General features: G+C 38.0%; 122 protein-coding genes, 1 tRNA gene and 2 pseudogenes (2 of these 125 running past the window's edge). 50 read left to right on the forward strand and 75 right to left on the reverse strand.

What is annotated here, in order from left to right; genetic code table 11:
* The 3 genes from recJ to CBG49_RS13940 all read right to left on the reverse strand — a co-directional run.
* A protein-coding gene (recJ, locus tag CBG49_RS13930) for a single-stranded-DNA-specific exonuclease RecJ (RefSeq protein ID WP_088594952.1) crosses the window boundary here: on the reverse strand, positions 1-1605 show its 5' portion. It extends 90 nt beyond the left edge of the window; the window shows 1605 of its 1695 coding nt (coding positions 1-1605); the start codon lies at positions 1603-1605; its stop codon lies beyond the left edge, outside the window.
* Positions 1606-1640: 35 nt separating this feature from the next.
* Positions 1641-2816 (reverse strand): leucine-rich repeat domain-containing protein, encoded by a 1176-nt coding sequence (locus tag CBG49_RS13935; RefSeq protein ID WP_088594953.1) that lies wholly within the window; start codon positions 2814-2816, stop codon positions 1641-1643.
* A gap of 64 nt (positions 2817-2880) precedes the next feature.
* The gene (locus tag CBG49_RS13940; RefSeq protein WP_088594954.1) at positions 2881-3744 is read right to left on the reverse strand and encodes a sigma-70 family RNA polymerase sigma factor; all 864 of its coding nucleotides are present in this window, start codon (positions 3742-3744) and stop codon (positions 2881-2883) included.
* Between the two features lie 102 nt (positions 3745-3846).
* Between CBG49_RS13940 and CBG49_RS13945 the strand changes: the two genes are divergently transcribed.
* Complete coding sequence (locus CBG49_RS13945; RefSeq protein WP_088594955.1) at positions 3847-4842, forward strand: glycosyltransferase family 2 protein; 996 nt, start codon at positions 3847-3849, stop codon at positions 4840-4842.
* A 118-nt stretch (positions 4843-4960) separates the two neighbouring features.
* Here the strand turns inward: CBG49_RS13945 and CBG49_RS13950 are convergent, their stop codons facing one another.
* The 6 genes from CBG49_RS13950 to pncB form a co-directional block, all read right to left on the reverse strand.
* Entirely contained in the window at positions 4961-5356 is a 396-nt protein-coding gene (locus CBG49_RS13950; protein WP_088594956.1) for a PepSY-like domain-containing protein, read from the reverse strand.
* Complete coding sequence (locus CBG49_RS13955; protein ID WP_088594957.1) at positions 5356-5799, reverse strand: PepSY-like domain-containing protein; 444 nt, start codon at positions 5797-5799, stop codon at positions 5356-5358. Before CBG49_RS13955 ends, CBG49_RS13950 begins: the two co-directional genes overlap by 1 nt.
* Positions 5800-5841: 42 nt before the next feature.
* Positions 5842-6522, reverse strand: a complete 681-nt coding sequence (locus CBG49_RS13960; RefSeq protein ID WP_088594958.1) for an ABC transporter ATP-binding protein — start codon at positions 6520-6522, stop codon at positions 5842-5844.
* On the reverse strand, positions 6523-7068 hold the full coding sequence (locus CBG49_RS13965) for a Smr/MutS family protein (protein WP_009750773.1): 546 nt from the start codon (positions 7066-7068) through the stop codon (positions 6523-6525).
* Positions 7069-7104: 36 nt separating this feature from the next.
* Positions 7105-7305, reverse strand: a complete 201-nt coding sequence (locus tag CBG49_RS13970; protein WP_009750772.1) for a hypothetical protein — start codon at positions 7303-7305, stop codon at positions 7105-7107.
* A gap of 69 nt (positions 7306-7374) precedes the next feature.
* Positions 7375-8547 carry a nicotinate phosphoribosyltransferase gene (pncB, locus tag CBG49_RS13975; RefSeq protein ID WP_088594959.1) on the reverse strand — a complete coding sequence of 391 codons (1173 nt, stop codon included), beginning with the start codon at positions 8545-8547 and terminating at the stop codon, positions 7375-7377.
* Between the two features lie 224 nt (positions 8548-8771).
* Between pncB and CBG49_RS13980 the strand changes: the two genes are divergently transcribed.
* From CBG49_RS13980 to CBG49_RS14040, 13 genes are all read left to right on the forward strand, one after another.
* A complete protein-coding gene (locus CBG49_RS13980; RefSeq protein ID WP_088594960.1) occupies positions 8772-11252 on the forward strand; it encodes an SLBB domain-containing protein in 2481 nt (826 codons plus the stop codon).
* 130 nt (positions 11253-11382) lie between these two features.
* A complete protein-coding gene (locus CBG49_RS13985; protein WP_088595343.1) occupies positions 11383-12399 on the forward strand; it encodes a GNVR domain-containing protein in 1017 nt (338 codons plus the stop codon).
* A gap of 20 nt (positions 12400-12419) precedes the next feature.
* Positions 12420-13046: an HAD family hydrolase gene (locus CBG49_RS13990; RefSeq protein WP_088594961.1), complete on the forward strand. Its 627-nt coding sequence runs from the start codon at positions 12420-12422 to the stop codon at positions 13044-13046.
* On the forward strand, positions 13043-13441 hold the full coding sequence (locus CBG49_RS13995) for a pyruvate carboxyltransferase (protein ID WP_088594962.1): 399 nt from the start codon (positions 13043-13045) through the stop codon (positions 13439-13441). Before CBG49_RS13990 ends, CBG49_RS13995 begins: the two co-directional genes overlap by 4 nt.
* Before the next feature lie 504 nt (positions 13442-13945).
* Positions 13946-14221, forward strand: coding sequence for a hypothetical protein (locus CBG49_RS14000; RefSeq protein ID WP_088594963.1), 276 nt, complete (start codon positions 13946-13948; stop codon positions 14219-14221).
* 111 nt (positions 14222-14332) lie between these two features.
* Complete coding sequence (locus CBG49_RS14005) at positions 14333-14857, forward strand: hypothetical protein (RefSeq protein ID WP_088594964.1); 525 nt, start codon at positions 14333-14335, stop codon at positions 14855-14857.
* 7 nt (positions 14858-14864) lie between these two features.
* Positions 14865-15110 (forward strand): hypothetical protein, encoded by a 246-nt coding sequence (locus CBG49_RS14010; RefSeq protein ID WP_088594965.1) that lies wholly within the window; start codon positions 14865-14867, stop codon positions 15108-15110.
* A gap of 16 nt (positions 15111-15126) precedes the next feature.
* Positions 15127-15564, forward strand: a complete 438-nt coding sequence (locus CBG49_RS14015) for a hypothetical protein (protein ID WP_088594966.1) — start codon at positions 15127-15129, stop codon at positions 15562-15564.
* A 4-nt stretch (positions 15565-15568) separates the two neighbouring features.
* Positions 15569-15931 carry a hypothetical protein gene (locus CBG49_RS14020; protein WP_088594967.1) on the forward strand — a complete coding sequence of 121 codons (363 nt, stop codon included), beginning with the start codon at positions 15569-15571 and terminating at the stop codon, positions 15929-15931.
* An 8-nt stretch (positions 15932-15939) separates the two neighbouring features.
* Positions 15940-16308, forward strand: a complete 369-nt coding sequence (locus CBG49_RS14025) for a hypothetical protein (RefSeq protein ID WP_088594968.1) — start codon at positions 15940-15942, stop codon at positions 16306-16308.
* A gap of 7 nt (positions 16309-16315) precedes the next feature.
* Positions 16316-16708, forward strand: coding sequence for a hypothetical protein (locus CBG49_RS14030; RefSeq protein ID WP_088594969.1), 393 nt, complete (start codon positions 16316-16318; stop codon positions 16706-16708).
* 1 nt (position 16709) lies between these two features.
* Positions 16710-17087, forward strand: a complete 378-nt coding sequence (locus CBG49_RS14035) for a hypothetical protein (RefSeq protein ID WP_088594970.1) — start codon at positions 16710-16712, stop codon at positions 17085-17087.
* Between the two features lie 3 nt (positions 17088-17090).
* Positions 17091-18317, forward strand: a complete 1227-nt coding sequence (locus tag CBG49_RS14040; protein ID WP_088594971.1) for an ATP-binding protein — start codon at positions 17091-17093, stop codon at positions 18315-18317.
* Positions 18318-18367: 50 nt separating this feature from the next.
* Here the strand turns inward: CBG49_RS14040 and CBG49_RS14045 are convergent, their stop codons facing one another.
* The 8 genes from CBG49_RS14045 to CBG49_RS15825 form a co-directional block, all read right to left on the reverse strand.
* Entirely contained in the window at positions 18368-19636 is a 1269-nt protein-coding gene (locus CBG49_RS14045; protein ID WP_088594972.1) for a DUF2851 family protein, read from the reverse strand.
* A 27-nt stretch (positions 19637-19663) separates the two neighbouring features.
* Positions 19664-20239, reverse strand: coding sequence for a phosphatase PAP2 family protein (locus CBG49_RS14050; protein WP_088594973.1), 576 nt, complete (start codon positions 20237-20239; stop codon positions 19664-19666).
* A complete protein-coding gene (locus CBG49_RS14055) occupies positions 20239-21993 on the reverse strand; it encodes a DEAD/DEAH box helicase (protein ID WP_088594974.1) in 1755 nt (584 codons plus the stop codon). Before CBG49_RS14055 ends, CBG49_RS14050 begins: the two co-directional genes overlap by 1 nt.
* 192 nt (positions 21994-22185) lie before the next feature.
* A complete protein-coding gene (locus CBG49_RS14060) occupies positions 22186-22728 on the reverse strand; it encodes a DUF3592 domain-containing protein (protein WP_088594975.1) in 543 nt (180 codons plus the stop codon).
* Positions 22729-22739: 11 nt separating this feature from the next.
* The gene (gene secA / locus CBG49_RS14065) at positions 22740-26102 is read right to left on the reverse strand and encodes a preprotein translocase subunit SecA (protein WP_088594976.1); all 3363 of its coding nucleotides are present in this window, start codon (positions 26100-26102) and stop codon (positions 22740-22742) included.
* 504 nt (positions 26103-26606) lie between these two features.
* On the reverse strand, positions 26607-26828 hold the full coding sequence (locus tag CBG49_RS14070) for a DUF2795 domain-containing protein (RefSeq protein WP_002673751.1): 222 nt from the start codon (positions 26826-26828) through the stop codon (positions 26607-26609).
* 107 nt (positions 26829-26935) lie between these two features.
* Complete coding sequence (locus tag CBG49_RS14075; RefSeq protein WP_225883689.1) at positions 26936-27292, reverse strand: hypothetical protein; 357 nt, start codon at positions 27290-27292, stop codon at positions 26936-26938.
* Between the two features lie 31 nt (positions 27293-27323).
* Positions 27324-27506, reverse strand: a complete 183-nt coding sequence (locus tag CBG49_RS15825) for a hypothetical protein (protein WP_088594978.1) — start codon at positions 27504-27506, stop codon at positions 27324-27326.
* 871 nt (positions 27507-28377) lie between these two features.
* Here CBG49_RS15825 and CBG49_RS14090 point away from each other — a divergent pair.
* The 5 genes from CBG49_RS14090 (at position 28378) to CBG49_RS14110 (ending at position 33056) form a co-directional block, all read left to right on the forward strand.
* On the forward strand, positions 28378-28581 hold the full coding sequence (locus tag CBG49_RS14090; RefSeq protein WP_088594980.1) for a hypothetical protein: 204 nt from the start codon (positions 28378-28380) through the stop codon (positions 28579-28581).
* Between the two features lie 256 nt (positions 28582-28837).
* On the forward strand, positions 28838-30088 hold the full coding sequence (locus CBG49_RS14095; protein WP_088594981.1) for a 3-phosphoshikimate 1-carboxyvinyltransferase: 1251 nt from the start codon (positions 28838-28840) through the stop codon (positions 30086-30088).
* 180 nt (positions 30089-30268) lie between these two features.
* Positions 30269-30562, forward strand: a complete 294-nt coding sequence (locus tag CBG49_RS14100; RefSeq protein WP_034555618.1) for an HU family DNA-binding protein — start codon at positions 30269-30271, stop codon at positions 30560-30562.
* A 224-nt stretch (positions 30563-30786) separates the two neighbouring features.
* Complete coding sequence (locus CBG49_RS14105) at positions 30787-32331, forward strand: Rne/Rng family ribonuclease (RefSeq protein WP_088594982.1); 1545 nt, start codon at positions 30787-30789, stop codon at positions 32329-32331.
* 59 nt (positions 32332-32390) lie between these two features.
* Positions 32391-33056 (forward strand): uroporphyrinogen-III synthase, encoded by a 666-nt coding sequence (locus CBG49_RS14110; RefSeq protein WP_088594983.1) that lies wholly within the window; start codon positions 32391-32393, stop codon positions 33054-33056.
* A 30-nt stretch (positions 33057-33086) separates the two neighbouring features.
* Here CBG49_RS14110 and CBG49_RS14115 read toward each other — a convergent pair whose 3' ends face one another.
* The 7 genes from CBG49_RS14115 to CBG49_RS14145 form a co-directional block, all read right to left on the reverse strand.
* Positions 33087-36602 (reverse strand): efflux RND transporter permease subunit, encoded by a 3516-nt coding sequence (locus CBG49_RS14115; protein ID WP_088594984.1) that lies wholly within the window; start codon positions 36600-36602, stop codon positions 33087-33089.
* 3 nt (positions 36603-36605) lie between these two features.
* A complete protein-coding gene (locus CBG49_RS14120) occupies positions 36606-37415 on the reverse strand; it encodes a hypothetical protein (RefSeq protein WP_088594985.1) in 810 nt (269 codons plus the stop codon).
* A gap of 145 nt (positions 37416-37560) precedes the next feature.
* Positions 37561-38181, reverse strand: a complete 621-nt coding sequence (locus CBG49_RS14125; protein ID WP_088594986.1) for a WG repeat-containing protein — start codon at positions 38179-38181, stop codon at positions 37561-37563.
* 30 nt (positions 38182-38211) lie between these two features.
* On the reverse strand, positions 38212-38736 hold the full coding sequence (locus tag CBG49_RS14130) for an O-acetyl-ADP-ribose deacetylase (RefSeq protein WP_088594987.1): 525 nt from the start codon (positions 38734-38736) through the stop codon (positions 38212-38214).
* Positions 38737-38869: 133 nt separating this feature from the next.
* Positions 38870-39553 carry a hypothetical protein gene (locus tag CBG49_RS14135; protein ID WP_088594988.1) on the reverse strand — a complete coding sequence of 228 codons (684 nt, stop codon included), beginning with the start codon at positions 39551-39553 and terminating at the stop codon, positions 38870-38872.
* A 27-nt stretch (positions 39554-39580) separates the two neighbouring features.
* The gene (locus CBG49_RS14140) at positions 39581-40150 is read right to left on the reverse strand and encodes an SMI1/KNR4 family protein (RefSeq protein ID WP_088594989.1); all 570 of its coding nucleotides are present in this window, start codon (positions 40148-40150) and stop codon (positions 39581-39583) included.
* A gap of 19 nt (positions 40151-40169) precedes the next feature.
* Complete coding sequence (locus CBG49_RS14145) at positions 40170-40997, reverse strand: IS5 family transposase (RefSeq protein WP_227002906.1); 828 nt, start codon at positions 40995-40997, stop codon at positions 40170-40172.
* Positions 40998-41080: 83 nt separating this feature from the next.
* Between CBG49_RS14145 and CBG49_RS14150 the strand changes: the two are divergent.
* The 6 genes and pseudogenes from CBG49_RS14150 to CBG49_RS14175 all read left to right on the forward strand — a co-directional run bounded on the left by CBG49_RS14150 (position 41081) and on the right by CBG49_RS14175 (position 46565).
* Positions 41081-41427, forward strand: a pseudogene (locus tag CBG49_RS14150) (hypothetical protein).
* 228 nt (positions 41428-41655) lie between these two features.
* Positions 41656-42258, forward strand: a complete 603-nt coding sequence (locus CBG49_RS14155; RefSeq protein WP_088594990.1) for a CDP-alcohol phosphatidyltransferase family protein — start codon at positions 41656-41658, stop codon at positions 42256-42258.
* Positions 42248-43024 carry a phosphatidate cytidylyltransferase gene (locus CBG49_RS14160; protein ID WP_088594991.1) on the forward strand — a complete coding sequence of 259 codons (777 nt, stop codon included), beginning with the start codon at positions 42248-42250 and terminating at the stop codon, positions 43022-43024. Before CBG49_RS14155 ends, CBG49_RS14160 begins: the two co-directional genes overlap by 11 nt.
* Positions 43012-44052, forward strand: a complete 1041-nt coding sequence (locus CBG49_RS14165) for a patatin-like phospholipase family protein (protein WP_088594992.1) — start codon at positions 43012-43014, stop codon at positions 44050-44052. The genes CBG49_RS14160 and CBG49_RS14165 overlap by 13 nt, the downstream gene beginning before the upstream one ends.
* Positions 44049-44795 carry an SDR family NAD(P)-dependent oxidoreductase gene (locus CBG49_RS14170; protein ID WP_009413708.1) on the forward strand — a complete coding sequence of 249 codons (747 nt, stop codon included), beginning with the start codon at positions 44049-44051 and terminating at the stop codon, positions 44793-44795. Before CBG49_RS14165 ends, CBG49_RS14170 begins: the two co-directional genes overlap by 4 nt.
* Before the next feature lie 66 nt (positions 44796-44861).
* Positions 44862-46565 carry a bifunctional alpha/beta hydrolase/class I SAM-dependent methyltransferase gene (locus CBG49_RS14175; RefSeq protein WP_009413709.1) on the forward strand — a complete coding sequence of 568 codons (1704 nt, stop codon included), beginning with the start codon at positions 44862-44864 and terminating at the stop codon, positions 46563-46565.
* A 41-nt stretch (positions 46566-46606) separates the two neighbouring features.
* On the opposite strand, the gene CBG49_RS15880 is transcribed toward CBG49_RS14175, so the two are convergent.
* The 5 genes and pseudogenes from CBG49_RS15880 to CBG49_RS16310 form a co-directional block, all read right to left on the reverse strand.
* Entirely contained in the window at positions 46607-46783 is a 177-nt protein-coding gene (locus tag CBG49_RS15880) for a hypothetical protein (RefSeq protein WP_002679975.1), read from the reverse strand.
* 5 nt (positions 46784-46788) lie between these two features.
* Positions 46789-46965, reverse strand: a pseudogene (locus CBG49_RS14180) (class I SAM-dependent methyltransferase); the annotation flags it as partial.
* A gap of 257 nt (positions 46966-47222) precedes the next feature.
* On the reverse strand, positions 47223-47645 hold the full coding sequence (locus CBG49_RS14185; protein WP_227002907.1) for a DUF4304 domain-containing protein: 423 nt from the start codon (positions 47643-47645) through the stop codon (positions 47223-47225).
* A gap of 14 nt (positions 47646-47659) precedes the next feature.
* Positions 47660-48256, reverse strand: coding sequence for an SMI1/KNR4 family protein (locus CBG49_RS14190; RefSeq protein WP_088594993.1), 597 nt, complete (start codon positions 48254-48256; stop codon positions 47660-47662).
* 50 nt (positions 48257-48306) lie between these two features.
* Positions 48307-48432, reverse strand: coding sequence for a hypothetical protein (locus CBG49_RS16310; RefSeq protein WP_257789599.1), 126 nt, complete (start codon positions 48430-48432; stop codon positions 48307-48309).
* 368 nt (positions 48433-48800) lie between these two features.
* Here CBG49_RS16310 and CBG49_RS14200 point away from each other — a divergent pair, with 368 nt between their 5' ends.
* Positions 48801-49616, forward strand: a complete 816-nt coding sequence (locus tag CBG49_RS14200) for a hypothetical protein (RefSeq protein ID WP_088594994.1) — start codon at positions 48801-48803, stop codon at positions 49614-49616.
* 87 nt (positions 49617-49703) lie between these two features.
* Here CBG49_RS14200 and CBG49_RS14205 read toward each other — a convergent pair whose 3' ends face one another.
* The 5 genes from CBG49_RS14205 to CBG49_RS14225 all read right to left on the reverse strand — a co-directional run bounded on the left by CBG49_RS14205 (position 49704) and on the right by CBG49_RS14225 (position 52063).
* Positions 49704-50075, reverse strand: a complete 372-nt coding sequence (locus CBG49_RS14205; RefSeq protein ID WP_088594995.1) for a hypothetical protein — start codon at positions 50073-50075, stop codon at positions 49704-49706.
* 6 nt (positions 50076-50081) lie between these two features.
* Positions 50082-50411, reverse strand: a complete 330-nt coding sequence (locus tag CBG49_RS14210) for a hypothetical protein (RefSeq protein ID WP_088594996.1) — start codon at positions 50409-50411, stop codon at positions 50082-50084.
* Positions 50412-50438: 27 nt separating this feature from the next.
* Positions 50439-50951: a GNAT family N-acetyltransferase gene (locus tag CBG49_RS14215; protein ID WP_088594997.1), complete on the reverse strand. Its 513-nt coding sequence runs from the start codon at positions 50949-50951 to the stop codon at positions 50439-50441.
* 39 nt (positions 50952-50990) lie between these two features.
* Positions 50991-51434 carry a DUF2262 domain-containing protein gene (locus tag CBG49_RS14220; protein WP_088594998.1) on the reverse strand — a complete coding sequence of 148 codons (444 nt, stop codon included), beginning with the start codon at positions 51432-51434 and terminating at the stop codon, positions 50991-50993.
* 92 nt (positions 51435-51526) lie between these two features.
* On the reverse strand, positions 51527-52063 hold the full coding sequence (locus tag CBG49_RS14225) for an isochorismatase family protein (RefSeq protein WP_088594999.1): 537 nt from the start codon (positions 52061-52063) through the stop codon (positions 51527-51529).
* Positions 52064-52165: 102 nt separating this feature from the next.
* Here CBG49_RS14225 and CBG49_RS14230 point away from each other — a divergent pair, with 102 nt between their 5' ends.
* Positions 52166-52384 carry a toxin-antitoxin system, antitoxin component gene (locus tag CBG49_RS14230; RefSeq protein WP_088595000.1) on the forward strand — a complete coding sequence of 73 codons (219 nt, stop codon included), beginning with the start codon at positions 52166-52168 and terminating at the stop codon, positions 52382-52384.
* A gap of 342 nt (positions 52385-52726) precedes the next feature.
* The gene (locus CBG49_RS14235) at positions 52727-53713 is read left to right on the forward strand and encodes an IS110 family RNA-guided transposase (protein WP_088593441.1); all 987 of its coding nucleotides are present in this window, start codon (positions 52727-52729) and stop codon (positions 53711-53713) included.
* A gap of 160 nt (positions 53714-53873) precedes the next feature.
* Here the strand turns inward: CBG49_RS14235 and CBG49_RS14240 are convergent, their stop codons facing one another.
* The 8 genes from CBG49_RS14240 to CBG49_RS14275 all read right to left on the reverse strand — a co-directional run bounded on the left by CBG49_RS14240 (position 53874) and on the right by CBG49_RS14275 (position 60641).
* Positions 53874-54941, reverse strand: a complete 1068-nt coding sequence (locus CBG49_RS14240; protein ID WP_088595001.1) for a hypothetical protein — start codon at positions 54939-54941, stop codon at positions 53874-53876.
* A 16-nt stretch (positions 54942-54957) separates the two neighbouring features.
* Complete coding sequence (locus CBG49_RS14245; protein ID WP_088595002.1) at positions 54958-55644, reverse strand: anti-sigma factor; 687 nt, start codon at positions 55642-55644, stop codon at positions 54958-54960.
* Positions 55645-55646: 2 nt separating this feature from the next.
* On the reverse strand, positions 55647-56186 hold the full coding sequence (locus tag CBG49_RS14250) for an RNA polymerase sigma factor (protein WP_088595003.1): 540 nt from the start codon (positions 56184-56186) through the stop codon (positions 55647-55649).
* An 86-nt stretch (positions 56187-56272) separates the two neighbouring features.
* A complete protein-coding gene (locus CBG49_RS14255; protein ID WP_088595004.1) occupies positions 56273-56740 on the reverse strand; it encodes a DUF192 domain-containing protein in 468 nt (155 codons plus the stop codon).
* A 105-nt stretch (positions 56741-56845) separates the two neighbouring features.
* Positions 56846-57667 (reverse strand): carboxypeptidase-like regulatory domain-containing protein, encoded by an 822-nt coding sequence (locus tag CBG49_RS14260; RefSeq protein ID WP_088595005.1) that lies wholly within the window; start codon positions 57665-57667, stop codon positions 56846-56848.
* A 3-nt stretch (positions 57668-57670) separates the two neighbouring features.
* Positions 57671-58660, reverse strand: coding sequence for a porin family protein (locus CBG49_RS14265; RefSeq protein ID WP_088595006.1), 990 nt, complete (start codon positions 58658-58660; stop codon positions 57671-57673).
* A 30-nt stretch (positions 58661-58690) separates the two neighbouring features.
* Positions 58691-59692, reverse strand: coding sequence for an outer membrane beta-barrel protein (locus CBG49_RS14270; RefSeq protein WP_088595007.1), 1002 nt, complete (start codon positions 59690-59692; stop codon positions 58691-58693).
* A 73-nt stretch (positions 59693-59765) separates the two neighbouring features.
* The gene (locus tag CBG49_RS14275; RefSeq protein ID WP_088595008.1) at positions 59766-60641 is read right to left on the reverse strand and encodes a hypothetical protein; all 876 of its coding nucleotides are present in this window, start codon (positions 60639-60641) and stop codon (positions 59766-59768) included.
* Positions 60642-60795: 154 nt separating this feature from the next.
* On the opposite strand from CBG49_RS14275, the gene CBG49_RS14280 reads away from it, so the two are divergent.
* Positions 60796-61401 (forward strand): superoxide dismutase, encoded by a 606-nt coding sequence (locus CBG49_RS14280; protein ID WP_088595009.1) that lies wholly within the window; start codon positions 60796-60798, stop codon positions 61399-61401.
* A 169-nt stretch (positions 61402-61570) separates the two neighbouring features.
* On the opposite strand, the gene CBG49_RS16195 is transcribed toward CBG49_RS14280, so the two are convergent.
* Positions 61571-61975, reverse strand: coding sequence for a hypothetical protein (locus CBG49_RS16195; protein ID WP_227002908.1), 405 nt, complete (start codon positions 61973-61975; stop codon positions 61571-61573).
* A gap of 100 nt (positions 61976-62075) precedes the next feature.
* Entirely contained in the window at positions 62076-62360 is a 285-nt protein-coding gene (locus CBG49_RS14290) for a hypothetical protein (protein ID WP_088595010.1), read from the reverse strand.
* 108 nt (positions 62361-62468) lie between these two features.
* Here CBG49_RS14290 and CBG49_RS14295 point away from each other — a divergent pair, with 108 nt between their 5' ends.
* Together CBG49_RS14295 and CBG49_RS14300 are read left to right on the forward strand one after the other, a co-directional pair.
* The gene (locus CBG49_RS14295; RefSeq protein ID WP_088595011.1) at positions 62469-63437 is read left to right on the forward strand and encodes a DUF438 domain-containing protein; all 969 of its coding nucleotides are present in this window, start codon (positions 62469-62471) and stop codon (positions 63435-63437) included.
* Positions 63437-64141 (forward strand): class I SAM-dependent methyltransferase, encoded by a 705-nt coding sequence (locus CBG49_RS14300; RefSeq protein ID WP_088595012.1) that lies wholly within the window; start codon positions 63437-63439, stop codon positions 64139-64141. The genes CBG49_RS14295 and CBG49_RS14300 overlap by 1 nt, the downstream gene beginning before the upstream one ends.
* A gap of 46 nt (positions 64142-64187) precedes the next feature.
* Here the strand turns inward: CBG49_RS14300 and CBG49_RS14305 are convergent, their stop codons facing one another.
* Genes CBG49_RS14305 through trpS form a run of 4 tightly spaced genes read right to left on the reverse strand, consistent with a single transcriptional unit; the run spans position 64188 to position 68171 of the window.
* Positions 64188-64820, reverse strand: a complete 633-nt coding sequence (locus CBG49_RS14305; RefSeq protein ID WP_088595013.1) for a 7-carboxy-7-deazaguanine synthase QueE — start codon at positions 64818-64820, stop codon at positions 64188-64190.
* 6 nt (positions 64821-64826) lie between these two features.
* Positions 64827-66242, reverse strand: coding sequence for an SPOR domain-containing protein (locus CBG49_RS14310; protein ID WP_088595014.1), 1416 nt, complete (start codon positions 66240-66242; stop codon positions 64827-64829).
* Positions 66239-67201 carry a Gfo/Idh/MocA family protein gene (locus tag CBG49_RS14315; protein WP_088595015.1) on the reverse strand — a complete coding sequence of 321 codons (963 nt, stop codon included), beginning with the start codon at positions 67199-67201 and terminating at the stop codon, positions 66239-66241. The genes CBG49_RS14310 and CBG49_RS14315 overlap by 4 nt, the downstream gene beginning before the upstream one ends.
* Before the next feature lies 1 nt (position 67202).
* Positions 67203-68171: a tryptophan--tRNA ligase gene (gene trpS, locus CBG49_RS14320; RefSeq protein ID WP_088595016.1), complete on the reverse strand. Its 969-nt coding sequence runs from the start codon at positions 68169-68171 to the stop codon at positions 67203-67205.
* A gap of 160 nt (positions 68172-68331) precedes the next feature.
* On the opposite strand from trpS, the gene miaB reads away from it, so the two are divergent.
* Entirely contained in the window at positions 68332-69780 is a 1449-nt protein-coding gene (miaB, locus tag CBG49_RS14325; RefSeq protein ID WP_009413742.1) for a tRNA (N6-isopentenyl adenosine(37)-C2)-methylthiotransferase MiaB, read from the forward strand.
* Between the two features lie 72 nt (positions 69781-69852).
* Here miaB and CBG49_RS14330 read toward each other — a convergent pair whose 3' ends face one another.
* The 3 genes from CBG49_RS14330 to CBG49_RS14340 form a co-directional block, all read right to left on the reverse strand.
* Positions 69853-70755 carry a transposase gene (locus tag CBG49_RS14330; RefSeq protein ID WP_088592837.1) on the reverse strand — a complete coding sequence of 301 codons (903 nt, stop codon included), beginning with the start codon at positions 70753-70755 and terminating at the stop codon, positions 69853-69855.
* A 70-nt stretch (positions 70756-70825) separates the two neighbouring features.
* Positions 70826-71317 carry a lipocalin family protein gene (locus CBG49_RS14335; RefSeq protein WP_088595017.1) on the reverse strand — a complete coding sequence of 164 codons (492 nt, stop codon included), beginning with the start codon at positions 71315-71317 and terminating at the stop codon, positions 70826-70828.
* Positions 71318-71360: 43 nt separating this feature from the next.
* Positions 71361-71555, reverse strand: a complete 195-nt coding sequence (locus tag CBG49_RS14340; protein ID WP_088595018.1) for a hypothetical protein — start codon at positions 71553-71555, stop codon at positions 71361-71363.
* A gap of 213 nt (positions 71556-71768) precedes the next feature.
* On the opposite strand from CBG49_RS14340, the gene CBG49_RS14345 reads away from it, so the two are divergent.
* The 4 genes from CBG49_RS14345 to metF are packed head-to-tail and all read left to right on the forward strand — an operon-like array spanning position 71769 to position 76725.
* Positions 71769-72746, forward strand: coding sequence for an alpha/beta fold hydrolase (locus CBG49_RS14345; protein ID WP_088595019.1), 978 nt, complete (start codon positions 71769-71771; stop codon positions 72744-72746).
* 35 nt (positions 72747-72781) lie between these two features.
* A complete protein-coding gene (gene thrA / locus CBG49_RS14350; protein ID WP_088595020.1) occupies positions 72782-75196 on the forward strand; it encodes a bifunctional aspartate kinase/homoserine dehydrogenase I in 2415 nt (804 codons plus the stop codon).
* Positions 75197-75200: 4 nt separating this feature from the next.
* The gene (locus tag CBG49_RS14355; protein WP_088595021.1) at positions 75201-75794 is read left to right on the forward strand and encodes a GrpB family protein; all 594 of its coding nucleotides are present in this window, start codon (positions 75201-75203) and stop codon (positions 75792-75794) included.
* Entirely contained in the window at positions 75772-76725 is a 954-nt protein-coding gene (gene metF, locus CBG49_RS14360) for a methylenetetrahydrofolate reductase [NAD(P)H] (protein ID WP_009410407.1), read from the forward strand. Before CBG49_RS14355 ends, metF begins: the two co-directional genes overlap by 23 nt.
* A gap of 35 nt (positions 76726-76760) precedes the next feature.
* Here the strand turns inward: metF and yihA are convergent, their stop codons facing one another.
* Both yihA and CBG49_RS14370 read right to left on the reverse strand, forming a co-directional pair.
* Positions 76761-77366 carry a ribosome biogenesis GTP-binding protein YihA/YsxC gene (yihA, locus tag CBG49_RS14365; protein WP_088595022.1) on the reverse strand — a complete coding sequence of 202 codons (606 nt, stop codon included), beginning with the start codon at positions 77364-77366 and terminating at the stop codon, positions 76761-76763.
* Positions 77363-78127 (reverse strand): alpha/beta fold hydrolase, encoded by a 765-nt coding sequence (locus tag CBG49_RS14370; RefSeq protein ID WP_088595023.1) that lies wholly within the window; start codon positions 78125-78127, stop codon positions 77363-77365. The genes yihA and CBG49_RS14370 overlap by 4 nt, the downstream gene beginning before the upstream one ends.
* Positions 78128-78398: 271 nt before the next feature.
* Between CBG49_RS14370 and CBG49_RS14375 the strand changes: the two genes are divergently transcribed.
* Positions 78399-79010 carry an LIC11966 family surface protein gene (locus tag CBG49_RS14375; protein WP_088595024.1) on the forward strand — a complete coding sequence of 204 codons (612 nt, stop codon included), beginning with the start codon at positions 78399-78401 and terminating at the stop codon, positions 79008-79010.
* 44 nt (positions 79011-79054) lie between these two features.
* Here the strand turns inward: CBG49_RS14375 and CBG49_RS14380 are convergent, their stop codons facing one another.
* Complete coding sequence (locus tag CBG49_RS14380) at positions 79055-80680, reverse strand: S8 family peptidase (RefSeq protein ID WP_088595025.1); 1626 nt, start codon at positions 80678-80680, stop codon at positions 79055-79057.
* A 180-nt stretch (positions 80681-80860) separates the two neighbouring features.
* Between CBG49_RS14380 and CBG49_RS14385 the strand changes: the two genes are divergently transcribed.
* From CBG49_RS14385 to CBG49_RS14415, 7 genes are all read left to right on the forward strand, one after another.
* Positions 80861-82126: an MFS transporter gene (locus CBG49_RS14385; RefSeq protein WP_088595026.1), complete on the forward strand. Its 1266-nt coding sequence runs from the start codon at positions 80861-80863 to the stop codon at positions 82124-82126.
* A 3-nt stretch (positions 82127-82129) separates the two neighbouring features.
* Complete coding sequence (locus CBG49_RS14390; protein ID WP_088595027.1) at positions 82130-82621, forward strand: CYTH domain-containing protein; 492 nt, start codon at positions 82130-82132, stop codon at positions 82619-82621.
* Between the two features lie 67 nt (positions 82622-82688).
* The gene (locus CBG49_RS14395) at positions 82689-82871 is read left to right on the forward strand and encodes a hypothetical protein (protein WP_088595028.1); all 183 of its coding nucleotides are present in this window, start codon (positions 82689-82691) and stop codon (positions 82869-82871) included.
* Positions 82855-83412, forward strand: coding sequence for a GNAT family N-acetyltransferase (locus tag CBG49_RS14400; protein ID WP_088595029.1), 558 nt, complete (start codon positions 82855-82857; stop codon positions 83410-83412). The genes CBG49_RS14395 and CBG49_RS14400 overlap by 17 nt, the downstream gene beginning before the upstream one ends.
* Before the next feature lie 15 nt (positions 83413-83427).
* Positions 83428-85161: a DUF262 domain-containing protein gene (locus CBG49_RS14405; protein ID WP_009413755.1), complete on the forward strand. Its 1734-nt coding sequence runs from the start codon at positions 83428-83430 to the stop codon at positions 85159-85161.
* Positions 85162-85190: 29 nt separating this feature from the next.
* Entirely contained in the window at positions 85191-87833 is a 2643-nt protein-coding gene (locus CBG49_RS14410; RefSeq protein WP_088595030.1) for a valine--tRNA ligase, read from the forward strand.
* A gap of 13 nt (positions 87834-87846) precedes the next feature.
* Positions 87847-88662 carry a 2,3,4,5-tetrahydropyridine-2,6-dicarboxylate N-succinyltransferase gene (locus tag CBG49_RS14415; protein ID WP_088595031.1) on the forward strand — a complete coding sequence of 272 codons (816 nt, stop codon included), beginning with the start codon at positions 87847-87849 and terminating at the stop codon, positions 88660-88662.
* A 78-nt stretch (positions 88663-88740) separates the two neighbouring features.
* Here CBG49_RS14415 and CBG49_RS14420 read toward each other — a convergent pair whose 3' ends face one another.
* From CBG49_RS14420 to CBG49_RS14500, 17 genes are all read right to left on the reverse strand, one after another.
* A complete protein-coding gene (locus CBG49_RS14420) occupies positions 88741-90219 on the reverse strand; it encodes a hypothetical protein (RefSeq protein WP_157668408.1) in 1479 nt (492 codons plus the stop codon).
* 12 nt (positions 90220-90231) lie between these two features.
* Positions 90232-91800 (reverse strand): hypothetical protein, encoded by a 1569-nt coding sequence (locus tag CBG49_RS14425; protein ID WP_088595033.1) that lies wholly within the window; start codon positions 91798-91800, stop codon positions 90232-90234.
* A gap of 5 nt (positions 91801-91805) precedes the next feature.
* A complete protein-coding gene (locus CBG49_RS14430) occupies positions 91806-92615 on the reverse strand; it encodes a TrmH family RNA methyltransferase (protein ID WP_088595034.1) in 810 nt (269 codons plus the stop codon).
* A 52-nt stretch (positions 92616-92667) separates the two neighbouring features.
* Entirely contained in the window at positions 92668-92865 is a 198-nt protein-coding gene (locus CBG49_RS14435; RefSeq protein ID WP_009413761.1) for a hypothetical protein, read from the reverse strand.
* A 94-nt stretch (positions 92866-92959) separates the two neighbouring features.
* Complete coding sequence (gene sppA / locus CBG49_RS14440; RefSeq protein ID WP_088595035.1) at positions 92960-94732, reverse strand: signal peptide peptidase SppA; 1773 nt, start codon at positions 94730-94732, stop codon at positions 92960-92962.
* A gap of 25 nt (positions 94733-94757) precedes the next feature.
* The gene (locus CBG49_RS14445; protein WP_088595346.1) at positions 94758-95462 is read right to left on the reverse strand and encodes a phosphoadenylyl-sulfate reductase; all 705 of its coding nucleotides are present in this window, start codon (positions 95460-95462) and stop codon (positions 94758-94760) included.
* Between the two features lie 4 nt (positions 95463-95466).
* A complete protein-coding gene (locus CBG49_RS14450) occupies positions 95467-96246 on the reverse strand; it encodes a DUF3298 and DUF4163 domain-containing protein (protein ID WP_009413764.1) in 780 nt (259 codons plus the stop codon).
* Complete coding sequence (locus CBG49_RS14455; protein ID WP_088595036.1) at positions 96243-96908, reverse strand: metal-dependent transcriptional regulator; 666 nt, start codon at positions 96906-96908, stop codon at positions 96243-96245. Before CBG49_RS14455 ends, CBG49_RS14450 begins: the two co-directional genes overlap by 4 nt.
* A gap of 59 nt (positions 96909-96967) precedes the next feature.
* Positions 96968-97495 (reverse strand): acyl-CoA thioesterase, encoded by a 528-nt coding sequence (locus tag CBG49_RS14460; protein WP_088595037.1) that lies wholly within the window; start codon positions 97493-97495, stop codon positions 96968-96970.
* A 4-nt stretch (positions 97496-97499) separates the two neighbouring features.
* Positions 97500-98804, reverse strand: a complete 1305-nt coding sequence (locus tag CBG49_RS14465; protein WP_088595038.1) for an HU domain-containing protein — start codon at positions 98802-98804, stop codon at positions 97500-97502.
* A gap of 22 nt (positions 98805-98826) precedes the next feature.
* Positions 98827-98898 (reverse strand) — tRNA-Arg (locus CBG49_RS14470).
* 258 nt (positions 98899-99156) lie between these two features.
* On the reverse strand, positions 99157-100020 hold the full coding sequence (gene prmC / locus CBG49_RS14475; RefSeq protein ID WP_088595039.1) for a peptide chain release factor N(5)-glutamine methyltransferase: 864 nt from the start codon (positions 100018-100020) through the stop codon (positions 99157-99159).
* A complete protein-coding gene (locus CBG49_RS14480) occupies positions 100020-101123 on the reverse strand; it encodes a glucosaminidase domain-containing protein (RefSeq protein ID WP_088595040.1) in 1104 nt (367 codons plus the stop codon). The genes prmC and CBG49_RS14480 overlap by 1 nt, the downstream gene beginning before the upstream one ends.
* On the reverse strand, positions 101107-102033 hold the full coding sequence (locus tag CBG49_RS14485) for a 1-aminocyclopropane-1-carboxylate deaminase/D-cysteine desulfhydrase (protein ID WP_088595041.1): 927 nt from the start codon (positions 102031-102033) through the stop codon (positions 101107-101109). The genes CBG49_RS14480 and CBG49_RS14485 overlap by 17 nt, the downstream gene beginning before the upstream one ends.
* A 16-nt stretch (positions 102034-102049) precedes the next feature.
* A complete protein-coding gene (locus CBG49_RS14490) occupies positions 102050-103291 on the reverse strand; it encodes an ABC transporter permease (protein ID WP_088595042.1) in 1242 nt (413 codons plus the stop codon).
* Positions 103292-103551: 260 nt separating this feature from the next.
* Entirely contained in the window at positions 103552-104814 is a 1263-nt protein-coding gene (locus CBG49_RS14495) for a site-specific integrase (RefSeq protein ID WP_088595043.1), read from the reverse strand.
* Positions 104811-105215, reverse strand: a complete 405-nt coding sequence (locus CBG49_RS14500) for a transcriptional regulator (protein ID WP_088595044.1) — start codon at positions 105213-105215, stop codon at positions 104811-104813. The genes CBG49_RS14495 and CBG49_RS14500 overlap by 4 nt, the downstream gene beginning before the upstream one ends.
* 137 nt (positions 105216-105352) lie before the next feature.
* Between CBG49_RS14500 and CBG49_RS14505 the strand changes: the two genes are divergently transcribed.
* Genes CBG49_RS14505 through CBG49_RS14530 form a run of 6 tightly spaced genes read left to right on the forward strand, consistent with a single transcriptional unit; the run spans position 105353 to position 108545 of the window.
* Positions 105353-105595, forward strand: coding sequence for a hypothetical protein (locus tag CBG49_RS14505; protein WP_088595347.1), 243 nt, complete (start codon positions 105353-105355; stop codon positions 105593-105595).
* A 38-nt stretch (positions 105596-105633) separates the two neighbouring features.
* Positions 105634-105879 carry a hypothetical protein gene (locus CBG49_RS14510; protein ID WP_227002909.1) on the forward strand — a complete coding sequence of 82 codons (246 nt, stop codon included), beginning with the start codon at positions 105634-105636 and terminating at the stop codon, positions 105877-105879.
* A 7-nt stretch (positions 105880-105886) separates the two neighbouring features.
* Positions 105887-106213, forward strand: coding sequence for a DUF3853 family protein (locus tag CBG49_RS14515; RefSeq protein ID WP_088595046.1), 327 nt, complete (start codon positions 105887-105889; stop codon positions 106211-106213).
* Positions 106206-106487 carry a DUF3853 family protein gene (locus CBG49_RS14520; RefSeq protein ID WP_088595047.1) on the forward strand — a complete coding sequence of 94 codons (282 nt, stop codon included), beginning with the start codon at positions 106206-106208 and terminating at the stop codon, positions 106485-106487. Before CBG49_RS14515 ends, CBG49_RS14520 begins: the two co-directional genes overlap by 8 nt.
* A 2-nt stretch (positions 106488-106489) precedes the next feature.
* Entirely contained in the window at positions 106490-107218 is a 729-nt protein-coding gene (locus CBG49_RS14525) for a transcriptional regulator (RefSeq protein ID WP_088595048.1), read from the forward strand.
* Positions 107211-108545, forward strand: a complete 1335-nt coding sequence (locus tag CBG49_RS14530) for a replicative DNA helicase (protein ID WP_088595049.1) — start codon at positions 107211-107213, stop codon at positions 108543-108545. Before CBG49_RS14525 ends, CBG49_RS14530 begins: the two co-directional genes overlap by 8 nt.
* A gap of 73 nt (positions 108546-108618) precedes the next feature.
* On the opposite strand, the gene CBG49_RS14535 is transcribed toward CBG49_RS14530, so the two are convergent.
* The 4 genes from CBG49_RS14535 to CBG49_RS14550 form a co-directional block, all read right to left on the reverse strand.
* Entirely contained in the window at positions 108619-109743 is a 1125-nt protein-coding gene (locus CBG49_RS14535) for an ankyrin repeat domain-containing protein (RefSeq protein WP_088595050.1), read from the reverse strand.
* A gap of 3 nt (positions 109744-109746) precedes the next feature.
* Positions 109747-110316, reverse strand: a complete 570-nt coding sequence (locus CBG49_RS14540; protein WP_157668409.1) for a hypothetical protein — start codon at positions 110314-110316, stop codon at positions 109747-109749.
* Between the two features lie 20 nt (positions 110317-110336).
* Entirely contained in the window at positions 110337-110984 is a 648-nt protein-coding gene (locus CBG49_RS14545) for a hypothetical protein (RefSeq protein WP_088595052.1), read from the reverse strand.
* Between the two features lie 317 nt (positions 110985-111301).
* Positions 111302-115343: the 3' portion of a PAAR-like protein gene (locus CBG49_RS14550; RefSeq protein ID WP_088595053.1), read on the reverse strand. 386 nt of this gene lie beyond the right edge of the window; the window shows 4042 of its 4428 coding nt (coding positions 387-4428); its start codon lies beyond the right edge, outside the window; it ends in the stop codon at positions 111302-111304.

Here is a 115343-nt window from a genome sequence, read left to right on the forward strand (position 1 = left end):
TGAGGTGATGAGAGGGAGTTTATGTCCTAAACTAAAACCTACAGCATCGAAATACGGGGCACTGCCCACTTCGCGCAAACAGAGTTTTAAGTGCTCGTTATTCTTGCCAATGTGCTTTGCAAAACCTGTATCGACTACATTTTCGGCATAGAATAGCGGTGGCAGGTTGCAAGGACCGAAAGGTTCGAACTGTTTGAGGACATTATAGAATTTTTGAGTGAGTTTGCTCAAAGGAAGTGCGGTATCTATAGAGAGTTTTGGGGTGCGCAATTCAGGGTCGATGGTTTGTTTAACCACAGTTTCAAACGCCTCTTTGAAGAGTGGATATTGCTCGGGGAGGAGCGTGAGTCCAGCCGCGTATTTATGTCCACCGAACTGTTCTAAATGTTCGCTGCACTGCTCCAAAGCCTCATAGATATCAAAGCCTTGTACTGAGCGCGCTGAGGCGGCATACTTATCGCCACTCTTGGTAAAGACTATCGTGGGGCGGTAGTAATGTTCGATAAGGCGGGAAGCGACAATGCCTATCACCCCTTTGTGCCATTCTTCATTCAGCACTACCGAGGTATAGCGATTTTGCTCGCCATTGCGCTCTATTTGGTCAAGTGCTTCGGCGGCGATACTGCTATCTAATTCCTTGCGGTGGGTGTTGAGTTCGTCAATTTCTTGGGCTTTGAGTAGCGCTTTTTCAGCATTGGGTTCAGTAAGGAGCGCTACTGCATATTTGCCGTGCTCTATACGTCCGGCGGCATTGATACGCGGGGCAGCCTTGAACACTACATCGCTTACCGTAATAGCCCCTTGATGTTCACCAAAGAGCGCTTTTACTCCTGCTGAGGGCTGTTCATTAATCACTTCTAAACCGAAGTACATTAGCGTGCGATTTTCACCGTCCATTGGCACAATATCGGCAGCAGTGGCGACGGCGACTAAATCTAAAAGAGGCATCAGTTCACTGAACGGGCGTTGCAAATACTCGTGATATGCTTGCGCCAATTTAAAGCCTAAACCACAGCCACAGAGTTCTTTATACGGATAAGGGCAATCAGCTTGTTGAGGGTCGAGTACTGCCACGGCATCGGGCACTTGGTTTGACGGGCGGTGGTGGTCGGCAATGATACAATCAATCCCTTTTTCTTTGGCATATTGCACTTTATCAATAGCTTTGATACCACAATCCAAAGCAATGATAAGGGTACAAGCTTGCGCCTCGGCATAGTCAATCCCTTGAAAAGAAATGCCATACCCCTCGGTATAACGGTTGGGTACATAAGTAAACAGTTTATCAGTGAAAGTGCTGAGATAGCGTTCCATTAGAGAGACCGCACTAGTGCCATCGACATCGTAATCGCCATAAATAAGGATAGTTTCATTATTTTTTAAGGCTTGGTCTAAACGAGCAACAGCTTCTTTCATTCCTTTCATCAGGAAAGGATTATGCAATTGAGATAGGGTAGGGCGGAAGAAGTCTTTAGCCTGCTGAAAAGTGGTTATGCCTCGTTGGGCTAAGAGTATTGCCAAAGGCTCGCTGATGTTGAGCTCTTGTTGTAGCTGTATTACAGTGGCTTGCGGTGGCAGGGGTTTAAAGTTCCAAGTATAGTTCATTTTATTTAAGTAAGAGATAAGAGGTAAGAAAAGGGTTACTCTAATTCTTTTTCTTTATAAATAACTTTCCATCCTTTTTGTTTCAATAATTTTTCATCTTCTTTAGAAAAACGGACAAATTGTTCATCTTGTTTCAGATAGGCATCATCTAAAAGTGATACACGAATCCTTGACTCCGGTGGAGTGTATTCATGCAAAAGAATAACATTCTTTACTTTGTCTCTGTTTTCTACTAAATCGTAGTGAGTAGGTTCTTTTTTTTCTTTAGAACGAGTAACTATTGGCAATTGTGCCACCAAATGAGTAAGAGCTTCACTTTTAAAAGAGTTGTGCTCTATACAAAGACGTGTAATTTTATTTTTCTTTGCGAAAATAAGCGTTGTAAGATAATTGCTTTCACAATCTAAATCTATTAAGTCCCCGTTCTGTTGTATATCTATTGATTTCAAGCTATTTTTAGAACATTCCAATCTATTTAAAACTGAATTATGACTTAAATCTAAATAGCTAAGCTGATTATAATTACAATACAATTCCTCTAAATTTTTATTTTTGCTAACATCTAATTTAGAGAGCTGGTTTATATTGCACCTCAAAATTTTTAGTGCAGGTAAATTACTCAAATCTAACTGTTTTAGCTTATTATCTATACAATTAAGTTCTGTGAGTTTAGGAAATTTTTGTAATTTGAGTTCTGTTAATTCATTACTATGGATATTTAAAGTCTCAAGAAGAGGGTTATTTGTAATTAACTTTCTAATACCATTAGAATAAAGATTACAATGAACAAGATTAGGCAATTTAGAAATATCAAGCTCTTTCAAAGCGGTTATGTTTATAGATAACTCTTTTAAAGTGCTACAATGACTCAGATCTATTCTGTTGATATGAGAATTATTTCCTATTTCTAATATAGTAAGTTCTCCATAAATTCTATATTCTTTTTGTAGATTTTCTTTTTCTATATTCACTTCAGGAGAATGAAACTTATAAGCTAATTCTCCCTCATCATATTTTTGATTATTATTGAGATCTATCCATACTCTTGAATCATTATTGAATTCCAAATTGAAAGAAATATAATCATCAACTACTTTATTTGTATCCAAATAAATAGTTACATAAGAATCCGTCCCATAGAGTTGTGCTTGAAGAATTGATGTTTTAAAACCTAAACAAGCTAGGAAAAAACATAAAAGTATTTTGTTCATAGATTCAATTTGTTTATTTGCTAATGAGCCGATTTGCTAATTAACAAATCGGCTCATTGATAAATTATCCTAAGTATGTTTTTAGAATTTTACTGCGTGAAGTGTGTTTGAGGCGACGAATGGCTTTTTCTTTGATTTGACGTACGCGCTCACGGGTGAGATCAAAAGTTTCACCTATTTCCTCAAGGGTCATAGCGTGCTGGTCGCCCAAACCAAAGTACAAACGCACTACATCGGCTTCACGTGGGGTGAGTGTTTCGAGTGCGCGCTCAATTTCGGTACGCAAAGAGTCTAAAATAAGCGACTTATCGGGGTTAGGCGATTCGTTACTGCGAATCACGTCGTAAAGATTAGAATCTTCTCCTTCAACCAAAGGCGCATCCATAGAGATATGACGCCCTGCATTTTTCATTGATTCTTTTACATCGTTTACGGACATATCTAACTCACGTGCAATTTCTTCGGCGGAAGGTACACGCTCGTTCGCCTGCTCGAGGTAAGCGTACATCTTGTTGATTTTATTGATAGAACCAATTTTGTTGAGCGGTAAGCGCACAATACGCGATTGCTCGGCTAAGGCCTGCAAAATAGACTGACGAATCCACCATACGGCATAAGAAATAAACTTAAACCCACGAGTTTCGTCGAATCGCTGTGCGGCTTTAATGAGCCCTAAATTTCCTTCGTTGATAAGGTCGGGAAGAGTAAGACCTTGGTTTTGGTATTGTTTAGCTACCGATACTACGAAGCGCAAATTTGCTTTGGTTAGTTTTTCTAAAGCAGCTACATCGCCTGCTTTGATACGTTGTGCTAATTCTACCTCTTCATCGGCAGTGATCAAATCTACACGCCCAATCTCTTGTAAGTACTTATCAAGAGACGCGGTTTCACGGTTGGTTACCTGTTTGGTAATTTTTAGTTGTCTCATTCAGAAAAAATCCTTAATTTTGTCGATTCTTATACGCCCTATTATACGTATAGCTTTACACAGATGTTACAAAACCTTTGAATTTTAACATTATATTAACAGATGAAGTACAGTTTTATCATCCCTATATACAACCGTCCAGACGAGTTAGATGAACTACTAAATAGCCTTGTATCACAAACTTACGAAGATACTTTTGAGGTAGTAGTGATTGAAGACGGTTCTACTATTCCTTCAAAAGAAGTATGCGAGAAATACAAAAATGATTTATCAATCACCTATCTTCCTAAACCTAACACAGGCCCTGGTGACTCTCGCAATTACGGGATGCAACACGCTCAACACGATTATTTTCTGATTTTAGATTCCGATTGTATTTTGCCTCCTCACTATTTAGAAGCTGTAGACGATTATCTGCAAACTCATTATGTAGATTGCTTTGGGGGCTCGGATACCGCTACTGATGATTTTACTGATATACAGAAGGCTATCAACTACACTATGACGTCCTTGCTCACTACTGGGGGGATTCGCGGTAGCCAAAAGCGCATTCAACGATTTGAACCTCGTAGTTTTAATATGGGATTATCGCGTAAAGCTTTTGAGGCGACAGGTGGTTTTGGGAAAATACACCCTGGTGAAGACCCCGATTTAGTGATACGCCTCTGGGAACAAGGTTTTGACACTGCCTTTATCCCTACTGCTTTTGTGTTCCACAAACGCCGTATTTCGTGGGTAAAATTTCGCACTCAAGTAAGTAAATTTGGACAGACACGGGCTATCCTCAACCATTGGCATCCAGAGTCACGCAAACTTACTTTTTGGCTACCTACCTGCTTTGCCTTAGGGCTTTGTGGGGCGTTATTACTACTTGTTTGGGGGTATATAGCCCCGCTACTCATATATGTATGTTATTTTATCCTTATAGGTTGGGATAGCACCCGTGAAAACCGCAGTGTAAAAATAGGGCTACTCTCGGTTTGGGCGCTTTTGGTGCAGTTTTTTAGCTATGGCTGGGGCTTTCTCAAGGCTACTCTTAAAATTGCTTTTTCTAAAAAACCGATGGAACAGTTGTTTCCACACTTATTTTTCAATTAGGTGCGAGTGCGAGCCGCACAGGCAATTAGAGACTTTGGCAAAGTGTAGCAACATAACAATATGATATTCAATAAAAAAAGACCTCTTTGCGGAGGTCTTTTTATTTGTAGTAAAGTTATTAATAATTCCCGATGGGATCGCCGTTGTGATTGAAAAACAAATCGGTGTGAGAGCCTATAAGGTCTACTTTATAACCTATATTGGTTTTTCTAATTCCTTCGATGATATAACCCTGCTGGGTAACGTAATCGGCTATTTTTTTAGGGAAGAAGGTAGTAGGGATACTATTACCGTTTTCTCCTTCTACTTTTAGCCAGTCGCCATTAGCAGTAAACTCCAGCTCGGTGCGGTCTTTAAGTTCTACTGAATAGCCATTGATATCATCTTCTCTTTCTACTTCTCTGATAGAAGTATGAGGAAAGTGAATGCTGATAAAGTCACGAGCAGGCTGTGGCAATCGTGCGCACGAACTGAGTGCAAAGGCTGCAAAAGCAGCAAAAAGGAGTTGTTTCATTAGTCGTCTATTCTTAAAAATTGTCCTTTAGTATTAAACTCTAAATCAAGCCCGTTAGCGAGTTCTATCTCATAGCCATAGCGTTTCTTTTGGATTTTGTAGATATCTGTTTGAGGGTAAGTTTTCTTTACGTACTGAGCGATACCATTAGGAATAAGTTTTTCAGGTACAGCCAGAGTGCGCGTTTTTACTTCTTCCCAGTCGCCATTGGCATAGAATTCAATTTCGCTACCATCGTTGAAATACACTTTGTAATCTTGGTCGTGGATATCGTCGTCTCTCCATACCGAAGCGATTTCTTCTATTTTAAAGTATTGTTTCACAAAAGCTTGAGCCTTAGCAGGCAATTGTTCAAAGGTGATAGGAATATCCTTAGCCGATACGTTTTGTACTGCCACTACTGTCAATAAAAAAGTGGCGATCATTGATACTAATTTTTTCATTGTTTTAATCTGTTTTTAAGTTTAACGCTGCAAAGATAAGACCTAATTTGGGAAAGAATCTGGAATAATTATACGACCGTCTACCATTACGAGTTTTCTATCTGCCATAGTAGCCAATTCTTCGTTATGGGTAACAATTACAAATGTTTGTCGGAACTCATTGCGCAGTTGGAAGAAGAGTTGGTGCAGTTTTTCAGCACTTTCGGAATCGAGGTTGCCACTGGGTTCATCGGCAAATACTACTGAAGGGTAGTTCACCAAGGCACGTGCTACCGACACTCGCTGTTGTTCCCCTCCTGAAAGGGCATTGGGCTTATGGTCGGCACGCGAGGTGAGATGCAAAAAGTCTAATAACTCCATTGCACGCTTTTCAGCTTCTTTTTTGCCTATTCCTCTAATGAGTGCAGGAATACAAATATTTTCCAAGGCAGTGAACTCGGGCAACAACTGATGAAATTGGAAGATAAACCCGATATGTTCATTGCGGAATTTTGCCAAGGCTTTGGAGGATAACGACAATATATCTGTGCCATTAATTACCAACGATGATGGTTTATTGGCATCGGGGCTGTCTAAAGTACCTAAAATGTGTAACAAGGTGGTTTTCCCAGCTCCTGAAGCTCCTACTATCGATACAATTTCGCCTTTGGCAACATTCACCGATACGCCTTTAAGCACTTCTAAATCTTTATATGTTTTATGAATATTGGTAGCTTGAATCATTTATTTTGCATTTTGATAGATATATACTTCGGTAGCGCCTACACCGTATTTGGCGTATTCGGCATCGTAGAAAGTAACATTGGAGTAACGCCCCAAAAGGAATTCTAACTCGGTACGCAATACCCCCTCTCCCACGCCGTGAATGAACACTACCCGCTGGATGCGCTGTGCAATAGCAAACTCTAACTGCCGGCGAGCGGTTTCGAGTTGTAGGGTAAGCATATCGTAATTGGTCATATTTCTTGTAGAATCAACCAATTGCTCGATGTGCAAATCTACCTCCATTGGAGGGATGTTGCGCTCTTTTTTAGTGAGGGGCGATTTGTTCTTTCGCTTGCTCACTACATCTTTGCGCAAACTCTCTTCATCTATATTTGTGAAAGCTCCTTTTAGAGGTGCATCTTCTTCAATAACTATTATTTCCTCAGGACGAAAAGTGAGCTCAAAGCCTTCAGTAGTAAGCACTGTTACCTGCTGAGGCGTAAGGCGCACTATATGTCCTTTGATGGTATCGTCTAATACTTCTATGTAATCTCCTATGTTCACTGTGTTAATTTGCTAATTTGCTAATTTGGCAATTTGCTAATTATCTTCTGGGTTTCTTATTTTCGTTGCTGGGTCTTGAAAATCTTCCTCGTTTTTAGAGGGTAGGTTACGCGAAATGCGGTAAATACCTATCATCAATAGGCTTATACCGCCAATGAGTAACGCTTGGTCGTATTTGGGGAACAGATAACGCGACAGTGCTACCAATACCCCTAAAATCATTAGTATGTAATTCATTTTTTTATCAGGTTTTAGGTTTCAGGCATCAGGTGTCAGCCTAAAAACCTGACTCCTGACCCCTAAAACCTATTTAATTGCTAATATTCCTTTTGCGAGTTCAATCATTCTTGGGTCGCCGGTGTGCTTATTAGGCTCATCGGAGAGTTTTACAGTAGGCACCCACTCGTTGTCGCTGGTGAGTACTTCGGTGAGCTTCATCACTATGTTCATCGGGCGCAAACCTACATCATTAGTAAGGTCGGTACCTATACCAAATGAAATACCTATTTTTCCTTTACAAGCCTCAGTAATAGCTTGTACTTTTTGAGGGTTAAGTCCGTCGGAGAAAATAATGTATTTAGAGAGTGGGTCTATCCCCATTTTCTTGTAGTGAGCAATCGTTTTTTCAGCAAAAACTATAGGGTCACCACTGTCGTGACGCACACCGTCGAACAACTTGCTAAATTTCTTGTCGAACTGCTTGAAAAACACATCAGTAGTATAGGTATCGGAGAGGGCTACCCCAAGGTCACCGCGGTACACATCTACCCAGTGTTCCAAGGATAGTGCATTAGCCATTTTGTAACTATACTCGGCTGCGTGGAACATAAACCACTCGTGAGCGTGAGTACCTATGGGTTTTACCTTGTATTTCATCGCAAAATGCACATTGCTGGAACCTATAAAGGTTTGGTTATAACCGTCCATTAAGGTATGCATCACGATGTCGTGTACGTGATACGAATGGCGACGACGGGTGCCAAACTCAGCAAATACAACGCCTAATTCTTTGTATAACAATTCTTTTTCACGGGTGTTAGCAATCACCTGCTCATCTGTCCAAGCCGTCGCTTTGGTAAGTTTGTAGAAAAGTTCGCTAATTACCGAAAGCAGAGGTACTTCCCAAAGAATCGTGCGATACCAATACCCCTCAACAGTTACCTGCAAGTCGGTGCCGTGTTGTTCGATATGCACTTCAGAAGGGTCATAGCGATAGCCTTCCAAAAAGTCTAAATACAACGGACTCAAATAAGGGCAGTTGTCTTTCAAAAACTGTTTTTCGGCTTTAGTGAGTTTCAGTTTTGCCATATTGTTCACCTCTTCGCGCATAGCATCGGCAAAGCCTTCGGGGAACTCGTGTTTGCCGCGGTTGATAAAGGTGTAACGCGCTTTGTTTTTAGGGAATAACTGCACTACGCCACATTGCATAGTGAATTTGTAGAAATCGTTGTCTAATAATGAATTTAAGATTGCAGACATATATTTTCAATTAACAATTAATATTTAACAAAAGCAACTGTTTATCAATGAATGAAAACAACCCCATTTTGTTGAAAATGTTTTATTTTGGGCAAAGATATGATTTTTTTTTTAATTAGAATGAATTGTTAGGAATATAATAGGCTAAACAGAAAAAAATACTAATTCACTCATTGGCTAATTAACAAATTATTCGTAATTTTGCCCCCAAAACAGATTTTAGAATGTCGAGACTTAAATTACTTCTTTTATTTTTATTTATAACAACCGCCCCCGTAATAGGTCAAATAGGTAATAATCAGCAATATAACAATGTTGATATCACCACTGTAAACATCGATAATCTCACCGATGGACAAATCAAAACCTATTGGGATCGCGCTCAAGCACAAGGATATACCTTAGACCAATTTCTCGCTTTAGCACGTTCACGCGGTATGCAAGAAACGCAAGTGATGAAATTGCGCCAGCGCATTATGCAACTCGACAACTATTCTGGCACTCAAAAATCTAATGCGAAAAACAAGAACACCAATGACAAAATGCGCCGTCCTGCGGAGGGTGATGACATCTTTGGTTATACCGGTAGAGAGAAAAAAGATTCCCTCAACCGCAAACAGAAAAAAGACTCTATCTTTGGGATGAGTTTCTTCAAAAATCCCAAAATTTCCTTTACTCCTAACCTGAATATGCCTACCCCCGAAAACTACCAAGTAGGGCCTGGCGACGAACTACTTGTGGAAGTGTGGGGAGCTACCGAGGGTTCTTTCAAACAAAAAGTAGATGCTGAGGGTAATATTTTTCTCAATGGTGTGGGACGCATACACGTATCAGGACTTTCGTTCAGTGAGGTAAAAGCAAAGATAAATTCGTATCTAAAACGCATCTATTCAGGCATTTCAGCCCCCGATGGCAGTTATGCTAAAATCTACACGGGCGTAACTATCACCCAAGTGCGCACCGTAAAAGTAAATATCATTGGCGAGGTAGTAGTGCCTGGCACTTATTCACTTAGCTCACTTTCTACCGTACTCAACGCTTTATACGCCTGCGGAGGCCCCTCAGAAAGCGGTTCATTTCGCGATATCAACGTATTTAGAGGAGGCAAGAAAGTTGCTACTTTCGATGTGTATAACTTCCTGATTAACGGTTCGGAAAAAGGTAATATCGGCTTGCAAGACCAAGACGTAATCATCGTATCACCCTACAAAAACCGCGTGTGGGTAGAGGGCAAAGTAAAACGCAAAGGACTGTACGAAATGCTCGACAATGAAACTCTTGCTAACCTTGTTACTTTCTTTGGAGGTTTTACTTCCGATGCTTTTACCAATACTCTTGTGTTAGAACGCATTAAAGATGCTAAACGCGAAGTACAAGAAATTGCCTTTAGCGAAATTGGCAAGATGAAAATGCAAAATGGCGACCGACTAAAAGTGCATTCTATCACCAATGAATACCGCAATCGCTTGAGTATAGGGGGAGCCGTTTATCAACCTGGTACTTATGAGTTTAAAGAAGGAATGACCGCTCACGACTTACTCGAAAGAGCCAATGGTGTGAAAAAAGATGCTTCTCTCAATCGCGGACTCATCTTCCGCACCGAAAACCGCGTAGATTACCAAACGCTTAGCTTTTCAGTTAAAGACCTCATCGAGAAGAAAAACGACATCCCTTTGAAGGATAACGACAGCATTCATATTTTCTACAAAGATTCTCTCCAATACAAACGTTTTGTAAAAGTAGAAGGCGCTGTAAATTCTCCTAAAGAATTACCTTTTATGGAGAATATGAAAGTGGAAGATGTGATTGCCTTGGCGGGTGGTCTCTCTAATGGTGCCGACCCCTCGACTATTGAAGTGTTTAGAGAAATAAACGACGGTAGCTTCCAGAGACTCAGTACAGCTTTCAAAGTATCGTCTAACAATGAGCTTTTACCTGAAGAAGGTACCAATACACTCACCCTGCAACCTAACGACATTGTTTCGGTACGTTATATCAAAGGTTTTACCCCTCTGCAAACAGTCTCAGTAATGGGAGAGGTTGTCTACCCTGGGGTTTATAGCATCCAAAGCAAGAACGATCGCATTTCCGACCTATTAGAGCGTGTGGGAGGCTTTACTCCTTTTGCCTATAAAGAAGGAGCTACTTTGATTCGCAAAAAAACTGATGAGGGCGAAATTCAGCAAGAAGATTTTCTAAAAGAATTAGTTGAGTTAGAAAGCAATAGTAGTGAAACTGCTAAATCACTGAAAAAAGCCAGCAAAAAAACTTCGGAATACCGTATAGGGATAGATATCAATAAAATTTTGAAAAAGAAACACAGCAAGCACGACCTAATCCTCAGTGATGGTGACGTACTGCTCATTCCTTCTGAAAAACAAACTATTGAAGTACGCGGTGAGGTGTTAGCCCCTTCATTGGTGCGTTACCAAAAAGGACTTTCCTTGATAGATTACATCGATAGAGCTGGAGGTTTTGGCAATCAAGCTAAAAAGCGCGCTATCTATGTGCTTTACGCCAATGGCGATGTGCGTGCTACTCGCAATTCTCTTTTCTTTAGAAACTATCCTAAATTGGAACCCGGTGCTATCATTATCGTACCATCTAAACCCGAACGCCAACGCCTTAGCACTGGCGAAAGTATAGGTATTATCTCGGCAATTACCACTATGGGAGTGCTTATTTACAACGTACTAAAAAATTAGAACTATGGCAATTAACGAAAATCAAGAAATAAGAACTTCAGAAGATGTTACCAATCATTTAGAGGAAAATAAATTGATTCCTGTAGTCAACTCTGTAGAAGAAGAAACGGCAGAGGACGAAATAGATTTGATGCAGCTTATCCGCAAGGTATGGGGTGCTCGCAAATCAATTTTGCTATTTACCTTGCTCTTCTTTGTTATAGGGGTTCTCATTGCCTTATTCTCGGCTAAAGAATACACCGCTACCACCATTATGGTGCCGCAAACTACTGATAACAAATCAACTGGTGGATTGGGAGGATTGGCAGCAATGGCAGGTATCAGTTTGGGAGGAGGCTCCGAAACACTCCCGCTCACTACCTACGCTAAAATCATTGAAAGCGTACCTTTTAAACAGAAATTAGCACAGACTAAACTCACTTTTTCTAACATCCCTAAACCAGTAACTTACGAAGAATATTGTAAGAACTACACTAAACCCAGTCTGTTGGGGCGCGTAATGGGTATTTTTAGTTTTTCTAAAGGTACTCCTGCTCCCGCTCCTGCAGCCCAAGACAGTACAGATATTACCCGACTCACCGACCAAGAGAGAGGAATTCTCAACAGTATCGACAGCCGTATCAAATTGGATATGAGTGAAAAAGACGGTTATTTCACCCTCTCGTTTGTGATGGGAGAAGCACTCCCTGCCGCTCAAATGCTCGAAAGTGCCCAAAAAGTACTGCAGGAAACTGTAACCAATTTTAAATTACAAAAAGCCAAAGAAGAATTCGACTTTGTACAAAAACGCTTTGTAGAAGCCGAAAAAGACTTTAAAAACAAACAATACGCTGTGGCAGGTTTCCAAGACCGCAACCGCGACCTCTTTAGCAACCTTCCTCAAACTCGTTTGCAACAACTACAAGCAGAGTACAATTTGGCTTTCAACGTATATACAGAACTTGCTAAACAGCTGGAAGCCAAACGCATCAAGATGAAAGAAGACCAGCCTATCTTTGCTGTTATCGAGCCCGTGAGCATACCAAACTCTCCCTCTAAACCCAAACGAATGATGATTATCGCTATCTGGACGTTCTTAGGAGTACTCGTAGGTATTGGTAATGTATTCCTTAAAGACTTTAGACGACAACTCAAATCTAATTCCTAATTTCTAATTTCTAATTCCTAATGAATTACATTATCTTTGATATGGACGGGGTGCTATTAGACAGTGAACCAATGCACCAAGAGATTATTTATGAGACTTTTCAGTTGAAAGGTATTCCGTTTGACAAGGCGTATATACAAACTCTCACGGGAATGTCGGCTTTTCCGATGTGGGAAAAGGTAAAACGCGATGCCCAGCGAACAGAAAGTGTAGAGGAGCTAATGCAGTTTCACCGCAATTACTTTTTTAAACGATTACCCGAAGTGAAAGTTCCCTTAGTCCCTCACGTAAAAGAAGTGTTAGAGAAATTTAAGAATGAAGGAAAGCACTTATCATTAGCTTCCTCTTCCGGACGCAAACTCATCGATATTTTTACTCAACAAACAAATATAGCACACTATTTTGAAGTAATGATGAGCGGAGATGATGTGCAATACAGTAAGCCCAACCCTGAGATATTCCTAAAGGTAGCCCAATGGTACCACTTGCCAGCAACACAATTTACAGTGATAGAAGACAGTACCAATGGCGTGAAAGCTGCCAAAAGTGCTAATATGCAGTGTGTGGGCTTCCAGAATCTCCTTTCAGGCGGACAAGATTTAAGTCAAGCTGACCTACTTATCCATTCAATGCAAGAATTGTTATGACAAACAGTAACATACAACTCATAGAATGTGTAACGATAGCCAATGAGGATTATTTGCAATCTTTATTATCAGTAGGTTACTATGCTCTTGCTCTCGAAGCCAGCCTCCTCTCCTTAACCAAAGATTTAGATTTTTCAAATACCCAAACTAAAATACTGCTTTTAGACGACGAACTACCTGCTATTGAAAAACAAGGTATTACTATTAGCAGTTTGGCTACTGCCTACCAAGCTGGCACTACGCGTTTTTACAGTGCTATCAAAGGTTATGGCGGCTATCTTCCTACTGAAAAACTCCTCACTTTCTTCCAAGCCCAACACCTCTCTACGGGTATGAACCTGCTCGCTTTTGAGAGTGCTTATAATGAAGCGTTACAAATATTTTCTTCTCTCTGACGCTATTTGGCAGTTTCACTCCCTATCTTTGCCCCGCGAAACAGAATTAACAATCTTTTTTAATAAAAAATTAACAAAACATTTGGTATTTGTAAAAATAGTGTTACCTTTGCGCCTAAAATTACACACTTAATAAAAACATATAGGAACAAAAAACACATAACTACAATGATATTACGACCTTGACTCTCGTCATTCGTAACTTGTCATTCTATTTATAATTACAAAACCGCGTTTCGCTTAACATTTTCTGCATACTCGAGAATACGACCAATTTTTTCAAAATGCTAAAGGAAAATGGAGTGGAAATGCCTGCGTTCTAAGCGTGGGCATTCCTTTTGCTTTTAGCATAGCCTTTGGTCGGGCTTCGAGTATCAGCAAAGAGGAATGTACTGCGCTTTTTTTGTATCCTTAAGAGAAATATTTTATTATACTGTCGCTTTTTGGCGGGGTGAGGGTGTAATTTTGCAACGTGAAATAACAAACATTTTAAACTTACATTATATGTCAATAACAGATGGATACAAACAACAAATAGCCAATTGTAGAGCTAGAATTATCACATTGCGTACACAGATTCAAAAGATTAAAGAGGAGAAAAAAAGAAGAATGGAAGCCTTATCTAAGGCTGTAAAAACAGCTTCAACTCCTATGTCTAAGGAAAGTTATCGCAAGTCAAAAGTTATGGAAGCAGCTAACTACGACAAAAGAATAGAAGCTGTAAAGCGAAATATAGAATCTATAAAAAGCACTATAGAACAGTATAAAAAGAAATTGTAATTCTTTTCTTACACTGTCGCTTTTTGGCAGAATGAAGATTTAATTTTGCCGCGAGAAATAAAAAATAAAATCAATAACCAGCTGTATAAAACAGCATAAATCTATATTTATATGTTAAACAAATATCTTTTGTTAGGGCTTGAAAATATATGGAAAACAGCCAGTTTACTAATTATAATTCTTGCCATACCAACAACTATCATCCTTGCCATTTTAGGACTTCTTAATGGTAATTCTTTTTTCGTGTTAGTTATAGGAATTCTTATTCCAATTGTTCCAAGTTGGATATTACAAAATGGTTTAGTTGAGCAGTTTAGTAATATCAAAGATATAGGAATTTTTATTATCCCTATCATAGGAATGTTTATACTATCTTCATATATTGAAGGAATATACTTAGCTTTAGCATGGATAACTTTTTTTGTGGTATGTACACTTGCTTTTATTGCTGTTCGTTACATATATATGAATTTTGACAAATTAGTTTCTCGTCAAATGCTATATAGAAATAGCGAAGTAGCAATGCTTGATACTAAGTGGAGGTATGTTTTTAATAGATATTCCTACATTGTTCTCGCAACTATTTACACAATAACTGTAATAGTAGTTTATATCCTTCTAAGCACTAAACAATAATTATAATATGGCAAAAAAAATTCAAGGTGTAAGACTTTCAGACATTGTAAACAGGAATCAACAAAGAGCTTCTGTACCAAACAATTCTCAGCATCAAAATTGCTCTCAACCCCAAAACAATCAATCATCAAATGATGATGACTGTGCCGATTGCAATGGTTGTGGACAAGCTATTTCAAATGGATGTGTTGGTTGTGGATTTTTGATTATAATTATTGCAGTTATAATCTACTTCGTATTCTTTAGAAAATAATTAAAACTATAAACAAATGAAAGACTTCATTTTTAAAAAATTGTTAGGAAAATCAGGAGACTTTTTTAGTGGGGATAACTTAAAAAAAGTAACTACTATAATGTCTCAATTTTCTAACATTGAGCAAATAGCTAATCAAGCTATTGGAGAAATTAGTACTTTATCTCAAAAAATTAAGGATAATACTGAAATTCCTTGTGAGATGATTACTACAGAAAAATTGGATAAAGATGTTTTAAAACAAATTATCCGAGAAGAGAAAGAGGCTGTGTACTTAGCCCTTCTAAATCAAGGAAGAAACAAGAAAGATGATTTAGAAATCTTTCTTCAGTACCTAAATGCTGAAAAACAAGCCTTAAACTTTAATAAGGTAATGTGTATTCGCTGCCAAATGATTGCAGAAGATTTGAAAGAAGCATTTGGAGACAAGAGCTTATTAATCGTTAAATTGTAAAACTATGTGGGATTTTATATTAAATGGACTCAAAAGAATTTGGGACTTCCTTAAAAAAGTAGTTGTCGCTATTTTTAATTTCCTAAAAGATTTAGCTAATTGGTTTAAGAATAAGTATAAAATGGTTGTAGAAAAACATCCAAATGCAACCCCAATCGCTTTAAAAATCAAAGAAGAGTTAGAAGCAGGCAACTATAATACTATCGATTTAGGTCTAAAACAAGATAAAGGATACATTGTAAAGACCTTTTACGATGAAAATACTGGTGAAATTCTATCAGAAGACACCGAGATCGTCGAATTTTCTAAATTGGACAATGATACTAAAGCTCAATTTGGCAATAAAGATATGTTAGTTCTAAAATAATTACTAAAATGAAAAAAATGTTAGGAATTTTAGGAGGTATTGGTTTAGCTGTAGCAGTTACTGCTATCCTCCTATCAAGAGAAGAAAAAGAAGAGCCTAAAAAAGAAATTAAATACAAAGAAGTAGACTTCTTGGATATGGCTTACGTGAAAAAGTATTTTTCAGAAAAATACAAAGAGGTTATTGAAAAACGACCTAAATCACTTCCCATCATTCTAAAACTGGATGCCGAAGAAATATCTCTCTATATTTTTACTTTCTATGATGAAGAAAGAGGAGAGATCATCTCTAAAAAAACAAGAATAGTAAGTGCTAAAACCACATCTCAAGACTTTAAAGACGCCTTTGGAGATAAAGATTTGCTAATTTTAAACTAATAAAACTATGAACACATTTGTAACAATCTTTTTAATAGTTCTAATTATAGCTATTATCCTATTTGTATATTTTGCAAAACTTTACTTGCAAAAAAGAAAAAATCTTTTTGTGAAAAAAGAGCGGATGGACAAATTAACATTCAATTACATCCGAGAGTATTTTCAGAAAGAAAAGGTAGAGGATAAAAACTATGTACCTGTTCTAATAAAAATGGCACAAGAAAATCCTTATAACATTGAAAAAGAAACAGATGTAGATTTTTACACCCTTTCATTCTTTCATAAAGAAAAACAAACGGTTCTTACTGAAAAAACACAAATTGTAATTACAAAGAGTATAGACAGTAATCTATCAGACGCTCTAAATGGAAAAGGATTATTAATATTTGAAAATTTGTAAAATGGGACTTTTCAACACACTTTTAAGTATAGCCGAATTTGCTTACAAAAATCCAGAATTGACAAGAGCTGGAGTAAAACTTGTAGGAGACATTATTGAGTATTTCACAGAAGTAGACCACTTAGATGCTGAAACCGCTGAAAATCAGCTAAACTATGATTTTGCTGAAATAATTCGTGAAAACAAAGTACAAGGGAATTATGCTACATTAAACATTGGCTTAACAGACATTGTTTTTAGGGATAACAATGAAACTTATTTAGCAAAAATAGATGAAAATCAAGAAATTATTTTTGGTGAAGAAGTCGCCTATAATACAATTGATGCTGATTTAGACTCAATGCTAGATGAGTATGACTATCTAACTCTTGAAGATTAAGCTATGGACTACACTCAGAAATCACTCGAAGTTATTCAAAAAGTAAAAATAACAGCTACTGAAGTACAGGAAAATCTTTATTTTTTGGAAGACTTTCAGAAAATAAAGGGTACTTTCTACGAGATAAAAATATCTTCTCGTGTAAGTATCTTTGTTGAGAATGAATTAGCACAACAAAATGTTGCCTTGCGTGATGCTTTGTATTTTCGCAAAAACTTAATCTTGCGTGATTACAAGGAATACATCAAGGAATTGCCTAATATCTACATCTTTAAAAACAAAGAAAGTATGGAAGCTCAGAAAGCTGAGAATACAAACCAAGAAGAAATGGTTTTTATTCCTCAAGTGCCTAAATTTAGTTTAGAAAGGGTGATTTTACCGCCTCAGGTAAAAGAAGATATTTTGCTTTCTCTAACTCTTATAGAAAACCAGAAACGTATCTATGAGGATTGGGGATTTGCTGAAGTAGATGCAAAACCTAAGCTTATTCTTAACTTTTATGGACCTCCAGGTACAGGTAAAACAATGGTTTCACACGCAGTAGCCAAAATGCTGAATAAAAATATTTTAGCAGTAAATTATGCCGAAATAGAATCTAAATATGTAGGCGATGCTCCTAAAAACCTATTCAAAGCATTCAATGCTGCTAAAGAAGCTGATGCCGTTCTATTTTTTGATGAAGCTGATTCCTTTTTGGGCAAACGTATTCAAAATGTATCTAATAGTTCCGACCAAGCTATCAATTCTCTTAGAAGCCAAATGCTTATTCTTTTAGAAAATTTTGAAGGGGTTGTTATTTTTGCTACTAATTTAGCTGACAATTATGATAAGGCTTTTGAGTCACGTATTCTTAAACACATTCATTTTGATTTACCTACTTTACAAAATCGAGAAGCTATCATTGCTATTACCATTCCCTCAAAAGTACCTTTTGCTGAAGAGGTTAATAAAGAAGAATTATGTAAGAAATTAGCAGAAATTTCAGATGGTTTTTCTGGACGTGAAATAAAAAATGCTGTTTTAGAAAGTCTCACCAATGCAGTACAAAAAGCAACAGAAACAATCAATGAAACTATTTTTATTGAAGGATTTGAAAAGCACAAAGAGCGTCTTTTAAAATTTGAAGAAGAGCGTAAACAAAAAGGTATTAGTAAGGAACTCAAGGAAAAAATAGAAGGTAAAATAAAGGCTAAATTTGCTGAAGAAAAAGAAGAAAAGAAAGAAGACTAATTTCACTCTTCCTCCTTATAAAAAACTACCCTTACCCAATGGGTAGTTTTTTACTTTCTCCCTAAAATCGAAATCCCTATAGCACAATCTAAACAGCGTTTGGATTGGCAATAATGTTTGTATTGTTGTAGAAGTACTTGGGTATCAAAAGCAGTGGTAACAGAGGCTCCTAATTGTTGGTATTGGGTGATAATGCTGTTGCTCTCGGCTGTCATTGTTTTGAGTTCTTCAATGAGAGATTCACTCACGTCCTTGCCTAAACTTTGGTAATAGGCATATTTGAGTGGAATGAATACATTTATCCAAATAAGTGTGATGAGACTCGTACTGATAGGCTTTTTTACTTTTTTAGAAGTCTTGGTAAAGGTATAGTGGGTTTCCCAAAACTCGGAGACTCCTACGGCAAAGAGTTTTTGGATACTTTTGAAATCATTCACTTCAAGAATTTGTGAAAACAAACTTTCGTTTAGTTCGTATAGCTGTGCGAGTTGCGAGAGTCGGATAGTGGGAAAGCCTTGCGGACGCAAACCGGTGAAATGTATTTTTACTACGGGTGCAGAGAGGTTGTATTTCTGTTGTAGGTAGTGATAATTTTGCAAGAGTTCACGTGAATAGGTGAGTTCAGTTTCTTCGGGGAGTAAGCCTGCTTGCCCCAGTAGTAGTGCTTCTAAATGTAAGGGGTGTGAACGCTCTTTGCGGATAATACTATAGTCGAGATGTTTGCCCAATTGCAGGAAGGCTTCACCATTTACAGTGCCTCCGAAAGACTTGAGAAGCATACAAAAAAGTACTTTCTCCCAATCGAAATTGGCAGCTTTCCACAGCTCATTTACCGCAGTAGCTTTTTCTTCTAAACGTTCTACTAATAGGCGCTCATTCCACGAAAGTAAAGTAATGGCTGGCACAGTGGTATATTCCTTTTCACAAGGAATAAACTGGTAGTGTGAGGCTACAGTTGTATTGTATCGCTCTAAGAGTTCGGGGGAGATAAGACCTCGAAGTTCTAAAGTAGGAATAGGCTGGTTGTTAGCATCGAATACTTCTATATCGTGTTCCCAAACTACGTGCAGAATCACATTGCGATAGGCGGGATCACTTTCGTGACCGTGCACATACCAATGCGATGATTTGAGATGCATTTCTACATTACCCGCCCATTGCTGTTCACCTATAAGCAGTTGGGCACTTTGGAAATCGGGACCTGAAAGAGAATTGTAGTCACCAAATGAGAGAATTTGCAAGCGCTCTCCCGTAGTAAGTACAGCGTTGAGAGGTACTTTTTTGTATTTCCATAGGTAGTGTAAGAAATCTTCTTTCATTTTGATTAGGTAACAGGTTTAGGAGGTTTATTGTTTAGTTGGGATTTTTAATCTTTTTTCTGTGTATAAAAATAGAAAATAATAAAGGGTAGCTAAGAGTATACCGAAAATCCAACCCACCAATACATCACCTGGGAAATGCACGCCTAAATAAATACGGCTATAACTCACAATCACTGACCAGCAGAGCAATAGAGTAACGATATATCGGGCGTTTTTCCTAAGCAAGTAACTAAAAAATACGGCTATTGCCATTGTATTGGCGGCGTGAGCTGAAAAGAACCCATACTTACCACCGCAAATCACCATTCGCATTTGTCCGATAAGACTCTCATCGTGACAAGGGCGCAAGCGCTGGAATCCGTATTTGAAAACGTTCGCCAGCTGGTCGGTAGTGGTGATGAGAAGGGCGATGAATACCAAGATGAGCAACACTCGTTTCCAATGGAAATACTTGAAGCACAAGTATAACAAGAAAGCATAGAGGGGGATAGACGAGAGTTCATTGGTGATTACTAACCAAAGGCTGTCGGCTTCGGGCGTCCCCCAACTATTGAGGGAACAGAGCAGTTGCTTATCCGTTTCTATAAGGTATTCTAACATTATTTACGTTTTTTCTTCTTTTTAAAAGCCTGTTGGAGAGCTTCAGCAGTCTTTTGTTTGCGACTTTCTCTTTGTCCTTTTTTGCGACTTCTACCCTCATCGTTGCCGTGTTTTCTGCCGTCATCATTTCCGCGTTTGCGTCCACCGCGGTCTCTGCCAGCTCCTTTGGTAGAGAGTTCTACATTGATGAAGCGACCGTCCATTTGAAAATCGGTAAAGGTGCTCATCACCAAATCGGAGAGGTCGGCATCGGTATTGAAGAAAGAAAAACTGTTCTTTACATCTACTTTGAAAACATCATCACGACCTAAATTAAGGGTTGCTTTGAGGAAATCTTTGAGAGATTTCCAGTCGTAGCCATCGCGTTCACCTATGTTGATGAAATAGCGCACTTCATCGCTACTACCCCCACTGCGGCTTTCGCGCTCGTTCTCTATCGATAAGTTTTCGGCATTTTTATAATAATTAAAGAAACGCGTAAACTCTACTGAGAATATTTTCTTGATGAGCTCTTCACGGTTTACTTCCTGCAGTTCTTTATAGATAGCTGGCAAATAATCGTCGATGGCAGGGTTTACTTCTGTATTTTTGAGGTTGTTAGCCAAGTGATAGAGCTGTATCTCGCAGATTTCCATACCCGACGGCAATTGTTTCTGCTCAAAAGGTTGCCCTATCATCTTTTCGATAGTTTTGATTTTCTTCACCTCACTTTTTGGTAAAATTACTATTGAAATTCCCGATTTACCAGCACGACCTGTACGTCCACTGCGGTGGTTGTAGGTTTCTATTTCGTCGGGCAATTGGTAGTGAATTACGTGGGTGATATCGTCTACATCAATGCCTCGGGCAGCGACATCGGTAGCGACGAGCATTTGTATTTGGCGTGCGCGGAAAGATTTCATTACCAAATCACGTTGATTCTGACTCAAATCACCGTGAAGGGCAGCAGCGTTGTAGCCATCTTCAATGAGTTTTTCGGCTACTGCCTGTGTATCGCGTTTGGTGCGGCAAAACACTACCGAGAAGATATCGGGGTTAGCATCGGCGAGGCGTTTTAGGGCTTGGTATCTATGGCGACCGCTCACTATATAGTACTCGTGTTGCACGGTGTTAGTAGCCTGATTGCGAGTTCCTACGGTTATTTCGATAGGCTTACGCATAAACTTGCGCGCTATCTTAGCCACCTCGTTAGGCATAGTAGCCGAAAAGAGCCAAGTGCTTTTTTCTTGAGGAGTATGTGATAGAATTGCAGTAATATCTTCATAGAAGCCCATATTGAGCATTTCGTCGGCTTCGTCCAGCACACAATAATTGATATGACTGATATCTACGAAGTTACGGCGTATCATATCTTGCATACGTCCAGGAGTAGCCACGATAATTTGAGCGCCTTTTTTGAGGCTACGCGCTTGTTCCTCGATACTTGCACCGCCATATACCGCCACTACGTTTACCTTAGGGAGGTACTTAGCATAATTGCGGAGCTCAGAAGCGATTTGCAAGCAGAGTTCGCGTGTAGGTGAAAGGATAAGACCTTGAGTTACACGGCTATCAGTATCAATAAGTTGGAGGAGAGGAAAGCCAAAAGCGGCTGTTTTACCAGTACCCGTTTGGGCTAAAGCTACCATATCAGCACCATTTGCCAAAAGAGTAGGAATGGCTTTTTGCTGAATTTCAGAAGGAGTTTCAAAGCCCATATCGTTGATGGCTTTGAGGATAGGTTCATCAAGACCTAATTGTTCAAATAAATTCATTAATACAATTTGTAAATTAGCAAATTTGCCAATTTGCTAATGTATTCTAAAGCGCAAAGGTACAACAATATTTTCAATTGACAATTGATAATTGACAATTAAGAAGAAAAAACTTTGCCAAAGGTGCGAGCCACACGGACAGGAAACTTTGGCAAAGTATGATATAATAAATAATTTATATTGTGTTTCTGCTTATTTTTTTATAAAAAAGGAAACAATCAAGAAAATTATTGCAATGGACATTATTGCGAATCCTGCTATGCGAAACCCCTTATAAAAAAACGTTTTATCTTTATCGTCTACTATTTGGTGTTCACTGGGAGTTTCGGGCAAATAAGCTACTGTAATACTCTCGCCTGCTCGATAATTGGTTTGACGGCTACCACTATGAGCCCCAAAATAGGTTACACAAAAAGTATGAGCCGAATTAGCATATTTCAAATTTATAGGGGCGTTTGAGTTCAGAACAAGAGGTTTTACAATATAAGTATTTTCTCCTACAGTATACTTATAGACTACATAAGTCCTATTATTAAAACCAATACCTCCTACACCTTGACTGCCTGATTTGACAATTTCTAATACCTCTCCTTGTGCTTTCCCTTGATATAGTTTTTTGTTCTTTTCGGTAATTCTTTTGTTAATCTCAGCAGTGACCAAGAATACAAGCGCAAACAGAAAGAATATGCCAGAGCTTAGCAACATTCCTATTTGGTTGTTCATTTGGTTGTCCATTACCTAGTGATTTATTTATTGGATACTAATATCCACTCTCCGCTGTTTATTAGGGGGTCAGCTTGTTTGAACTTGAGCTCTTTGCGTTCACCGGTGCGGATGTTTTGGATTACTACCTTGTCGTTACGACCAATTTTAGGTTGTTCGCGTACGATGGTCTCTACTACCGAACGGCGCTGTGAGGCTTGTTGCCCTACTTCACGGGCGCGTTGTGCCATCTCATCGCTGTTGAGGGCTTCTTCCTTATTGGTTTGATAGCGTTCACGAGTGCGTTGTGGTGCGTGGGCTTCCTGTACGGGTGGATTTTGAGTAGGCAATTCGGCTTTGAACAAGAAAGAGATAATCTCTTTGTTTACCTTATCAACCATAGCTTTGAACAACTGATAGGCTTCAAACTTATAAATAAGTAGCGGGTCTTTCTGTTCGTGCACCGCTAATTGTACTGATTGTTTGAGCTCGTCCATACGGCGGAGGTGCGTTTTCCACTCTTCGTCGATGATGCCAAGCGTAATATTCTTCTCGAAATCGCTTACGAGTTTCTTACCTTGGGTTTCGTATGCCTCTTTGAGGTCGGTTACGATGTTGAGCATCTTTTCGCCATCGGTGAAAGGCACGACGATGCGCTCGTAAGTATTATTAGGATTTTCGTATACCTCTTTAATCACTGGGAAGGCTTGAGCGGCACTGCGTTCAGCTTTTTCCTGATAGTGTTTGAGCGCTTCGTGATACAAGGTGAAAGTAAGGTCGTTTGGCGATTGTTTAGCAAATTCGGCTTCTGAAATTTGTGTTTTCAATGAGAAATATTTGATGAGCTCGAAAGTGAAATTCTTGTAGTTATTACCACCTTTGTTGCTCTCTACTATATTCTCGCAAGTATCAAATATCATATTTGCCAAATCCACTTTTAGGCGTTCACCTTCAAGAGCGTGGCGACGGCGTTTATAAATTTGCTTGCGTTGTGCGTTCATCACGTCGTCGTACTCTAACAGACGTTTACGCATACCGAAGTTGTTTTCTTCTACCTTTTTCTGAGCTGCCTCGATGCGTTTGGTCATCATAGAGTGTTGAATTACATCACCTTCTTTATGACCTAAGCTGTCCATTAATCGGGCGATACGTTCAGAACCGAAGAGACGCATTAGGTTATCTTCGAGAGAAACGAAGAAGAGTGAGCTACCAGGGTCACCTTGACGACCAGAACGACCGCGCAACTGACGATCGACACGGCGAGAGTCGTGGCGTTCGGTACCTATAATTGCCAAACCTCCTGCAGCTTTTACTTCGGGGGTTAACTTGATATCGGTACCACGTCCCGCCATATTGGTTGCGATGGTTACCACACCACTATGTCCGGCTTCGGCTACGATTTCAGCTTCTTTTTTATGTAATTTAGCGTTCAACACATTGTGTTTCACCTTGCGCATTGTAAGCATACGGCTGAGAAGTTCGGATACTTCCACAGAAGTAGTACCTATCAACACTGGGCGACCGGCTTCGGAAAGTTTTACTACCTCATCGATTACGGCGTTGTATTTCTCGCGTTTGGTTTTATAGATAAGGTCGTTGTGGTCTTTACGAGCGATAGGACGGTTGGTAGGGATTTCCATTACATCGAGTTTATAGATTTCCCAGAACTCACCTGCTTCGGTGATAGCAGTACCCGTCATACCTGCTAACTTGCTATACATACGGAAGTAGTTTTGCAAGGTAATAGTCGCATAGGTTTGGGTAGCAGCCTCAATTTTCACATTCTCTTTAGCTTCAATCGCTTGGTGCAAACCATCGGAATAACGACGACCGTCCATAATACGACCTGTTTGTTCATCGACGATGAGCACTTTGTTATCAATTACTACATACTCTACATCTTTTTCAAAGAGGGTGTAGGCTTTGAGCAATTGGTTAAGGGTGTGAATGCGTTCGCTTTTTACGCTAAAATCTTGGAATAATTTATCTTTTAGTTTAGCTTCTTCTTCAATAGGAAGACCTTGGTTCTCGATATTGGCAATTTCTACCCCAATATCAGGTAAAACAAAGAAATCTTTATCACCATCGTAGGCAATATCAGCAAACCCTTTATCGGTAAGCTCGATTTGGTTGTTTTTCTCATCAATCACGAAGTACAATTCGGCATCTACCTTTGGCATTTCGCGATTGTTATCCTGCATATAGTAATTTTCAGTTTTTTGGAGCAGTTGTTTTACCCCTTCTTCGCTGAGGAACTTAATGAGCGCTTTGTTTTTAGGCAAACCACGATACACACGCAAGAGTTGGAATCCTCCTTCTTTGGTATCCCCTTCGGCGATGAGTTTGCGGGCATCGGCTAATACTTTGGTGAGGTAAGTACGCTGTTTGTTTACCAAATTTTCAACTAAAGGTTTCAGTTCGTTGAACTCGTGCAATTCGCCTTTAGGAGTAGGACCTGAGATGATGAGCGGTGTACGAGCATCGTCTATCAATACAGAGTCGACCTCATCGACAATAGCATAGTTGTGAGCGCGTTGCACCAAATCTTCGGGAGTGTGCGCCATATTGTCGCGGAGGTAGTCGAAACCAAATTCGTTGTTAGTTCCGTAGGTAATATCGGCGTTGTAAGCACGGCGACGGGCTTCGGAGTTAGGTTGGTGATTGTCGATACAATCCACACGCAAACCGTGGAACTCAAATAAAGGTCCCATCCAAGCACTATCTCGGCGTGCCAAATAGTCGTTCACGGTTACGAGGTGTACCCCATTCCCCGTTAGGGCATTGAGGTAGACTGGCAAAGTAGCTACAAGGGTTTTACCTTCCCCTGTTTGCATTTCGGCAATCTTACCTTGGTGAAGGGCAATACCTCCAATGAGCTGTACATCGTAGTGTACCATATCCCAAGTAACATCTTTACCAGCGGCGTCCCAGTGGTTTTTCCATACGGCTTTATCACCCTCAATCGTTACATAATCGTGGATAGCCGATAGTTCGCGGTCGTGTTCGGTAGCTGTTACGGTAATTGTTTCGTTATTAGCAAAACGACGGGTTGTTTCCTTCATAGTAGCGAAGGCTTCGGGAAGAATTTCGTTCAATGCCTTTTCTGAAGCTTGATAAGCTTCGCCATTGAGTTTATCTACTTCAGCGTAGAGGTCTTCTTTAGCATCGATATCGTCGGTAGCGTTTGCTTGGGCTTCGAGTTCGGCTATTTTAGTATCGAACTGGGCGCGAGCGTCTTTTATTCTTTGTTTGAACTCAATAGTTTTTGCGCGCAACTCATCATTAGAGATATTTTCTAACTGAGAGGCGTAAGTTTTTATTTTTTCAACGATAGGTTGGATTGCTTTTAGGTCGTTTTTGGCTTTGTCGCCAACGAAAATTTTAATAAGGGAATTGATAATGCTCATAGTTATTTTTGTCCCCTCTGCCCCCGCCCCCAAAAGGGGAACAATCTGCAAATGAGGGGTTTTTAATTTATTTGTTTATAATTATATATTTTTCAGTTGTAACACGAGTTGTAGCATAAGTCGCAACACAAGTCATAGCACGATAGGCAATTTAAAACTTTGGCATAAGGTCACACTGCAAGTTTGTCAATAAATATACCAAAAGAATGGGAACTGACAATTTGTCACTATACTCATTTGCAAATCTGCTACTTTGCTGATTTGCAAATTAAAATAAAGCCCTCCACATACTCTGCTCTCGCAGACTTCCCCGAAAGAGGGCGTTTGCAAAACGCCCCTACACAACACACCATAAAAGCGACTGATTGTCAGGTTTATAAAATTTGTCAAAGGTGCGAGTCGCACGGGCAATTAAGGACTTTGACAAAGTGTAGCGATGCAAATTTTGGGTTAATCTACAAATTGGCAAATTAAAAAAAGTCTCCTCAGAGAGACTTTTATTTTTTAGTATTCATCTTCATTCCATAGGTAGTCTTCTTCCGACGGGTAATCAGGCCAGATTTCGTCGATAGATTCATACATATCACCTTCGTCTTCTATTTCTTGAAGGTTTTCTACCACTTCCATAGGAGCGCCTGTACGGATAGCATAATCAATAAGCTCGTCTTTAGTAGCAGGCCAAGGAGCATCACTTAAATAAGATGCGAGTTCTAACGTCCAATACATAAACTAATAGAATTTTATAAATTTCGCGCAAAAGTAATACTTTTTATTTATTATACAAAATAATTTGCTAATTTGTCACGGCGTGTATAGCCTTTCTTCATTTTGTGCTACTCACAAAATATTAGAGCAGGTTCTTTCAGATATACATTTAGCACTACCGAATCTTTCTCTTTCACCTTTATATTATTTATATACACACCTTTATATCCTGAGAAAGTAGTGACTTGCACATCGTATTTTTTATTAGGAGAAAGATAAAAATTAGCTTCTTTATAATTTGAAATAATAGGCACTCCATTAATATGCAAATACAAATCACTAGTCGATAAAGAGCCGTCTCCTTCAAAAATTTTAATATTTAAAATACTTTTAACAGACGCCCTTTTAGCTTTATAATAAGACAAAGAGTAATCATCGCCTTTCTTGCCAATTTTCTCTTGATAAGTATCTATTTGCCTTTTCATAGAATTGCAACTACTAAGAAATATTAGTAGACTAATTACAAAGATTGTTAGGAATTGCTTCACGTTCATATTTTGCTATTTTAATTATTTCTTCTTTCTCTTCTTGAGATAGTTTTTTATATTCTTCTGTTCTTTCTAATCCTGACCAAGCTAAACTTTGGTAATATTTAAATTCATCAAGATATATAGATTGTTGTTTTGTGGGCGTTTGCAATAGGTTACTGTTTTATGGGCGTTTGCAAAACGCCCCTACACTGCATACTCCAAAAGTGATTGATTATCATAGTAATTAACTCCCCATCATACACTCTGCTCTCGCAGACTTCCTTTGAAAGGATAACCTCCTCCTATCCCCCTCCAAAGGAGAATATGTGATGCAAAAGCGATAACACTCTGTTAATCAGGAATTATTATTTTTCAACTCTCAATTCGTATTATTAACAAGTTTAACTCTCAAGATATAAAAGTTGCAAGAGTAAATATTCTAATGCCGAAGTTGGGTTAATAATAAGTAATTTCTCGTTTTTCAATCTCGCTCAAAACTTCTTTACCTGTCCTGATGAGACGCAGAAATCTCTTGCTTTGAAGATAATTACCTTGCTTATCATAAATATATTCATAACGAAATGTTGCTGTGTGTTTGAGAGTATCTCTCTTTCTTTCGTGTAATTCTTGGGTAACCTTATGGCGTTTGTTGTTATATGTGTAACGCCATTCTGTTGTGAACTTCCACTCATCTTCGCCAAAAAGCCTCCATTCGTATTGCTTTTCATTCTTTATATTGAAGCTGTTTAAACTTTTCCTATAATAACGTGAGTTCGGCGTAAGTAATTATTTAACAATCAGTAAAATATTTTTAATTTCCCACGAATTACACGAATTTTCACGAAATTGGGAGTGTATAAAAGTCTTTATTTTTTTATTATCTCACGAATTTTCACCTGACGGTGAATTATTTTGTGAATATATTATGTTACAAAGCTGTAAATCAATGTTCTGTTATATCGAACTGACGTTATAATAAAGTAAAAGTTCCCGAAAATTAGTAATTTTGTGTTTGAGAAAAACACTAAAATTCAGGAACTTTGGGCAAAGATACAATAAATAAATGGATTATTCCCTTTTTAAGTGTAGGAAAAAGAGGATTTAAAAGTAATTTTGATTTGGCTTCAATATTTTTATTGATTCTCAAGAAGTTAAAAACAGGAGTACAATGGAGAGAACTTCCGATTGAGAGCTATTTTGAAAAAGGAGAAATCTCTTGGCAAAATGTTCTATTACTACTTTAATAAATGGAAAACGTGTTTAATAATAGGTTTTATTCTCAAGATATACTAGGTTATTGTTTTATGGGCGTTTGCAAAACGCCCCTACACAACATACTTCAAAAGTAATTGATAATCAAGGTAATCAACTTTGCCAAAGTTTCAGATTTTGGCAAAGTTAGCGACGCAAAAATGATTTTGAGACTTTTTGGACAGCATCCTACATATTTGTTAATTTGCTAATTATCGCGTATCTTTGCGGTTATTAAACAGTTATGCAATGAACATCACCCTTCCTTTATCGCAACTTGTTTCAGGAAAAACGTTACAGCTCTCGGGCTCAAAATCGGAGAGCAATAGAGCACTTTTGCTACAAGCATTCTTCCCCGAATTACAGATAAAAAACCTCTCTACCGCCGATGATACCCTTCTCTTACAGCGCGCGTTACAATCAAAAGAGGGAACTATTGATATTCACCACGCAGGTACAGCAATGCGCTTTCTCACGGCTTATTTTGCTACCCAAGTAGGGCGCGAGGTATTACTCACTGGCTCGGCAAGGATGAAAGAGCGCCCTATTCACTTATTAGTGGAAGCACTGCAGCGTTTAGGGGCTGATATTTGCTATGGAGAACGCAATGGATTTCCGCCCTTATATATTAAAGGTGTAGCACTTAGCAAAAAAGAAGTGCGTATTCGCGGTGATGTGAGCAGTCAGTTTCTTTCTGCCTTATTGCTCATCGCACCTTCATTGCCGAATGGGCTTACGCTGATTTTAGAAGGTGAACTTACCTCGGTACCTTATCTGAAAATGACGGTGAGTTTCCTGCAATACTGTTTGGGTGAAGAAGTTGTACAATGGGAAGGCAATGTGCTGAAAGTAGCTTCACACATAAACAAACCTTTAAAAAACAATATATGGGAAGTAGAATCGGATTGGTCGTCGGCTTCTTATTGGTTTTCGTTTGTGGCACTCTCACCTATAGGAACACAGCTCACGCTCACACACTTCAAAGAAGATAGTTTGCAGGGTGATAGCGCGTTACCACAACTCTATAAACATTTTGGCGTAGGCACTACTTTTAAAGGCAGTACAATGCACATTGAAAAAACTGCTTTCCCCTACTCTACTCGTTTAGAATTTCAGCTGAACAATACTCCCGACATCGCACAAACCATAGCTGTTACTGCTTTAGGATTGGGATTAGAGGCACACCTCAGCGGATTGCACACACTCAAAATTAAAGAAACCGACCGACTACAGGCGCTACAAACCGAAATAACAAAACTCGGTGCGACAGTGAATATCACTGATGAGAGTTTGTATTTAGCCCCTTGTAAGCAGCTACGTGAGGGGGTGAGTATTGCGACTTATAACGACCACCGTATGGCAATGGCTTTCGCTCCTTTGATGCTCAAAACCCCTATAGTGATAGAGGACAAAGAGGTGGTAAGCAAATCGTATCCAGAGTTTTGGGAACAAGTGGAAGAGGTGTCAGGTGTCAGGTTTCAGGAAACAGATAAGAGATAAGAGGTAAGAGGCATTAGAAAAAAGATAAATGATTGATAATTAGCGCATTAGTTTATTTTTGAAAGAAAATAGAAAAATAAATACTAATTTTTTTATGTAACATAGTGTTTATTAAAGATTTAATTTGTATCTTTGCCGCCTGAAAAGAAAAAAGAATATTCATACAAAAACATATTAAAGATGACAAAAGCAGAAATTGTATCAAAGATTTCCGACAAATTGGGTCTTGACAGAAACGACGTACAACTTACCGTTGAGAACTTTATGGATGAGGTAATTAGCTCATTAGAAAGTGGACAAAATGTGTATTTGAGAGGTTTTGGTAGCTTCATTATCAAAACAAGAGCTGAAAAAACAGGTCGTAATATCTCAAAAAACACTACTATCAAAATCCCTGCACACAACATTCCTGCCTTTAAGCCAGCAAAAGTATTTGTAGAAGGGGTGAAAGCAAAAGTGAAAGTTAAAAAGTAATACACCCTGTATTAGTTTAAGTAACTGAATAATTAACACATAAAATAATAAAGTTATGCCAAGCGGAAAAAAAAGAAAAAGACATAAAGTGGCTAACCACAAACGCAAAAAAAGAGCGAGAGCTAATCGCCACAAAAAGAAAAAGTAGTGTAATACTACTTTTTCTTTTTAACAGACAAATCGTACCTTGATTTATTAATTATTAACTAAAAAAATCCAACAAAGTGGACAAAGAATTAATTATTCGTTCTGGTTCCTCTTACGTAGATTTTGCTTTGCTCAGAGATGGTAGGCTCATAGAACTTCACAAAGAAGAAGATACCAATGGATTAGGAGTAGGTGATATAATGCTAGCCAAAGTGCGCAAACCTATACAAGGGCTCAATGCAGCCTTTGTGAATGTAGGGCACGAAAAGGATGCTTTTTTGCATTATCACGACTTGGGATCTCAATTGGCTTCCTTACAAAAGTTTCTCAAATGGATACTCTCGGGAAAACTAAAAGACTTTTCACTAAAAGATTTCCCCTTAGAACCAGACATCAACAAAAATGGGTCGATAGCCGATACCCTCAAGCCTAACCAGCCTATATTAGTGCAGATAGTAAAAGAACCTATCTCAACTAAAGGACCACGCATCAGCTCTGAACTTTCTATCGCGGGGCGCTACCTCGTACTGGTGCCTTTCTCCGACCGTATTTCTATCTCACAAAAAATAGAAGGTAAAGCCGAGAAAGAACGCTTGAGAAAACTCTTGCAAGGCATTAAACCTAAAGGCTTTGGTGTGATAGTACGCACTGTGGCAGAAGGTAAAAAAGTAGCGGAACTCGACAAGGATTTGCAAGGTCTCTTCAACCGTTGGGTTTTGATGTGTAGAAAAATACAAAAAGCGGTTTACCCCTCAAAGGTGATGAGTGAAGTGAGCAAAACAGGTGCTATACTTCGCGATATGTTCAACGATACATTCACAGGTATACACGTGGATAACGAGCATCTCTACGAACAAATAAAAAAATATGTACAAGAGATTGCTCCTGAAAAAGAGAATATCGTAAAACTCTACCGCTCATCGGTGCCTATATTTGAGAAGTTCCATATCGAACGACAAATAAAAACGGCTTTTGGTCGTACCGTATCAATGCCTAAAGGGGCTTACTTAGTGATAGAACACACCGAAGCTCTACACGTGATAGATGTGAACAGTGGTAACCATTCTAACAAGAATAACGATCAAGAAACCACTGCACTATCTGTAAATCTCATCGCTGCCACCGAAATCGCACGACAATTGCGATTGCGAGATATGGGAGGTATTATCGTTGTAGATTTCATCGATATGGGCAATAGTGAAAACCGCCGTATCCTATTTGACCACCTGCGCAACGAAATGGCTGAAGACCGCGCCAAACACAAAATATTGCCTCCGAGCAAGTTTGGCTTGATACAAATTACTCGCCAACGCGTGCGCCAAGAACTCAACATCAAAACAAAAGAAGAGAACCCAAGCAAAGAAGGCGAAATAGAAGCGCCTATCGTTCTGGTTGATAAAATCAACATAGAACTTGAAAGCATTATTAAGGAGGATGCCTATAAAGGGCGCATTGTGCTGAACGCTCACCCTTTTATAGCGGCTTATTTAACCAAAGGGCTCTTTAGCTCTATCCGTTTTAAATGGTTTTTGAAATACAAACGATGGATAAAAATCCTACCACGCGATGCCTATACTTATTTAGAGTATCGATTCAAAACCAGTGAAGGAACCCCTCTTTAACATTACCAAACTCGGCGCACAAGCGCCGAGTTTTTTTTATTTTAAAGCCTTAGAACAAAATGAAAACCATTGTCTCTACAAAAATATTAACCGAAACGCAGCAATCTATGCTTTCGGGACTTGATATACAGCTGATTGAACACAATTTTGTAAGTATAAATTTGTTACCGATAAAACTCACTCTTCCTTATAATCTCTTAATCTTCACGAGCCAAAATGCGGTGAGGAGTGTTTTGCAGCATCCTTTGGCTACTACCTTAAAAGATTGTGTTGTGCTATGTGTAGGAGAACGTACCGCACAACTACTTGAAAAAAGCGGTTTTACGGTGCGCTGTTCTTTCCATTACGCTACCGATTTAACGAAATATCTTTCAGCTAATTTAAAAGAATTTGAAAAGATGCATCGCATTGCTTTTTTTGCGGGTACACAGCGCTTAGAAACGCTCCCGCAATTCTTTGCAAAGTACTTGCCTAATGTAGAGGAAATTACAGCTTATCAAACAGAACTAACACCTATCACTATTCACAAAAAAGTAGACGGGATACTATTTTTCAGTCCGTCGGGGGTGGAGAGTTATCGCTCGTGTAATCCTGCAGGCAAAGAAAAAGTATTTTGCATAGGAGATACTACTGCTGAAGCTGCTCAACGCTATTGGAAAGATGTGGTGATAGCTGAAAAACCAACAATTGACAGCGTGTTAGCTCAGGTAAGAGATATGAGGTAAGAGGTAAAAAAATAATGTGAAACACCCAAACTAAGCTATTTCCATACCTTTAATTACTACATCAAATTCTTCTCCTTCTGGACGCTCTTTCACGTATTGTATTTTGCGGATTTTGGTGAGGTAACTATGTTGTGCAATGGCGTGCTTCTCATCATCGGCGATGACAGATACAATTTCACGCTCAGGATAGGTGAGCAATAACAAGAAATCTAACTGACCATAATCATCGGCAATATGCAAAATACGCGCTTTTTCGGGTAATGAATGCACGAGTTCGTGATAGTGTTCGCGATGCTGCCTATAATCTTCTTTTACAGCGCGCACTACGTAATTTTCCTTGTATAAATAGTTAAAAAACAGTTTCTTCTTTAGGTAATCCACTCCTTCTAATCGCTTGCGCAAGGCGAGGAATTGCTGGCGGTAGAAAGCACCTATCTGTTTGGCTCGTTCGCGTGGAGTGTTGCCAAAACGTTCATCGTTAGGAGTTATGGGTTCGCCTACTACTACCGTAATAGCACCATCGTAGATAATCACATCTCCTTTGGGTTGCACCTCCGAACAACCGTGAATATACACGGGCACGAGAGGCGTTTGGAAATGTTCGGCTATTAGGAAAGCACCTTTGTGAAAACGGTGTATTTGGTTGGTATCGGAGCGTTTGCCTTCTGGGAAAATCATTACTGAAATACCGTTCTTCAAATTCTTTTCGAATAAGGGCATTCCTTTTTCTATGCCTTCAGAGGCTGGAAAGAAGCCCATTGCCTGCACATAACGTCCAAATACTACCGAGTTATACACCCAATCGTTTACCATATAACTGACGCGATGTGTGAAGAGCCCTATTGCCAAAGTATCGAGCCACGAGGTATGATTGGCAATTACTACCGAAGGAGTTGTAAGCTGTATATGGTGTGGATTCTCTACCTTTTTGCGCACAAAAGGATTGGCATAAAGCACTGAAGTAGTGAGCGAGGTAGCTAAACGTCTGAGCCACATAGTGCGTTTAGGAGTTATTTTGGCAAATAACCAACCTATATTGGAGAGAATAATAGACGATAGTGCATAATAGGTAATTAGCAGTATGGATTGCACTAAAAGACGCAAACTCACCGGAGAACGCCCTCTATTTGGACGGCGAAAAATAAAAAACTTAAATATAGTAGGGTAAAACACAAAAGTCATTGCTAAAGCAGTGAAAATACCTATCACTGATACCGATGCAATTGACTTTAAGGCAGGGTGTTTGGCAAAAATAAGCGTACCGATAGCTAAAAAGGTAGTAATAGATGCCAAAAGTACTGACACTTTGTACACAGGAAGTTCATTTTTACCATCGGTATAGTCTTTTTGCAGCGCACAAGTCATAAAAATACTAAAATCTACCGAATGTCCTAATACCAAAGTGCAGACAATCATACTAAACACATTGAACTCTATGCCAAAAAAGTTCATTAAAGCAGATGTAACTACCCCTGTAACTCCAATAGGAATAAGAGTGAGTAACACCAACTCTACACGCCTAAAAAACAAGAGCAGTATGAGGAAAATAGCGATAGACGAATAGTTTACTAACAGCAATATATCGTCTTTGAGTTTGCCTAAGAACGTTTCACTTAGGTTCTTGCGGTCGATAACAACGGTAGGTGTGTGTTTTTCTACTGAATGGATAAAAGGGTCACGCTCGGCAGGAGTGAGTTTTACGAGATTGGCAATAGTATAAAAACCTTCTTTTTCGGTGATAAAATCTTCTAACGGAATGGCTGAAAGAGTTTTATAAGCATCAAGATTGTTTATAACTTCAAAATCACCTGCTATACTTTGGTAGAAAGGTGCGTAAGTTTCTTCTTTAAAACCAACCTCATTCCCTTTTCCTATCAGTTGTTGTTTTAGAAATTGCTGTCTTTCGGCATTCCAAAAATCTTTCCATCGTTGTAAACGCGCTTCTTGTTCTTTTTTAGGCAATACAATCCCCCCAATAGAACTGAATTGCTTGATACTATCGTGTGCTTTATAACTTTGTAACTGCTGATATAGTGTATAATTGCGCTCTAAGGCTTCCTCTAACGAGTTGCCATAAGCAGCAGCATAGAGCGATTTATATTCGCTATCGGTGATGTTTTCTAATTGATGTTCAGCTGCTTTATAACGTTCGTTGATATAGTTGATATTGGCAATATCGCCATTGAAACGGACATTATGAAAAGTAAAACAACTCACCACTATCAGCAGTAGGCAAGCCCCTACTACCCACTTGTTGTGATGAAATGGATAAGCCCCTATACGGTCTAAAAAGGTTTTGCGTACCTCGATAGTGCGATTGCCACGGTAGAAATGAGGCACGAGCACCAACGACAATATGGCTGATACCATTATGCCTACGAAGGCAAACACCCCTAAATCTTGCATCACTTCGGAATGCACAAAGAGCAAACAGAGGAATGAAATAGCGGTAGTGATACTGCTGAGCAAGATAGGCACGGTTACAGCACGGTACAACTCGGCGGTGTTTTTAGCTACCTTGTAATGTGTGAGGATATGTAGTGAATAGTCGATAGTAACTCCTAAGAGTACCGCTCCTAAACTGATAGAAATTGCTGAAATACTGCCTTTGAGCACATAGAGTGTTGCCAAAGCGGAGAGCACCCCAAAAGCTGAAGGGATAAACGCGATAAATGGAATATAGACACTTCGATAAAAGAAGACAAGCAATAAATAAAGTGCTGATAGTGAAATGAGTACTGTGGTGAGGATATCGGTTTTGATTTGAGAGGCGTTGCTCACCGAGATAAAGGGAGCCCCAAAAAAATCTACGCGCACCTTCCCTTGATACTGGGCATTGAGATGGTCTTGCAGTTCATCTAAACCTGCGACGAAAGCGGCATTGTGCTCACTGTCGTTGCCATCGTACTTAGGGTTGATAAAGAAGAGGATATGCTGCTCGTCGTTAGTAGTGAGGAAACCATTGGCAATCTTAAAATCATTGCCTGTATTGAGTTCTTGAAGTTTGCGCAAACCGCGAAAAGTGAGACCAAAAGGGTCTTTACGGATAAACTGTTGTGCCACCATACCCGCAGGAGTGAGCATCGTTTTGTACTGACTCTCCACCATTGATTTGAGACTATCGGGGGCTAAACGGCGTTCTAAATAAGCGTAATCTTCATCGTTTAGAAAAAGAGGTAGGTGGTCGTTTACAAACTGCCAAGTCTCATCGATTTCTTCTTCGTTTATAATCCCCTGAATACTGGTGATATACTTCGTCATAGAAGCGTTGAGGGTATCGCGCAAAGTTTCGGCAACTGCCTGCATATCGGTGAGCGTTCCGCCTTTTTCGGCTGTTACCATTACCGAAATTTTATCGGCGAAGTTGAGCTGCTTGAGCACCTTGGAAGTGAGGTTCGTCTTGTCGTTTTGAGGAAGTACTTTGGTAATATCCTCTTCAAACCGCAACTGACTCAAGCCATAAATGGCAATGAGTGCCCAAGCGGTGAAGAATGAGAGGGTAGCGAGTTTATGAGTGGTGATATATTGGTAAATTCTGTTTAACATCTCTTATTTGTAATAGCTAATGATTCTTTTTTCTATTTGTGTTTCTTTATAATTATTATTTTTATCCCTTACTTCTATTTTTCTCGATATCCAATTATGATTTTTATCATATACATAATTCGTAATTAGGTATTCCGACATTAAATTATCTTCTAAATCATATAACTTTAGTGATAATACGTCTCTTTTATCATTGCTTTTAAATTTTCTTTTCATCTCATACTCCTCATAATCACTAACAATTTCAATAATATCCCCCTTTTCATCATATTTAAATTCTGTAAAACCTTTTACTAACCCCTCAACCTCTGAACTTAGTTCCTCTTTACGGATTTTATTCCCTCTTTTATCATATTTATTTACCAATTTATAACTTCTCTCTTTGATATAAGAACTATCTTTTTCATTTACTAATACATATACAAGCATCTCCTCATCTATTACCTCTCCTTTATCATTGTATTTCAAAGTATTTTTACTTGTTCTCCTACCTACTCTATACGAAACAATTTCTACAATATTATCTTTCAGATAAGAATAAACCGACCTACTTTTTTGCTTGTTAGATATAGAGTCAGTAAATTCTGTTAAGAATCCTTTATTGTTAAAAGAGCTAACAGATAATCTTTCTTGATCCATATAAGGAGTTCCATCATCATTCTTTATAGAATCATAGACTTTATATTGTGTTACAATTATGCTTTTTACTTGTCCGTGAAGATTCTGATCTTCCCAATCCGTTTTTCTATGTGATGAAGTATTACAAGATACTAATATAAGTAGAAAAATAAATAGTCTAAACGTATAATACATATTTTTAATTTTAAAAGGCAAAAGTAAGGATTTTTGAGAAAAAAAGAAAGCAATTGAATAAAATAAGGTCTGATTTTGATTATTTTAAGACTTTGTGACAGGCACGAGCTATAAGCTCGCATCAGCGGAGGGGGTAGAGACACAATTATTGACTAATCTCAAATTGTTTGTTACCTATCTGTACCCACGCTTTACCATTCTCAAAGAGAGCGCCATCGTCATAAATAAAAGGGAAGACGGTTTCGTTTTTGTCATTGATATAGCCATATTTAGCACCTTTCTTTACCAAGGCAAGTCCCTCGGTAAAATAAGAGGCATCGTCGTAGAGAAAAGGAATAATTTGTTCGCCTTTTTGATTGATAAAGCCCCATTTACCGTCTTTCTTTACGGCTACATAATCTTTATGAAAGTAGGTTGTATCTTCATAAATAAACGGAATCACCTCTTCTCCTTTCTCATTGATAAAGCCCCATTTGCCATTCAACAAGGCAGCTGCAGGGCGGTGGTTATAGAAGTCGTTGTCATCTATAAGGTCATATTTTATAGGAGTAATCTCCTTGCCAGAGGTATCTATCAATCCGTATTGCGCACCTATTCTCACCATTGCCACTCCTTGAAAGAAGTCATAGACAAAATCGTACTTTATAGGGGTAATAAGGGTTCCCTTCTCATTGATATAGCCCCATTTATCGCCTTGCCTTACACAAGCAAAGCCCTTGTGAAAATCGGTTATTTCATCATATTTCTCTTGCTTGTTTGTGTTCATTGTTCTGACTTTTAATTATCTTGCAAGTTCTCAAATCTTCTGTATGTTTGTATAAATATCGTAGTTTTCTTGATCAAAACAAACTACCTTCACCTGCTTGATTTTATCCGTTTTTTCCAAGAAATGAGCTATGGTATGAAGCGCTATTTGTGCTGCTTTCTCCTTCGGAAATCTATACCTCCCAGTACTGATATTAGGAAATGAAATAGTAGCTACTTGATGCTCTAAAGCCAACTCCAAACAACTAATGTAAACTTGTGCCAGTAGGCTTTCTTCATTATGTGTTCCCCCATTCCACACCGGACCTACTGTGTGAATAACATATTTAGCAGGCAAATTGCCGGCAGTAGTAATAACTGCGCTACCCACCTTGCAACCTCCTTGTTTATTCCTTATCTTCTCACATTCTTCAGTGAGTGCTTTACCCCCTGCTTTATGAATAGCTCCATCCACACCTCCTCCACCAAGTAGAGAAGTGTTGGCAGCATTCACAATGGCATCTACGAAAATTTTAGTGATATCTCCTAATACGATTTCAATGTTACTATGTATCATCACTCAATTAATTATTAGAATTTGTTAGATGTTGGTAATATAAAGTCCTCACCCCCGTTCCCCCTCCCGAAGGGAAGGGGCAATCCGCAAAAGTGATTTTTGCTATTTTTGATTTGTTTTGATAATTTAAACATTAATCAGTTGTTGAGGCTATAATCCCTATATACCAATACCTACACGGATTATATACCGTCCAAAAGAAACTCCCTCTCCACTTTTTGCCCTCATCAAAGTAATTAGAGCTATCAGTACTCCACCTATAGACTTCTATTTGAGAAATATCAGTAAAAAGTAACCTACAAAAATCTAAAAAGAAGTTGCCTTTTTCAAAATTGCTTTGCCTAAACATAAAAGAGTATCGGGGCTGAAAGAAAGCGTAAGCAAAGGCTTCCTTTTTGAGGTCTTCTTCAGTCATAGCTACTGCTTTTTCAGGCACTTCTTTATCATCATAGTAAAAATACCGATTGTGCAGTTTCTCACCACTAAGAATTATCCTCCCGCTCACCTCCTCATATTGCCAGCCCATAAAGTCTTGGACAGAAATCTCCTTACCCGAATCTTTAAGGACACCAAAATCGTAGTCCATCGTAAAAAGTTTCTTACGATTTATTTTAGATTTAGCCGCTATACGGTCAAGACGCGTATTTACTTCTTCCGCTACCGAAATAAGGGTCTGCTGGGCTACTGCCAAATGCTTCTGATAAGGTGTATCGTCCTGCTCCGTATCCAACTGAAAGATACGAAAGTCTATCATACCACCCTCCCGCTCGAAGGCTTTATACTTTTCTATAAACTTAGGTATTTCTATAGTTGTCATTTTAATAACTTATCAAATACATTAGCATTACATTGGCACTGCTTCATCAAGCCATTCAGTAAACCAAGAGATGAAAGATACTCTTTCTCCTTTTTCATTCAATAGAGGCTCTATACCTCCATAATCTGTTCTCTCATCAAGCCATATATTGCCATACTCTTCACCATTTACAACTAATAAATAAGTGGCTCCGTGCCCTATATGGCAAATTTGCAAACAACCATTAATATGATTTATACTCATATATTCCATCAAGGCAGCACTACTAGGGCGTTCTCCTCTATCCCAATCAATAGATTCAATCCATTCTTTTTCATTCCAAGCCTTTGTATAAGGAAAAGGGTTAGAGAGATTAATCATTGGTTTTTCTCTAAGTTTGAAGTCTTTCATTGACTCTTGCAAAGAAAGCAGTCCATAATCTAGTCCTATACATCCATTCCCTATTTTTGTTATAAATTCTCTATAACCTTTAGGAAGTATTATATTGTTCCTTTTTTCTATTTCAGAAACTTCATCTTCTGAAATCGTAGGGTTTATAAATACCTCTTTAGGTACAATTGATTTTAAAGAATCGGGATGTGCTAATAAAAATAGCATCTTTTTTTAATAAACGTGTTTAAACTTTTTTGAGGAACTTGGATATAAACCCTAATAGAAGCATTCCAATCCAAGTTACATCAAGATACTCATATCTCATTATCAAACCTTTATATCCATCAAGCCAACCATTTGCTTGTTCGATCTTAAACCTATTTTTGTACAATTCTTCATCAAAATAAACATCTGGTTGCTCTCCATTTCGGGGATTAGGTTTAATATTTGCTATAATTTCTTTACTTTCTAAAAACTCTCTAAGAGACTTACTATCAAATCCTGCGTCAGCATTGAGAAACAGACCTTTGTGCTCTATTCCTGCTTCTTCTAATAAAACTAAGATTTCTTTTAGTACTTCTTCTATTTCGTATAAGTCATTGTGATTTCCTGCTTTAGGGCTTCCCATTGCTATCATTTGCCCTTTATTATCACACAAAAAAATACTATTTGTGGTTACGGCTTTTTTTCTTGCTTGATAACCTGCAGACTCTCCTTTTTGGCGACAACGTGTATGACTATCATCCAATTGAACGCAAGACATATCTAATTTTCTTTTCTTCTTGCTTAATAGATTCAACCATACTCGCTGAAAACTACCATCTTTACTCCATTTATTGAAGTAGTAATAGACATTTTGCCAAGAGATTTCTCCTTTTTCAAAATAGCTCTCAATTGGGAGTTCTCTCCATTGTACCCCTGTTCTTAATCTCTTGAAAATCAATAAAATTATTGAAGCTAAATCAAAATTACTTTTAAATCCTCTTTTCCCTACACTTAAAAAGGGTATAATCCAAATATTTATTGTATCTTTGCCCAAAGTTCCTGAATTTTGGTGTTCTTTTTTTTTCAAACACAAAATTACTAATTTTCGGGAACTTTTACTTTATTATAGGAAAAAGTTTAAACAGCTTCTATAAATAATATATCAACATTATGACCTCAGACGAATTTGCAAAGAACTTTTACCTTGAAAAACTAGCGTTTTTAAAGTCATGCTTCAAGCGCAACCCGAACAAGCTTCGGCTGTAAATGTAAAAATAAAAGAAATGGCTCTGACAGAGAGTCAAACTGAGAAACTTAAGGAAGTTATTGATATTCTGTTAGAAGATGTATTTTACACTATCCTATTAGGCCTAGATGGTGAATGCTCCATAGGTGAGATCCAACAGAATTATAAGATATATGACCAAGACAATAATCTTATTTCCGATTGTGGAGAATTGGAAGCCAGTGCTTATGAGTACTTTCACGAAGACAAATATGAGAGGGAAACTCTCTGATAATTAACAAATGAACCTATTATGAAAAAACACACTCTGAAAGACATCATCCGTGCTTTGGTAGCGGAGTACCTTACTGATGATGGAAAAACCTATAACACCAAGCACTATAATCTATCTGCAATTATAGTGGTAGGTATAAGGTTAACTCGGAAAGGTTGGTGTCGTTCCGCAAGTGGCTACTCGGATTTTGATAAGTTTTTTAACTAATATACTCATTAACCTATTATGATTTCTGTATACAAACTAAAACCTAAATTCCAGCAGCTATTGCACCCGCTACTGGTATGGCTACACAGGAGAGGTGTTACTGCCAATGAGATTACTGTAGTGGCCATTGTGTTCTCCTTTGGGATTGGCGTGCTCTTTTGGGAGGCTTCGGCGGTACCACTTTTCTTTTTGGCACTGCCCATAGGGCTGTTGGTGCGTATGATCCTCAATGCTCTTGACGGTATGATGGCACGAGAGTTCGGACAAACCTCCCGCTTAGGAGAGGTACTCAATGAGGTGGGCGATGTGGTCTCGGATGTGTTTATCTTCTTCCCCTTGCTAAAGTACCACCCCGAAAGCCTTTACTGGGTGGTAGCTTTTATTGTACTGAGCGTACTCAATGAGTTTGCTGGCGTCATGGGCAAGGTCTTAGGAGGGCAAAGGCGCTATGAGGGGCCTATGGGCAAGAGCGACCGAGCACTGCTGATGGGTATCTATGGGCTGCTTGCCTACTTTGGTGTGGGAATACAAGCCTACTCTCAAGTGGTTTTTGCCATAGTTATTGCCTTGCTACTTTTAAGTACTTTTACCCGCTTAAAAAAAGGACTTTATGCCGCTTGACAACAAATATGCCGATGTACCGCTTCGTATCAGGAGCTGGGGAGTGATTATCTGTGTTTTTGCTGCGGCTGTCTCCCACCCCTACGCCATGTGTCTTTTTTCCCTATGGGTAAGCTTTCAAGCCCTTACGGAATTGGGCGGGCTCTTTGGTTTTAATCCGAGCTATTGGTGTATGGCTATTCCCTTGTTACAAGGGGTTTTACTATGGAGCTGTCCCAACTACTCCACTTATATGGTAGAAGCTTGTATGGTTGTGGGGATAGGCCTTATCCTATATCTATGCCTTAGGCAAATCCCCTTAGGATTGCCCCTTTCCCTACTGATTGTTTTGGCAGCCTACCCTCACCTGACTTTCTTACGTATGAAGCCACAAGGGGTGGAGTGGTTCATCTTCTTGGTGGTAACGACCGAACTCAACGACATCTTCCAATACCTCACTGGAAAGCGCTTTGGCAAGCACAAGATCTTACCCAAGATAAGCCCCAATAAGACCGTGGAAGGGTTTGTAGGCGGCTTACTGCTCACCCCTTTTTTGAGTGTGGGCTTAGGCTACTTGCTGAGGCTTCCTATTGCACTACATACATTAGTTTTTGTAGGCTTATTCATTAGCTTTTTTGGTTTCTGGGGCGATGTGACTTTCTCTTACCTCAAGCGGCGGGCGGGGGTAAAGGACACCAGCCAACTGATTCCTGGTCATGGTGGTCTCTTGGATCGCATAGATAGTCTCTTGTTCAACTGTATTTGGTTTTACCTATGGATACGATAAAGCCCTTTTCCCGTAGTTTGCTTCTCTCCGGAGGAGGCACCCGCTTTGCCTTATACAATGGTATGTATGCAGCGTTGTGTGATATAGGCAAAGCTCCTGAGCTACTTATTGCCAGCTGTGGTGGGGCTTTTGCTGCCTTGGTAATCAATGCTTTTGCTAATAATACAGAGAGAAAAGCCTATCTGCAATCACAGGAGTTTTACCACTTTATCCAAAGCCTGTCCCTTACCCCTTATAGCAAGCTATATCGCTTGGGGCTTTTAGTCCTACAGAAGCGCTATGACCGGCGTCGTGCTCCCTTGGTAGAGGATGTATATACACGCTATTTGGTAGAAATGTCCCAAGACCTATCGGAGCTACTCCCCTCCTTGACCAAGTTAGCTTTTTCTGCTGCCTTGCCCACTATCATCATAGGAGCAAAGATGTGCTTTGCCCCCCATGAGTGTGGCAAGCGTAGGGGTAAGCGAAAACTCTACCAAGAGGTGCTCATAACCGACCCTGAGACTGCCCAGAGGATCCCTCTTGAGACACTGCAACATACCGAATCCAACTATACGCTTTCGGCCGTAGCAACCGATATAAGTGTGGAAACGGCTATTCCCTTGCTCTGGGCTGCCCGTATTTCTGTCTCGGATATGTTCTATGTAGCTCCTGTAAGCTATCAGGGGACATACTATGCAGGCGGGGCTATTGACCTTGTTCCTATGGAGCTGGCTTATGCGCTTTCAACTACTGTAATTGCTGAGCACAAGCAGGCCTACTCTCCTACCGAAGAGTCTTTGGTACGTGTCGTCTTGGGCTTTAGTGGCAACGAGCGGTTGGCGTCGGTGGCTTCCTATCCTGCCCAATGGATAGATACTCGAAGAGCAACTACCGTTCTAAAGGGCTTTTACTCTGAGAAATATATCAATTGGAAGCATCTGGAGATAGGAATTCACTTTCCCAAGGACTATCCCTCTTACCGAGAGCAGATAGAGCGGCAATGGGACTATGGTTACCAAACTATTCTTAACACCTTTAGCTTATGAATGTATTTATCATAGGAGGCACCACTGGCATAGGGTTTGCCTTGGCTCACTTCTACCAGCAAAGCGGCCATCGGGTTGGGGTATGCGGCAGAGATCTTAGCAAGCTCCCCAAGGCAGTTCCTTTTGAGAGTTATAAGGCCGATGTTATAGACAAAGCACTATTAACCCAAGTGATACGACAGTTTGTAGGCTCAGACACCCTCTCCTTACTTATCAACTGTGCGGGTAGCTATGCCGAGGATGTGGTAGGAGAAATTTCTTACGAGGAGGCGGTCAGTATGCTACAAACCAATATCATAGGAGCCGTCAATACCTTGGAGGTTGGCCGAGAACTTATGGCTCATCATGGAGGCCAAATCGTCCTGCTAGCATCTATCTCAGGGATTTTGGACTATCCCTCCTCCAGCCTATATACCAAGACCAAGCGCAGTGTTTTACAGATAGCCGATGCCTATAGGCGTGCCTTACGCCCCTTTGGCATCTATATCACCTCTATTGCGCCTGGGTATGTAGCCACCCAAAAGCTCTACAAGCTCAACCAAAACAATCTCTCTAAGAAACCTTTTCTGGTGAGTGAAGATAGAGCAGTAGCCGAAATCAGCAGGGCTATCACTCAAAAGAAAAGCCTACACCTCTTCCCTACTCGTATGAAGTGGCTCATGCAATTACTCTCGCTACTGCCTAAGCCTTTGCTGTCCTTACTAATGTACAGAAAGGCCAAATGGATGCAAAATCACAACTAATTCTAACAAAAAATTAGGTAATTAAAAAATAATTTTCTATTTTTGTCGTATCAAAATCATTATACCATGAACACAGGTTTTTTCAAAAGTCATGAAGGGGAAGAACTATTCTTCTACGAATGGAATTACAAGCCCGGACAAAAGACCCTTATCGTAATTCATAGAGGGCATGAGTATGGGGAGCGTCTACAGGAATTTGCTACCCATCCGCTCTTTGCTGCCTACAACATCTTTGCTTTTGACATGCGTGGACATGGGCACACCAAAGCCGCTGTATCTCCTGTTTTCATGGATTCGGTACGGGACTTGGATACCTTTGCCAAGTTCCTTGGGCAGCACTATGAGGTACGCGAGGAAGATATCTTTGTAGTGGCCAATAGTATTGGCGGGGTAATCACATCGGCTTGGGTGCATGATTTTGCACCCCGCATCGCTGGCATGGCGCTATTGGCTCCTGCCTTTGAGATCAACCTGATCGTTCCTATGGCCAAGCAAGCCATCGAGTTGGCTCTAAAAATCAATCCTAAACTGATTGTTAAGAGCTATGTAAAATCCAAGATGCTCACTCGCGACACTAAGCAGCAACAGGCTTACGATAATGACCCTCTCATCACCCGCTCTATCAATGGCAAACTCCTCATTGACCTTGCCAATGCTGGTAAGCGATTGGTGGAAGATGCCGCTGCAATCACCACCCCTACCCTACTGCTCTCCGCTAAAAAAGACTTTGTGGTGATTAACCAACAGCAAAAGCAGTTTTATGTAAACCTATCCTCCCCTATAAAAGAGTTTGTTACCTTGGAGGGCTTCCATCATGGAATTCTCTTCGAGCAAGGCCGTGAGGAAGTATATAAGCTCCTACAACACTTTATCCAAAAGGCTTTCTCTGCACCCTTGCCTACTCCTACTCTTGATTCTGATCTCTTTACTCAGAAAGAATTTGAGACCATGCAATATGAACTGATTCCCACCAGAGAGCGTTGGGGTTACCATCTTCAGAAATGGGCGTTGAGCAAGCTTGGTCACCTCAGTGGTGGTATGACTGTAGGGCTTACCTATGGCTTCGATTCTGGCGCCTCCATGGATTATGTATATAAAAACACGCCACAAGGCAAGTGGGGTATAGGTCGTTGGATGGACAAAAGCTATCTCAATGCCATAGGCTGGCGCGGGGTACGTATCCGCAAGAGACACCTCCTACAACAGGTAGAAAAGGCTATACAAGCCCTACAAGCCCAAGAACAGGAGGTAAAAATATTGGACATCGCAGGTGGAGTGGGCAACTACCTTTTTGATATCAAAGAGCGCCACCCTGAAGTGGAGATCGTTATCAATGAGTTCCTACCAGCCAACATACAGAAGGGAGAGCAAATTATCAAAGAGCGTGGCTACCAGAATATTCGCTTTACCAATTACAATTGTTTTGAGGCTGATACTTACCGCAAACTAAATTATTCGCCCAATATCACCATCATCTCAGGTATTTTTGAGCTTTTTGGCGATAATATCTTGGCCTCTGAGGCAATCAAGGGGGTGGTTTCTATCTCGGACAATGGGTATATCATCTATACAGGACAGCCATGGCACCCCCAGCTCAAAACCATTGCCTTTGTCCTGAAGAGCCATCAGGAAAAAGACTGGGTGATGCGCCGCCGTAGCCAGCGTGAATTGGACGGACTTTTCTCCCTCCAAGGAGTCAAGAAAAAAAGTATGCTGATTGATGATTTTGGAATCTTTACTGTTAGTTTAGGACAAGTAAAGAAATATTAGGTGAGAATATATGAAAATAATTTATGCTTTTATAATAGCACTTATCCTAAGTGTGATTGCTTTTTTCCTTCTTTAAAACTAAGTATTTTGTATTCTTCATTTAGGTGATATTTCACTTTGGTTTCATTGTACCAAGTATCGTGTTCTTTTCCATCACACAAGCTATTTTCGTGAGGAACGGTTTCTATTTGTGCTAATCGTTTCTGTAAGACATTCATTTAGTTGCTTTTTCTAAAAGTGATTCCATAAAGTCGGCAGTCTCATCGGCGATAAGGAGTTTGTTCCCTGCTTTGGCAACCCGAAGCATTTCGCTTATAGCAAGTGCTTTATCGTTAAAGAAATTGATACCTCCGTTGTGAAACACAATATCAAAAGTATTATCGGCAAAAGGCAATTCCTCTCTCGTGGACTTCTCCCAAGGAGAGGGGCAACCCGCAAGAGTGATTTTTTTTATTTTTGATTTACTTTGATAATTAAATATTTAAGTCATATTTTTTAGCATACCCCTTTAAAGTTCTTTCAGCCAAAGGATTCACATCTTTTAAAAGTTCATTATATTCCTTTTGAGCTTTCTCTATATACCCATGTTCTCCATAAAACACCAATGCTCCAAAAGGAGGAAATATTGAATCAGCTGAATAGAAAATCTTCTCTACACTATATATATTGTTTAAAAAAAGGCAGAATATATTGTTGTATATCTTCCTGTACTCTCTTAATCAACTCTTGTTCATTGGTATTTTCATCCACTTCATACCATAGCTCTTTTCTCCCTCGTAAATCTTTAATAGTTTTACGGATAATACAAACAGGTTCTGTAGGGTAATCAGGCACTTGCCCTGTATGTTTAAAGTCATAATAGCCCAACCAAAATTTAGGTTCAAAAATCCCTATATTGATGCGAAACCTAATGTTATCTCTATCCCCATAACTGCTTTTCTGTATATTGATGATATGCCCTACCTCAGCAAGCTGACGATAATAGTTTAAGGCTTTCTTTTTAAAAGAAAGAGGCTTTAACAGAGGCGTAAAACCTTCTTTTACAATCGTATCGAATTTAATTTGTGTATCTGTTTTCATAGTGATCTTTAGCATTACATTGGTACTGCTTCATCAAGCCATTCAGTAAACCAAGAGATGAATGATACTCGCTCTCCTTTTTCATTCAATAAAGGCTCTATACCTCCATAATCTGTTCTCTCATCAAGCCATATATTGCCATACTCTTCACCATTTACAACTAATAAATAAGTAGCGCCATGCCCTATATGACAAATTTGCAAACAACCATTAATATGATTTATACTCATATATTCCATCAAGGCAGCACTACTAGGGCGTTCTCCTCTATCCCAATCAATAGATTCAATCCATTCTTTTTCATTCCAAGCCTTTGTATAAGGAAAAGAGTTAGAGAGATTAATCATTGGTTTTTCTCTAAGTTTGAAGTCTTTCATTGACTCTTGCAAAGAAAGCAGTCCATAATCTGGTCCTATACATCCATTCCCTATTTTTGTTATAAATTCTCTATAACCTTTAGGAAGTATTATATTGTTCCTTTTTTCTATTTCAGAAACTTCTTCTTCTGAAATCGTAGGATTTATAAATACCTCTTTAGGAACAATTGATTTTAAAGAATCGGGATGTGCTAATAAAAATAGCATCTTTTTTTTAATATAATCTATTTGCATAATAATTTATTGAGGTATCAAAAGATTTCTACAGTCATTATTTCTTTTATTTATACATCAAAATAAGTGAACACAAACTTAGGGGAATGTTCAAATAAAGGATAATCACCCACGATAAGCCCTATACATTCATTTTTATCATCATATACACAAGCCTCTACCACAAGTTTATTCATTTTTTTTATCTTTATAGAGAGTGAGTTCGCGTAGTTTATTCACTTCCTTATCTATATCTTCTATAGGAAAGAGGTGCAACACGCTTTTATCCTCTACAAAATCAAGAGTCTCATTGATTTCTTCTAAAAACGCTCCCGAAACACCAAACTTTTCAGCTAATATTTGGGGTATTTTGCGATTTATAGGCTTCTAAAAAATCGGTAAGGGCGTGGTAAATTTCTGTTTTAAGGGATTGTGTAATGGTCATAACTAATTGTTTGTATAATGAATATATAGAAATTTCGTAATAGGAAAACAAACTGTTTTCAAATGCACAAATATATCACTTTTTTTGTATATTTGCCGCCAACTAAAATAATAATTGTAAATGTCTTATCTGAAAGATCTTTCTAAAAAGTCCTCTTCTCTCCTCTCTACAAGCACTCAGAATACTTATTCTGACCCAAGAGAAAAAACCATTCTCGTTCTATCAAAAATCATCCGTATTTCAGGCTATGTTGCTTTAGTTTCCTTTCCTATCTTTCTGATAGAAATGTATATACTCAAGCAATTTCCTTATAGTCTTCCTATCCTTTTTCTCTCTTTTTTTCTCTTCTGTATGTTATCATTTACTTGCTATCTGCTCAGAAGAGAGGTAGCAAAGGCTGCACGTTGTAAAGCTGAAAAAGAAGCTATTATAGTTCCCACAGAATTTACCATCTTTGCTTACCAAGAAAAGGTAAACTTCTGGGATTGGCTGCTTCGTTCTATCCATATAGCATTTACGCTATTTATGTTCTATATCTCTCTGAAATCAGATTTTCTAAGTATAGATTGGTGGAAAGGAATGGGAATTGTAGTACTCTCTATAATTGCTTTCTTTTATAACCTTCACAAAGAGCCCCTACACTTTACCCAATTACATTGTTATGAAGATCTGATGGAGGTACTCCCTAAGGAAGGAAAAGCTATCTATCTAAAAACTCAGGATATAAGAGGGGGGCGCTTCTACTTAAAGGGAAGAAAAAACTATATCAAACACTTCGGCATACAATTCCAAATTCGTGATTCTCTTGTAAATATAGATATACCCCTATCGGCAGATGATTATTTCCTTTTGAAAAAATATTTCAAACAATATCCTGCGCCCTTATATGACAATGTACAAGATAATAACATTTTCAAGGAACATTATTACTACTAATTATGTACTCCATCACATAGACGGAATACTAATAGTTGCTTTACTGCCAGAAAGGATGCCCCTGTGACCACGTTTGCGCATAATGATTTAACAACTAAAGTAGTGAAATACAAACTTAGGAAATTGGTCACTAAGGTTGTAATATCCTTTGATGACGGCAAAATATTCTTGATCATCCCACAAGTGAGCTTCTATTCCCACAGCGGTATCATCATTATTGAAGTTATACACCTTTAAATTCACCCCTCCACCTTCTTTTTTATCCATTTCTTCTATAGGAAAGAGGTGCAATACGCTTTTATCTTCTACAAAGTCAAGCATTTCATAGATTTCTTCTAAAAATTCTCCCGAAATATCAAACTTTTCAGCTAATACTTGGGCATCTTCAGCTTTATAGGCTTCTAAAAAGTCGGTAAGGGTGTGGTAAATTTCTGTTTTAAGGGCTTGTGTAATTTCCATATAGTGTTATTTAATCTTTGCTATATCGTTTTTATAACTTGCAAAACTGATGTTTCCTTCTAAAACCAACTCGCAAAGGGCTGTTGGGTCATAACCTTTAAAGGAATGAAGGGTATAATGGCAATGCTTGTCCTCGCGCTCTAAGTGAAGTACATAACCATCGGGTTCGTCTTGAAAAACAACGGTTGCTTCTTTGAACTTTTCTAAGGTTGTTACCGAACGTATCAAATCTTGCCTACTATCGTGCAAGTGAGAGACTACAAAGGCGATTTCGACAGTATCATTATTAATCACTATGGCTGCCCAGCCGTGTTCTTTTTGCGTATAACTAATCATTGTATTTTTTAAAGTAAGGGGGATATCTTAAAACATCGACAGTTTCATTAAAATATCGGTTTGAGCATCAGAACCTAAGACGAAGGTGTGGGTATCAAAAGCTACGAATCCATTTTTTTTGTAAAAACGTAAGGCTCTTTCGTTCTTCTCCCATACCCCCAGCCATACATAGGGTACCCTTCGCTCTTTAGCTACTTCAATAGCTTTTTGATAAAGCGCTTGACCTACCCCACTGCCGTGAAATTCCTTCAACACATAGATACGTTCTATTTCCATTGCATTAGGGTCTTGTCGTTCTGTTTGAGCAGAGGCAAAATTAAGCTTCAAATAACCTATCACCTTGTTTTCTTCTTCAGCAAAGAAGAAAAGAGAATCTGGATTCGATAGTTCTTGCTGTACTTTGCTTGTCGCAAAGCTTGTAGTGAGGTACTGCTCCATATCCTCTGGAGTGTTAGTATCAGCAAAGGTTTCATAGAAAGTTTGTTTGCCAATAGCCTGCAATAAGGTTATATCAGTTGTGATAACAGGACGTATATTCATAATTGTTATATTACATTAAGTTACAATTCAGTATTATTATTATCCGCTAATAGTTTCTAAGCTAAGATGATAGTTATCATCGAGCCTGATATTCACCAGATGCCCCAAAAAGTAATCAGGGTCAGTATCTATATCAAAAGTACAGGCTATTTCTTTGCTTACTTCACAATACAGGTTATGCAAATACACTGCCTCGCAAAATTGCTCATCAGAAACTGCTTGCTCGCCTTCTTCTTCAAGGTCTTCTTGGGCTTCTTCAAAGAGTTCTCTTACCTCTTCATTTTTGAGGAGAAACTGTAAAACAGCTTCCTTGTTGCCCTCCAACCATTGTACTTTGGTTGCTACTTGTTTAAATACTTCTTGCTTTTCTTCTTCTGTAAAGTGGCGTTTGGCATCAAAACGGACTACAATTTCAGCTTCTTGCTTTTGCCAAAAGGTAAAGAGTGCTTGATACTCGGTTTGGTTTTCGGTAATAAAATTCATATTCAATATAACAAATGATTATTGATAATGAGAGGAAAGATAGTAAATAATTAACATTACACTGCCATATACCCTCATTGGGTATAGATGTTTTATTTTACTAAGCGTGCTATTTCTTTGAACTTAGGGTGCTGGGCGGTACGCAAAAGAGCAAAAAGTGCTGCTTCGGTACACAAAAGGGTTGCGCCTGCATCGCGGAGCATCGTGAGTCCTATTTGCTTGTTGCTCTCGGTACGCGAAGAAACAGCATCGGCAATTACTGATACTTTATAGCCATTGGCGAGTAAATCAACCGCTGTTTGATAGATGCAAATGTGAGTTTCAATGCCTATAAGCAGTACATTTTTACATTGATTGTCATTGAGTTGCTGCTGAAACTCAGTATTATCCCAAGCTGAAAAACTACTTTTTTTCACCGGAGTTTTACAACTTAATAGTTCGGCAATCGCGGGGTGTGTTGCTCCTAACTTATCGGGCATTTGTTCTACCCAAACTATAGGAAGATTCAAGTGTTTGCTACCTTCGATAAGAATAGTGCTATTGCGCAAAACTTCTTCACTTTGATAAACTATTTGCGATAATTTACCTTGAATATCAAGGATTACTAATTGAGTATTTTCTGTTGTCATTACAATGTTTTTTATTGCCGACAAAGGTAATAAAAAATTGGCGATTTGCCAATTTGCTGTTTTGTAATTACTTTGTACCTTTACAAAAAATAAAGGGTTATTATGAATACCATAATATTAAAACATAACTTAGATTTCCAACACTATCAATTGGCTGTAAAGACTTTAGAAAATATAGGGGTTGAAGTATTGGAGTCTCATAATCCTTATGAGGTAACAGAGGAAGACATTCGTTCGGTAGCTTTGGCTCGTGAAGATATAAAGCACGGAAGAATAAAAAGTAGTGAACAAGTGTTTGAAGAAGCTAAAGCAAAATATTAAAAATGAGGCTGTCCTAAAAGTTTTTCTTGAGGGGACGTTTGCAGCACATACCCAGCTATCGCTGGCTTTCCTACATAACATACTATAAAAGTGATTGATTATCAGATTTATAGACTTTGTCGTACGTTTGCATCTTGAAAAATAAATTGTAATTTTACATTTAAATAAGCACGGAGAAAGACCGAGACTTTGTTAGTGAAAAACTGCCTTTGACGTTCAGTCCCCGTGCTTTCACATCTGTAAAACTGGATAGTTCGTTAGGTTTTAAGCCTGTGTTTACGACGATAGATTATCAGATGTTATTTAAACAAAGTTATTTTTAATCTTTTTAATTTATTCATTATGAGTTATGTAGGTATTGATATTAGCAAGGATAGCTTTGTAGTAGCTTTCTCTTCTGCTTCTAAAAGTAAAACTATCACTTATCAAAACGACGACAAAGGTATTGAAAAATTTATAAATACCCTTGATAAAGAGCAACATCATTGTGTGATGGAAGCTACTGGTAACTATGGTGTTAATCTACTTTATCACCTTTGTGAACAAGAAATAAAGGTTAGTTTAATTAACCCTAAGCAAAGTAATTTCCTTTCAAAAATGAAACTATCTACTGCTAAAACTGACAATAAAGATGCTCGTTTGTTAGTAGAATATGGAGAAAAAATGAATCCTAAAGTTTATAAAATGCCTTCAGATAAGATTATTCTCCTTAAACAGAAACAAACAGTACTTACTCACTTAATAAAACAGCGTACAGCAAGTAAAAACCAGCTAAAATCTTTAGAGTTACTCAATAAAAAAGATAATTTAGCTATTGATATGCTCAAAAACAACATAGATAACTTAGATAAACTCATCAATAATCTAGAAAAAGATATTGTTTCTATCACTGAGGAAGAGTTTGAAAAACAAGTTCAACTACTTACTTCCATTAAAGGAATAGGCAAAAAAGTTGCTACTACTTTAGTGATTATTACTAATGGTTTTTCTTTCTTTGAAAATCCTAAGCAATTATCTCGTTATATAGGTATTTGTCCTACCTACCAACAGTCGGGTAAATCGTTGAATTACAACGGACATATTAATAGAAATGGACATAGCACCTTACGTGGTCAGTTGTTTATAGCATCGTGGTCAGCAGCTAAGTATAATTCCTCTTGTAAGGCTCTTTTTGAAAGGCTTAGAGAGGAAGGAAAACCTTGGAAATTAGCACAGATAGCGGTCTGTAACAAGCTTATTAGGCAAGCTTTTGCAGTTATTAAGTCAGGAGTTGCTTACATAGACGGACACATTCCTACTTTATCTGCACCAATGCAAACAGCTATATGAGTCACTACTTTCGCCGTAGGCGAACTAAAAGAAATTCCTTTTTAGAAAAAAAAGTTACTAAAAAATTTGCATATTAACATAGTTCGTCAAAGTTTTGGGACTTTGACAAAGTTTATGATGCAAAAGCGATTTTTAGACTTTTCGGACAGCCCCTATTTTCTTAATCTGCAAAGCGTATTCCTATAGAGAAAGGATATTCGTTTACTGGGTTGTTGCGGAAGAGTGGTGCAAGGCTGTAACGCGCGTAAAGCACACAACTTTTATATCCTAAATGCGCTGAAAGTCCGTATATCCAAGGGCTGATATTTAGGTCTTCTCTTATCACATTTTTATGAGTACCCCCATCGTCATATCTTATTTTTTGACTGCTGTCTATCAATACCCCTACATAGCCACCAAATCCTACTCTAAAACTTTCGTGAGTGGGGTAGATTGTAACTCCTTTTTTAGTTTTAGTGAGGGGAGTAAAATCAAACTCAAAATCTATAGGTACAATGGCGTAATTGGTGCGCAATTTTGATTTGTTGAGTTTATTAGCGGTATAAGGTACCGATTTTGTCACATCGTTTTCTCTTACAAAATACTCGCTTTCTTTGAATTTGAGTCCGTTGTGCATCCACGCAACCCCGTAGTTGATATGGAATAGATTGTTGGTTTTTAGCAAACGAAAGCTTGAGGTAAAGCCCATTTCAAAGGATTTAGATCCTGCAGTTTTAAAACGATTATCGCCAAAACCATCACTACTGTTTAAGTTGTGAAAACCTATGGCTGTATAAAGATTTATATCGTGAGAAGCGCGATCGGTATTTGGTTTTTCGTCTTCTTTACTTCGGAAAATCTTTTCTAATTCTTGCATTGCACGCAAATAGTCCTTGGGTTTATTCACACTAAGGGTATCAAGAGTATTTACAGTAGCCTTTGAATCTACTTGCTCGCGTATAAGTTTTGCCAAATGCTCAGCCTCGGCAGCGGTTTTTTCTTTGATATTCTTCTCGGTAGTGGCTGTGAGGTCTTCTTTTATCTGTAAGCCCAGTTCTTCGGTGATTTTCTTATCTTTGAGCAGTTCATTAACGGCTGAAAGTTTTTTCTTGAGCGTTTCTTTTTCTGAAGAAACTATAGAATCAATTGTGGCTTTTGATTTTTTGATAGCCTCTTCGGAATTATTTTGTGCGGTGATGACGCTTGTCGCCAACAAGCAAGTCATCCATAATAGATGTAATGTTTTCATTTTTTGATACTTGTTTTTAACTTTTATTATTTAATACGACACGTGTTCCTATTTCTTTGAGTAGCTTTTCAGCTAAGAGTTTTACTTTGTCCTTCAGTTGTTCTTTCTCAATGGTGTTGAAGGTTTTATCTTGCTGATATTTTTCAGTAACATACTGGTTGAGTTCTGCTTGAGTAGTAGCTACAAGTGCTAAATATTCGGGGGATAGGTGCTGCAAATCGGCAGCCATTTGGGTTTCCATCTGCTTGGTGATTCGGTTTTGTATAGCATTGGCGGTATACTGGGTAAAAAGAGTATCTACTGCATTGATATCAATAAGGGTAATCACCTCTTCTGAGGAAGTGAGATATGAGTCATACTGGCTATTTTTGAGAATTGAAGGGTATGAAGTGCACTGGCTGTCTTTAAGAGTTGTAGGCACTGTAGGGTGCGGGCTGGTTGTGGGAACTGATGACTTTACAACAATGAGTTTTTTTGAGACTTGAAGGTCATTATTGGTTTCAGTGTGTTGTTGCCACAAATATCCTATTGCAAGGCATAACAGTACCGCAGCTACCGCAGTGTAATACCACAGTTTTCGGCTCTTTTGCTCAGTTGGCAAGGTTTCACTCTCGGCTAATTGGGCTTCTAATTGCTCCCACAAAGCAGGTGAAGGATTGATTTTTCTGTACCTAAACAGGCGTTGTATATTGTCTTTCCACATTTTTAAGCTCTTTTTTTATAAGTTGTTACGTGTTGTTGCAAAAGTTTTTTGGCATACGCCAATTGTGATTTAGAAGTACCTTCGCTGATAGAAAGTTCTTCGGCGATTTGTTTGTGTGAATAGTCCTCAAACACATAGAGGTTGAAAACGGTACGGCACGCGGTAGGCAATTGGTCTACAAAGGATTGTATTTCGGATTCGCTAAAAGTTTCGTTCTCTAAGTAGACATCATCTATTGTGTCGTAAGTGTCACTCCAGTCGGCGAAAGATAGCTTTTGGGCTTTGCTTTTGAGGAAATCTATACACTCATTCACGGCGATTCGCCGCATCCAAGCATAGAAGTGCTCTTGTTCTTCATACTTAGAGAGATTCGTAAAAATTTTGAAGAAGGCTTTTAGCAGGGCATCTTCGGCGAATTGCAAATCGTTGATGTACAGCCTGCACACACTCAGCAAAGCAGGAGCGTACTGGTCGTACAACTGCTTTTGCGCTAAGCGGTCGTTGCGCTGGGCTTTCTCGATGAGACGATGGTCGATTTGCATTTTTCTTTAAATGATGAATGATTTATTCTTTTTAAGGTTCAAATTAAGTACGATGTAGAAAACAGGAGATTGTTCAACTTCATCGGTTACGGCAGTTTGATTGTACAGCCCTTTCCTATGTTGTTTTTTTCAAACCATCCTTGAGGCACTTCAAGAGCATAACGCACAGGTTCCGATGAGTCCACACTTTGATGGCTGAACGGTGTCATATCGCGTGTTTCGCGAATTTCGCCATTCGAGTTAATGAACGCAATCGAAAGGGGGGTAGGCGTATCTTTCATCCAAAAGCTTAACTTTTCGTCTCTTTTAAAGATAAAAAGCATACCCGTTCCTTCGGGAATATTCTCACGCCCCATATAACCTTTTGACATCTCTCGTATGGAGCGAGCAAGCTCAACTCTTATGGGAATGGTCTTGCCGTCAAGATTTGTAATGGTCAAGTCTCTCTCTTCAAACTCAAGCGTGAGTGCTGAACAAGCGCTAAAAACAAGGTAGCACAATAGGACAACTCCCATCAACAATAGTTTAGCAGATGTAAATATTTTATTTTTCATAAGTCCTCCAATTTGCCCTTATAAACGAAGAAAAAATAAAAAGGTTGGAAAATAATTAAAAAATTTGTCAATTAGCAAATTATTTAACTTTAGCAAAGTTGGGTTTTATTGTTTAATGAGGTCGTAGCCTTTTACAGTAAAGGGAATGCCTAATCCTCGGTTTACTTTTCTAATGGTATTGTTAGGGAAACGTAACCAGCAGGTATTGGTAGTGCCGTGGAAGGAGAGGGTCGCATCGTCCTTTCCTCTCATTTCTACAAATTGTACCCCTACCCACAATTCGCCTTTGGGTGCTAATATTGATAGTTTATGGGTAAACGTTTGTGGTTTATCGGTAGGAAATAGATTGATGTAGATAGGTTCTTTAATCAAGGGGGTAAAGGTTTTGTGCTCTTTATCGGTTTGATACACTACTACGCGTAATACTGCTAAATAGAAAGTGCTTTCTTTCACCTCAATACTGAACTCGGTGAGCTGGGTATCATTAGGGAGGGTTACAAAATCACCTAATTCCGATAACACTCCATTTTCTTCTTGGAAATAGTGTTTCATCTCGCCGTAGAGCGTAAAAAAGGTTGTGATTCCTTTACTTTTTACGTCACGCACTTTAGGTTTTTTCATTTTTAGGGTAGTAGTAGGCAAGTCGATCACAGCTTCGGTGAGTTGTATTTCTTTAGAAATATCGCGATAAGCTAATACTTTATGTTGATAGCTTAAATGAGAAAAATAGATGCTATCTGTAGGTTTTGCCCCAAGTTTTTCAAGTGAAAAATAGCCGTTTTCATCACTAATAATTCCTTTATTAGTGCCTACTATCCCTACATTTACGTATTCTATAGGCTCGTGATGGGTATTCACCACCCTATTTTGTGCTAAACAAGGCAGTGAAAAGAATATTGACAACAGAAAGAAGTAAATTTTCAGCATATATTACCAGAATTTGAGACCTATTACAAAGGGGTATGTGTTATCAGGACTATTTTTGAAAAGGGGAGCTAAACTATATTTGGCATACAAGGCTATAATGCCATAGCCTATATGTGCTGAAACCCCATAAGTGAGTGGGTTTGCCTTTATACCGTGTTTTAGCCATACATCATAGTCTTTATCACCATCTCCGTATTTTATTCTCTGTTTAGCATTTATCAGGCTACCAAAGTAACCTCCTGCCCCTATACGAATTTTTGAAGAGAACTTCTTTTCTACACCTGTCATCAATGTGAAATAGCTTGTGCGCAAGCGAGATACATCTAAAGAACGCTCATAAGGCACCAATTTGGTGACTTCGTTGTCGAGAACAAAATATTTATTGTTTTTGATATTTAAACTTTCACCTACTACCGAAAAACCGTATTGAAGGTACAAGCGTTTAGCGGAATGGATACGCGTATTGGCTATAAAAGCTAATTCAACAGAGGTAGCAGGTTTGAAATTGCTGTTTATAGCAGCGCGCATCCCTACCCCAAAGCTTATGTTGATGTTTGTTTTAGCTTCTTCTTTTAGAGAATTTTCAGGGAGAGAATCTATGGCTTGTATTTTTTGGTAATACTGATTTCTTTCGTCAATAGTCATTACGCTATCGAGATTTGAAGAGCGAAGCAAGGTGTCTAATTTTATTTCAGTAGCTTTTTTCTGGATAAGCGTTGAGAGGCGCAAGCCCTCTTTATAGCTGTGCACTTGTATATTGTGTTGCCATACCTCTTTAATTTCCTTGAGCATTTTCACGCTTTGCTCTTTAGTGATTTTTCCTTCGCTAAGGAGCTGGTGGATAGCTTCCTCCTTCTGCAACATCAGTTTCTTTTCGGTAGCTACCAATGAATCGATAGTATATTTTGATTGTAAAATCTCTCTTTCAAAAGGATTCTGCGCTGAGAGATTTGCTGCCAAAAGCAGGAAGATAAATGATAAAAATTGTTTCATCGTTTTTTGATTTTTCAATTTGTCAATTTGTCAATTGAGATAAAAACTCAATCCTATAGAAAGGGGATGTATCTCGGTAGGGCTATTTTGGAAGAGAGGAGCTAAGCTGTATTTGGCATAGATAGCAAAACCTCCATAGCCTATTTGAGCAGAAACCCCATAAGTGGCCCTATTAGGCTTCAGATTGTTGCGAAGAACGAGTTTGTAATCCTCATCATTTTCTTCATATTTAATTTTTTGAGTAGCATCTATGAGAGCACCAAAATAACAACCTATTCCTATATGGCTTTCTCTAATTTTCTTTTGCAATTCGATAGGGATGATAAGGTAATGCAGACGCAATTTTGAGCTTTTCAAGGGGTTTCCATAAGGCACTAAGCGCGAGGTTTCATTTTCTGTTACAAAATAGTTATCGCCTTTGATTTCAAATCGGTTGTTTTGCCACACCAAGCCTGTGCTAAAGAAAAGTCGTTGTTTTTTGCTGATGCGTGCTATAAGTCCCAAACCTAAATCGGTATGGAGATGAGGTTTAAGGTGATTGCTATCGCCTGTCGCTGTTTGTAAGCCCATTGCCATATAAGGTCGGGGGTATATTTTACTATATTTATCGTCATTATATCGCCTTCTATTCATATAGAACTGTCTTTTTTCTTCTTCGTAAACAGCTTTCAGTTCATCGGTAATGAGGCTGTCGAGAGTGGTTGTTTTAGGGACGGTATCTATAGCGATTTGAGAGTTTTTTTGCTGGAGTTCAGAGTTCAATTGCAAGGCTTGTTTGTAGTAATGTAGCAAAATGTGTTGCTCGTTAGCCTCGCGGATTTCCTTTGCCATTTTGTCATACTGTTCTGAGGTAATTTTCTCTTTGTCGAACAAGTATCTAAGCAACTTCAATTTATAATACATCTGGTTATCTTCGGCAAGTTTCAAGGAGTCAAACGTATTTTTTGATTTCTGGATAATGTTTTCAAAAGGGGTTTGTGCCCAAAGATGAGGGGCAAGACATAGAGCGATGAGTGATACAATTTGTTTCATAGAATAAGATACAAAAGTGATTATTTTGTTGATAATGTGAAAAATAATATATAATCCGAGTTTATATAAGAACTTAATTCTTTAGTTGCATTACACGACTCAAGAGCGGAGGCAAGCCTGTTGTAGCATTGATATTATCATTATTCCAAAAGCTCATCACACAAGCAATAGGGCGATTGCGCACCACTTGGGCTACATAGTATACCGTAAGCGTTTTTCCGCCCGACATTCCTGCTAAAGCTGAAACAACCCCTTTGATATCAAACACCACTCTCTTGGCTTTGGTGGGTACCTCTTCAAAAAGTACCTCAACTTCTTCCTCTTCTATAGGTTTGAACATCTTGCGCTGTTTGTTGGCTGCAAACTGGTCGGTTACCGCTTGTTGAGCGTCTTCTAAGGTGCGGTATATTCCCCAATTCATTTCGCCGTTGTAAGGGCATTGCACTATGTTGATACCCGTGAAATAACAGTCGTTTAACATCGGGATTTTTCGTCCTGCAAAATTGATGCTATTGGCATCGACAGGAGCAAATAGTTCTTGAGGGATTTTATTTTCTACAACGAGGTTTACTAAGGCTTCTTCTACCTCAACCTCTCTGTCTCTCAGTTTTGAAAACCAAACAAGAGCAATAGTATTTGCTGGGCTTTTCACAAAATAAAGAGACTCTACATACCCCTCTTTATCTCTATTAACCACATAGTTATCAGTAAGTATGCGAGGGTTAGGCTGTGCGTCTTGCGCATTGATTTTCAATTTTCGGTAAGCCTTATTAAAACCCTTTTCATCAAAAGGAAGCTTCAAATCTTCATTAGTAATGGTATAGCCATCAATCGCATAAAACTCTCTATTGCCGTTTTTGATAGCCGAAAGACGATCTAACAAGGGCAATTCTTGTGCATAGGTAGCCCATAAGAAACTACAAAAGAAAAATAGAATACAACGTTTCATAATTAACAACTTATATTATTTAGTTCGCAAAAATAAGTAAAACTGCTCTCTTTTACAAATAAAACTATAGCTTTATAAGAAAAATCTATAGCTAAAATACTCTTACTCATTTGTTTTTATAGTAATTTTGCAACAAATTTAAAAAGAATATATTATGTTTACACTACCTGCATTACCTTATGCTTACAACGCACTTGAGCCTTATATCGATGCGCGTACAATGGAAATTCACCATACAAAACACCATAATGCCTATACAACCAACTTGAATGCCGCTTTGGCTTCTGCTGGGGTAGAAGGCAAAAGTATTGAGGAGATTCTTACAAACCTCGATATGAACAACGCTGCGCTTCGCAACAACGCTGGTGGATTCTACAATCACAATCTTTTTTGGGAAATAATGAGCCCCAATGGCGGTGGCAAACCTACTGGAGAACTCGCTAAAGCAATTGATGAGGCTTTTGGCAGTTTTGAAGGTTTTAAAGAGGCTTTTAGCAAAGCTGCAGCTACTCGTTTTGGCTCAGGCTGGGCTTGGCTTTGTGTTCACAAAGGCGGCAAAGTAGAGATTTGCTCTACTGCAAATCAAGATAACCCGTTGATGCCTAACACAGGTTGTGGTGGTTTTCCTATCTTAGGATTAGATGTATGGGAACACGCTTACTACTTGCATTATCAAAACCGTCGCCCTGATTATATCGAAGCGTTTTTTAACGTAATCAATTGGGCAAAAGTTGCTGAACTCTACAACGCACATAAGTAGTAGCACGACAAACACAATACAAAAAGCCTCCTGAGAGATTAGGAGGCTTTATTTTTTATATTCTAAAGACGAATATGGCTAAAAAAATGGAAGTATCCACAATAATATGAGGTAGCACTTCTTCCATAGTTATAATGATTTTAAAGAACAAATATACATTTTTTTTTGATTACATAGGTAAGGTAGTAGCTTTTTTCTTTTCTAATATTTCTCTTACTACATCTTCACTAAATAAAAAGAATAATATACTTATCAAAAAAAATAAAATTGTTAGTATTATAGAAGCTATATTGCTGCCCAAAAATTTAGGTTTTTCTTTTTTAACAATTCGTATTCCTCTACCACTTCTATCGTATTTAAAATGAAAGAAAATCACCAGAAGTATTGTTATACTTAGTACTTGAAAACGACCTAAAGTATAACCGAAAAAATATGCCAATCCCATATTAAGTGAAGAATTGACTATTAAAGCAAATAAAGATCCTAATATCCAAACAGTGTTTAAATCTGGGAAAGTATAAGGCAAAAACTTCACATTAAAAAGATAAATATAATAATAAAGCACGTTCATCATTTGTTGTAATTTTTATAAAAATAATTCCATATAGTTTCATTGGATTCAGAAAGTTTTACATTTAAACCCTATCCCCCTCTCTTTCTTATTAATTTATTAGTTATAGCAAAGCTAACGCTCCTAACAGTAATAACAATAGTGGAATAGCCATTACTATATTTGCTATAGCACAGCCTCGCTCTCGCTTCTGCGACAAAAAATAAGCCTCTATCATCAAAAATACGCCATAAAGTCCACAAAATAATCCTATCCAAAAGGCAAATACAAATATATCACCTGTCGCACAAGAACTTTTAGTAGTGAATATTGAGATAGGAATGAATGACAATATCCATACTACAACTAATAAAACCAAACGCTGCCCTATATGAATGAACTCTTTCACAATGTTATTTTTTTAAGGTACAAATATACATCTTTTTTTGATTTGCTAATCAACAAATTGGTAAATTAGCAAATTATTTCATACCTTTGCCTCCTAAAATAATTTTTTATGGAACAAACTTTACCTGCAGGACACCCCGTGCATACCTATATGCTTGAAGCTGACCTTATTTACTCACTAATGGACGAGCTGCTCAGCATAGACCCTCATACCGATTATCAGAAATTCTACAACGTGTTCAACCATTTGGCAACCGTAGAAAAACACTTTGCTCGCAAGGAAAACCAGCTCTTTCCTTTCTTGGAAAAACGCGGCTGGATGAATCCTTCACAGAATATGTGGTCTTTTCACGATACCATTCGCGATATCTTCCGCTTAGTACGCAAAAACTTAGAAGAAAAAGACCTTGATGCGGCACAAACTAATGTGCGCTATATCGAAGAAAACTTAGGTCGTTTGCTAAATGTAGAAGCTAATATTCTCTTCCCTAATGCTTTGCAGTTGCTCACCGAAGAAGATTGGATTGAAATGCGCAAAGGCGAGGAAGAAATAGGCTGGATGCTGAAAGATGAACCTGCCCCCTACCCTAACAACAACCCCAATGAACCTGTATATGTACACCCTTCAATGGATACCGAACGCCGCACCGATGTTAAATTTGATGATGCTGCTGCCCATTATGATGAGGGCTATATGACTGTTGAACAAGTGAACCTCTTGCTCAAAACTCTCCCTATTGATATCACTTTTGTAGATGAACACGACCGCGTGATTTTCTACAACCGCGGTGAGGAACGTGTATTCCCTCGCAGTGCTGGTATTATAGGGCGCGAAGTGAAGTTCTGTCACCCTCCTAAGAGCGTGGGCACGGTGCTTAAAATCGTAGAGAACTTCAAGGCAGGTACTCAAAACGAAGCTAATTTCTGGTTCAATTATCGCGGTCGCCTTATCTATGTGCGTTATTTTGCTGTACGCGATAAAGAAAAGAACTACAAAGGCGTGATTGAAATGTCGCAAGACATCACCGATATAAAAACAATTGAAGGTGAACGCCGCTTATTAGAATGGGATAACTAATGAAAGACTTATTCGGGCAAGCTATTTTAGATTATCAGCAAGGGCAATATACTGAAGATATCAAAACGGAAACTACTATTTCTGAGGAAGATGTATTGCCCTTGCCTTATTTGTTTCGTTCCTTTGAACAGATGCCTGCATTAGAGCAAAAAGCTCTACAAATGGCAAAAGGAAAAGTATTAGAAGTAGGCTGTGGGGCAGGCTCTCACGGTCTCTATTTGCAGAATGAACGCAAACTTGAAGTACATTCTATCGACCTATCGCCTAAGGCTATTGAGGCTTGCCAATTACGAGGCTTGCGCAACGCCAAAGTGCAGAATGTATTGGAAACAACAGGACAGTACGACACGATTCTCTTACTAATGAATGGCGCAGGTATGTGCGGACGACTCAAAAAAATGGGCGCTTTCTATGCTCACCTGAAAACACTTTTAGCTCCACACGGACAAATCCTCACCGACTCATCTGATATCATCTATATGTTCGATGAAAACCCTGATGGCAGTTATGATGTACCGCTCTATTTCGATTATTACGGAGAAGTGGATTACGTGGTGAAGTACAAGGGACAGAAAGAAAAACCTTTCCCGTGGATGTATGTAGATTACAATACTTTGCAGAATGTAGCTATTTCAGTAGGTTTAGAATGTGAACTTATCGCCGAAGGTGAACACTTTGATTACCTTGCAAAATTAGCAAATTAGCAGATTAGGAAATTAGCAAATGATTGGGTAGCTTCACATTTTCTAATTACCTAATATCAAGGTATTTATGCATTTGTAAGGAGGCTTTCCACTGAGGGTGAGCTATTACATAATCTACAATCTTGGGGATTACCTTATCGCGTTTGCTCCACTCGGGTTGTAGATAGAGCAGGCAATCTGGTGATACTTGTGCAGCCATTTCTTCAGCGAAAAGGAAGTCGTTGTTGTTGTAAATCACCATTTTCAGCTCATTAGCTTTTTGAAGAACGTCCCCCACGGGGCGTTTTATTTTTTTAGGAGAGAGGCATATCCAATCAAAAGTACCCGATAAGGGGTGAGCCCCTGAAGTTTCGATATGGGTGTGCGCACCTCCAGCTCTCAGTTTTTCGGTAAGGAGGTCTAAGTTCCACATCAAGGGTTCTCCTCCCGTGATGATCATAGTTTTGGAGTGTGCTAAGGCATCGGTTACAATAGTATCTACAGGCACTAAAGGATGTGCTTCGGCAGCCCAACTTTCCTTTACATCACACCAATGGCAACCTACATCACAACCACCTAAACGAATGAAGTAAGCAGCAGTTCCTTTGTAAAAACCTTCACCTTGTAAGCTGTAAAAAGCCTCCATCAGGGGGAGAAGCTCCCCCTTCTGCAAGGCTACTTGTGTATTCTTGTTTAACATCTAAAATTAATCGTAATTGGCAACATCCAAAATCCAAGGGTCAGGGATTTCGGTATTTTCGCGTATTTCGTCTACCTTTTTCACTGCATCTTCATACTTATCGTAACGAGCCACATAAATGAAGTTCAGCACTTGGTCGCGGTTGTAATACACTTGAGCATCATAGCCCCATTTTTTCATCTCTTCTACTCTATTATTCACATTGTTGATATTGAGGAAAACCCCTACAATCACGTAATATCCTTTTTCAGTATCTTTAGCGGTAAGTTTGGTTACACGGGTACTACGGTGCAATTGGGTAATCTCTTTAGGGTTGTTCTCTATTTCCAAAGCTGTGAGGAACAAATAATAACGGTCACGACTACGGGTATAGCTCAAATCTAATGAGGTAGCGTTGTTAGGAATGAGATATTGGTTGTCGTTCTTTATATCCATACGGAAAATATCGAAGCCTAAAGTATTCTCACTGTTAGGTTTGCGCGTTTTCACCATCTCATCGTTGTAAGTAATGGCACTACTAAAAAAGTTTTGATTAGGGCGTAATTTGGTTTCTAAAGAAGTAGTTTTACCACTAGCAGGTACACCTATAGACACATTGTCGCCCATCATATTAAAATCACCCTCAAGGGTGACCCCCATAATGCGAGTTTTGAAATCACCTGCTTCAGGAGTTTTAAAACCACTAAAGGTGAAAGTTTTAGCAGCGTCGTTAGTAATTGCCGAAAAACCGTCGTAAGTAATTATTTTTTTGATATTGCTATTGGCATTCTCGTAAACTATCACGAGTGCCCAACCTGCAGCCGAACCTCCTTCTACTTGCCCTAAGGCAGCCTTTACATTAGCAACGGTGTACTCTCCTTCTACAGTATTTGCAGCTGCTAACAAATTAGTTACATTGGCGTAATACACATAAGGGGCTGAGTTTTTTAAATCGGAATCGGTACGACCATCAAATATCAATTCGCCGTTTATAGGCACATAAGTATTGTTCTCAGGTATTTTGAGTAATACACTACTCGCATCTTCTCTATTAGCATCAATAATAGTGTTTTTACTACCTTTTAGCTGTCCTTTAGCATACGGATAAGTAGCCGACCAGTACAAACCTGCATAAGCCACCTTGCCTCCCCCTGCACTTTCATACGCGAAGTTGGCACTACTAGATGAAAACGTACTGGGGTCGCTATCAATATCAATGTATTGCATATCAAACTCATCGTTGAGTTTTGCTTTAGGACTTCGATCGTTGTAAGGGTCGTTAGGTGTATCGCGTTTTTCCTTGCGGTTGAGGATGTTATTCCCTATAATTTTGATATCCCCTTTGATAAAAGTTTCGTAGCGGATTTTAAAATCGGTAGCAGATTGTGCCATTGATAGTGGGCTCACTACTACACAAATTAAGAGCGTAATGAGTTGTTTCATAGACTTACAATTTGTTTGGCTATTCTAAGGGCTTCAGTGCCTTGTTCGAGGGTAACCATAGGAGTTGTATCGTTTTCTATAGCATCGGCAAAGCTCTCAAGTTCGTCTAAGATAGCGTTGTTATTATGTATTTCAGGGTATTCAAAATAAATTTGACGGCGCTCTCCTTCCGCATTTTGTAATATCATATCGAAATCACCCGGCACTTCGGGGGCGTCTTTCATCTTTACTACTTCTACTTTTTTCTCCAAAAAGTCTACCGAAATATAAGCATCTTTTTGGAAGAATCTGCTTTTGCGCATATTTTTCATAGAGATACGGCTGGCGGTGATATTGGCTACACAACCATTTTCAAACTCCAAACGGGCATTGGTAATATCGGGTGAATGACTGATGACCATTGCACTACTTGCCGAAATGTGTTTCACTTTTGATTTTACAACGCTCAAAATCACGTCGATATCGTGAATCATCAAGTCGAGCACTACGGGTACATCGGTACCACGAGGGTTGAACTCAGCCAAGCGGTGTGCCTCGATGAACATAGGGTTGTGAATTTGGTCGCGTACAGCTGTAAAGGCAGGGTTAAAACGCTCTACGTGACCTACTTGTCCTTTCACGTGGTGTGCTTTGGCAAGAGCAATCATAGCTTCAGCCTCTTCTACCGTAGTAGCGATAGGTTTTTCGATAAAGAGGTGTTTGCCCGCTTTGATAATCTTTTCGGCACACACAAAGTGATTGAGAGTTGGAGTTACCACATCCACCATATCACATTCGGCAATAAGGGCTTCTATACTATCAAAACGCTTGTAGCCAAATTCTTCGCTCACTTTTTGAGCATTAGCTTCATCGGGGTCGTAAAAACCTATGAGTTCATATCTATCCGATTGGTTGAGCAATCGCAAATGTATCTTTCCTAAATGTCCTGCACCGAGGACGCCTGCTTTTAGTTTTGTCATTTTAATATCCTATTTTAGCACGTACCCTACGCAAAGTTTCATCGGCTACACGGTGTGCTTTGGCAGCACCTTCTTTGAGGATAGCATCGAGTTCATCTAAATGCTCCATATAGTAATTGTAGCGTTCACGTGGGGTAGCAAATTTTTCTAATATCAGTTCGTAGAGGGCTTGTTTGGCACTGCCAAAACCATAACCCCCAGCGCGATAAGCAGCTTCCATCGTTTGTATTTGCTCATCCGAAGCTAATAGGCGGTAGAGGCGCATCACGTTGCAAGTATCGGGGTCTTTAGGAGCTTCCAAAGGCGTACTATCAGTTTGGATTGCCATTATTTGCTTGCGGAGTTGTTTTTCGGGTAAGAAAATATTGATGAAGTTGTTGCGTGATTTGCTCATTTTCTCACCATCAGTACCGGGGATAATCATTATTTTTTCCTCTATTTTAGCTTGTGGCAATACAAAAGTTTCACCCATTTGATGATTGAAACGAGAAGCCACGTCGCGGGTAATTTCGAGGTGTTGTAATTGGTCTTTACCTACAGGTACCACCTCAGCATCATAGAGGAGGATATCGGCAGCCATCAACATAGGGTAAGTAAAGAGCCCTGCATTTACATCTTGCAGGTAGTCCATTTTGTCTTTAAACGAATGGGCGAGGGTGAGGCGTTGGTAAGGAAAAAAACACGCTAAATACCACGAAAGTTCAGCTGTTTGAGGTACGTCGCTCTGGCGGTAGAAAGTAACTTTGTTTGTATCCAAACCAAAAGCTAACCAAGTGGCAGCGACGCTATAAGTATTGGCGCGAAGGAGAGCGCCGTCTTTTATTTGAGTGAGAGAGTGCATATCGGCAATGAACAGAAACGATTCATTAGCAGGATCAGATGCCATTTGCACAGCGGGGAGAATTGCCCCCAGAATATTCCCCAAATGAGGAGTACCGGTACTTTGAATACCTGTTAAAACACGAGCCATATAATCAGTCGTTAGTTGTTAATTATTAGTTCAAAGCGCAAAGGTAATAAATATTTTAGAAATAGCAAAATAGCTATTAGTCCTCTTTTGCTACTTATCAATTGTTAATTATCAATTGTTTTGTATCTTTGCGCCCTCAATTCAGAAACTCAAATCCTCTATGGCTAAAGAAATAGACGAAAGTAAACAAGGGCAAAGCCTTGTACTACAAGCTGATAACAACAATTCCAAAAAACTATACATCGAGAGTTATGGTTGCCAAATGAATTTCTCCGACAGTGAAATTGTGGCTTCTATCCTCTCCAAAGCGGGCTATAACACTACCGACACAGTTGATGAAGCCGATTTGGTGCTCATCAACACCTGTTCGGTGCGCGAAAAGGCTGAACAGACCATTCGCAAGCGCTTGGAGCAATTCAATGTGTACAAACGCAAGAAACCGACGATGAAAGTGGGCGTATTGGGCTGTATGGCTGAAAGGGTAAAACACGCTTTCCTTGAAGAGGAAAAAATCGTGGATATGGTGGTAGGTCCTGATGCTTATAAAGATTTGCCTAATCTTCTTGAAGAAGTAGAAGAAGGTCGCGAGGCAGTGAATGTGATTCTCTCTAAAGATGAAACTTATGCTGATATTGCACCTATCCGTCTCAATAGCAATGGAGTAACAGCATTTGTATCGATTACACGTGGTTGCGACAATATGTGCACTTTCTGCATCGTGCCTTTCACTCGCGGACGTGAGCGCAGCCGTGACCCCTACTCTATCCTTAACGAAATCGCCGACCTCCAAGCGCGCGGCTTTAAAGAGGTTACTCTCTTGGGGCAAAATGTAGATAGTTACTTATGGTATGGCGGCGGACTCAAAAAGGATTTTAGCAAAGCAAGTGAGATGCAACAAGCTACTGCTATCAACTTCGCAAAACTCCTCGATATGGTAGCTACAGCTCAGCCTGAAATGCGTATCCGCTTTTCTACTTCTAATCCGCAGGATATGACCCTTGATGTGATTGACACAATGGCGAAACATCCTAATATTTGTAAGTATATCCACCTGCCAGTACAGAGCGGTAGCAATCGCATTCTCAAAGCAATGAACCGTCTCCACACTCGCGAAGAATACTTCACACTCATCGATAGCATACGCGAACGCATCCCTGAATGTGCTATTTCGCAAGATATGATTGCTGGTTTCCCCACCGAAACTGAAGAAGATCACCGCGATACACTTTCGCTAATGGAATATGTGAAGTACGATTTTGGGTTTATGTTTGCCTATTCTGAGCGCCCTGGCACATTAGCCGCCCGCAAAATAGAAGACGATGTACCTGAAGAAGTAAAAAAACGCCGTCTTGCTGAAATTATTGACTTACAACAAAAACACAGCTTGTACCGCACTCAAGCCCAAGTAGGTAAGGTTGTTGAAGTACTCATTGAAGGGACTTCTAAAAAATCAGCTGCTGAATGGATGGGTCGCAACACCCAAAACACTGTGGTTGTATTCCCGAAAGAAGACTATAAAGTAGGTGATTTTGTATTAGTTGAAATAACAAATTGCACCTCAACAACCCTTATAGGAAAAGCGATAGGAATTAGTGATAAACGACAATAAAAAAGCTGCCCGTGAGGCAGCTTTTTTATTTATAGTTTTCGATAAGTAATTGTTACATATGCTAATCAAGGTTTAAAATAAATTTTCAAAGAGTAATGCAGTAGCTATTTTTCCAAAGATATGGACAAAAAGTCCTTTGCTAGAGCGCACTTTTCCAGCATATTGTATTTGAGTCTTTTCATTCAACCAATTAAAGAACGATTCAATAGGTTGTCTTATAGATGAAACAGCCTTATTATACAAAGATTCAAAAGCAAAATCTCTCTGTTTTAATACTTCTGACTTGTTCTTTTTCATTTTTATAGGTGTTATCATTTCACTATTATTTGATTTCAAAACTTCATTAACAGCAGCACTTTGATAAATCTTGTCAGCAATAAAACAAGTATCTGTTAGCTCTTGCCAATTTTCTTTGAAAACACTTAAATCATTTTCACTAGCTTTGGTAACAATATAATCTTTCAAATAAGGAAGAGTACCTTTTTGATAAGCACCTAAGGCGTGTAGTTTCACACCATAATACCACATTTTTTTCGAGGAACAATAGCTTTTATCAGTAAAATCACGAGCTACTTTTCCTTTGCCATTTCCTTTACAAGTAACAATAGGACAAGAGTCTAAAATATTGATAGACATTTCTCTTTGCTCTGACATTCCTATTAAAATTTGTTCAATAGATATATGCTTAAAGACTTCGCTAAGTCTGTTTAAACGATTATTAAAGGCTTGATAAGAAGGTATTTTAGGGAACCAATCAAGCCAGTAATCTTTGATGAAATTATACATTTCTTTTATTTTGTACTTGTGTTCAACACCAGTGCAAAATAGATAAATTGTAATAACTTCTTGATCTGTAAATACAGGTTTGTTGTTATTGCTAAATCGCTGACAAAAATATTGTAAATAATTATCGTATTTTTGACATATTGTTAAATATATTTTTACTAATTTTGTCGCCGTAGTCTGATTTATCATTTATATCTGATTTTTTTTTGACACCACAAAGATAGTGATTTATCAGACTACTTTTATTTTTTCTACTTTTTCAACTCTTGATTCGCATTACATTCAAAATGTCATCAATAGTATAACCTTTTCCTTTAAGATCTGGATCATAAGGTATTTGAGAGTACAAAAATGTTTTAAGTTCACTATTGTATTTAAAAACAAACTGTGTGGAGGTGAGACTAACTATATCATAAGCTTTAAGTACAACTCCATTAGCACTTTCTAAACATAGTTTATTATTTTCTACGAAATACTTTACGCTAGCTGTATTTTGCTGGCAATTACCTCCTTTAAAAATATGTTCTTCTGAGGTTAAAAACTCACCATAAAAAGTATATTTAGTCTTTTTAGAACATTCTATTTGTTCAGAAGAAGTTATCTCAGAAAACAATTTACCATCAGGCAAAATTGATTTTTCATAAACCCAAGTACCTTGTAATTCTTTAGGATGCTTAGTATCCTCATTGTCTTTTTTAGTGCACGCTGTGAAAGCTATCACAGAAAGTGCTATTAATAATATTTTTTTCATTGGTATAAAGTTTAAAATTCGCTACAAATATACAAAATTTTATTTAGAAGATACTACAAGAGAATAGTATTTTTTCAGTAGATGCATTGTATTTATAGTAATAATCTACACATTCTTTCATTTTTTTTAACTCTTCAGCTGAAAATTTAGCCTTCAAAACTGCTATTTTTCGTTCATACCCTCCCTTTTTACCAAAGAAAATAAGTGTATAGTTACGAATGTTTATTTTGTTTAACAATTTTCATTATCTCGATAATTCTAAATGATTCGGTAAAGGTATAAGATTATTGGCAAATTAGTAAATTTAAACAATTCATTGTCAAAAACTTGTTTTATAAGAAAAACATTCTTACTTTTGCGCCGCTTTAATTACATATACAGAGTACATTACGTTTCAAATAGAAAAAATCGCTATTTGAAATAATAGTTACAGAAATATTCCCCATAATCTATGTCAGATATTTTGCATTATACTCTTACTGATTTTGTCACCTCCTACGGGGTGCGTATCCCCGCTCTTAGGGTGTATTATCAAGTGTTTGGAAAAGCCTTAGGCACAGCTCCGGTGGTGGTAGTAAACCACGCTTTTACAGGCAATTCACAAGTAACGGGTGAAAACGGCTGGTGGAAAGAAGCCATCGGTGAAGGGAAGTTGATAGATACCCTCAAATACACGGTAGTAGCTTTTAATATCCCTGGTAATGGTTTTGGAGCACGCGAAGAAGATATGATTCCTAACTATGAGCATTGGGCGGGTATAGATATAGCGCGTATTTTCAACCAAGGGCTCACCGAGCATTTAGGACTTAAAGAAGTATTTGCCCTTGTAGGGTGCTCGTTAGGTGGTGGTATTGCTTGGGAAATGGCAGCCCTCGCCCCTACCCTTTTCAAAGAACTCATAATCGTAGCTGCCGATTGGAAAGCAACCGACTGGATTATAGGCAACTGCCTCTTGCAAGAGCAGATACTCAAAAACTCTACACACCCCTTGCACGATGCACGTCTCCACGCGATGTTGTGTTACCGCACTCCTCAATCGTTGAAACTGAAATTTGAGCGCACCACCAACATTCCGTTGCAGTTGTACAATGTAGAAACGTGGCTCTTACACCACGGCGACAAGCTACACAAACGCTTTTCACTCTCCGCCTACAAACTGATGAACCAACTGGTAAAAACGATAGATATTTCAAAAGAACGCGGTAGTTTTGCCGAAGCAGTAGCGCCTATCACCGCACACATTACCATTGTAAGCACCGATTCCGACTTGTATTTCGTTCCTCAAGAGAACCGCGATACCGTAACCGAACTGCGCGAAATGGGTAAACCTGTAGACTATTACGAAATCCACTCCGTACACGGTCACGATGCTTTCCTGATAGAACACAAACAGTTAGAACAGTATTTAAAGAAAGTGTTTGTTAGGTAAGAGGTAAGAATTTGTTAATTGTTAATTGTTATAAGATGAAGATATTAAAATTTGGTGGAAAATCACTTGCCAATGACGGCATTGAAAAGGTACTCAGTATCATTGCTGGGCTTGCTAAAACTGAACCTCTATCAGTAGTAGTTTCAGCACGAGGCAACACTACCGATGAATTAGAGGCTTTGCTCGAAAAAGCGAGTAAAGGCGAGGATTATACTGCCGACTTTCAACAACTGAAAGACGAACAGCAGTATAACGATAGTGTGTCGTTTGAGCCCGAATTTCAGTTGCTCGAAAAACTCCTTGAAGGCGTTTCGCTACTGAAAGACTACAGCCCTAAGACCAAAGATTTGGTATTAGCACAAGGTGAACTGATGTCGGCTAAACTCGTGGCAACACTACTCCAGCACAAAGGCTTGGAAAGTACTTTTGTGGATAGTCGTGAAATCTTCAAAACTGATGCTGTGGTAGGCAATGCACAAATCATCAACTCAATATCCGAAAAACTCACCCGCGACCGCTTTGCAACCATTCCTCCTAATTGTGTGGCAGTGGTTACGGGCTTTATCGCTTCCACCGAAAAAGGCGACACTACTACCTTAGGGCGCAATGGCAGTAACTATTCGGCAGCACTTTTGGCTAACTACCTCAACGCTTCCGAACTGCAAAACTACACCCACGTCGACGGTATCTTCACTGCCAATCCTGAGTTAGTACCCGAAGCCAAAATTATACGTCATCTTTCTTACGAAGAAGCCAATGAGTTGGCTAACTTTGGAGCTTCTATTCTCCACGCTAAAACCATTATCCCACTCATTGAAAAAGGCATTCCGTTGCGTATCAAAAACACTTTCAACAGTGAGGACGCCGGCACACTCATTCACCAAGAAAGCGTGCAAGAAGGTATCAAATCGATTTCAGTAATTAAAGACAATGCCCTTATCGTGATGGAAGGTCGCGGACTCTTGGGAAAAGTGGGGGTAGATGCTCGTATTTTTAAAGCACTCGCACAAAAAGGTATCAGTGTGAGTATCATCTCACAAGGGTCATCGGAGCGCGGGGTAGGCTTGGTAGTAGCTTCTAAAGATGCTAAACTTGCCAAAGCAGCTATAGACGAGGAATTCTCACACGATTTCTACACCAATGATGTGAGCAGTGTGAGCATCGTAGAAGATGTAGCTGTAATTTCTATCGTAGGACAACCGCTTGCTACTTTTCATCACCCTTATAACGCTTTGATACGCAACCAAATCGTTCCTTTGCTCATCAATAATGCCGTAACGGGCAAAAACGTGAGTTTGGTACTCAAAACCAAAAAACTCCACAAGGCATTGAACGTAATTCACGGTGAAATATTTGGGGTTTCACGCCGTATCAACTTGGTAATCTTTGGTAAAGGTACCGTAGGGGCTACCCTCATCGACCAAGTGATTGCCGCACACGACAATATACTCCACCGCAAGAACATCAGTTTGCGTATCGTTGCGATTGCCAATTCACAACAAGTGCTCACCAATGCAAAAGGAATAGGCAACAATTGGCGCTCTGCCTTCGATAAAGAAGCCGTGCCTTATAGCTTCGACACTCTGCAAGCCTTTGTAGATAAAAATCACTTGGAGAACCTCATCGCCGTAGATGTAACCGCCAGCAAAACCTTTGTAGACAACTATATTCCACTTATCAAGAGCGGTTACGACTTGGTTTCAGCTAATAAAATAGCGAATACTATTTCGTTTGACTTTTACCAAGAACTGCGCAAAACTCTCAAACAACACCAAAAAACTTATCTCTACGAAACCAATGTAGGGGCAGGCTTACCATTGATAGACACCATTCGCCTCTTGCATCATTCGGGCGAGAACATCACTCGTATTAAGGGAATATTCTCAGGAACGCTCAGCTATCTGTTCAATACTTTTTCAGCAGAAAACAAGCCGTTTAGCGAGGTACTCCAACACGCTATCAACAGCGGTTATACCGAACCCGATCCTCGTGAAGACCTCTGTGGTAATGATGTAGGGCGCAAACTGCTCATTTTAGCCCGCGAACTCGATTTAGGCAATGAGTTCACCGATGTGAAGATACAAAACCTTATCCCCGAACATTTGAGAGAAGGCTCAGTGCAAGACTTTTTGCAACGTTTAGACGAGTTCAATGCGCCTTATCAGCAAATCAAAGAAGCGCAAGCACCCGACCACGTACTGCGTTATGTAGGCGACCTTCACGGCGACTTAGCTTCTACCGAAACGGTTCAGTTAGACGTATCACTCGTATCAGTTCCGCGCAACAGTGCCCTCGGTCAGGTAAAAGGTGCTGACTCTATCTTTGAGATTTACACTGAATCTTACGGCGATAACCCTATCGTGATACAAGGAGCAGGCGCAGGCGCTTCGGTAACCGCACGAGGGGTATTTGGCGATATTTTAAGGTTAGCAGAGAAAAGTAGGGTTTAGGATTATGAAACAGGAAGAAAATCCTTTGTTAAAGATGTCGTTGCAGGAATTGTGGCAACTGTTCCCTATCAATCTTACACAGCATAATCCTTTGTGGAAAGAATGGTATGAGGAAGAACGCAGTTTCCTTTTAAAACAATTGCCCTCTAACGAAGTGGTACGGCTAAGCCATATAGGCAGTACTGCTGTGGAAAAGATACAAGCCAAACCTATTGTTGATATATTATTAGAAGTGAAAAAAGACAGTTCATTTCAGAAGCTAAAAGAACTCATATTACAATCAGGTTATCTATGTATGAATGAAACAAACGATAGGATTTCTTTTAATAAAGGCTATACTATTAATGGGTTTGCAGAACGTGTGTTTCATCTGCACTTGCGTTATGAAGGCGATAATGACGAACTCTATTTTCGCGATGAACTGCAAGCACACCCATCGGTAGCCAAAGAATATGAAACACTTAAATTGTCTCTTTGGAAGCTTTTTGAGCACGACCGAGATGCTTATACCGCTCACAAAACAGACTTTGTGAAACAATATACACTGATAGCAAAAGAAGAATTTAAAGGAAAATATGAAAATAACAGACCATATTAAGAATGCCAAAGGAAAAACGCTCTTCTCCTTTGAAGTAGTACCTCCTAAAAAGGGAAATAATATTGAAGAACTATACCGAAACATAGACCCCCTAATGGAGTTCAATCCTCCGTTTATAGATGTAACTACTTCACGCGAGGAGTATTATTACATTGAACACCCTAATGGGCTATTGGAAAAGAAAGTAACCCGTATGCGCCCTGGTACAGTGGGTATTTGTGCGGCTATTCAGCATAAATATAAGGTAGATACTGTACCACACGTGCTTTGTGGTGGTTTTTCAAAAGAAGAAACTGAGTATCTATTGGTAGATTGCCTCTACTTGGGTATTGATAACGTAATGGCATTGCGTGGTGATGCGATGAAAGAACAACGCTACTTTCAGCCTACTGAGGGCGGACATACCTACGCTACCGAACTCGTTACTCAAATCAGCAATTTGAACAAGGGGATTTACCTCAATGGTATTGCTGCCGACCATAAGGCTAATTTCTGTATAGGGGTAGCAGGTTACCCTGAAAAACACATTGAAGCCCCCTCACTCACCTCGGACTTGGCGCGCCTAAAAGAAAAGGTAGATGCTGGTGCCGACTATGTGGTAACACAGATGTTTTTTGACAATCAGAAGTATTTTGAGTTTGTAGAGAAAGCCAAAGAAGCAGGCATCAATGTACCTATCATACCAGGGATTAAACCTATTGCTATTAAAAAGCACCTCAACCTACTGTCACAAGCCTTTAAAATAGATTTCCCCGAAGAGCTCATCAAAGCAGTAGAATCCTGCAAGAACAACAACGAGGTAAAACAAGTGGGTATAGAGTGGGCAATTCAGCAGAGTAAAGAGCTGAAAGCCGCTGGGGTACCTGTTTTGCACTACTATTCAATGGGAAAATCGGATAATATAGTGAAAGTGATATCAGAAGTTTTTTAATTAGGTAAGAGATAAGAGGTAAGAAATCCTACTTTTTATCTCTTATTTTTTATTTCTTCATTGATTTGTTCAATGTAATGGGTAAGTTCTTCTTTGCCGGTTTTGTTTTCGGCGGAAGTGATGAAGTAGGGCGGGAATTCTTCCCAAGTTTCGAGGAGTACTTGTTGATAAGCAGCTATATTGCGTTCAATAGCTAAAGGTTTGAGTTTATCAGCTTTGGTGAAGACAATAGCAAACGGAATGTCGTGTTCGCCTAACCATTGCATAAACTCTACATCTATCTTCTGAGGTTCGTGGCGCACATCTACTAATACAAATGCGCATACCAACTGTTGCCGCTCCTCAAAATATTTAGTAATAAATTGCTGAAATACCTTTTTAGTTTCTTTGGATACTCTTGCATAACCATAACCAGGAAGGTCTACTAAAAACCAACTATTGTCTATTTTGAAGTGATTGATGAGTTGGGTTTTCCCTGGACGCCCCGAAGTTTTAGCCAAATTCTTGTGATTGGTAAGCATATTGATAAGCGACGATTTCCCTACATTGGAACGCCCTATAAAAGCATATTCAGGTAAATTTTCCTTGGGGCACTTACTCACCTGAGAGTTACTCATCACAAATTCAGCTTTTTTTATCATCTTACCTCCTTATTTTCAAGCCACTTATTTAAAATCTCGTTGAACTGTTGAGGGTGCTCCATCATTGGGGCGTGACCACATTTGTCTATCCAGTGCAGTTCGGAATTAGGCAATAGTTCGTGGAATTCTTCAGCGACTTTAGGAGGGGTTACATTGTCATTCTTACCCCAGATGAGGCAAGTAGGGGTTTCCATTTTAGGCAAATCTTTTGCCATATTATTGCGGATAGCACTTTTGGCAAGCGCCAAAGTTTTGATAAGTTTAGAACGATCGGAGATATTAGCAAATACCTCATCTACAATTTCTTTAGTAGCTACGGCAGGGTCGTAAAACACCTCTTCACATTTCTTTTTGATGAAATCGTAATCACCACGACGTGGATAGCCATCGCTCATTGCTTTTTCGTACAGCCCAGAACTACCTGTAAGCACTAATCCAAGTACGTTTTTAGGGTGCATTTTAGCATAGAGCAAACCTACGTGTCCGCCAAGTGAATTGCCGAGCAAGATTACTTTTTCAAACTTCTTGTGTTTGATAAATTTCTGTATATATTTAGCCAATGTTTTCACTGAAGTTGTGAGCAAAGGCATAGAGAAGAGAGGCAGTTCGGGGACTACCACTTTATATTTATGGGAAAAAAAAGAAACTACTTCTTCAAAGTTACTAAGCCCACCCATCAAGCCGTGTAAGATAATAATAGGAGTGCCCTCACCTTTTTCGATGTATGTAAATTTACCTTCTTTTTTTACTTCTACTGTCATCGGTTTTTATCAAAAAGTTTTTTTGAGCTACAAAGGTAATATTTTTATTTTTATTTACGTGCAGGAAAGTGAAAATATTTTTTACTCTTTTTTGTAAATAGCTATTTATTAAGGAAATAGGATTTAAGTGGTATAGATTAAAGAAGTGGTAGACGAAAGAAAATAAGAGTTAGGCGTTAAATTATTGTTAATATTTAAACGATATTGTGGTCGTTTATAACATTTACATTACATTTGCAATCTATTAAAAATTTTATAAAATAATTAGATTATGATGGATTTTCTAAAGAATCTTCAGAATATGATGGGAGGATCAGCTGAAGATATGCAAAAGCAAATGGAGCAAATGCAACAACAAATGCAACAACAAATGAATGCTGCTATGGGGGGTGGCAATGAAAAAAGAGGTTGGCAACCTGATGAAGGTGTGTACTACGCTAAAGGTGAGTACGATAATGCCGTAGAGTACAACAACGAAATTGTGTGTATCACCAATGGTTGTACAGACGAAATGGCTGAAATGAACGACGCTATGGACGACAACGATTTCAACCGCGCTGAAGAAGTGCGTTTGCAATGGATTGAAGACCTTGTAACTTTCAAAGAAGAAGTACGCAAACTCGGTGCTTACAAAGGTGATACTTCATTGCTTGAAGCCGCTATCAAATACTTCGATAATTACGATGCTTTGATGAAAGATGGTTACAAAACCCTTATCCAAATGCGTTTAAAAGGCTTGAGAGGTACTCCAGAAGAGCAAGCCCAACTTAAGAAAAACAACGCTTTTATAGTAAAAACTGCCGAAGATTTCAATGCGGTAAGCGATGAGTTCATTGAGCGTTATGAAGACGAAGACGACGAAGATGATGACGATGACGAATAAAAAAAGCTGCCTTAGGGCAGCTTTTTTTATGAACTATTATCTGATTATTTCAATTTAACGTTTGCTATTTTCGCTGCCATTATCACAGCGTTTTTAGCATTTACAATAGTTCCAGTTGTAGAAAGTTCACTAAAGTTCTTTTCTGGACGTTTTTTGCCATCACCTTTATCTTCACCTACATATACATTCATATTCACTTTCACCCCTGAATCCATAATGATTTTCTTCACTTGGGCAGCTGTAAGACTTGGGAAGTAAGAACGCAACAAGGCTGCTACTCCAGCTACTTCAGGCGATGCCATTGAAGTACCTTGTAAGAATTGGTATTTGTTGTTAGGAACAGTAGCATAAATTTTTACACCTGGGGCAAATACATCGACGTTGCGTTTGCCATAGTTTGAAAATTCGGCTACTAAATTCTTGTTGAACTGATAGTTGAGAGCTCCTACAGTAAGGAAATTATCAGAGATTTCTTTTTTGTTTACCTCGTCGTTAGGGTAAGTATCTTTCACGTCGATATCTTGAGAGTCGTTACCAGCAGCGTTTACGATCAGTACATCTTTAGAAGCTGCGTATTTGATAGCATCGTACACCCACTCTTTGTGAGGAGAAAAACCTTTACCAAAGCTGGTGTTGATTACTTTAGCACCGTTGTCTACTGCATAACGCAAAGCAAGAGCGACATCTTTGTCGTATTCATCACCATCGGGAACGGCGCGTACTGGCATAATCCATACGCTATTAGCAACTCCATCCATACCGATGCCGTTGTTGCGTTCAGCAGCAATGATTCCTGCTACGTGAGTACCGTGAAGAGCTTCTTTGCTATCAGGGCCTATTACGTTATTGTTGCCGTAATATTTTTTAGAAAAGTCGTTTTCGTCGTCTTTCAAGATTGTTTTACGCGGACTGAAGTCTAAACCCAAGTGGTATTTAAGTTTAGTATCGAAATAGTCTACGCCCTCTTTCAATTCTTTTTTAATTTCTTCATTATCGTTAGCGCGAGCCAAAAGTTCTTTCATAAAGCCTACCATATCAGTAGTCATTTCGTCGTAAGATTTTCCTTTGGTAGCTTTTTCGATATCTTCGAGGGTATAAGTATCTTTACCTACGATTTTGCGTACGGCTTTATCGGCGAAATCAGCAGTTTCGATAAGTTGTTGATAGAAAGCCTTAGTGCGTTTCGCTTCAGAGGCTTCTTTTTCGTACTCTTCTTTAGCGCGGGCATAGTCAGGGTTTTTAGTATTTTTAGTTTTGTAGATACGGGTCATTTCGGTATTTTCTTGAATGATATTACCGAGGAAGTTCCAACCGTGAATATCGTCTACATAGCCGTTTTTATCGTCGTCTTTACCATTGTTAGGAATTTCGGCAGTGTTTGTCCAAATCACGTTTTTAAGGTCTTCGTGATTGATATCTACACCAGAATCTACCACCCCTACGATAATTTTTTTAGGAGTAAGATTTTTTAGGAGGGCATAAGCCTCATCTAAGTTAATACCTGGGAATTTTTGTTTAAAACCTTGGTGAGGCCAGTTTTTGAGAGTGTCGTCGCTGTATTTTTTTTCAGCAAAAGCGGAAGTAGGAGCTTTGTCTAACGCGCCCTTAGTAGTGCCGCAACTCGCTAACAATAAGGCTGCTGAAGTTGCTAAAATAAATGATTTTTTCATTCTTTGTTAATTATGATTTTTTTGAGTTATATGAAAAACTTTGCAAAGGTATAAATAAATAGCGAATGAGCAAAACTTATTTTGTGTTAAAGACTTAAAAGTTTGTTAATTTCCAAATTAGTTGTACATTTGTCGGATTTTTTTAACAAACGCATAAAAACATATTAAACAACAACCGTTATGAAAAAGAAAAATCCTATTACTTGGGTGCCTACTGCCTATTTTGCTATGGGGTTACCTATGATTATGCTCACTCTGGTAGCTTCAGTATTTTTTGAAGATTTAGGAATTCCTAAGTCACAACACACTTTTTGGACAGGTTGGATTATTTTACCGTGGTCACTAAAACCTATCATTAGTATTATAATGGAACTTTTCGGTACGAAACGGCAGTATATTTTTATCACCGAACTTATATCAGCAGTTGCTTTTGGGGCTATTGTCTTCTCGCTGCCCCTGCCTAATTTCTTCACTATGGTATTAGTATTTATGGGAATCATTGCCCTAAGTGGTTCTACTCACGATATTGCTCTTGATGGAATGTATATGGAACAGCTTGATGTAGCTACCCAAAGTGCTTATTCAGGCTGGCAAGGAGCTTTTTATAATATTGCCAAAGTATTGGCTAACGGAGGGCTTATTTTTTTAGCAGGCTGGTTAGTAACAGAACAAGGTTTTTCACAAGTAGCATCATGGCAGGTAGTTATGAGTATTTGTGCAGCTATTTTTGGCATTGTAGGGGTTTATCATTTTTATATGTTACCTCGCGATGTGAAACCAAAAACTACTGGTGATTTTTCAGAAAAAATGAATGAACTTGGAAGTATCATCGTTGATTTCTTTCGGAAAAAACATATTTGGTATTACCTTATTTTTATCTTTTTATATCGCTTTGCTGAAGGTTTTGTAATGAAAATATTTCCTTTATTCCTCAAAGGGAAAGTTGCTGAAGGAGGTTTAGAGCTCAGCAATGAACAAGTAGGTTTTATCTATGGTACAGCGGGAGTTATAGCTTTTATTACGGGCTCTATTTTAGCAGGGCATTACGTATCAAAAGTAGGGCTCAAAAAATCCCTTTTTATTCTCGTATGTGCTTATAATATTCAATTTATAGTATATTTGTTATTGGCATATTTCCAGCCTACCCATCTCACTACTATTGCACTTGGTGTGATAGGTGAAAACTTTGGTTATGGTTTTGGGGCAGTAGGACTTACTCTCTTCATTATGCAACAAGTAGCTCCTGGTAAAAATCAGATGACGCATAATGCTTTTGGTAATAGTTTAGCGATGTTATCTTTAGCATTATCAGGAATGGCAAGTGGAGCATTGAGCGAATCTTTAGGGTATTTAGGTTTCTTCCTCTTAGCCATCGTATTAATAATTCCTTCCATAACACTCGCTTGGTATGTACCTTTCTCTCACAAAAGTCACACAGAAGTATAACCTATGTTACAAGAAATAGAACGCAAATTCAAGGTAAAAAGCAACACTTATAAAGCACTTGCTACTAAGGCGATACGCATCACACAAGGCTATTTGAGTTCGGTGCCAGAGCGCACAGTAAGAGTGCGTGTAAAAGGCGACGAAGCATTCCTCACTATAAAGGGCGGTAGCAACGAGAGTGGTACCACGCGTTTTGAGTGGGAGAAAGCCATTGCAGTAGCCGATGCTGAGCAACTGCTCACTCTTTGTGAAAAAGGAGTGATTGATAAAACCCGTTACCTCGTGCCTTATGGTGAGTTGTTTTTTGAGGTAGATGAGTTCTATGGAGACAATGAAGGATTAGTGATTGCTGAGATAGAATTACCCTCTGAAAACACCCCCTTTGAGTATCCTGAATGGTTAGGCGAGGAAGTAACCAATGAGGCGCGTTACTACAATGCTATGCTCAGCAAAAATCCCTACAAAAGTTGGCAAACTGAAATAATTGATAATTGATAATTGTTAATTGTCAATTAATCACTACCTTTGCACCCAAAATCAACACATTAGAAAAAATAATATTATGGCAAGAGATATTTTACCTACTCCCATACTTGAGGGAGAAGAAGTCATAGAATTCTACAACAAGTTAGCAAACTTTAAAGAGAATTTAAAGAAAAAAGGCATTACTTGGGAAGTAATCCAAGAAGATGCAAAACGTTTAAAATCAATTTTTAAAGAAAACCCAGATGTTGAAAAGAAATAGCTTAGAGGGTTTATCTTTCTTTCAACTAAAAGAAAATTACCCTATCAAACCTTTTGACTGTGAAGATGATGATTTGAATGATTTCCTGTTCAATAAAGCATTACTATATCAAAAAGAATTGCTTGCTACCACTTTTATTGTTGAAGATAAAGAACGTACTTTAGGCTACTATAGTGTGCTCAACGATAGTCTGCAACTCAAGGAAGAAGATTTTCCATCAAAAAGCAAATACAAAAAGTTTTTAAGTCATCTAATTCCTCATCCTAAACGCCATTTGAAAAGTGTACCTGCTGTAAAAATAGGACGTTTAGCTATTGATAAAACTTACAAGGGCAAGGGATTAGGAATGATTTTTATTCGCAATATTATAGCAGATTGTGTCAAGCTAAATCAACAAATAGCTTGTAGACTTATCACAGTAGATGCCTATAAAGGAGCTTTAACTTTCTACCAAAAGTTAGGTTTTGAATTCTTAACTGAAAAAGATAATAATGAAGACATTCGCCAGATGTTCTTTGATTTAACAAACCTTGATAATTAAATAAAATATTAAAATATGTCTAAACTAAATATAGATCAAAAAACAATAAAAGGACTTTTTTCGGATAAAAAATCAGATTTTTTAATTCCAGACTATCAACGTCCTTATGCTTGGGGAGAAAATGAATGTCAAACTCTTTGGGATGATATATTCTCTTTTGCTATTCCTGAAGATGATGCTACTAAATTCAAACAAGATGATGAATATTATCTTGGACCTATCGTGACATTTAAAAATGAAATAAACAAACAAGAAATTATAGATGGACAACAACGTCTAACAACTTTGATGTTATTACTTCGTGCTTTTTATGAAAGGTCTGGAGTTATGCAAGATAAAGAAACCAAAACTATGCGGAAGATGATTGAGCAGTGTATTTGGAAAACTAATGAATTTGATGAACCTAATAAAGAGGCTCTTAAAATAAATTCAGAAGTAGCAACAGACGAAGACAAAGAAGAATTCTTACAAATTCTAAAACAAGGAACAGCTCCTGACAATTTTAAAAGTCGTTATGCTGATAACTATAGATTCTTTGAAAAAAAAATCACTTCTTTTTTAGGAAGTTACCCTACATTTTTCCCTTATTTACCTATACGAATATTAAACAACTGCATCTTGTTGCCCATAGAAGCAGAAAACCAAGATACTGCTTTGAGAATATTTTCTACCTTGAATGACAGAGGGAAACCACTTTCTGACGCTGATATTTTTAAAGCTGAGTTCTACAAATATTACTCTAAAAAGGGTGAAAAAGACACATTTATTGAAAAGTGGAAAGAATTAGAGCAAACATCCATACAAACTTTTAAAACAAACGATAGTAGTTCGTCATTAGATGAATTGTTTACTCGTTATATGTATTATTTGCGAGCAAAACAGGGAAATACAAATTCAACTACTGAAGCTCTTAGAAAGTTCTATGAAAAAGAGTATTATAAAGAATTGAAAAATGAATCTACATTGACTAATTTGGAAGCATTGCTTTACTTTTGGTATGATGTAAACACTCAAAACAAAGAACGTTTTTCTGATAGAGTACTTAAGCGTCTGTTTGTTTTAAACTATGCTCCTAATGGGATGTGGTATTATATAGTGTCTGTTTATTTTATGCATCATCAAGAAAAAAATAGAACTCTAGATGATTCTCAATTCTTTAATTTCTTAGAAAAAATAACAGCCTTTATTTGGGCCTATGCACTCACAAATCCTGGAGTAAATGCCTTGCGCACACCAGTTTATCGTGAAATGGTAAATATAATAAATGATAAAGAGGTGACTTTTGAGGATTTTAAATTTGATAAAAATAACTTTGTAAGTATTTTTAAAAATTTTAAATTTCTTAATCAAAGACAAATTACACGTTCAATGATAACTTGGTGGGCTTTTCATTTCGAAGCACAAGAACTACTTCCTATAGATTGCCGTTTAGATATTGAACATATTTATGCTCGTAATAGAATGAAAAGTGAACCTCTTTCTTCTGAACAAGATATAGATCTTTTAGGAAATAAGTCACTTTTGGAGCAACGTATCAACATTAGAGCTTCTGACTATCGTTTCGCTGATAAGATACTATATTATCAGGGAATACGAAAAAATAATAAAGTACAAGAAGCTACATCTATTTATGAGCTTTTAGAACTTTCAAAACTCTCTAATTTTGATGAAGTCAATATTGTTGAACGAAATGAAGAAATTTTGAAAGGTTTTTTAGAATTTCTCAATAAAAATAAGTTACTAAAATAATAGAATAAAATATACACTTTATCAAACAAATGAACGAAAAAGAACCTAAAAAATACAATCCTACAGAATTAGAAGAAAAATGGTATGCCTATTGGCTTGCCCACAACTATTTTCACTCAACCCCCGATGAACGTACACCCTATACCATTGTGATTCCGCCCCCTAACGTTACAGGGGTGCTCCATATGGGGCATATGCTCAACAACACCATTCAAGATGTACTTATTCGTCGTGCACGCCTTAAAGGCTTCAACGCTTGCTGGGTACCGGGTACTGACCACGCTTCTATTGCAACAGAAGCCAAAGTGGTGGCAAAACTCAAAGAACAAGGTATAAAGAAATCCGACCTCACTCGCGAGGAGTTCCTCGTACACGCGTGGGAATGGACACACCAATACGGTGGGGTGATTCTCGAACAACTCAAAAAATTGGGTTGCTCTTGCGACTGGGAGCGTACTAAATTCACTATGGACGAGGAGCTTTCGGCTTCAGTTATCAAAGTGTTTGTGGATTTGTACAACAAAGGACAGATATACCGCGGTCACCGTATGGTGAACTGGGATCCAGAGGCTAAAACTACCCTTTCTGACGAGGAAGTGATTTATGAAGAACGACAAGGATTTTTATATCATCTGAAATATCAAATTGAAGGGACGAATGAGTACCTTGTGATTGCTACAACACGCCCCGAAACGATTTTTGGTGATACGGCTATCTGCATCAACCCTAACGATGAGCGTTGGCAACACCTGAAAGGCAAAAAAGCGATTGTGCCTATCTGCAACCGCGTGATTCCGATTATCGAAGATGAGTATGTAGATATGGAATTTGGTACAGGTTGCCTGAAAGTAACCCCTGCACACGACCCTAACGACAAGGTGTTGGGCGACAAACATCAGTTGGAAGTAATTGATATTTTCAATGATGATGCAACCCTTAATCACTACGGCTTGCACTATGCTGGCAAAGACCGATTTGTAGTGCGCAAGGAGATAGTAGCCGAATTAGAAGAAAAAAACTTACTCGCTAAAAAAGAGACTTATACTAATAAAGTGGGGACATCCGAGCGTACCAAAGCCGTGATTGAACCTCGCCTTTCTGACCAGTGGTTCCTCAAAATGGACACCCTTATCCAACCCGCTATCAAGGCAGTATTGGAAGACGAAAGTATCAAACTATATCCTAAAAAGTTTGAAAATACTTATCGCCATTGGGTAGAGAACGTACGCGATTGGAATATCTCACGCCAATTGTGGTGGGGACAACAAATTCCTGCTTACTACTACGGCGAGGGCAAAGACCAATTTGTAGTAGCCGAAACTAAGGCAGAAGCCCTTGTGTTGGCTAAAGAAAAGAGCGGTAATGCTCATCTTACTGAAGCCGATTTGCGACAAGATGAAGATGCTCTCGATACTTGGTTCTCGTCTTGGTTATGGCCAATGAGCGTTTTCAACGGTATTTTAGAGCCTAATAATCCTGAAATTGAGTATTATTACCCTACCAACGATTTGGTAACAGGACCTGATATCCTTTTCTTCTGGGTAACCCGAATGATAGTAGCAGGTTATGAATACAAAGGCGAGCGTCCGTTTAGCAATGTGTATCTTACCGGATTGGTACGCGACAAGCAACGCCGCAAGATGTCTAAATCCTTAGGCAACTCACCCGATGCGCTCAAACTCATCGCCGACTACGGTGCTGATGGCGTGCGCGTGGGGCTCTTGCTCTCATCGGCAGCAGGTAATGACTTGCTATTTGACGAAGCCCTTTGTCAGCAAGGAAAAGGTTTTGGTAACAAATTGTGGAATGCTTTCCAATTGGTAAAAGGATGGCAAGTGGATAACTCGGTAGCACAACCTGCAGCTGCTAAGCTCGCTTTGCAATGGTTTGAAGCGAAGTTCAACGCTGTACTCACCGAAGTAGAAGACCATTTTGAGAAATATCGCATCTCCGATGCTCTAATGGCAATCTATAAACTTGCTTGGGACGACTTCTGTGCGTGGCTTTTGGAAATGGTAAAACCCGAATACGGCAAACCGATGGACAAAGACACTTATGAGGGCGTGGTAGCCGCTTTTGAGAATTTACTAAAACTCCTCCACCCCTTTATGCCATTCCTTACCGAGGAAATATGGCAAAGTTTAGCGCCTCGTACCCCTGAACAAGCCCTTATCGTGGCTACCTACCCCACTGTACAGCCGTACGACGAAAAACTATTGGCAGAATTTGATTTTGCTGCCGAAGTGATAGCAGGTATCCGCACGGTGCGCAAAGAGAAGAATATACCTTTCAAAACACCGCTTAGCCTTTCGGTATTAAACAAAGAGCAAATGAGCAATCGTTTTGATGTGGTACTTAGCAAAATGGGCGGACTTGAGGCTATTACCGAAGTGAGTACAGCCATAGAAGGTGCAATGTCTTTCCGCGTAAAAGCTAATGAATACTTTATCCCAATGGAAGGGGCAGTGAATGTAGAAGAGGAACTTAAAAAACTACAAGAGGAACTTACCTATACACAAGGCTTTTTAGCCTCAGTACGCAAGAAACTTTCTAATGAGAAGTTTGTAAATTCAGCGCCTGCTCAAGTAGTAGATAACGAGCGCAAAAAAGAAGCTGATGCATTAGCGAAAATTGAAACACTTGAAAAAGCGATAAGAGCAATTAACAGTTAACAATTATAATAAAATGGAACACTTAAAACAAATGATAGACGAAGCGTGGGAAAATCGCTCTCTGCTTCGTGAGGAAATTGTACAACAGACTATCCGTGAGGTGATTCACCTCTTAGATTTAGGTCAGTTGCGAGTGGCAGAGCCTACTGCCGATGGCTGGAAAGTAAACGAATGGGTAAAAAAAGCGGTTGTGCTTTACTTCCCTATCCAAAATATGAAACCCGTAGAGGTGGGTATCTTTGAGTTCCACGATAAGATTCCGCTCAAACACAACTACGATGAGAAAGGAGTGCGCGTAGTACCACCTGCTGTAGCACGTCGTGGTGCTTTTATTGCCAAAGGCGCTATACTGATGCCCAGCTATGTGAATATAGGGGCTTATGTAGATGAAGGTACAATGGTAGATACGTGGGCTACTGTGGGTAGTTGCGCTCAGATAGGCAAACACGTGCACCTGAGTGGTGGCGTAGGTGTAGGAGGTGTATTAGAACCCTTGCAAGCAGCTCCCGTGATAGTAGAAGATGGGGCTTTCATCGGGTCGCGTTGTATCTTGGTAGAAGGAGTGCACATAGGCAAAGAAGCGGTACTTGGTGCTAATGTAGTGCTTACAGCCTCTACTAAAATCATTGATGTAACGGGTAGCGAACCTAAAGAACTGAAAGGCTATGTACCTGAACGCTCAGTAGTGATTCCTGGTAGTTACACCAAACGCTTCCCCGCAGGTGATTACCAAGTGCCTTGTGCCCTTATCATTGGGCAGCGTAAAGCCTCAACCGATAAGAAAACTTCACTAAACGATGCTCTAAGAGAATATGGAGTTTCTGTTTAGGTAACAAGTAACAGATAATAAGTAACAGGTAAAAAAAGCTGTCTAACATATCTTCCTTGTTAGACAGCTTTTTGTATTTCATTTTTTATAGTTAAAAAAGTATTCTTTAAAGGTGCGGATATCAAGATAGCCTTGTTTACCGTTTTTAGTAATGCGGTAGAAAGAATTAGTAAGAGGTTGAATCGTATCGTATAAAGGTTTTTCTTGCTCAGGATAGATACCTACTTTGCCATTTTTATAAATGTATACTAATTGATCTTCACGTTTTTCTATCTTGTCAAAAGTAATAGGAAGTAGTACATTTGCCTCTAAAGGTTGAGAATCTTCGTGATATGGATAGTTCATCAGTCCGTATTTTCCATTTTTCTTCACTACAACACAGTAGCCTGAGGGTGTTTTTACTTTTCTTATAAAAGGAAGTTCAGCTCCTAAGTTGAGCAGAGAAAGTTCTTCGTCGGCAGTACGGTCTATAAGAGGGAATTTTTTATCTTGGAATCCTTCTATATGATATGCTAACAGTAATGTATAGGGATGAGGCGCTGTAGTATCTTTTTCAATACTAACCGAAACATCGTGTTTCCCTACAGGACACCAATTTCCTAATTTCATATCTACTCTTCTCAGTGGCTTCTTTTCACTAAGACTATAATAATAAGCACCTTTTGAGGTGAGAATTTCTACATAATCATAGCTATTGTACAAATAGAGTGCTTTTATTCCTTTTATAGGTTGTTTTTCCAATAACAGATTATACACACTGAACTCATTGGCTTTCTTTCCTACAATAGCATAATCATTGAAATAGAGTGTATCATAAGTTTGAGATAGCAACTTAGTCCCCAACTTATTGATGAGCTCATAACCGTTGTTGCGTTTGTAAGAAATAAACATCCCTTTAGAATGGAAGTTATTAAAATTTGCGTAATACGAAACTTTAATAGGTGAGGTAGGTTCTAATGGAACATTAGCCCCTTTAAACCAATCGGTAATAAATCTATTTTCATCTTTTAAGGGAATGATAATAGCGTGATTATATAGCATATAAGCTTTTTTTTCGTCACTAAAATTTAGCACTAAAGGGATAGAAAAATAATGCCTATCGGGGAAAAAGTATTCTTTTCCTTCAATAGTTTTACGAGAAAAGAGTTGTATAGCCCCTAAGTTTTCACTAAAAAATTTCACTTTAGGAGTAGTGGTATATTCGCGTAGTTGCCCAAAAAAAGTAAAATCTTTTTTAATAAAATCCTTGAATTGAGTAGGGCGAATATCTTTTATATAAATCAACTTTAACCCTTTCTTTTGGAGCTCATCAAAGAGAATGGGATTATCAGTGGAGTGCCAACTGAGTTTTGACAACCAACTCTCTTCTTGAATTTTTTCTCTATCTTCATTTAGCTGCATTCTCAAAAGCATATCTTCTTCTTTTTGCTGATAGAAATAGAAGTACCCCTTAGAATCATAGGCTATAACATCTATCTGAGAAGAAGGCAAGGTATATTGTGCTTCCACTGATAAACTACAAAAGAATAGAAAAAGGATTGTTAGCAAATGTTTCATATTTATAACTCGTCATTCAAAAAAGTATTCTTTAAAGGTCTTTATGTCGAGATAGCCTTTTTTGCCGTCCTTGATAATGCGGTAGAAAGAATGAGTTTCGGGTTCTATAGCACTATAAGTAGCTGTTTTCTGCTGAGGATAGATACCTATTTTACCATTTAGATAGAAATAAATAAGTCCGTTATCTTGTTGTTGTATATGGTCGTAGGCAATAGGCAATAGTTCTTTACCTATAAGGTAGCTATCGGCATATTTGCGAACCTTTTTTGAAGAAGAAACATCTGAATCTTCTTCTTTATAAGAACTTTTCATATCAAAATCGATATCATATTCAAACAAGCCGTATTTACCATTGCGCTCTACTCTCACTATTTCTGGGTGAGGATAGTTATCCCCTACATAATCCTTATTAGAATTCCAATCTACTCCACTATTACCATTTATAAAACTCAACTTTTCTTCTGGAGCTCTATCAATTAAATAAAAACGCTTTTTAACATAGGAACTCGCTGCAGGACCACTTAATTCATAAAGCATATAATGAGGCTTAGTAACTTCTAAACTATCTTTTTTAAGGGTATATACTTCCCAACTAATAGTGCCACATAACCAATAATGAAATGACGGGAGTTCTTTCAAAGGCTTTCCTTCATTAGAATAATAAACCCCTCCTTTGTCAGTAAGCAATTCAAACTCATCACTCCTATTAGCCAAAAGATGAGCCACCTTACCTCCTTTTAGTATTTTAGGGCGTAAATCGTTCTGATACAAAATCACCTCTTCTCCTTTTTGAGTAATGAGCATTGAGCGGGTCTGATAAATCGTATCATAAACATTAGGCAATACTTTCCGATTCAAAATATCGACCAGTTCATATCCTTCTTTTGTCCGCCGATGAGTCATAAAGTTTTCGGGGGTATAATCATCAAAAAGTGTATTGTAGTCTGGTTCTTTTTTTAGAAAAGAAGAAAGTTTGCTATAGCCTTTAGGAACATCGCATAACAATACTATTTTGTGCTTTAAGGGTACAATCGTAATTTCATCCCCCCACTTATTCAATAACATATATATATGTTTACCTCCTCCTAAGTCCAGCGGGAAAAAAGAATAGTATTCCTTACGAGAATATTCCTCTTTTGGCTTTTTCTCAAATAAAAGTTCGTGAGTGACAGCCAAAAAAGGACTTACAATTTTCAGTAAAGTAGGGGCTTTATAAATACTCTTTTTTAACCTAAACGATTTACCTATAAAATCAGCAGGACGAGTCTCGCGTATCTCTTTGGTGTAGATAATACCTTGTTCTTCTTTTAAAATTTCACTTGGCGTCAGGGGTTTATCATCACTGTAACAGAAGAATTTAGGAACATAAGTGCTAAATTCATCAGAAGAGACCTCCCTCTTATTTTTACCCTTGAACTTCACTTCTAAAAAAGTATTTTTATCTTTCTGTATATAGAAAGATGGAGATGATTTTGAAGCATACGTAATAGCCTTGATTTGGTCAGGAGCTATTTCTTTACCTTCTTGTGCATTAGCCCATTGAATAATCAATAAGAGCAGTATAAAAGTGAGCTGTTTCATATTCGTTATTCGTTGTTTGTCATTACTCTTTGGCGTTTTGCCTCAAAGATGAGTACAGCAGCCGCTACCGATACATTCATAGAGTCGATTACCCCTTCCATTGGGATGATGATGTTCTGGGTGCTATGGGTGAGCCATTCATCGGTGAGTCCTTGGTCTTCTGTGCCTACTACTATGGCTGAGGCTTCGCTAAACGACACTTCGTAGTAAGGCTTAGATGCCGTGAGAGCCGCACAATAACTATTGATGTTTTTAGCTTTCAGAAAATCAATAACCTCGGCAGTAGTGCCCGTGGCGATAGGCACCGTAAACACACAGCCCACACTCGAACGGATGATATTGGGATTGTAGAGGTCGGTTTTAGGGTTGGCGATAATCACAGCATCTATATGGGCAGCATCGGCAGTACGGAGGAGCGCCCCTATATTCCCCGGTTTTTCGGGAGCTTCGGCTACTAATAGCAAGGGTTTTTCATTTTTGAATACCAAAGTACCTAAGCCGTGCTTTTTAACTTGTACTAAAGCAATCACCCCCTCAGTAGAACTGCGATAGCTAATTTTCTCATACACTTCTTTGCTGATAGCAATAGGCGTGAGTTTTTGGGTAGTATAACCGAGCAATTCGGTGAGTTGCCTTTCACTGAAGATATCAGGTTGATACAAGAGCGTTTCAAGGGTATAGTTACCTTGTAAAGTCAAACGTATTTCGCGTGCGCCTTCTACTACACATAAACTTTGTTTTTTGCGTTCGCGTGATTTTTCACTCAAAAGAGCGATTTTTTTTATTAGGGGGTTTTGAGTACTAGTGATGTTCATTTTTAGATAAGAAGTAAGAAAAAGCTACCTACTTACGTAGGCAGCTTTATTATTATTTATCCATAAGCACCTTGCAGTGTGAAAGTTCGGGCTTATTTTTAGTATAGGCATCAAGCCAAACTTTTAGTTCTTCTACTTCGTAGGGCAATAGTCTATCTATTGCTTTGTTAAGTTCTTTGTAGAATAAGTTTGGATCAAAACTTACCTTTGATAAAATCATTTTTGTGTATTCAAACATTGCACGTTTCATAATAGATAGGTTTTAATGTTTTTCTGTACAAATGTAGGTAATAAAAATGAGATAGGCAAGTTTAAAAATGTTAATTTTGTGTTAAAATTTGTAACTATTTCAGTTTCACATCGTATTCTAAACGGGCTTGTATGCCGCGTTGTTGAGCGATATGTTTCACTTGTTGATATACTTCATAAGCTTCTACTCCCATTTCGTTACGCAAATTTTCACCTCTCAACTGAGCGCCAAACTGACGAAACATTGTTTTGAAATCCATCTCGAATACAGGATAAGAAACAGTGCGATATTCTTTGAGTCCGTTATCTTTAGCGGCATAGGCGATGGCATCGTTAAGAGAGCCGAGTTCGTCTACCAAACCATTAGCAAGGGCTTCTTTACCGCTCCACACCCTGCCTTGTGCGATAGAGTCTATTTGAGCTACTGTTTTTCCACGTCCTTTGGCTACACGGTCTAAAAATACAGTATATACCTGTTCGATAGATTCAGTCATTTCTTTTCTGAATTGTTCAGTAGGCTTTTGATAAGGGCTATACCATTGAGCATTAGGGTGAGTGCTCACCGTTTCGGCAGTTATACCCCAATTAGTCGCTAAAGCATTTACATTAGGAATCACTCCAAATACCCCGATAGAACCTGTAATGGTACCTGCTTCAGCAAAGATGCGATTGGCATTGCAAGCTATATAATATCCACCTGAAGCGGCGTAATTTCCCATAGACACATATACCTTCTTCTTCTTTTTAGTGATTTCTATTTCGCGATGCATCAGCTCTGAAGCTAAGGCATCACCACCGGGGGAATTGATACGGAGAACAATTGCTTTTACTTCTTTTTTATCGGCGGCTTTGCGCAAAGCACGGATAATGGTTTCGTTGCCCACTACTTCGGCACGCCCCTCGCCTTGCATAATTTCACCATCGGCGTAAATCACAGCGATTTTATCTTTAGCTTTATGGCTTGAGGTTTTACCTATCACAGCTTCGGCATAGTCTTCTATATTGATAAAATCTACTTTGTCAATACTTTTGCTACCTGTTTTATCGCATATAATTTTCTCGAACTCATCTCGGAAGAGGATATCGTCTACGAGTCCGTTGTTTTTAGCGAGCTGGGCAGTACGTCCGCCTACATTTGTAGCGATTTCGTTGAGTTTATCAACAGAGATATTGCGGCTTTGGGCGATATCGGCAGCGATAACACTCCACATTGCATTGAGCAGTTGTGTGATTTGCAAGCGGTTGTTGTCGCTCATTTTATTATCTAAGAAAGGTTCGACAGCGCTTTTGTATTTACCGTGGCGAATTACTTCCATTTGGATTCCTGTTTTTTCTTGCAAACCTTTGAAGAAGAGCACTTCGGAAGAGAGACCGCGGAGAGCAACGCTTCCGAGCTGACTTATATAAATTTTATCGGCGACACTTTGAAGGTAGTAATCAAGTTGAGAAACTTCGTCGTTATAGGCTAAGACGAATTTACCAGAAGATTTGAAATCGATTAAGGCTTTACGGAGTTCTTGAGCGAACGCTAACCCCCCGATGTTGCCCGTACTTTTGAGGTAAATACCTTTGATACGTTTATCGTTTTTGGCTTTTTGAATAGCTTTTAGAGTAGTGTTCAATCCGTTGTAAGACTGAGAGGTATAATCGAAATCTTTGAAGCTAATGCGCTCACTATAGTCGGTAAGTGGCTCGTTGAAAGCAAGTTCCAATACTGAATTATCCTTTACGGTTATTTCATCACCAGAGGAACTTCCTACTACTGAACCTATCATCATAGAGATGAAGATGAGGAATAGGAGGAGGCATATTCCCATAGAGATAAAGAATCCGAGGATTGTAGCTAAGAGGGTTTTGAAAAAAGTCATATTATCAATTTGCCTATTTGTTGATTTATTCGTGTTCGTGGAGTCCGCATTCTTTTTTGCTGTTACTTTCCCACCACCAGCGGCCAGCGCGGAAATCTTCACCTTCTTTGATAGCGCGGGTACAAGGGGCACATCCGATACTTACAAAACCTTTGTCGTGCAACACGTTGTAGGGGATATTATGCGCTTTGATGAAAGCTTTTGTATCCTCAAAAGTCCAATGGAGAATAGGATTATACTTAAATAGGTGATAGGTATCGTCCCACTCGAGTATTGGGAGATCTTTGCGGGCTGTACTTTGGTCGGCACGCAAGCCTGTAACCCACACTTTTTTACCTTTGAGCGCGCGACTGAGAGGTTCTACCTTACGGATATGGCAGCACTCTTTGCGGAGTTCGACAGAGCGGTAGAAAGAGAGCGGTCCGTTTTTATGTACGTATTCTTCTATATCGTTTGCTTTAGGGTAATAAGGTTGAATGTAAGTGTGATAACGTTCATTGGTACTTTCCCAAACGGAGTAAGTTTCGTTGAACAAGCGCCCTGTATCCAAAGTAAAGATACTGATAGGGATTTGGTTTGCCAAAATAAGGTGAGTAACTGCTTGATCTTCTAATCCAAAACTGGTAGAAAAGACAATTTCATTGGGGAATTGTTGAGCTAAGAAAGCGAGACCTTCTACTTCGTTTTTTTGGAGGAGAGCATTATGAAGTGTTGTTAATTGTTCTTTCATATTATTATTTATCATCGGCAAAAGTAAGATAAGGCATAATCTCTTTGATGGGTACTTTTACTTCAAAAGGCACATCTACATAAGGAGCGATTTCAAAAGGGTCGTAGTACAAAATGAGGGCATCGGTAGCGATTCCCATTTTGTTAGGAAGGGAAAATACTCCATCTTCAAAATCGAATTTTTTATCGTTTAAAGGAGTAATTGTAGCGGTTTCTTTTGCTTTTTTGAAGTAACGTTCGGCAATTTGAGTTACTTTTTGTTCATCGGTAAAGAGATTTTCGTTTGTAATTACCTCGCCATCATCGAGGGTAAAGTTAGTAAATACTTTTGTTTGTGTAGGTTGAGCTTCACCTGTAGAGGCATAACGATTAGATACCAAAGAGAGCATTTTGGTATTTTTCCACATAATGCTATCGGTAACGATGAACTCGAAAGCTGGGAGCTCGGGGAAATGGCCGTGGAGTTTGTAGTAATCGTTGCTCAAACTATCCAAGGCTTTTTCGACACTGATGCCTTCTACTTGGAGCGTATCTTCGTTGGAAAGGAGGAAATTAGAGATTTGCATTTCAATTTCTTTATTGAAATTTTGGGCGAACTCGCTATTGCCTTTACAATGCAAATAATTCAAGCTCACAGAGAAGCAATCGTCGTCGCAATTTTCTTCGCTACGTTCTATGGTTATTTCTTCAAAGCGGAGTTTGCTAAAATAATTATAGGTGCAGTAAGCGCCAGCTATTATTACAGCAATAAGGGCTATAATGAGGGTTAGTTTTTTCTTATTCATTTTTCTTTAGTATTTCCATTGACATATATATTTCTGCAAACCATTGCAGAGAGGTTGATATGTTTATCATTTACCAGCAGGAACATAGAGTCGTCAAAAGGTTCTTTGCTGAGTACTTCTATTTCATCACCCAAAGCGATGTTCATTTTGTTGAGATACACCAAAAACTCTTTAGAGGTATTTTTTACGGCGGCACAGACCCCTTTATCACCTTGTTTGAGTTCGCTGAGAAGGGTTTGGACGGTGGTAGAGAAGACACCTTCTTTATTAGGGATAGGGTCGCCGTGAGGGTCTTTTTTAGGGAATCCTAAGAAAGCGTCGAGGCGTTCGATGAGTTTATCGGATTGTATATGTTCGAGTTCTTCGGCTATTTCGTGTACTTCGTCCCACGAGAAATTAAGTTTTTCTACTAAAAACACTTCCCACAAGCGGTGTTTGCGAATGATGCTAACAGCTCTTTGATAGCCTTTTTTGGAGAGTGTAACACCTTGATATTTGACATAGTTGATAAGTTGTTTTTCGGCTAATTTTTTGAGCATATCAGTTACTGATGAAGCTTTGGTGTTCATCACTTCGGCAATAGCATTGGTACTCACAGCCTGTTTAGTTTCGGCATAGAGGTGAAAGATAGCTTTCAAGTGGTTTTCTTCTGATAAGGTCATTTTTATTTGTTTTTAAGAGAAAAAACCGCCTTTTTACAGTGGCGGTTCTTGCTATTACATCAACTATTTTCTAACTCGATGAATAGGGCTTTGAGCTCGGTAGCATCGTGAGGGCTCAATTTACCAGCGATTACGAGGCTGAGTTGGCGACGTTGCAAAGCGCCTTTGAAACGTTCTTTTTCAAGCTCGGTTTCGGGTTCTAATTCGGGTACTTTTACGGGGCGACCATTTTCGTCGACCGCGACAAACGAGTAGATCGCCTCGGTAGCTTTAGTGCGTTCGCCATAGGTATTTTCCATCCACACATCTATATACACTTCCATAGAAGAGGAGAATGCGCGTGAGATAGCTGCTTCAACAGTTACGATACTCCCGACGCGTATGCTATGGGTGAAAGCGACGTGGTTTACTGATACGGTAACCGTAGCACGACCTGAGTGGCGCTGAGAGGCTATACTTGCGGCTCTATCCATACGAGCGAGGAGCTCGCCCCCGAACATAGCGTTCAGGTGATTGGTTTCGCCAGGTAGTACGAGGTCGGTGAGTATAGTACGTGAATCAGAAGGGGTTTTCTTATATGGTATCATTTTTTTAGGGTTGAGTGAGTATCCATCCGCCGTCAAGTTTTTTCTCTTGTTTAGATGCTTGTACTTCGCGTTGTTGTAGTCTTGCTTCATCGACAGAGTCGAAACCACCATAGCTCACTTGGTATAGACCTTTGGCGTTTACACCTAAGACGAAAGCATTAGGGTATCCTATTTTTCTAAGTTGCTGTACACGAGCCTGAGCGTTTTTCTCGGAACTAAAAGCTCCTGCAATCACTTGGTATTTTTTGTTAGCCAAAGGTGAAGGTCGGTTAGGTGCACTTGGAGTGTTCGTGTTAGCAGGTTTGGTACCTGCTGTAGTTTGCGTAGGTTTAGTACCTGTGGTGGTTTGCGTAGGTTTAGTACCTGTGGTGGTTTGTGTAGGTTTTGAGGTTGGTGTAGGTTCTGTTCTTGTAGGTTTAGGTGATTCAGTGACCGTTTTAGGTTTAGATTCAGGTTTTGCCTTACCTTTTTCTGGGGTAAGGTTGATTACGGGCATAGTGATAGGTGGAGTAAATACCGCTGCTTCACTAAGTTGCTGGTTTAAACGTTCTTGCACCAAACTATCGGTTACCACATATTGTTGTTCATCGGAGCTGCCATTAGCGAGTTTTTCACTAAACAAAGCATAGGCACCATAGGCCAATATTGCCAATCCTAACATTGCTACTGCTGTATATTTGATATAAGGGCGCAGTTTGAATTTCTTTTTATTTACAGTAGGCTTAGGAGGGACTATATTTTCTACTTCGGGTTGAGAAATAGGCTCTACAGGAGGTGCTGGTTGTGAAATAGGGCTTTCAATAGCGGCGAGAGATTTCTCTTCAGGAGGGAGAATTGACTCAGGATCGATTGTAGGTTTAATTTGATTTTCAGCAATTTGGAGGTCGGCAGTAGGGACTTCGTGAGGCACAAAAGGTCCCATACCGAAAGAATCGGTAAGGTAGTTTACTTCGTTAGCTGGTTCAAAAGATACACGGCCTTCACGAGTTTGGCGCAAAGTACCGATTCTGTCTAACACCAAAGGTTGTTCTTGCTGTAAGATGCGTTTCCAACCTTCAACAGCGAGATTTACATAGTCTTCAACGAGTTTATAGTCAATACCTGATTGTTCAGAGACATATTTCATCAGCAATCCGTCGTTAGAATTGAGGCTTGCATTGAAACTCAGCTCGCGTTTAGGGGGGTCAAAAGTCTTATCATCAGCCATTTTGGCTGATTTTCTATTAGAGATGAATGCTCCAAACTTAGGGATAATCACGCATTGGTGTTTGTAGAGCAACTCTTCGATGTATACGTTTAAATCTTTCATAATCTTTACTGATTAAAACAAGTGGTCCTGCCAAGAATCGAACTTGGATCAAAAGTTTAGGAAACTTCTATTCTATCCGTTGAACTACAAGACCCACTTAGTAATTTTCGGCAAAGGTAATACTTTTTTTTGAAATACCAAATTTTGAACAGTAAGAGTATTGAGTTCTATGGGATGGGAGTTCTCTGAGTATCAGAGATCTTGGAGGTCTCAGTATTCTCAGAGTTATCGGAGTTTATTTAACGTGAGTTCAAGGCAAGTAATTTCACGAATTTTTATCTAATGGTGATTTTTTTGTGAATATATTGTATTATATTGCTGTAAATCAATTTTCTGTTATATTGAACTGATATTACTTAACTTTGGTAAAGGTGCGAGCGCAAAGCATACGATCATTACCAGAAAGGTCTTGACGAAGGGTAATTTCAGTAAAGTTTTTCTGTGCTAACATCACTTGCATTTCGGCTGCTAAATACTGATTAATCTCAAAAAACAGTCTGCCTTTAGGCTTCAGATATTGCTGAGCAAGAGTAGCTATTTGCTCATAGAACAACAGTGGACGATCATCGGGGACAAAAAGAGCTAAATGAGGTTCATAGTTGAGCACATTGCTATGCATTTCATTTTTTTCTAACTCACGCACATACGGGGGATTAGAAATGATTATATCGTACTTCTCGGGCAAGGTTTCGGTTTGCAAAATATCTCGTTGTAAAAACTGAACTTTTATTCCGTTGCGCTCGGCATTGCGCTGTGCCACTGCTATGGCTTTAGGCGAAACATCTATAGCAGTTACCTGTGCCTCAGGCAAGGCTTTTGCCAATGAAATAGCAATACAACCACTGCCCGTACCTACATCTAAAATTTGTAATAGATGGGTTTTATCAGGATAGGTTTGCAATACCCAGTCCACTAATTCTTCGGTTTCGGGTCGGGGTATGAGGACATTCTCATCTACAAAAAAACGATTAGAGAAGAACTCAGTTTCGCCCAAAATGTATTGTATGGGTTTAGCTGTTTGTAATTCTGTAATCGCTTGTTGTATCGCTTTTGTTATATTATCAGTGAGCTGAGTACTAACATTGGCTAATACCTCGGCTGTAGTATAATTACCATAATGTTCTAACAAGATAAAATAAAAAGAATTGATTTCACTCTTAGGATACAAAGATTGTAAACTATTGTGAATATGCGCTTTCAATTCGGCAAAAGTCATTAGTTTACACGGATTTGTTGTCCTACTTTCAGATTGCTACTAGCTACATCATCAAAATTGTTGAGTTTCATCAGTTGTTGTACTGGCACTTGTTGTTCGCGTGCTATTTTATATAAAGTATCGCCTGTTTGCACTTGATAAAACACTTGTGCAATTGCATCTTTTTTGATAGGACTTTCTTTAGCTGTTGCTGAAGCAGATTTAGCAGCAGGCACTTTAGTTGTTTCAGCTTTAGCTATGACTTTAGGCGTTTCTTTAACTACCGGCTTAGGTGTTTCTTTGACTGTTGGTTTAGCTATTTCTTTAACAGCTGGTTGAGTAGTTTCTTTTGCTGCAATTTTAGGTGTAGGTGTAGCAATGACATCGGTATTAGGCATTTTGAGTTCTGTTCCTTTCATTGCAATCACTTGATTGTCGTACAGATGCAGGTTAAATTTCTTGATAAGGGCAATCAGTTTTTTAGCATAGGCAGGATCGGTAGCGTAGCCTGCTTTTTTGAGTCCGTGCGCCCACGATTCGTAATCGGTAGGGTCTAACTCGAACAAGGAGCTATATCTACCGCGTTTTACTAAGAATTGAGAGTGGTCTTCAAAAGATTCGTAAGCGTATTTATAACGGCGGAAGCACTCGCTTTTCTCATCGTCGTCGTGGGTAATTGTTTTGCCGTTCCAAGTAGCGTGGCATTTGATACCGAAATGGTTATTGCCATAGCGTGCCAAGCGACCTTGCCCAGAGCCACTTTCTAAGATACCTTGTGCCAATGTGATACTTGCAGGAATGTTATAGCGCTGCATTTCGACCATAGCAATATCTTTGTAATCTCCAATATACTTTTGAGTTACCGCTTCTGTCACTTGGAGAGCAGGAGGTACTTCGTGGAAATCGTCTTCCATAAAATCCTTGCGATTGAGTTTTGAATCCATCAAGGCTTTATTCCTTTGAGCGAGCTCTGAATGGGTAGGTTTTTTGACGTCCATACGTGGTGTAGGTCGTTGCCCACGATAGATCACGGAGTGAGAATTTTTCCCATTCCTATAATGCTGTTCAGAGCAAGATGATATTATAAAGAGAAATAGTAATAGTAAACTAAATCTTTTCATCATAATTCAATATACTTTTATGTTTTTTAATTCGTTCGTTGTTAAAGCCCTTAATTCCTTGTAAACCACCTGTGTGGATGGCCAATATGCGGGTATTGGGCGGAAAATACCCTTGCTTTGAGAGGGCAAAGATAGCAAAAATCATTTTACCTACATATATAGGGTCTAATAAAATTTTTGTTTGACTGTTAAAATCATTTAAAAAATCCACTAATTCGTCGTTCACTTTGGCATAACCACCGAAGTTATAATCGTGTATCAATTCCCAGTTTGTTTTGGTAGTATATTGCTTGATTACATCAGTGAGAAACTCGCCTTTAAGTGCAGGAAAACCTATGACTTTCTGGTGATTAGCGCTTGAATTAACAAGTCCTGATATAGTACCTCCGGTACCTACTGCACAGCATATCACATCAAAAACGCTATCTTCAGGGGTAAGGATTTCTTCACAACCCCTCACAGCCAGCGTATTAGTACCCCCTTCGGGGGCTATATAAATATTGTTACCATAGCGTTTTTGGAGATTTTGTAAGAATTCGGGCGTATGCTTTTGGCGATAATTCTCACGGCTGACAAAGCAAAAATCCATTCCGCAAGATTTAGCAAACTTTAACGTTGGGTTAACATCTATTTTAGAAGCTAATTCATCACCACGAATCACACCTATAGTTTTCAAACCTACAATTTGCCCCGCAGCAGCTGTAGCAGCGATATGATTAGAATAAGCCCCTCCAAAGGTGAGGAGGGTATCTTTGCCTTCCTCTTGAGCTTTGGCAATGTTATACTTGAGTTTGCGAAGCTTGTTACCCGACACAAAAGGGTGGTTCTTATCCTCACGCTTGATAGTGAGGGTAATGCCGTAGGGTAACGGGATATTTACGGGTTCGTTTTCTATATGGAGGTTGTTAAACATAGGTGTAAGGGGTTAGTTATTCATACCTCAATGCTTCGACAGGGTTTAATTTTGAAGCTTTCATCGCGGGGTACAAGCCTGAAATTACAGATACTACTATTGCAATGACAATAGCTATTGCTATCACACCCCACGGAATAGTAAAGTGGAATTTTACGGCTTTGGCTATCACAAATCCTAAACTAATACCCAACACAATACCCGTTACTGCTCCCATTTGTGCGATAAGTAGCGTTTCAGTAAAAAATTGTAAAGTTATTGATTTGCGTTTTGCTCCTAAAGCTTTGCGAATGCCTATTTCCTTAGTGCGTTCGGTTACTGAAACGAGCATAATATTCAGCAAGGCTATGGAAGAACCTAATATAGTGATAAGCCCAATTACAAAACCTGCAATGGTGAGTGTACCTGTGATATTACCTATGCGCTGCAAAAGGTCGTCACTGCGCTCTATACCAAAATTATTCTCTTGCAAAGGTGCTAACTGACGAAGATTGCGCATCACGATGGTAGCATCGTCTACCAATCCGTCAAGCTGATCTTTACTTTGGGCGCTTATTTTTAATTGGAAATTAGGATTATCTACAGGAAAAGCGGCACGTGCAATATTTAAGGGAATGAACACTTGAAAATTTTCGTAGTTGCCAAAAGAAGAACTCTGTTCTTTGAGTACCCCTATTATTTTGAATTTATAACCTCGTATAGAAATAGTTTTTCCGATAGGATTTACATCTTTGAGGAGGGTTTTCTTAAAATCGGGACCTATGACACATACTTTGCTGTTGTTTTGGATCTCAAAATCACTAAAATTGCGTCCTTCGTCTACTTCTAAACCTGAATTGCCGATATAGTACTCATCAACTCCTACCACTACTGCGAGCGGGTCAGTTTTTTTGTTTTCGTACTTCACTTCGGCTGCTGAGGCAACATTTATAGAAATGCTTGTTTTGGCAAACGGATTATTGAACTGTTCTTTGAAAGTAGTTGCTTCTTGATAAGTGATATAAGGATGAGGTTTTTGGGTAGTTCCGCTACCTTCAGCGCGCTGACTATACTGATAGCGAGTTATAGAAAACGTGTTTGCTCCCATAGAAGAGAAATTACCTTCGAGGGTATTGCGCAAAGCGGTAATCACACTGAGGATACCCACCAATGCAGTAATACCGATGGCAATAATGAGCACGGTAAGGATGGTGCGCAAGAGTTGCCCACGGATGCTATCGAGTGCTATTTTGATATTTTCACGAATTACGATCCACACGGTATAATTAGCAAATTAGTAAATGGTTAAAAATAGAAAAAGGCAACCAATAACCTATCAACTTCTAATTGTTACGTGTTACCTATTGCCTATTTAGTGGAGTCGGAGAGAATCACATTAAGTACCAATAAATAACAGAAAAGTACAAAGATATTGATTTTAAACAGTTTATATAAAATAAAACACCAACAAAAACTAATAAAGACTAATAGAGAACACCGCTTTTAGTCCCTGATTTTAGTAGTAGGGACAAATGAACCTTATAATAGATTGAACTTTGCCATAGCATTAGCTTTTGTTTCATCAGCTACATCAATATAAGGTTTCATTGTTTTGTAATCACTATGTCCTGTCCATTTCATAACTACTTGAGGAGGTATACCTAAAGAGAGAGCATTACAAATAAATGTACGTCTTCCTGCGTGAGTACTCAATAATGCATACTTAGGAATTACCTCATCAAAGCGTTTGCTTCCTATGTAATAAGTCTCTCGAATAGGTTCATCAATACCTGCTAATTGAGCTAATTCTTTTAAGTAGTCATTCATTCTTTGATTTGTGATAACAGGTAAAGCTCGTTCTTTTTTATCTTGGTAGTCTTTGTATTTATCTAGTATTTTTTTACTATGTTCATTCAATTCTATTATCAAACTATCATTAGTTTTCACAGTAGTTATTTCTATGAATTTATCTTTTACATCACTCCTTTTCAAGTTTTCCACATCCGAATACCGTAGCCCAGTAAAACATTGAAATAAGAATACATCACGTACTTTTTCAAGATAACTATTTTCTTTTGGAATTTCAAACTCTCTAAATTGTTTAAATTCTGAAGGAGTCAAGAAAATAATTTTCTTTTGTGTAGTCTTTAACTTAGGTTTGAAGTTTTCAAAGAAAATATTTGTATTATATCCTTTCTTATTACTCCAACGTAAAAACCATTTTACAAAAGATATATTTTTTAAAACAGAAGAATTTTTTTGCTTCAATTCTTCTTGTAAATAATTAAGATATTCCACTAATTTCTCTTCAGTGAATTTTTCAAAAGTAAGTTCAGGGTCAAAGTTAAATAAATGATTTTTTATAACGTGAAGTTTCTTTTTAGTAGCAACTGTCCATTGATTAAAAGCTCCCTCTTCAGCTATAAAATCATCATAATATTGAAAGAATGATTTTTCTAATACTACTTTCTTCTCCCTACCAATATTAGAATTAAAAACAGATTGAAATTGTTCTTTAGTAGGTACTATTTTCTGAACCTCAAAGTATTTAATTGTATCTTCGCAGGCTTGTTCAAATAGTTGTAGCTTTCTATTGATAACACTAGCGGGAATTTTCTTCTTCCCGTGAGTAGTATTAGCTTTGCAGCGTTGCGTTTCATTACTCCATTTTTCTACCTCTATGCGATAGCCCAAATTAAAGGCAACAATATTACCTTCCCACTTTATACGATAGCGAGTACGAGCATCAGGTTTGTCTTTTTCCTTATCTAATAGAAATTGAGAATGATATTTTAAGTTCATTTTTGAGTATTTTTTAAAATTTCCAACAATGTACTCATTTGTTCTTGACTTGTTTTAAGTCGTTCGGTGAGTTCCTTATGTTGTTCTATTATTTTGGAAACATCTTCATTCGAAATAGAAATAGTTACGTTTCCACCAGTGATATTATTACCAACAAAGCTATTTTTTGATTTGACATTAGAATTATCAATGACCACAGTACCTTTTTTTAGCATTTCTCCTTCTCCTAATAACAACCACAAAGGTTCTATTTCAGGATAAGATTTTAATATTTTAACTAAATTATCAGTTCCCACGCTTTTATTTTTATCCAAGAATCCATTAGAAAGCCCAACTTCTCTATAAAAAGATAATTTGCTAATACCCTTATAATCAATAAATTTTAAAATTCTCTCTATCATAACAAAGATATTTTTTAGTTTTTTATCTAAAATATTTTTTATATTTAGTTTTTAATCTATATATTTGCAGCCAAATTATAAATCCATTTAGATTTAAAATGCAATTACTAAATAATAGGCAAATGTATAAAATAAAAATGAAAGTAAGTAAAATTATCATCGAAAAAATTTTAAAAGACAATAATTTTAGCATTGAGTTGGCTAAAAGGTTGGGGAATCAACAACAGTCAGTATTAGGATTGGCACGCAGAAACAGTCGCAATTTGACTCTTTGGGAAGCTGTTATATTTTACAAAGAACAAGGTTTCACAGAAGAACAAATCTTCTTCGACTATAGCTCTGAAAAAGTCATTACTACAGACAAAGAGCTAACTAATTAAAGTTAGATTAAAAACAAAATTATCTAAAAATCAATTGTATGATGAATTTAGAAGCACAAATACTATTAAAAGTCGTAAGATTCTTGTACAACAAGAATATAGACCTTGTTAGTGAAATTTATTCAGGTAAAATTCCTAATACAATGGTAGCTCATCTTATTGATAGAGCACAGAGAGCCCGTAATCAATACAAAAATAATGAATTAGGATGGATTGATTTTATTCAGCACCTTGACAAAGAGAACTGCCAAATATTAGCTGAATATATATTCAACAAAAAATAGTATCTCTATGGAAATAATACATAATACAGAACAATCAGTAAGAGAACAACTTATTGAAATACAATCAAAAATAGTAAACATATTAGCTTTTTTATCATCTGATACAGAAAAAACTGAACCTTTTGAAGAAAGTTCTTTTTCTAAAGATTTGTCTTTAGAAAAGAAATATGTGTATGGTTTAAAAGGTCTTGCTTCCATATTGGGATGTTCTAAATCACACGCTCAAAATATTAAAAATTCTGGAATATTAGATAAAGCTATTATTCAGAATGGACGCAAAATAATAGTTGATGCTGAAAAGGCTATAACTCTATTTCAAAAACATTATGAATAATTTAGATCCCAATACACCTTTATTTAAACTTACCTTACAAGAATTAAAATCTGAACTTATGGACGAATTTCAGAGTCAATTCTTAACTCTCCTTTCAAAGAAAAAATACGAGTATGGTATAAAAGGATTAGCTAAAATATTAGGCTGCTCACGTGCAAAGGCTAGCAAAATTAAAAACTCAGGAGTAATAAATGAAGCTATATTCCAAAATGGAAAAATAATTGTCATTGATATAGAAAAAGCCTTAGAACTCCTGAATAAGAATAAGGAATAGCGATGGAATATCTTGAACTAATAAAAAAGTATTGGAGTATGAATGAGGAATTCCCTCAAAGCTCTACTATTACTTGTACGTATTTTTTCTTATTAGAATCTTGGGATAAAAATAATAGAGAGGATTTTGAAATATCTGATTATGATATTTCAAGTAAACTCAAAATTAATCGAAACACCATTATAAGTAACAGAAAAATACTAAGAGATTTAGGACTTATCAACTATCAAATAACTAAAGGTTTTCCCACATTATACAAAATCATTCCTGACTATGTTATTCGTAAAGGTAAAGAAGTAATTTTAGTTGCAGAAAAAGAAAAAACTGTATCTAAGAAAGCTATAACACAAGTTATTTCAGTTATGTCTCCAGTTCAAGAAGCTATATCACACTCAGTGCAAATAACACCTCCTACTACACCTGTTGTTTTTCCTTCTTTGATTCCTAAGACTAAAGAAAAACAAGTTCCTAAAACACCTTCTAATATTCCTTCTTTTGAAGAATTTATGAACTATGCTAAAACGTTAGATATTTATGAAGAAGGATTAGATGTACACTTAAAAATAAAATATGAAACTTGGAAAGATGATGGCTGGGTAAGTGGGTATAACAAACCTATTGTAAATTGGAAACAAACTCTTAAAAACACTATACCTTATCTAAGGTCAAACAATAAAAATATCTTTAATGTTCCAAAAATAAACAGACCTAAATCTACTTACAATGAATGAAAACATCGATATAGATATAGAAAAATACGTACTTGGCAATCTTGTGAGTGAGTCCCAACTCATTGCGCAATACTATAATATGCTGAGTGTTTATCTTTTTTCTGCATCACAACATCAAACAATCTATGAAACTATCGCACAAGTTTGGAAAAAATATGGTTCGGTAGACTTGGTATTATTAGGTAAAGAATTTGAGAAGAAGAAGCTAAATTCATACACAGCTTACTGTATTGATTTGGCTAATTTTGCGATTTCATCTGCTAATATAGAGTACCATATAATGCTTTTGGTGCAAGCCTCTGTAAAACGTGACTTTATCAATAAATTCTCCCTACTTCTCAGTATGGCTCAAAAGAAAGAGAATGATATATTCGACATACGAGATAAGGCTTTTGAATGCTTTAATAACCTTTTTATTGATAAGTTTATTGAAAATAACCGTCAAACGCGTGAGTTTCCAGAATTAGTAGAGGCTGTACAAAAGAATTTCGAGAGTATTCATCAAGGGAAGCTCACAGGATTACAAAGTTCTCTAACTATTATCAATAAAGTATTTGGAGGTTGGCAGAAATCTAATCTTACCATTGTTGCAGGTCGCCCTGGTATGGGTAAAACTACTTTTTTAGTACAACAAATTGTAGATATGGTAGCTCAAGGATATTCGGTAGGGGTATTTTCGTTGGAAATGTCGGCAGAGCAAATTGCCTCTAAAATTATTACTAATTATACTGATATTCCTAATTCTTCCATTCTTCGCAAAGGACTTAAAGACGAGGAAGTGTATCGCTATATCTCTCTGAAAGACAATCTTACCCAAATGAAAATACATATAGATGACACTTCGTCTATTTCAATTGAAAATCTTAAAATAAAGGCAAAGTCAATGGCTCTTCGCTATCATATCAACATATTGTTTGTTGACTATCTACAGCTTATTACCTATCCCAAAGCAGGAAATAGAGAGCAGGAGATTTCCTTTATTTCTCGGAGTTTAAAAGGACTTGCAAAAGAGCTCAATATCCCTGTGATTGCTCTTTCTCAGCTGTCGCGAAATGTAGAACAACGCGCCGATAAACGCCCTTTTCTTTCTGACCTAAGAGACTCTGGCGCTATTGAACAAGATGCCGATGAAGTGGTATTCCTCTATCGTCCTGAATATTACGGAATTGACCATTGGGATAAGGAATACAACAATGAAAGTACCAAAAATGAGGTAGAAATTATCATTTCCAAGAACCGACACGGGGGCATTCTCTCTGAGCGTTGTGTTGTGAGTATGGCTACTTCAAAGTTTAGAGATTTAAAAAAGGAAATTAGCCTAATGTAGAGCATTTTAATACGATGAAAGTAGTAGCACAAAGAGTGAGGTACTTTTTTGTGTAATGGCAAACAAATTAGTTTTATTCTCTGTTATATTCTTCGAAAGGGGTATTGTTTAAATTATCTACTCTCTGTTCCTCACCATTTTTATCTACATATATTCTTTTGACAGCTAATATGTTATTCGTTTCTGGGTCAATAGCAAAAGTAGTATACCTAAATAACACAGGTATTGAGGAATAGTTTTCTTTTATTGTAAAAGTATTGCCCTCAAAAGTAATCCCCATAAAACCCTTTGCTTCAGTATCAGAACCATCGTTAGATTCTTTATAGGCACTATATAACAACACATCGTTTATAAACTCTTTAAAAGTGCCTTTTTCACTAAGCCTTATTCTCGTTACAAAATAAGATCCACCATTTAAGTTATTTTTAGGTTGGTAGATGAGTATGGAGTCGTCTATACCATCACCATTTAAATCCTTTTTCTTTGAATAGACGATTTTATCTATGCTATTATCTCCAAATACTAAATCTTGCCATTTACCTCCTCTTTTAACAAATACATCAGCAAGAGAATACCTATCTGTTCTATCAGGATCACTTAAATCGGCATTTGCTTTGATGAGTACTTTAGCCATTTCGTAATTGTTCTTTTCATACGCTATCAACAGAGGTGATTCCCGAAAGTATTCTTTAGGATAAGGCAGAGGTACACATTCTGTAGAAGCTCCTTTTTGTAATAAATAACTTACTACTGGTAGGCTGTTGGATTTACAAGCTATGATAAGAGGACTTGATTGGAGAATATATGAACTTCCTGGTAGCTGATAATCATCATCAAGTCCTAAATGTTCTTTATAAACATCTTCAAAAATATATTTTACCAAGGGCAAGTTGCCACTTTCAAGAGATACCAAAAAAGAATCGAATTTTTCCTCTCCTTTTTGTTTTGCGAAATCTCTATCAGCACCTTTGGCAAGAAGTGTTTTCACGGCTTCTAAATCACCTTTTTTGCAAGCTAACCCCAATTGAGTGTATTGAAAACCATCTTCATTAAAGCAAAAATCATCTATATTAGAAGTATCTTCTTCCACGGTTTCAGTAACTGTAGTGGTGGCTACACTATTGTTATACTGAACTTGCTGTTGTTGACAAGTGCTTAACAACAGAAATGAATATAATATGAGAAAGGTTGTTTTCATTTTTCAAATATGAATAAAAACGTACATATATGTATTATCTTTTTTTATAGTTTTAGGTATTTTTGAATATTTAGCAATATACTTCTTTACAAATCTAAAAGTTAAAGTTTTATTAGAATATGAAATCTTTAAAAAGTCTTTGATAGTAATAAAATCAGAATTGTGCCGAGGTTCTTTTATGTAATTCTTTTTTATAATTTTATCCCCTTCCATAAAAATAAAAAAGTACCAAGCTACTCCTATATCAGCAGAAGCCTCAATGAGAATTACCCTCAGATTTTTATTTCCTTTATTGCTAAAATTGTATATATTATATCCAGGCCCTTCATATTCTATATCTAAAGGAATATCAGCAATTTTAATACCTTTCTTTTTTAAAGTAAAACAATTATTAGCATCAGTTATTAATTGAATATTATCAAATTTAAAAACATTATCATCAATAGATTCAAATTCATTCACATCACTAAAGTAAATATTTCCTTTATTGATTTTTAAATAATTTTGAGTAAAACTATTGAAGTATGACACAAAAAATACAATAAAAAAACATATAATCTCTCTTAGCTTCATAGTTATTTATTTATTTCTTTTTACTTCTTTACACCATATTTAAAATAATCTTCTATTCCAACATATTCTTCCGAAAGAAATTTTAAAGGGAGAGAACATTTTTTAATTTTTGTATCCAATTTTAATGATTGAAATTTGATTCTATTAGTTATTTTATAAAAATTGGTAATTTCAAAATAGACATTATGTAAATTTGTATCATCAATATATCCAAGTGCAATTCCTTTTTCATTATTTTCAAAGGAAACTTCTAAAGAAACTTCTTTATCTGATAAAGATAAGGTATCTCTCAAAAAATTATCTTTATCAAAAAGTAAAAGATATACTTTTTTTAATTTTGAAGATTTAAAAAGACTTAAAATATGAAAATAATAATCGGTACAATCTGTACCTCCTGCATAATCTGCAATAAAATAAGTAGCATCTTTTTCCTTAAACAAAGTGTCTAAGAGAGTTGATTTACAATTTTCTTCATAAAGACAATCTAAATTGAGGGATATTCTAGTATCGATTAAATCATCTTCTCTTCTAAAAAGAGTCTGCTTTTTCATCTGTGATGAAGTATCAATAATTTGTGAACGATGAGAATCAATATTAATCTCATTTTGATTTTTTCCCTTACAAGAAAAAATCAAAAATATAATGAATAGAGAAATTATTTTTTTCATAGTTTATTTTTTATGACTTGAATCTACCAAAACAAGTTTAATTTTTTTGAGAAACTTACAAATGAAACCTAATAAGAATATTCCTAACCAAGTTACACCAAGATATTCATATCTCATTATCAAACCTTTATATCCATCAAGCTAACCGTTAGCTTGTAATCCTATTGAGTATCAATAAAAATATTGAAGCTGAATCAAAATTACTTTTAAAACCTCTCTTTCCTACACTAAAAAAGGAATAATCTATTTATTTATTGTATCTTTATCTAAATTAGTGTTCTTTTTTCAAACAAAAAATTACTGATTTTTAGAAACTTTTACTTTACAGGTCCATCATGACAATGTTTGTTTTTTGCAGCATCATCTTGATCTTTTGTATCATAAGAATTAAGTTTTATAAATCTTGCAGGATTTGTTCGAACAGTTTCACCTTTCCCATAAGCATCTAGAACAGTGGCTATCTCTAAATGTAGATGAGGTGCTCTTCCTTTATTTGCAATAGATCCTGAAACACCTGCATATCCCAAAGGAGTTCCTGTATCAACTTCTTTTTTATTTTTCGCATCTTCTTCAGTAAAAAACACGCTATGCAAATGCATATATATGAAAAATACATCATCAGTTTCTTTTATATCAATACCCTTTAACTCATCAGTATATTGAGGAGTATAATTTACTTGCTTTTCTTGTTCGAGCAAGTCTTTAACATTTTGAACTTTTATCCGTATTATCCATCCTGCACTTTCAGAATATTTTACCTGATGAATATTACCTTTTAAACAAGCAAAAACTTTATCTTTTGCAGGGATGGCGAATAAATCAAGTCCTGAATGGTATTTTTTAGTTCCATTAGGATTTCTGCGACACCAACCATAAGTTGCACTTGAAGGTTTTATATTTCCTGACCAATTATATTTTGTGAGTCTCGGGTTTTCTACTGGATCATACCATTTACCATTACCTCCTTTTCTCCATAAGCACTCATTTGTTTTAAAAGTTTTAGAACTTTTATCTTTAAAGAAGCGTTTTTTTTCTTCATGGTTTTTAGTTTTACGATTGTTTATTTTTATATCAACATCATTTCCTACTTTTAGACACACTTCTTTAATTTGTTGATCACTACTAGCCCCATTAGCTTTTCTATTGGCTTCTCTAGCTGCAAAATATCCCATAGATGTAAGAACTGCCAATTCAAGTTCCTTACGAACTTCTTCTGCACCACTATCTGTTAAAATACTTTTTCCCCATAGTTTTTCAATTTTGTTATTTACCATTTTAAAGTTATCTTTAAAAGTTAGTTGTATCAGACCACTTCCTCTAAATCGCCAACCATCTCCAGAAGCTTCATTTCCATTGCCATACCTATTACCATATACAAAATTAGCAATATTTTGATCTCGAGGAGTACTTTTAATTAATTCACTTGCTTTTAGGGATAACTCTTTACTTTTGAAAACATGATTTTCTTTATCACGGAATTCTGCTTTTGGATCTTTATCTGAAACCCATTTCTCTCCCGATTTATCCTTAACCCATTTTCCTTTAAAGAATCTACTAGGAAATTTTTCATACAAATCTTCTTCTGATTTGTAATTCATATTTTCTCCCTTTTTTATATGCAATTTAAATCCTGTTTCGATTGCTACTTGGGCGAAGAAGTGCGCTTTATTCCAACAAGTATCCATTTGTAGCTCTTTCATATATTTTGTATAAGTATCGGCTACAGTTTTTAATCTTTTTTCTTCTACATCTGGGAAAAGTTCTCGTAGTTGTGCTACAGTAACGGGTGCTGTACATCTCGGGCAAGAATGTCCTTCTTCCTCTAGTTCAACTCTTTCAACTTTTCCTATGCCTAAGAGCCCACCAACTTTCACAGTGGCTTTATTTTCTGCTAATTTAGTTAGCTGAGGATAAGAATGTAATATTAAAGAATACCATTCTTTTATATAAGCTCCTTTTTCGTTGCCTTCTTTTCCTTTAATCTTAAATACAGCAATTATATCTTCTTTGATCCATTTGTATTTAGAAGTGTCTAACTCTACTAAAAGCTCTCCTTTATCATTTATTTTTCCCTTAGTAGAATGGAATGGTTCCCCTTTTATGTTATGGGTCTTAATTTCACTCCAAAGTTTCCAAGTTAGTTCATTCTGCGTTGTATTTTTAGGATAATGAAATTTATCTCTTGTAAAAAACAATACTTCAACTTCTCTGTTTTTCATATTAGTTGCATATATCTTTAAATGTGCAACTTTTCCAGATTCTATAAATTTTCGTTTTTCAGTGTCATCTGAATTACAGAAATAGGCTTCTACTATATCCCCTTTATTTGTAATTGTAAGGAGATTATTTTCAAATTCTTCATTTAAAGATTCTTTAAGGAGTTTATTATCAATAGGTTTTACTTTGAAAAATATTTGGAAATCCTTTCTATTTCTGTCTTCCTCCTTTTTCTCTTCCTCTGTTTTTCCTTTAAACACTTTTTTTACTGAGTAATGGAAAGTAAATTCTTTACTACCTACTGGAACTGTTATTTTTTCAGAGGTAAAAATGGGGTTCTTTTTATCTTTAGCATCATATACTTCTACAACAACTTCTTCTCCATCTAACCCTAAATGTTTTATATAAGCATACATTTCTTGGTCATATCCTGCTGTTGCTAAGATATTACCACTACTTCCATCTTTGTCTATCCAATGAGGTGAAGAAATTGTAGGACGGACAATATTAATTTTATTCTTTATTGTTTTTTTATTAATACTACAAGTAACTTCAAACTCACCTTCAACTGAAGGTATAATTATCTTTGTTCTTGGATCTTTTGGGGAGCCGAGCCCCATTCCTTTTATTTGGAAATGTTTCTCAAAAGGTTTATGCTCAATACCATTTTCATCTATATAGCTAAAAGGAATATCCCATTTTAAATTTTTTAGATCTTTATCTGAGAGATCGGGGAATATAGTTTTTGCTGTAAGAGTAAAAGGTTTTCCTACTCTTGGCATTCCCTCTGCTGAAATATCTTTAACTTCATTTTCTGTTATTGTAAGTTTCCAAGTATCTTTTTCATCGGGTTTTGTTAAAGAGTTAGATTTTAAGCTAAAAGCCTCTATATAGTATATCCCTTCTTTATCATTACTAAATTTGTATGTTCTTCCACCTTCTTGTACTACTTTTCCATTAAGAGCCCATTTTATATTGGCAAGATCTTCTGAGTTATCACTAAACCTCATTTTTGTAACATTAATGGTAATTTCTTCATTAGGTCTAATTTCAGAAGCATTATTAGTAGGAGAAATAGATATAACACTATTTAAAGCGCATTTTCCTTTAAGTTTTTCTTGCACTTTTTTTCCTGAAGAGGTTGTGTACTCTACTTGGATAGTATATACAGTTCCTTTATTTTCAGGAACAAAAGTAATGCTATTTCCTTTTTGTGAAAAATCATTTAATATACTTCCTCTTTCATCTAATACTGTCATTTTCAGAGATGAGAGTTCTTCTTCAGTAGGTTCTATGTAAAAATTCGCTTTAAAAGTAAGTGAAGCGTCTTTTTTAAACACCCAATTATTTTTAGTGTCTTTCTCAGCTGTTTCACCTTCTTGCAAACATTTTACAGAGGTTATCGTATTCTCTATTACGCGCAAATTTATAGAGCAATCATCATAAGATTTATACTTCTCAGAATTTTTAGGAGTCCCGAAACCTTCAATACGGAAATCTCCATATTCTTCAAATTTGTGGCTAAATTCAACTCCTATTTGTTGTTTTTCTAATAACTCACTCTTCTTTTCTCCTTTAAAACCTTTGTAAATCATCCAAGAAACCAGATCCGAATTTCCTTTTTTTACAGAAGCTTTAAACGAAACCTCTTCTCCTTTTCGCAAATAAATGAGTGGTATCTTTTTGTCTGACTTCTGAGTTGAGAAAGGGGATCTTCCTGAAATTTTAGTAAGAGTAATGCTGTCTACTGAAGGGAGAGCTGGTTCCTTCTTAGGCATCTCTATAGTGGGGTTTACAGCACTTACTTCCAATGGGGTAGTATTTTCAGAATGTTGCAATAACACGCTGTCTGTTTGTCCGTGTTTCGCAATAGTTATCTTACCTCCTATCATACATTGCAATTCTGAAATTTTAGTAAGTGTATTTTTGTCTAATACTTTTGTACCATCATAAGTTTTGCCCCATTTAGGTGCAAATTGTGGTGAGCAAGGTAAATTCCCAGAAGAAGAAGGTTTTAAAGTACATTTTCCAAAAGTCATCGCAGCTGGAATAAAAGTTTTATCATCTTCTGTTGCTACATATTTATCAGATTGCTCATTAAAGACAATTGTTTTATGAGAAGTTACTTGCAAAGTAGCCTGT

The organism is Capnocytophaga endodontalis (assembly GCF_002209445.1).
GTDB lineage: Bacteria > Bacteroidota > Bacteroidia > Flavobacteriales > Flavobacteriaceae > Capnocytophaga > Capnocytophaga periodontitidis.

What these genes read in the sequence shown, in the direction of transcription:
- CBG49_RS14530 (WP_088595049.1), top strand. Translation starts at nt 107,211, where the DNA reads ATGAATGAAAACATCGATATAGATATAGAAAAATACGTACTTGGCAAT.
- CBG49_RS14070 (WP_002673751.1), bottom strand. Translation starts at nt 26,828, where the DNA reads ATGTATTGGACGTTAGAACTCGCATCTTATTTAAGTGATGCTCCTTGG.
- CBG49_RS14305 (WP_088595013.1), bottom strand. Translation starts at nt 64,820, where the DNA reads ATGTTAAACAAGAATACACAAGTAGCCTTGCAGAAGGGGGAGCTTCTC.
- trpS (WP_088595016.1), bottom strand. Translation starts at nt 68,171, where the DNA reads ATGGCTCGTGTTTTAACAGGTATTCAAAGTACCGGTACTCCTCATTTG.
- CBG49_RS14335 (WP_088595017.1), bottom strand. Translation starts at nt 71,317, where the DNA reads ATGAAAAAAATATTATTAATAGCACTTTCTGTGATAGCTTTCACAGCG.
- CBG49_RS14215 (WP_088594997.1), bottom strand. Translation starts at nt 50,951, where the DNA reads ATGAATATACGTCCTGTTATCACAACTGATATAACCTTATTGCAGGCT.
- CBG49_RS14225 (WP_088594999.1), bottom strand. Translation starts at nt 52,063, where the DNA reads ATGACAACAGAAAATACTCAATTAGTAATCCTTGATATTCAAGGTAAA.
- CBG49_RS14250 (WP_088595003.1), bottom strand. Translation starts at nt 56,186, where the DNA reads ATGCAAATCGACCATCGTCTCATCGAGAAAGCCCAGCGCAACGACCGC.
- CBG49_RS15880 (WP_002679975.1), bottom strand. Translation starts at nt 46,783, where the DNA reads ATGAATGTCTTACAGAAACGATTAGCACAAATAGAAACCGTTCCTCAC.
- CBG49_RS14040 (WP_088594971.1), top strand. Translation starts at nt 17,091, where the DNA reads ATGGACTACACTCAGAAATCACTCGAAGTTATTCAAAAAGTAAAAATA.
- CBG49_RS14355 (WP_088595021.1), top strand. Translation starts at nt 75,201, where the DNA reads ATGAAACAGGAAGAAAATCCTTTGTTAAAGATGTCGTTGCAGGAATTG.
- CBG49_RS13995 (WP_088594962.1), top strand. Translation starts at nt 13,043, where the DNA reads ATGACAAACAGTAACATACAACTCATAGAATGTGTAACGATAGCCAAT.
- CBG49_RS14415 (WP_088595031.1), top strand. Translation starts at nt 87,847, where the DNA reads ATGGAACACTTAAAACAAATGATAGACGAAGCGTGGGAAAATCGCTCT.
- CBG49_RS14075 (WP_225883689.1), bottom strand. Translation starts at nt 27,292, where the DNA reads ATGAAAAGGCAAATAGATACTTATCAAGAGAAAATTGGCAAGAAAGGC.
- CBG49_RS13970 (WP_009750772.1), bottom strand. Translation starts at nt 7,305, where the DNA reads ATGAATTACATACTAATGATTTTAGGGGTATTGGTAGCACTGTCGCGT.
- CBG49_RS14255 (WP_088595004.1), bottom strand. Translation starts at nt 56,740, where the DNA reads ATGAAAAATAAAATATTTACATCTGCTAAACTATTGTTGATGGGAGTT.
- CBG49_RS14020 (WP_088594967.1), top strand. Translation starts at nt 15,569, where the DNA reads ATGTGGGATTTTATATTAAATGGACTCAAAAGAATTTGGGACTTCCTT.
- CBG49_RS14480 (WP_088595040.1), bottom strand. Translation starts at nt 101,123, where the DNA reads ATGATGAAAAGATTTAGTTTACTATTACTATTTCTCTTTATAATATCA.
- CBG49_RS14375 (WP_088595024.1), top strand. Translation starts at nt 78,399, where the DNA reads ATGATGGATTTTCTAAAGAATCTTCAGAATATGATGGGAGGATCAGCT.
- CBG49_RS14380 (WP_088595025.1), bottom strand. Translation starts at nt 80,680, where the DNA reads ATGAAAAAATCATTTATTTTAGCAACTTCAGCAGCCTTATTGTTAGCG.
- CBG49_RS14280 (WP_088595009.1), top strand. Translation starts at nt 60,796, where the DNA reads ATGTTTACACTACCTGCATTACCTTATGCTTACAACGCACTTGAGCCT.
- CBG49_RS14030 (WP_088594969.1), top strand. Translation starts at nt 16,316, where the DNA reads ATGAACACATTTGTAACAATCTTTTTAATAGTTCTAATTATAGCTATT.
- CBG49_RS14455 (WP_088595036.1), bottom strand. Translation starts at nt 96,908, where the DNA reads ATGACCTTATCAGAAGAAAACCACTTGAAAGCTATCTTTCACCTCTAT.
- sppA (WP_088595035.1), bottom strand. Translation starts at nt 94,732, where the DNA reads ATGACTTTTTTCAAAACCCTCTTAGCTACAATCCTCGGATTCTTTATC.
- CBG49_RS14025 (WP_088594968.1), top strand. Translation starts at nt 15,940, where the DNA reads ATGAAAAAAATGTTAGGAATTTTAGGAGGTATTGGTTTAGCTGTAGCA.
- prmC (WP_088595039.1), bottom strand. Translation starts at nt 100,020, where the DNA reads ATGACTTTTGCCGAATTGAAAGCGCATATTCACAATAGTTTACAATCT.
- CBG49_RS14175 (WP_009413709.1), top strand. Translation starts at nt 44,862, where the DNA reads ATGAACACAGGTTTTTTCAAAAGTCATGAAGGGGAAGAACTATTCTTC.
- CBG49_RS13980 (WP_088594960.1), top strand. Translation starts at nt 8,772, where the DNA reads ATGTCGAGACTTAAATTACTTCTTTTATTTTTATTTATAACAACCGCC.
- CBG49_RS14265 (WP_088595006.1), bottom strand. Translation starts at nt 58,660, where the DNA reads ATGAAACAATTTTTATCATTTATCTTCCTGCTTTTGGCAGCAAATCTC.
- CBG49_RS13985 (WP_088595343.1), top strand. Translation starts at nt 11,383, where the DNA reads ATGCAGCTTATCCGCAAGGTATGGGGTGCTCGCAAATCAATTTTGCTA.
- CBG49_RS14205 (WP_088594995.1), bottom strand. Translation starts at nt 50,075, where the DNA reads ATGGAAATTACACAAGCCCTTAAAACAGAAATTTACCACACCCTTACC.
- CBG49_RS14275 (WP_088595008.1), bottom strand. Translation starts at nt 60,641, where the DNA reads ATGAAACGTTGTATTCTATTTTTCTTTTGTAGTTTCTTATGGGCTACC.
- CBG49_RS14500 (WP_088595044.1), bottom strand. Translation starts at nt 105,215, where the DNA reads ATGATAGAGAGAATTTTAAAATTTATTGATTATAAGGGTATTAGCAAA.
- CBG49_RS13950 (WP_088594956.1), bottom strand. Translation starts at nt 5,356, where the DNA reads ATGAAACAACTCCTTTTTGCTGCTTTTGCAGCCTTTGCACTCAGTTCG.
- CBG49_RS14110 (WP_088594983.1), top strand. Translation starts at nt 32,391, where the DNA reads ATGAAAACCATTGTCTCTACAAAAATATTAACCGAAACGCAGCAATCT.
- CBG49_RS14240 (WP_088595001.1), bottom strand. Translation starts at nt 54,941, where the DNA reads ATGAAAACATTACATCTATTATGGATGACTTGCTTGTTGGCGACAAGC.
- CBG49_RS14260 (WP_088595005.1), bottom strand. Translation starts at nt 57,667, where the DNA reads ATGCTGAAAATTTACTTCTTTCTGTTGTCAATATTCTTTTCACTGCCT.
- secA (WP_088594976.1), bottom strand. Translation starts at nt 26,102, where the DNA reads ATGAGCATTATCAATTCCCTTATTAAAATTTTCGTTGGCGACAAAGCC.
- CBG49_RS14010 (WP_088594965.1), top strand. Translation starts at nt 14,865, where the DNA reads ATGGCAAAAAAAATTCAAGGTGTAAGACTTTCAGACATTGTAAACAGG.
- CBG49_RS14120 (WP_088594985.1), bottom strand. Translation starts at nt 37,415, where the DNA reads ATGTATTATACGTTTAGACTATTTATTTTTCTACTTATATTAGTATCT.
- CBG49_RS13940 (WP_088594954.1), bottom strand. Translation starts at nt 3,744, where the DNA reads ATGAGACAACTAAAAATTACCAAACAGGTAACCAACCGTGAAACCGCG.
- CBG49_RS16195 (WP_227002908.1), bottom strand. Translation starts at nt 61,975, where the DNA reads ATGATGAACGTGCTTTATTATTATATTTATCTTTTTAATGTGAAGTTT.
- CBG49_RS14525 (WP_088595048.1), top strand. Translation starts at nt 106,490, where the DNA reads ATGGAATATCTTGAACTAATAAAAAAGTATTGGAGTATGAATGAGGAA.
- CBG49_RS14400 (WP_088595029.1), top strand. Translation starts at nt 82,855, where the DNA reads ATGTTGAAAAGAAATAGCTTAGAGGGTTTATCTTTCTTTCAACTAAAA.
- CBG49_RS13935 (WP_088594953.1), bottom strand. Translation starts at nt 2,816, where the DNA reads ATGAACAAAATACTTTTATGTTTTTTCCTAGCTTGTTTAGGTTTTAAA.
- CBG49_RS14390 (WP_088595027.1), top strand. Translation starts at nt 82,130, where the DNA reads ATGTTACAAGAAATAGAACGCAAATTCAAGGTAAAAAGCAACACTTAT.
- CBG49_RS14300 (WP_088595012.1), top strand. Translation starts at nt 63,437, where the DNA reads ATGAAAGACTTATTCGGGCAAGCTATTTTAGATTATCAGCAAGGGCAA.
- miaB (WP_009413742.1), top strand. Translation starts at nt 68,332, where the DNA reads ATGGCTAAAGAAATAGACGAAAGTAAACAAGGGCAAAGCCTTGTACTA.
- CBG49_RS14315 (WP_088595015.1), bottom strand. Translation starts at nt 67,201, where the DNA reads ATGACAAAACTAAAAGCAGGCGTCCTCGGTGCAGGACATTTAGGAAAG.
- CBG49_RS14540 (WP_157668409.1), bottom strand. Translation starts at nt 110,316, where the DNA reads ATGAAGCTAAGAGAGATTATATGTTTTTTTATTGTATTTTTTGTGTCA.
- CBG49_RS14245 (WP_088595002.1), bottom strand. Translation starts at nt 55,644, where the DNA reads ATGTGGAAAGACAATATACAACGCCTGTTTAGGTACAGAAAAATCAAT.
- CBG49_RS14435 (WP_009413761.1), bottom strand. Translation starts at nt 92,865, where the DNA reads ATGAAACGTGCAATGTTTGAATACACAAAAATGATTTTATCAAAGGTA.
- CBG49_RS14060 (WP_088594975.1), bottom strand. Translation starts at nt 22,728, where the DNA reads ATGGACAACCAAATGAACAACCAAATAGGAATGTTGCTAAGCTCTGGC.
- CBG49_RS14095 (WP_088594981.1), top strand. Translation starts at nt 28,838, where the DNA reads ATGAACATCACCCTTCCTTTATCGCAACTTGTTTCAGGAAAAACGTTA.
- CBG49_RS14035 (WP_088594970.1), top strand. Translation starts at nt 16,710, where the DNA reads ATGGGACTTTTCAACACACTTTTAAGTATAGCCGAATTTGCTTACAAA.
- CBG49_RS14115 (WP_088594984.1), bottom strand. Translation starts at nt 36,602, where the DNA reads ATGTTAAACAGAATTTACCAATATATCACCACTCATAAACTCGCTACC.
- CBG49_RS14395 (WP_088595028.1), top strand. Translation starts at nt 82,689, where the DNA reads ATGGCAAGAGATATTTTACCTACTCCCATACTTGAGGGAGAAGAAGTC.
- CBG49_RS14450 (WP_009413764.1), bottom strand. Translation starts at nt 96,246, where the DNA reads ATGAATAAGAAAAAACTAACCCTCATTATAGCCCTTATTGCTGTAATA.
- CBG49_RS14545 (WP_088595052.1), bottom strand. Translation starts at nt 110,984, where the DNA reads ATGAAAAAAATAATTTCTCTATTCATTATATTTTTGATTTTTTCTTGT.
- CBG49_RS14125 (WP_088594986.1), bottom strand. Translation starts at nt 38,181, where the DNA reads ATGAACACAAACAAGCAAGAGAAATATGATGAAATAACCGATTTTCAC.
- CBG49_RS14370 (WP_088595023.1), bottom strand. Translation starts at nt 78,127, where the DNA reads ATGACAGTAGAAGTAAAAAAAGAAGGTAAATTTACATACATCGAAAAA.
- CBG49_RS14200 (WP_088594994.1), top strand. Translation starts at nt 48,801, where the DNA reads ATGTCTTATCTGAAAGATCTTTCTAAAAAGTCCTCTTCTCTCCTCTCT.
- CBG49_RS14050 (WP_088594973.1), bottom strand. Translation starts at nt 20,239, where the DNA reads ATGTTAGAATACCTTATAGAAACGGATAAGCAACTGCTCTGTTCCCTC.
- CBG49_RS14015 (WP_088594966.1), top strand. Translation starts at nt 15,127, where the DNA reads ATGAAAGACTTCATTTTTAAAAAATTGTTAGGAAAATCAGGAGACTTT.
- CBG49_RS13990 (WP_088594961.1), top strand. Translation starts at nt 12,420, where the DNA reads ATGAATTACATTATCTTTGATATGGACGGGGTGCTATTAGACAGTGAA.
- CBG49_RS14410 (WP_088595030.1), top strand. Translation starts at nt 85,191, where the DNA reads ATGAACGAAAAAGAACCTAAAAAATACAATCCTACAGAATTAGAAGAA.
- CBG49_RS14165 (WP_088594992.1), top strand. Translation starts at nt 43,012, where the DNA reads ATGGATACGATAAAGCCCTTTTCCCGTAGTTTGCTTCTCTCCGGAGGA.
- CBG49_RS14495 (WP_088595043.1), bottom strand. Translation starts at nt 104,814, where the DNA reads ATGAACTTAAAATATCATTCTCAATTTCTATTAGATAAGGAAAAAGAC.
- CBG49_RS14235 (WP_088593441.1), top strand. Translation starts at nt 52,727, where the DNA reads ATGAGTTATGTAGGTATTGATATTAGCAAGGATAGCTTTGTAGTAGCT.
- CBG49_RS14535 (WP_088595050.1), bottom strand. Translation starts at nt 109,743, where the DNA reads ATGAAAACAACCTTTCTCATATTATATTCATTTCTGTTGTTAAGCACT.
- CBG49_RS16310 (WP_257789599.1), bottom strand. Translation starts at nt 48,432, where the DNA reads ATGAATAAACTTGTGGTAGAGGCTTGTGTATATGATGATAAAAATGAA.
- CBG49_RS14170 (WP_009413708.1), top strand. Translation starts at nt 44,049, where the DNA reads ATGAATGTATTTATCATAGGAGGCACCACTGGCATAGGGTTTGCCTTG.
- CBG49_RS14510 (WP_227002909.1), top strand. Translation starts at nt 105,634, where the DNA reads ATGATGAATTTAGAAGCACAAATACTATTAAAAGTCGTAAGATTCTTG.
- CBG49_RS14160 (WP_088594991.1), top strand. Translation starts at nt 42,248, where the DNA reads ATGCCGCTTGACAACAAATATGCCGATGTACCGCTTCGTATCAGGAGC.
- CBG49_RS14185 (WP_227002907.1), bottom strand. Translation starts at nt 47,645, where the DNA reads ATGAAAACAGATACACAAATTAAATTCGATACGATTGTAAAAGAAGGT.
- CBG49_RS13955 (WP_088594957.1), bottom strand. Translation starts at nt 5,799, where the DNA reads ATGAAAAAATTAGTATCAATGATCGCCACTTTTTTATTGACAGTAGTG.
- CBG49_RS14135 (WP_088594988.1), bottom strand. Translation starts at nt 39,553, where the DNA reads ATGACAACTATAGAAATACCTAAGTTTATAGAAAAGTATAAAGCCTTC.
- CBG49_RS14520 (WP_088595047.1), top strand. Translation starts at nt 106,206, where the DNA reads ATGAATAATTTAGATCCCAATACACCTTTATTTAAACTTACCTTACAA.
- yihA (WP_088595022.1), bottom strand. Translation starts at nt 77,366, where the DNA reads ATGATAAAAAAAGCTGAATTTGTGATGAGTAACTCTCAGGTGAGTAAG.
- CBG49_RS14230 (WP_088595000.1), top strand. Translation starts at nt 52,166, where the DNA reads ATGAATACCATAATATTAAAACATAACTTAGATTTCCAACACTATCAA.
- CBG49_RS14330 (WP_088592837.1), bottom strand. Translation starts at nt 70,755, where the DNA reads ATGATAAATCAGACTACGGCGACAAAATTAGTAAAAATATATTTAACA.
- CBG49_RS14505 (WP_088595347.1), top strand. Translation starts at nt 105,353, where the DNA reads ATGAAAGTAAGTAAAATTATCATCGAAAAAATTTTAAAAGACAATAAT.
- CBG49_RS14445 (WP_088595346.1), bottom strand. Translation starts at nt 95,462, where the DNA reads ATGAAAGAACAATTAACAACACTTCATAATGCTCTCCTCCAAAAAAAC.
- CBG49_RS14055 (WP_088594974.1), bottom strand. Translation starts at nt 21,993, where the DNA reads ATGAATTTATTTGAACAATTAGGTCTTGATGAACCTATCCTCAAAGCC.
- pncB (WP_088594959.1), bottom strand. Translation starts at nt 8,547, where the DNA reads ATGTCTGCAATCTTAAATTCATTATTAGACAACGATTTCTACAAATTC.
- CBG49_RS14310 (WP_088595014.1), bottom strand. Translation starts at nt 66,242, where the DNA reads ATGAAACAACTCATTACGCTCTTAATTTGTGTAGTAGTGAGCCCACTA.
- metF (WP_009410407.1), top strand. Translation starts at nt 75,772, where the DNA reads ATGAAAATAACAGACCATATTAAGAATGCCAAAGGAAAAACGCTCTTC.
- CBG49_RS14000 (WP_088594963.1), top strand. Translation starts at nt 13,946, where the DNA reads ATGTCAATAACAGATGGATACAAACAACAAATAGCCAATTGTAGAGCT.
- CBG49_RS14295 (WP_088595011.1), top strand. Translation starts at nt 62,469, where the DNA reads ATGGAACAAACTTTACCTGCAGGACACCCCGTGCATACCTATATGCTT.
- CBG49_RS14465 (WP_088595038.1), bottom strand. Translation starts at nt 98,804, where the DNA reads ATGAAAGATTTAAACGTATACATCGAAGAGTTGCTCTACAAACACCAA.
- thrA (WP_088595020.1), top strand. Translation starts at nt 72,782, where the DNA reads ATGAAGATATTAAAATTTGGTGGAAAATCACTTGCCAATGACGGCATT.
- CBG49_RS14385 (WP_088595026.1), top strand. Translation starts at nt 80,861, where the DNA reads ATGAAAAAGAAAAATCCTATTACTTGGGTGCCTACTGCCTATTTTGCT.
- CBG49_RS14155 (WP_088594990.1), top strand. Translation starts at nt 41,656, where the DNA reads ATGATTTCTGTATACAAACTAAAACCTAAATTCCAGCAGCTATTGCAC.
- CBG49_RS14045 (WP_088594972.1), bottom strand. Translation starts at nt 19,636, where the DNA reads ATGAAAGAAGATTTCTTACACTACCTATGGAAATACAAAAAAGTACCT.
- CBG49_RS14130 (WP_088594987.1), bottom strand. Translation starts at nt 38,736, where the DNA reads ATGATACATAGTAACATTGAAATCGTATTAGGAGATATCACTAAAATT.
- CBG49_RS13945 (WP_088594955.1), top strand. Translation starts at nt 3,847, where the DNA reads ATGAAGTACAGTTTTATCATCCCTATATACAACCGTCCAGACGAGTTA.
- CBG49_RS14515 (WP_088595046.1), top strand. Translation starts at nt 105,887, where the DNA reads ATGGAAATAATACATAATACAGAACAATCAGTAAGAGAACAACTTATT.
- CBG49_RS14005 (WP_088594964.1), top strand. Translation starts at nt 14,333, where the DNA reads ATGTTAAACAAATATCTTTTGTTAGGGCTTGAAAATATATGGAAAACA.
- CBG49_RS14425 (WP_088595033.1), bottom strand. Translation starts at nt 91,800, where the DNA reads ATGAAACAGCTCACTTTTATACTGCTCTTATTGATTATTCAATGGGCT.
- CBG49_RS14220 (WP_088594998.1), bottom strand. Translation starts at nt 51,434, where the DNA reads ATGAATTTTATTACCGAAAACCAAACCGAGTATCAAGCACTCTTTACC.
- CBG49_RS14140 (WP_088594989.1), bottom strand. Translation starts at nt 40,150, where the DNA reads ATGCTATTTTTATTAGCACATCCCGATTCTTTAAAATCAATTGTACCT.
- CBG49_RS14190 (WP_088594993.1), bottom strand. Translation starts at nt 48,256, where the DNA reads ATGCAAATAGATTATATTAAAAAAAAGATGCTATTTTTATTAGCACAT.
- CBG49_RS14405 (WP_009413755.1), top strand. Translation starts at nt 83,428, where the DNA reads ATGTCTAAACTAAATATAGATCAAAAAACAATAAAAGGACTTTTTTCG.
- CBG49_RS14485 (WP_088595041.1), bottom strand. Translation starts at nt 102,033, where the DNA reads ATGTTTAACAACCTCCATATAGAAAACGAACCCGTAAATATCCCGTTA.
- CBG49_RS14460 (WP_088595037.1), bottom strand. Translation starts at nt 97,495, where the DNA reads ATGATACCATATAAGAAAACCCCTTCTGATTCACGTACTATACTCACC.
- CBG49_RS13960 (WP_088594958.1), bottom strand. Translation starts at nt 6,522, where the DNA reads ATGATTCAAGCTACCAATATTCATAAAACATATAAAGATTTAGAAGTG.
- CBG49_RS14100 (WP_034555618.1), top strand. Translation starts at nt 30,269, where the DNA reads ATGACAAAAGCAGAAATTGTATCAAAGATTTCCGACAAATTGGGTCTT.
- CBG49_RS14345 (WP_088595019.1), top strand. Translation starts at nt 71,769, where the DNA reads ATGTCAGATATTTTGCATTATACTCTTACTGATTTTGTCACCTCCTAC.
- CBG49_RS14420 (WP_157668408.1), bottom strand. Translation starts at nt 90,219, where the DNA reads ATGAAACATTTGCTAACAATCCTTTTTCTATTCTTTTGTAGTTTATCA.
- CBG49_RS14210 (WP_088594996.1), bottom strand. Translation starts at nt 50,411, where the DNA reads ATGATTAGTTATACGCAAAAAGAACACGGCTGGGCAGCCATAGTGATT.
- CBG49_RS14430 (WP_088595034.1), bottom strand. Translation starts at nt 92,615, where the DNA reads ATGAACATCACTAGTACTCAAAACCCCCTAATAAAAAAAATCGCTCTT.
- CBG49_RS14270 (WP_088595007.1), bottom strand. Translation starts at nt 59,692, where the DNA reads ATGAAACAAATTGTATCACTCATCGCTCTATGTCTTGCCCCTCATCTT.